Genomic DNA, 96,725 nt, shown 5'->3' with positions numbered 1-96,725 from the left:
TCTCAACTTGAGGAAGGTCGCCGCGCGCACCGGCGACCAGAACACGCGCACGCAGATCAGCGGAATAGGGCTGGGGCATGGCTTGCCTCCCGGGCCATATGCCTGTCAACGCACAGCCCACCCGAATGGATTCAAGTCCAGATCAAAAGCGCTTTAGATGAGAAGATGATGGTTCTCGATTTCTGGGCCCACGGCATGGATATCGCGCTGAAGTTTACGGACGAGCAGATCAAGGCTGTCCGGGGATTGAAGGAGGCTATCGACGCAACATCAGTGCTGCCGGCTGCCATTGGATGGGACGATGAAACCGAAGAGACCGAGTAGAATGCCTGTCGCATTCATTCCTCGGACAACGAACGGATCCTGGTACGCCAATATCGTCCCCTTCTTCAACTGCGCGAATTCGATAGGGATCTTGGAGCCGGATTCATCTGGATTGTAAGACAGGATACCCGAGTTCTTGTCGTACAAGACGTAGTCGTCTTTGTCACTTGACCGGGAGTCGACGACAAGGAACCGATCCTGAAGCTGAACCAGCTTGGAAGGCGTACCTTTGCCGAACTTCGTGAAGATCATGTTGTCGAGCCAGACGGCGTCGTCCCTCGCGCTGAAACCCTTGAGCGCGTCGAAGTTTATCGCTCGATCCGTTTGGACGTCCCCGACTTGGAGATGGCATGAGTTTGTAACGGCATCGACGAGCGGGCGTGAAGAAAAGCCGCGCCTGAACCTTATGACGGCTCAAGGCGCGGCCCCGGCCCGTAATTGCCCCTACGGGAGGCTGTTAGCTAAAGATTAACCTTGGCTGGAATGCGGCTTAGCTTCGCAGTTTATTGGGCCATTCTGTGGAGCCGGCTTTTCCAGGTGGGGCGGACGGGCTGTCCGGCGAGCTCGGTGATGGCGGCAGCTTTCGAACCTGCGACGGAGACTGGAAGGGCCATTCATAGACCCGCAGCCGGGAATTCCAGAACGAACATTGAAAACGCTTCTAAAACCGTCCTGTCGATCAAGACTCTCGAATCAGAAGTTGTCAAAAATCTGAGATGGCTGGGGGACCTGGATTCGAACCAAGACTAGCGGAGTCAGAGTCCGCTGTTCTACCATTAAACTATCCCCCACCGAAGCCTCTGAAATCCTTTGCCTTTTCTGAAACTTATCTCAGCATCTCGGGCAGGGATTCGAAACCGGCGTCGCGGTTCGCGGTGAGATAGGGGGCTTTTGCCGCCGCGTCAAGCCTTCAAGAAGGCGTGTCGGTAAACGAACGGGTGGATTGCGAAGATGAATGACTTGATCTTGTGAAGTAATATATCATCATATTGGCTGCGGATCCAGGAACTGTACCGCTTCGCCAAACCTTTCGAGTATGGTGCTGCACTGTATTTGACGATGAACCGGATCGACTTCGCCGAAAACTGCTCTCGTCCGGCAGCCTAGATTTCCTCGTCCACCGCCCCGCCTTTTGGCGTATCCATATCGAGACCTGATCTGAACGCCGCCTCGTCCTCAGCCGCTTCCGCAGCGGCGGCGATTCTCTCGTAGCGGTCGAGAGCGCCTTGAAGGATGTAAGCGGCAGCCATCTTGTCGACGGCGTCGGCCCGCTTGGCCCGGGAGGCGTCCGCGTCAAGGAGGGTGCGGGTCACCACCATGGTGGACATGCGCTCGTCCCAGAACAGGATGGGCAGAGGCAGGAGGGGCTTCATGTTGCGCACGAAGGCGCGCGTGGCCTGCGAGCGCGGGCCCTCCGTGCCGTCCATGTTGAGCGGCAAGCCGAAGACCAGGCCACCGACCTCGTAGCGCGCGACAAGATCCTTGATGCGGCCCACATCGGGGGTGAACTTCATCCGCTTGATCGTCTCAAGCGGGGTTGCAATGCGCCTTTCCACGTCGGAGAGGGCAAGGCCGATGGTCTTGGTGCCGAGATCGACGCCCATAAGGCGTGCCCGCGGCGCCAGGCCGTCGATGAAGGCGACCAGTTCATCGTCTCGTGAGATCATGGCTGCCACCTCGTACTCCTGCCGGATCCCAGCCAGTATAGGGGAAGTCGCCCGGCGTCGAGACGGGAGAGACGCCGCCATCTCCGATAATCCTCGACGTCATCGCCGGCCTTGTGCCGGTGATCTCGATTCTTTAAGGCGCCGAGTTTTTCCCGTATCGGGATGGCCGGGACAAGCCCGGCCATGACGCGGTAGAGGACCGGCCGCTCAGCCTCACGCAGCGCTTGTCAGATCGGGCGATGACGGGGCGGGGCTTGTGGCGCCGGCGCGTGACGGCAAAGCTTCCCCCGAGCGATTGAACAGGTGGCAGAACTCGCGGGCGAGATCGAGGCTGACGGTGGTTCCCATCTCGTGCCGTGCATCGCCCGGCTCGCGTACGGTCAGGCGGCGGCCCTGACCCACATCGACGTAGAGCAGATGGTTCTCGCCAAGCTCCTCGACCAACTCGACCCGCCCCTTGAGGGAGCCTTGAGGGCTCACACGCACGTGGTCGGGTCTGACACCGAGGGTGACGGGCTCGCCCGGCCCGATACCTGCCGGCGCAACCGGAACGGCCAGGGTTCCGCCGCCGGGCAGGCTCACCAGCACCTCGTTCGGCCCAATGCCAGCGACCTGGCACTCCATGAAATTCATCTGCGGCGAGCCGATGAAGCCGGCGACGAACAGGTTGGCCGGGCGGTGATAGAGCTCGAGCGGCGTGCCGACCTGCTCGATCCGTCCGGCGTTGAGTACCACGATCCGGTTGGCGAGCGTCATCGCCTCCACCTGGTCGTGCGTCACGTAGATCATGGTTGCGCGCGTGTCATGGTGGAGCGTGGCGATCTCGATGCGGGTCTGAACCCGAAGCGCCGCATCGAGGTTGGAGAGCGGCTCGTCGAAGAGAAACACCTCGGGGTTGCGTACGATGGCGCGGCCGATGGCGACGCGCTGGCGCTGGCCGCCGGAGAGCTGCCGGGGCTTGCGATCGAGGAGCGCCTCGATCTGCAGCATGCGCGCAGCCTCGCGCACCTTGGCGTCGATCTGAGCCTTCGAGGACTTCGCCAGCTCCAGGCCGAAGGCCATGTTGTCGTAGACGTTCATGTGCGGGTAGAGCGCGTAGGACTGGAACACCATGGCGATCCCACGCTTGGCAGGAGCAAGATCATTCACACGCTCGCCGCCGATGAAGAGATCGCCGGCGGTAATGTCCTCGAGCCCAGCGATGAGGCGCAGCAGGGTGGATTTCCCGCAGCCGGACGGGCCGACGAAGACGACGAACTCGCCGTCTCGGATGTCGAGATCGACGCCGTGGATGACCTTGATCCGGCCAAAGGATTTCTGGACATTCTTGAGGACGACATCAGCCATTGAACAGCATTCCTTGAACTAGCCCTTCACGGCCCCGGCCGTGAGGCCGGCCACGATCTTGCGCTGGAACACGAGCACCAGGGCGATGATCGGGATCGTCACGATGACGGAGCCTGCCATGATGGTGCCCCAGGGCAGCTCATAGGCCGTCGAGCCGCTCATGAGGGCGATGGCAGGCGGCACCGTGCGCCGCTCGTTGGTGAGCGTGAAGGTGAGGGCGAAGAGGAACTCGTTCCACGACACGATGAAGGCGAGAAGCCCCGTCGTCACGGCCGCGGGCGCCATGAGCGGCAGGAACACGCGCCGCACCACGATCCACGGCGTCGCGCCGTCGACGAAGGCCGCCTCCTCGATCTCCTTCGGCAATTCGCGCATGAAGGTGGTGAGCACCCAGATCGTGAAGGGCAGGGTGAGCATGAGATTGGCGAGGATCAGCCCAGGCAGGGTGTTGTAGAGGCCAAAAGCTCGGATCAGCTCGAACATACCGGCGAGCACCGCCACCTGAGGAAACATGGAGACGGCGAGGATCGTCATGAGCAGGAGCGAGCGGCCGCGAAAGGCGATGCGCCCGAAGGCGTAGGCCGCCGTGATCCCCAGGCCCAGCGACAGGGCGACCACGGAGCCCGACACGACGATCGAGTTCAGGATGTTCTGGCCGAAGGGCTGGCGCTCGAACACGGCGAAATAATTCGAAAGATCCAACCGCTCCGGCCAATAGGCCACCGAGAACAATTCGCTTCCGGATCGGAAGGACGAGATGACGGCGTAGTAGAACGGAAAAACCGCGAAGAACGCAATGACGATCACGAGCAGCCAAAAGCCAATCCGCGCGAGAAACCTCATCGCGGATCCTCCCCGAGCCGAACACGCCCGGCCGCGAGCGTGATCACGACGATGAGGGCGATGATCAGGAAGATCAGCGTCGAGGCAGCGGAGCCGAGGCCCACCTCCTGGAAATCGACGAGCTGCTGGCGCGCATAAACGGACATGGAGGCCGTGTCCTTCGAGTTCGACGTCAGAACATAGATGAGATCGAAGACGCGTAGGGCATCGAGGGAACGGAAGATCACCGCGACCAGCAGCGCCGGCTTGATGAGCGGCAGGGTCACTCGGAAGAAGACGCGAATGGGAGAAACGCCGTCCACTTTCGCAGCCTCGTAGATATCCTGCGGCAGCATCTGAAGGGCGGCCAGGATGAGCAGGGCCATGAAGGACGTGTGCTTCCAGACATCCACCATGACGGCGGCCCATAACGCCGTGTCCGTATTGGCCGTCCAGCTGACGGGCGCGGCGATCAGGCCGATGCGCAGCAGGAGATCGTTGATGACGCCGAACTGGTCGTGCAGCATCCAGTTCCACATCTTGGCCGACACGATGGTGGGGATCGCCCAGGGGATCAGGACGATGGCCCGCATGATGCCGCGGCCCGGGAACGCCGCGTTCAGGATCAGCGCCACGACGATGCCGAGCACCGTCTCGATGGAAACCGACACGAGGGTGAACCACAGGGTGTTCCAGACGGAATGCCACCAGTCGGGCTCGGTCAGGATCCCGAACCACTCGCCGTCGTAGTTGGCGAGATAATTCTCGAAGCCGATGAAGTCGTAATCGCTCAGATTGTTGAGGTCGGCATCGGTGAGGCTGAACCAGATCGTCCGCACCAGGGGCCAGCCGGCAATGAGCGCAACGACGATCAGGCTCGGCGCGATGAAGAGCCACGCCGCCCTGATGCGCGAGCGCGTCAGCGATGAGCGGCGTCCCTGCACCTGTTGCTGAACAGGGACGCCGTCCTGAGCGACGGCACCGCTCATGATCATTGCCAGCCGTTGCGCTTGATCCGCTTCAGGTCACGATCCAGGCGGTTCAGCGCCTGCGCGGGTTCCGCACGCTTGGAGAGAACCTGGTGCACCGCATTGAAGAACTCGGTCGAGACCTTGTTGTAGTTCTGTCCCGTCACGGTGGCAGGGCGCGCGACCGCATTGCTGAACACGTCGACGAGATCGCCGATGAACGGATTGGCCTTGGCGATGTCGGCGTCGCTGTAGAGCGACACGATGGTCGGATTGAAGGAGCCTTCGACCGCACGGCGCTTCTGCTCGGCCTCGCTCGTCAGATACATCACGAGATCGGTCGCGGCCTCGGCATTTTTGGAATATTTGGACACGGCGAGAAGCTGCCCGCCGAGAGTGCCCGCATGGCGATCATCCGCGCCGCCCTTCGGCAGGGGCGCAATGCCGACCTTGTCCTTGATGGTGCTATCGGCTCCTTGCGCCAGCGCCCAGGCATAAGGCCAATTGCGCATGAAAGCGGCGTTGCCGGATTGGAAGACGCCGCGCGCCTCCTCCTCCGTGTAGTTGAGCACCCCTTCGGGCGTGATCGTGCCGACCCAGCCAGCGGCCATCTTCAGGGCCTCGATGGCCTTCGGATTCTCGATGGTGACCTCGCCCTTCTCGTCGACGATGGTGCCGCCATTGTAGGAGGCGATCCATTCGAGCGCGTTGGTGGTCAGGCCCTCATACGCGCGGCCCTGCCAGGTATAGCCCCAGAAGTCGCCGCGGCCCTCCTTGCGCTCGCCCTCCTGGATGAGGCGGGCCGTCTCGTTGAGATCGGCCCATGTCTGCGGCACGGGCCGCTTGTATTTGTCCAGAAGGTCCTTGCGGTAATAGAGCAGGCCCGCATCGGCGAACCACGGTACGGCCATCAGCTTGCCCTCGACCCGGCTGGTCTCGACCATGGCGGGAAGATGATCGCCGATCGTGCCTTGCGCCTTGGAGGTCAGGTCGAGCAGGTGATTGCCCAGGGTGCCGGTCCAGACCACGTCGATCTGGAACACGTCGATGTCGCCGGCGCCCGCGGCGAGAAGCTGCTGAAACAGGGCGAGACGCTCGGTGGCGGAGTTGGGCGTCGAGACGATCTTGACCGTGTTGCCGGTTTTGCTCGCCCAGGCGTCGACGCCCTGCTTGCAGATCTCGTATTCCTTGCCGAGCGCGCTGCACGAGATGGAGATCTCGACAGCCCAGGCACTGGTGGATGCGAGAAGTCCGGCGGCTGCCGCGAAGCTGGCGATGAGGCGGGGCATGGCTATCCTCCTGCAGACTTGATGTTTATTGCTTAGCTTCTTAAAGCCCGACCTGCCGTTTTGTTCCTGTGGAACGTGGTCGACGGCCCGCGTCTGCCCCATCTCATGTTGCCGAATACAAGGGAATTCTCATGAAAATCACATGGTTCGGTCATTCCGCCTTCCGGCTCGACTTCGCCGGCAAGGCCGTGCTCATCGATCCGTTCTTCACCGGCAACCCAGCCTTCGAAGGCGACACGGCGAGGATCACCGAGGGCATCTCCCACGTCCTCCTCACGCACGGCCATGGGGACCATGTGGGCGACACCGTCCACATTGCGAAGAGTACGGGCGCCAAGGTCGTCACCAATTTCGAGCTCTGCATGTATCTCGCCAAGCAGGGCGTTCAGAACTTCGATCCCATGAACACGGGCGGCACGACGGATCAGGACGGCTTCACCGTCACCCTGGTGCGGGCGGATCACTCCTCCGGCCTCGTGGAGATGGACGTGAACTTCCCGCTCGGCAGCGCCAATGGGATTGTCGTGAAGGCGCCGGGCGAGCCGACGATCTACCACATGGGCGACACGGACATTTTCGGCGACATGGCCCTGATCGCCGAGATCCATAAGCCCGACGTGGTGATCGTGCCCATCGGCGACCGGTTCACGATGGGGCCCGAGGTGGCGGCCCTGGCGGTCGAGCGCTATTTCAGCGGCGCGAAGGCCGCTATCCCTTGCCACTACGCCTCCTTCCCGCCGCTGGTGCCCAACGCCGACCGCTTCGTCGCGGCTCTCGATGGCAAGGGCATTCAGGTCGTGGTGCCGCACAAGACCGTGGGCGTGACGGTGCAAAAGTAACCCGCCGTCATCGCCTCCCCGGACTTGATCCGGGGACGGGTGCCGGTGATCTCGATGTGGAACAGCGCGGCGCTTGTCCGATCGGGATGGCCGGCACAAGGCCGGCCATGACGTGGGAGGGTGTGATGACGTCTGCGAGGGGATGATCGTCTCCTGTCCAAGAGCCAGCACCCGTAGGCCCAGAGCTTGGGAGCCCTGAGCCGTCAGGTTGATCGAGGGTGGCGCGAGTGGCGGCCCGGCTCGATGATCTAGGGTTTGATGGAAGAGCCAGGATGCCTCTTCGCACGCGGTACTTTTAGGCGTTGAGACTTGGACCAGCACCCGGCTGCCAAGGGCCTCCTGCCAACAGGCGTGCGAGGCCTGCGGCGGGACCGCTCCCCGCCCCACATCTGCGACGCCTCGCGAGCGCGCCCCCCGTCGGGCCGGGATGAGCACAGGTCTAGCCCAGGTGATACATAGTGTCAAGAACAAAGTGAGAACATAGCGTTACATCCGCTCTCCCCCGTCATCACCGGGCTCGTGCCAGTGATCCCGATGGATTGAAGCACCGCGCCTCTCAGCATCGGGATGGCCGGGTCAAGCCCGGCCATGACGGCAAAGGGTGTGACCAAGGCAGGCGCAGGACGAAGGAGGGTGTGTCCAATGACAGTGTGACCCGGGACAGTGTCCTGCCCCACCGCGTCATCACCGTTCCCGCCCCGTCATCACCGGCCCTCGGACCCTCCGACGTCATCACCGGCCTCGTGCCGGTGATCCCGATGGTTTCGAGCGCCGTGCCCCGCCCAATCGGGATGGCCGGAACAGGCCCGGCCATGACGGGGAGGTGTTATTCCCGCGAGGGCGCGCACACCGGCAGTGTCATAGGAAGGCCTCCCCGCACATCCAACATTGCCCCCCGAGGCAGGCGGGTGCTATAGGCCGCGGAAGCTATTTCCAAGAGGTTAGACCATTCATGTCGGTCGATGAGAAAACGGTCCGCCGCATCGCCCATCTGGCGCGCATTGCCGTGACGGATGCGGAGGTGCCTCATCTCCAGGGTGAACTCAACGCAATTCTCTCCTTCGTCGAGCAGCTCAACGAGGTCGACGTGGAGGGCGTGGAGCCCATGACGTCCGTAACGCCGATGGTCATGAAGAAGCGCCAGGACGGCGTGACCGACGGCGGCTATCCGGAGAAGATCGTCCAGAACGCCCCCGCCACGGAAGACAACTTCTTCCTGGTACCGAAGGTGGTCGAATAGAGCGCAGCCTCGTTCGACCATCCCCGGGCAAGCGCAGCGCGACCTGGGGATCCCGAGAAGATTATGGCGCCGTTTCGGCGCCGAAGAAGAGATCCAGTCCCGTGACCGAACTGACCCATCTCACGATTGCCGAGGCCCGCGACGGCCTGAAGGCCAAGACCTTCTCTGCCGTGGAACTCGCACAGGCCCATATCGATGCCATCGAGAAGGCGAGGGCGCTCAACGCCTACCTGGTCGAAACGCCGGAGAAGGCGCTTTCCATGGCCAAGGCCTCGGACGAGAAGATCGCCAGGGGCGAGGGCGGGGCGCTCGAGGGCATTCCGCTCGGCATCAAGGACCTGTTCTGCACCGAGGGTACGGTCACAACCGCCGGCTCCAAGATCCTCGGCAACTTCAACCCGGCTTATGAATCCACCGTCACCCGGAATCTCTGGAATGACGGCGCCGTGATGCTCGGCAAGCTCAACCTGGACGAGTTCGCCATGGGCTCCTCCAACGAGACCAGCGCCTTCGGGCCCGTCGTGTCGCCCTGGCGGCGCGAGGGCTCGAATGTAAGCGCCGGCGCGTCCGGCGCCATCGAGGGCACGCACCTCGTCCCCGGCGGCTCCTCGGGCGGCTCGGCGGCAGCGGTTGCCGCGCATCTGTGCCTGGGCGCCACCGCGACCGATACGGGCGGCTCGATCCGCCAGCCGGCGGCCTTCACCGGCACCGTCGGCATCAAGCCGACCTATGGGCGCGTCTCCCGATGGGGCACGGTGGCCTTCGCCTCGTCCCTGGACCAGGCCGGCCCGATCACCCGCACGGTGAGGGATTCGGCCATCATGCTGCGGTCCATGTCCGGCCCCGATCCCAAGGACACCACCTGCGTCGACTTACCCGTGCCTGATTTCGAGGCGGCCATCTCCCGCGGCGTCAAGGGCCTCAAGATCGGCATTCCGAAGGAATACCGGGTCGACGGCATGTCGCCCGAGATCGAGCAGCTCTGGCACCAGGGCGCCGAATGGCTTCGCGCCGCCGGCGCCGAGATCGTCGAGGTGTCGCTGCCGCACACCAAATACGCGCTGCCCGCCTATTACATCGTGGCTCCCGCCGAGGCTTCCTCGAACCTCGCGCGCTATGACGGCGTGCGCTACGGCCTGCGCGAGAACGGCCGGGACATCGTCGATCTCTACGAGAAGACCCGCGCCGCCGGCTTCGGGCGCGAGGTCAAGCGCCGGATCATGATCGGCACCTATGTGCTCTCCGCCGGCTATTACGACGCCTATTACGTCCGGGCCCAGAAGCTGCGCACCCTGATCAAGCGCGACTTCGAGGAGGTCTACGCTAAAGGAGTGCACGCCATCCTCACCCCGGCCACGCCGTCGTCCGCCTTCGGCATCGGCGAGAAGGGCTCGGGCGATCCGGTCGAGATGTACCTCAACGACATCTTCACCGTGACGGTGAACATGGCCGGCCTGCCGGGCATCGCCGTTCCGGCCGGGCTCGACGCGCAAGGCCTGCCGCTCGGCCTTCAGCTCATCGGCCGCGCCTTCGACGAGGAGACCCTCTTCGCCGCCGGTCAGGTGATCGAGGATTCCGCCGGCCGCATCGAGCTGCCCCAGGCCTGGTGGGCTTGAATCGCGTGCACCCCACCGTTCCCGTCATCCATCTCTGGGACTGGCTGCCCGCGGCCTTCGATCCTGTCCTGATCCTCATCGCCGTCTGGCTCGGCTGGAAGGCCGACCAGTTCGGCAAGGTGCTGATCATCGGCATGGTCGCGCTGGCGGTGTCGGCGCTCGTCTCCTGGGCAATCAGCAGCCTGGGGCTGCCCTGGATCGCGCCGGTTCGGTCGGATGGCCTGACCCTGTTCCCGGTGCGCTTCGTCGCCGCAATGCTCTGGGCGAGCGGCGCCTATGCCGCGCGGCGGGTGGCGAGGCGCTAAGGCAGCCCTCATTTTTGCGCCGCGATAGTTCGGCCTACACCGAAGCTTCATACGGCGACAGTCTTCGCAGGCTGTGCCAGGTTCGTGCCGCTTTCCATCGAGACGCACGGACCTTCCACCATGGCGACGAACCCCCTCAGGCCCAACCATGCCATCGAGCTCACGCTCCTGGCGACCCTCGCGACGCTCTGGGCTTCGTCCTACACCTTCATCAAGATCGGGATCGACACGATTCCGCCCGTGACCCTGATCGCCGCCCGCACGCTGATCGCGGGCGGAATCCTCGTTCTGATCATGCGGTGGCGCGGAATCCTCCTTCCCCGGGACGGGGCGAGCTGGCGGAATTTTGCGGTACAAGCATGCCTCAACAGCGTCATTCCTTTCACGCTCATTGCCTGGGCGGAAAAGTCCATCGATGCCGGCCTCGCCGTGATCCTGAACTCGATGACCCCGGTCTTCACCTTCCTGATCACGTGGCTCTGGTCCCGCCACGAGGCGACGTCTTTCCGCAAATTCACCGGGGTCATTCTCGGCCTTGCCGGAACCTGCATCATCGTCGGAAGCCAGGCCTTCACTCATGTCGGCCAGGAGTTGACCGCACAGCTCGCCGTCGTGCTGGCCACGATCTGTTATGCCGGTGCCGCGATTTTCGGGCGCAACTTCAAGAATCTCGATCCCATGGCTCCGGCGGCCGGTTCGCTCCTGTCAGGAGCGATGATCCTGCTGCCCCTGAGCCTCGTTGTGGACCGGCCCTGGACCCTGGCCCCGTCGGGGGCATCGGTCATGGCGCTCTTCGGCCTCGCCGTGTTCTCGACGGCCATGGCCTTCGTCATCTATTTCCGCCTGATCCATACCCTCGGCTCGGTCGGCACGACGGCTCAGGCCTATCTCAGGGCGCCGATCGGCATCGCCATCGGAGCCTATTTCCTGGGCGAGAGCCTCAGCGAGGCGGCCTGGATCGGGCTTCTCTTCATCCTCGCAGGCGTGGCCGCCATGACGATCCCGCAAGGCAAGCGGAAGACGATCATTCAAGCGGCATGAGGGCAGGGCATCAGGTCTCGGCCAATCCTGCCCCAGCCCCGGCCGGATTGCCGAGCGCCGTGGCGATCTCCGCCAGCGTCGCCTTCTCGGCATCGCTCACGGTCACGCCGCCGAAGCCTAGGAAGCCGCCTTCCTTGCCGGCCTCCGCCGATTTCTGGGCGACGCTCCACAGCCAGGATTTGAAGGCAGGAGCCTCCTCGGGTGCCTTGGCGTCGAGCAGGGTCGAGACGGCGTGGAGCTCCTCGATGGCCTTGCGCTTGATGTCGACGAACTGGCTGCCCTTGAACTGAGCCTGAAAGGACTCGCGGACCGCGTTCCGGGTTTCCGTGTTGGCGATGTCGTCGGCGACGGCCTTCACGAGAGGCGTGGCCTGCGCGTCCTGCTTCGCCTCCAGGAGCGCCCAGCCGCTCGACATGGATTCCTGCAGCAGGCTCCAGAGCCCGCCGGGATCCGCCGCGGTGATCGCCATGCTGGCGACGACCGGGCTTGCGACGAGACGGGACCATTCCTCAGGGGTGAAGCTCGACTTGCTGGCCATCGCAATGCTCCTCGTGCTCTGCCGGTAGCGGGGAATTCTTCAAGCCTAACCGTTGCCGCTTCGGCTTGGTTCCTCGCGGGTCGGATGGTGCTCCACGCGAAAATGGGTCTGACCCGGAGGTCAGACCCACCATGCGCAGCGTTACGCGAGACGCGAAGTTACTGCGGGTTCGCCGGAGCCGAAGGAGCGGCCGGGGAAGACGGGCTTGCCGGGGCTGCGGGAGCCGCCGGGGACGACGGAGTCGTCGGGGTTGCCGGAGCGGTCGAGCCGGTGCTCGGCGACGAGCTCTCCGTCTGGGTGCCGGTGCTGCCGGTGGTGCTCGGTTCGTTGCTGCCGCCATCGTAGAAGAGGAAGGCCAGAAGGCCCAGCGCGACAACAAGACCGCCGATCACGTAAGCAAGAGTGTTCGAGCCGCGCTTCGTGTTATCGTAGACATTGGTCTCGCGATTGTAGACATTCGGTTCGCGATCCATAGGATCCATAGCCATTTTGAAACTCCTTGACCGTTTTACCTCCCGAACAACGCCGTATGTCGGATGGGGTTTCATCCGAGCGTGGCAATTATTTTCGATATCTGTGCATAAATTGTTTCTAATCTTAACGATCGGTTAAGCAATCTGAACACCCGTTCATGTTGAAGGGGGTTGACCCGTCCGAGGGTCGCTCTTACTCCGGGTAGAGCATCGTGCGGAAAAGTGGACCCGGTTTTTCCGCGCACAACGATGCTCTCATTTTATGGAGAAAGCATCGGATGGGTCCCAAAAGTGCAGATCCACTTTTGGGTCCGATGCTTCAGCATAGGCGAGAGATAAAGGCGCAAGGTTCATGAACGCTCCGGTCAACCCTAAGAAGCTCATCAAAGGTGCGACAGGCGATTGGGAAATCGTCGTCGGGATGGAGATCCATGCCCAGGTGACGAGCCAGGCCAAGCTGTTCTCCGGCGCCTCGACGGCCTTTGGCGGCGATCCGAACAGCCACGTTTCCCTGGTGGATGCGGCCATGCCCGGCATGCTGCCCGTGATCAACGAGGAGTGTGTGCGCCAGGCCATCCGCACCGGCCTGGGCCTCAAGGCCGAGATCAACCTGCGCAGCACCTTCGACCGCAAGAACTACTTCTATCCGGACCTGCCGCAGGGCTACCAGATCAGCCAGTACAAGAGCCCCATCGTGGGCGAGGGCGAGGTGATCGTGGATGTGCCCGAGAGCGGCGAGACCATCACCGTGCGCATCGAGCGGCTGCATCTCGAGCAGGATGCCGGCAAGTCGATCCACGACCTGCACCCCACCTTGAGCTTCGTCGACCTCAACCGCTCGGGCGTCGCCCTCATGGAGATCGTGTCGAAGCCGGACCTGCGCTCCGCCGACGAGGCGCGCGCCTATGTCACCAAGCTGCGCACGATCCTGCGCTATCTCGGCACCTGCGACGGCGACATGGACAAGGGCAACCTCCGCGCCGACGTGAACGTCTCCGTGCGCCGTCCCGGCGAGGAGCTCGGCACCCGCTGCGAGATCAAGAACGTCAACTCCATCCGGTTCATCGGCCAGGCCATCGAGGTCGAGGCGCGCCGCCAGATCGCGATCCTCGAGGATGGCGGCAGGATCGACCAGGAGACCCGCCTCTACGATCCGGGCAAGGGCGAGACCCGCTCCATGCGCTCCAAGGAAGAGGCGCACGATTACCGCTACTTCCCCGATCCGGACCTGCTGCCGCTCGAATTTGACCAGGCCTATGTGGACGATCTCGCCCAGCACCTGCCGGAACTGCCGGATGAGAAGAAGGCCCGCTTCATGGCCGATTACGGCCTCTCACCCTACGACGCGAGCGTGCTGGTGGCCGAGCGCGCCTCCGCCGACTTCTTCGAGGAAGTGGCGAAAGGCCGCGACGGCAAGGCCGCGGCGAACTGGATCATCAACGAACTGTTCGGCCGCCTCAACAAGGAAGGCAAGGACATCACCGAAACCCCAGTCTCAGCGTCGCAGCTCGGCGCCATCATCGAGCTGATCGGCGAGAATGTGATCTCGGGCAAGATCGCCAAGGATCTGTTCGAGATCGTCTTCACCGAAGGCGGCGACCCGCGCGAAATCGTGGAGAAGCGCGGCATGAAGCAGGTGACCGACACGGGCGCGATCGAGAAGGCCGTGGACGAGATCATCGCCGCCAACCCGGACAAGGTGGAGCAGGCGAAGGCGAAGCCGACCCTGCTCGGCTGGTTCGTCGGTCAGACCATGAAGGCCACGGGCGGCAAGGCCAACCCGCAGGCCCTCAACGAGATCCTGAAGCAGAAGCTCGGGATCGAGTAAGGCCTTTCGGCCGACCGGCGGAACGCGAGAGCTTCCGCCGGGCTCTTGCAAGGCGCCTCATCCCGTGACCTCGCAGCCCAACCCCTTCGCGCCGCATTGGCTGATCCGCGACATCGTGATCAGCTCGCACAAGTCTGCCGTGGGGCCGGGCGGCCTGCTCTTCATCGGTGATTCCATCGTCGAAGGTTTCTACTGGAACTGCATCGGCCCGTTGCCTGTGCTCAATGCCGGCTATTCCGGCATCTGGACCGAGGCGCTGGAGCGGCGCGTGCCACTTCTGCTGACATCGGCCGAGCCCCGGATCGCCGTACTGCTCGTCGGCACCAACGACGCCAAGAAGGATTGCACGGAGAGCGCCCTCGATGGCGCTGCGGAGCATTTCGAGCGGATCGTCCGACATTTCGGCGACGCGCAGGTTCCCGTCGTGGTGCTCACGCCGCCGCCCATCGAGCAGGCGAAGCGCCTGACGAGCTTCTATTCCCCCGATGCCATGGCATCCCTGAGCCGTCGCATCGTGGAGATTGCAGAGGACCGCGCGGCTGCCATCGTCGATCTTCAGAAGGAATTCGCGGACGAGACCGGCGCGGCGAGGGAAGGGATGACGACCGACGGCATCCATCTGTCGGCGCAGGCCTACAGGCTCTTGCACGACATGCTTGAAACGACAATCGCCGCAACGACGGCGCGGAGGGGCAATGACGGAACGCGCGAGAAAAGTTGAGGACCAGCCGGTCTTCCGGCCTGTGATCGATGCCGACGCACAGGATCTTTTCGGTCTCCTGTCGCTGTGCTACGCGGAATATCCGGGTTGCTTCGTCGACCCGCACGACGACCTTCCGGACCTGCGTGCCGCCGGCTCCTCCTACGCGGCGACCGATGGCGCCTTCTGGGCCGTCGAGGATGAGCGCGGGCGCGTCTGCGCCTGCGTGGCCGTCGACTTCCCGGAGCGCGGAGCGGCGGAACTGCATCGGCTCTACGTGCGCTCCGACCGGCGTGGACAGGGGCTCGGCTCATTGCTCGTGCGCCAGGCTGAGAACCATGCCCGCGCAAGGGGCGCGGACCGCATCGTCCTCTGGTCGGACACGCGCTTCAGGACCGCGCACAGACTCTACCGGCGACTGGGCTACACGCAGGTCGACGGGCAGCGCCAGCTCGCCGATATCTCCAAATCGGCTGAATACCGGTTCGAGAAGACATTCTGAGATCTTCGTCTGGCGAATTCGCTCAAGTCGGAGTATACTTCGTCCGCGGCTGACCTCTCAGCCGCTTTTTCATCAACCTCAGCCGAAGGAGGCGTCACATGGTTTTGCTCTTTGTCCCATGCACCCACGCCGCAATCCTTCCATCCAACAACGCTGCAGGTTTCGATGAAGCAGATTACGCTTTCCCTCGTCTGGCTGACCGTTCGCATTGATCTGATCCCGACCGCGCGCGGGCGCGGCCAGACATCCGCCAAAGCTCTCCCTCCGTCCGAGTTGCAGGCCTCCCTTCGCGCAAGACTCAGTCCGCATTTGCTCAAGGACATCGGCGAGGACGTGAGCGGGCGCGACTGACGATGATCAACAATTGTTCGGAAGGATAGATCGTCCCGTATCCTTCCGCTCCTTACCAGAAATAATGGCAGGTCAATTGTTCACGGGATCTCGTAGACCATGAACTCGTCGCTGATCCCGCGAAGCGCCGTCTTCTGCAGGGTCGGCTGCAGACCCTGGCGGGCGATGACGTGCGAGGCCTCCGGGTTTTCGACGACGGTGTCCGTTGCAAAGATCGAGCGCGAGACCGCAAGTCCCTGGACGCGGGAGGCGATGTTCACCGTCTGGCCGAAATAATCCTGCCGGTCGTTGAGCGTCACGGCGAGGCACGGGCCCTCGTGAATGCCGATCTTGAGCAGCAGGTCCTCGCTTCCGCGCTGCTCGTTGAGGCTGCGCATCGCGTCGCGCATCCGCAGCGCCGCCGAAATCGCGTGATCCGGTGTCGGGAACGTCGCCATCACGGCATCGCCGATGGTCTTGACGACGGCTCCGGTCTCGGCCGCGGCAATCTCGTGGAGAACGCGGAAATGCTCGCGCACGAGATCGTAGGCGACGAGATCGCCGACGCGCTCGTACAGTTCCGTCGAGCCTTTCAGGTCCGTGAACAAGAACGTGAGGCTGGTGATCTTCAGGCGCTGATCGATGTCGAGCGTATCGGTGCGATAGAGGTCGCGGAAGGTCTGGTTCGTGAGCAGGCGTTTCGCCGTGAGGAAGGGACGTCGCTGCTTCAGCATGTGGTGCAGTTCGTTGCCGGCGACCCATACGGAGGGCAGGGCGCGCCGGTTCGTGCGGTTCTCGAGCGAAATTCGCAGCGGCCCCGGCTGCATGACGAGGGTATCGTTCTGCGGATGGCTCTCGTTCAGGACGAGCGACAGGCTCTGGCGCTCGCGGGTGGGCTCGCCCTTCACGTCGATGAATTGGGCGGCATGCGTGACCGGCTCGAAGACGATCACGAATTCCGCCGGGAGCTGCAGCGACAGGATCGCTCTCTCGCCGGGCGGGAGCTCCACCGCATCGAGCACGATCTCGTCGAGCAGGCGTTCGAAATCATCCGGGAGGTCGATCCCCGAGCTCCAGAAGATTTGGCGCATGTATTCATGCATGGGAAGGGTATCCGGATCGTGGGCCGCGATCTTGCGAACCCGCGGGCTCACCGTGAATGTGACCTCCACTATTTCGTCGAGGGTTGGCTCGTATCCGGCAGCGCAGAGGGCGCAGCTATACTCGCTCTGATTGATCGATTTGAGGCTCATGCCCGACTCGAGCACGCCGCCGCATCCAGGGCAGAGAATGTTCCAGGACATTTCGAACATGCCGAGCCGGGCTGCATGGAGGAACGCCGCGATGGTGCGATCTTCGTCGAGCTTGTTCCTGGCCGCGAAGGTCATCACGTTGATGCGGTTCAACTCGTGATCCGGTGCGTCACGGATCAGCGTCTCGATGGCATCGACAATCTTCGGATCAGCGGACTGACGCAGAACCGCGAGAAACTTCTGGTCTTCGCTCATAATGCGACCTTCTTCGAGGTGCGGAACAGACCGTTGAAGACCATCAACGCTGCGGAACCGCACGGATCACGATGGTACGCTTTGGCTACAAATCCTTATGATGCAAAGAGATAGGCTCTTAATCCGGCAATGTAAGGGCAAAGCAGATCTCGAAGGCCGACCGGCCATTCCCCTCTGCCGTCATCATCCCCGGCCTTGTGCCGATGATCCCGGTTGTTGAAGCGCGGCGCTCGTCCGATCGGGATGGCCGGGACAGGGTCAGGCTGGATAATCCCTTACCCTTGCCGATCTCAAGTCTCCGCGACCCCGTATTCCTCCGCATAGAGATTGGCGACCCGCGTCTGCCACAGGCACAGCGCCGGCGCGACGACGAGCTCGATGATTAGGCCGCCGATCATGAAGAGCGAGGGCAGGCCGGTGAGCCCGAGGCCGACCAGACGGCCCAAGCCGCCGATGACCACGAGCAGGGTCAACAGCCGGAAGCGGCCCGTCCTGATCTCGATGGAGGGCAGGGTGCTCCAGAAGCAGAGGCCGATGCCGAGGAGCAGACCGGACAGGAACCGGAAATGGCTTTCCGCCGATATGCTCACCGCATCCCCCGTCAGCGCTTGTCCGAACAGGACGCCGTAGAGCCCCGCGGCAACGGGAATGGCCGCGACGATGGCCACGCTCTGCTGCAACAGTTTCCGCTCACGTTCCATGCTGGCCATCACATCCCCCCGTTGCGTGAGATTCTGCTCCTTCCCGAGCGAGAAACAATCGATTAGGTTCCCGGGCCACAGAATTTTCTCATAAAGGGAACGCATCATGCCGGCACGGTTCGAATTGCACGGTTTTGCCTTTTCGGGGCCGACCTACAAGGTCGCCCTCGCCCTGTCGCTCATGGGCGGGGCCTTCGATTACGTGCATCTCAACATGATGGCGGACGAGCATAAGCAGCCGCCTCATCTGTCCCGGCAGCGCTACGGTCAGGTGCCCTTGCTGGTCGATCGCAACAACGGGCGCCATCTGTGCCAGTCGGCGGCGATCCTGGAATATCTCGGCGACATGACAGGGCGGTTCGGCGGCGCCAATCTCGACGAACGCCTGCAGGTGCGCGAGTGGATGTACTGGGATTTCGACCGTCTCGCCGCGCCCTTGTACAAGGCCCGCGTGATAAAGCTGGGCTTCCGAAAGGCCCCTGACGAAGTGGTCGAGGATTGCATCAGCGCCGCCAAGAACGCTTTGGGCGTTCTGGAGAGCCATCTGGCAGGCCGCACCTGGCTGGTCGGGGAGGGCGTGACGATTGCCGATATCGACATCTACGGGGTCGTGGCCTTCGCCGGCGAGGCGGGCATCGATGCGGCTGAGTATCCCCAGGTGAGCGCATGGGCGAAGCGCATCGAGGCTTTGCCCGGCTTCAAGGCGCGGACGGATCTGCTGCCGATGGAATCCCGGGAGGCGGCATGAGCGTCCTGTCGATCCGCGAAGCGCAGGCCGGCGATCTCGAGGCGATCATCCGTCTGCACGAGGAGGATGAGCTGGGTTCTCACGGCGACGTCTGGTCGGCCGAGACGCAGCCGGCCTACGAGGCCGCTTTCGCGGCCATCCGGATGAGCCCGGAGAACAAGCTCTTTGTGGCGGTTGACGGCAATGAGGTTGTCGGCACCTTCCAGCTCACCTTCATTCCCAATCTCACCGGCCGCGGGGCCACGCGCGTCAAGGTGGAGAGCGTGAAGGTGAAGGCGGCCCGGCGCTCCGGCGGCATCGGCGCGCGGATGATGGCCTTTGCCGAGGACCATGCCCGCACCAACGGGGCCGCCGCGATGGAGTTGACCTCCAACAAGACCCGCAAGGACGCCCACCGCTTCTACGAGCGCCTGGGATTCGCCCGCAGCCACGAGGGCTTCAAGAAGAAGCTGTGAGACAAGGCTCTTTCGCGTCATGGCCGGACTTGTTCCGGCCATCTCGATTGGATAAGCGCGGCGATTCTCGGGCCGTCATCACCGGCACAAGGCCGGCGATGACGGGAATGCCGTTCGGGGAGAGGTTTTAAGCCTTCGTGCCGCCCTTGAGGCGCGCGTTGCACTCGCTCCAGAACTTCGGCCACTTGGCGTCCTTGGCGAGCTTGCCGCCGGCCTTGGCTTCCTTCCATTCCGTGCTGCACTTGCTCATGCGCTCGCGGGCCGCGAGCTGGGCAGCGGTCGGCTCCTTCTTCGGCTTCATCTCGGCGGCGGCCTGAGCGGCGCCGGCCATGGACAGGGCCATCGCGGCGGCAAGAGCGGAGCTTACAATTCGGTTCGTCATCGGGTTCCCCTGGCGCTTCATTGAACGCATGGGGCATCTCATAACGAAACAATGAAACATGCAAGGGTCCAGCGACGGCCCTGCAGGCTTTCCACGGAATTTCATTGCAAGCGGTGGTGTCAGTCCCGATCTTATGTCTTAACGTCCGGCACGAACCTGTGCGTTACGCAAGGAGAGGCAATCCATGGCGGCTTCCACGCAGCAACCGATCGATCTCTATTACTGGCCGACGCCGAACGGGTGGAAGATCACCATCATGCTCGAGGAATGCGGGCTGCCTTATGCGATCCACCCGATCAATATCGGCAAGGGCGATCAGTTCCAGCCTGAGTTCCTGGCGATCTCGCCCAACAACAAGATGCCCGCCATCATCGACCATGATGGCCCTGGCGGGCAGCCGATTTCCGTCTTCGAATCCGGTGCGATCCTGCAGTATCTCGGTCGCAAGACCGGACAATTCTATCCACAGGGCGAGCGGGCGCGGGTCGAGGTCGACCAGTGGCTGTTCTGGCAGATGGGCGGTTTCGGCCCCATGCTCGGCCAGACGCACCATTTCCGCATCTATGCGCCGGAAAAGGTGCCCTATGCCATCGACCGCTACACCAACGAGACCAACCGCCTCTACGGCGTGCTGAACAAGCGCCTCGAGGATCGGGAATTCGTGGCCGGCGAGTATTCCATCGCCGACATGGCCATCGCCCCGTGGGCCAAGCTGTGGGAGCGCCAGGGCCAGAACATCGACGAATTTCCCCACGCCAGACGCTGGCTGGAAGCCGTGCTCGCCCGTCCGGCGGTCCAGCGCGGCATCGCCGTGAGCTCCGATGACCGGGAGAAGACCGACCTGACGGACCCGAAGGTTCAGGCCGTGCTGTTCGGCCAGCGGGCAAGGTGAAGCCTACCACCGTTTCCCTTCCCCTTGCGGGGAGGGGTAGGGGTCATGCGACCGGGTGGGACCTTCTCGGCCATCGCAATCGGCAGAGCGCTGCGCCTCGATCTTGCGACCCTACCCTTGATCCTTCCCGCAGGGGGAGGAAGAGATGCCTCAATTCGCCCTGGTCCAGGTCTGCGACCGGCAGATCAGGCCGCCGAAGACGCAGCCCGAGAGCTGCAGGGTGTTCGGGCTCATCACCTTGAGCTTGCCCGTGTAGGTCTTTCCGTCCTGGGGATTGTAGAGCTGGCCGCTGAGGCCGTCTCCCTCCGGTTTGGCGTCCCAGATCATCCGAACCCCAACGATGTTGCGGCTCCGCAGCTTCGGGTCGGCATTGTTCGTGTCTTTCTCATAGGTGGAGGACACGATGGTGCCACAGTAGACGGCGCCGCATTTGGCGATCCTCACGCGGGTATCGCCGCTCTGGGTAAGCCATGTGCCGCTCGGATCGGTGGACTGGGCCTGTGCGGGAAGCGCCAGCAGGGCAAGGCCAAAGGCGGCCAGGATCGCTTGTTTCATCGAGAGCTCCCTCTATGTCGGTCTTCGCCGGACCGATCATTAGAAAGACTAGGGAAGGCGGTTAAGCTTTCCAAGCAACTAGGGTAAAAGGCGCTTGAGGGCAGGGGGGCTCGCCGCTATAAGCGCCGCACTTCATCATTTCCCATCCCCATTCAAGGCGAGTTGTCATGGCCATCGAGCGCACTTTCTCCATCATCAAGCCCGACGCGACCGAGCGGAACCTCACCGGCGCCGTCAATGCTGTCATCGAGAGCGCGGGCCTGCGCATCGTGGCGCAGAAGCGCATCCTCATGAGCCGCCGCGAGGCCGAGACCTTCTATGCCGTCCACAAGGAGCGTCCCTTCTTCGGCGAGCTCGTGGACTTCATGATCTCCGCTCCGGTCGTCGTTCAGGTTCTCGAGGGAGAGAATGCCGTTCTTCGCTACCGCGAGATCATGGGCGCCACCAACCCGGAGAGTGCCGCCGAGGGCACGATCCGCAAGCTCTACGCCAAGTCCATCGGCGAGAACTCGGTCCACGGCTCCGACAGCCTCGACAACGCCAAGATCGAGATCGCCCAGTTCTTCTCGGGCAACGAGATCGTCGGCTAAGCTCTCACGAGCCTGCTGACCTAACGTATAGGCCGCCCATCGGGCGGCCTTTTCATTTCCGGCCCTTTCCCTCATCATGCGCCCGCCATGAACCAAGCTCCCCGCATCGAACGCCGCGCCTCCGTCTGCCCGCACGATTGTCCCTCGGTCTGCTCCCTCGAGGTGGAGGTGATCGACGGGCGCACCATCGGCCGGGTGCATGGGGCGAAATCCAACACCTACACGGCGGGCGTGATCTGCGCGAAGGTGGCGCGCTATGCGGAGCGGATCCACAATCCAGACCGGCTGCTCTATCCGCTGAAGCGCACCGGGCCGAAGGGGTCGGGCCAGTTCGCGCGCATTTCCTGGGATGAGGCCCTCGATATCGTGGCCCAAAAATTCCTGGAGGCGGAGCGGGAGTTCGGGTCAGAGTCCGTCTGGCCCTATTACTATGCCGGCACCATGGGCTATGTGATGCGCGACGGCATCAACCGTCTGCGCCATGTGAAGAAATATTCGGGCCAGTATTCCACCATCTGCACGGCCATGAGCTGGACCGGCTATGTGGCGGGCACCGGCCATCTGCGGGGCGCCGATCCGCGTGAGATGGCGGTCTCCGACTGCATCGTGATCTGGGGCACGAACGCGGTTCACACCCAGGTCAACGTGATGACCCACGCGATGAAGGCCCGCAAGGAGCGCGGCGCCAGGATCGTGGTCATCGACATCTACGACAATGCCACCATGAAGCAGGCCGACATGGCGCTGCTCGTGCGCCCGGGCACGGATGGCGCGCTCGCCTGCGCGGTCATGCACGTGCTGTTCCGCGACGGCTATGCCGATTGGGATTATCTCCAGCGCTATACGGACCATCCGCGCGAGCTCGAGGAGCACCTGCGCACCCGCGATCCGGCCTGGGCCTCCGCCATCACCGGCCTGTCGGTGGAGGAGATCGAGGCCTTCGCGAAGCTCGTGGGCACGACCAAGCGCACTTACTTTCGCCTCGGCTTCGGTTTTGGGCGCCAGCGCAACGGCGTGGTCAACATGCATGCCGCGCTGTCCATCCCGGCCGTCACGGGCGCCTGGAAATATGAAGGGGGCGGCGCGCTCCACTCGAACAGCGGCATCTATCGCTGGAACAAGGCTCTGATCGAAGGCCACGACGCCATCGACCGGTCGATCCGCATTCTCGACCAGTCGCAGATCGGCCGTGTGCTCACCGGCGATGCGGAGGCGCTCTACAACGGACCACCGGTCAAGGCGATGCTGATCCAGAACACCAATCCGGTCTCCGTCGCGCCGGAGCAGGAGCTGGTGAAGCAGGGCTTCTCTCGCGAGGATCTTTTTGTCTGCGTCCACGAGCAGTTCATGACCGAGACGGCCCTCATGGCCGATATCGTCCTGCCCGCGACCATGTTCATGGAGCATGACGATCTCTATTCGGGCGGCGGGCACCAGCATTTCCAGGTTGGGCCGAAGCTCATCGATCCGCCGGGCGAATGCCGCTCCAACCACGAGGTCTTCCGTGGGCTGGCCGGGCGCCTTGGCGCCGAGCATCGGGGCTTCACCATGGAGCCCCGCGAGATCATCGACTGGACGCTGCAGAACTCCGGTTGGGGCAGCCTCGAGAACCTGGAGGCGCACGTTCATTTCGACGCGCAGCCGCCCTTCGAGGAGGCGCATTTCCTCAACGGCTTCGGCTACCCGGACGGCAAGTTCCGCTTCAAGCCGGACTGGACCGGGATCCCGTCCTACAACAACGGCCCCATGGGCCCCTGGGCCAGCATGCCGGCCTTCCCGGACCATTGGGGCGTGATCGAGGCGGCAACCGAGGAACATCCGTTCCGCCTCGCCACGAGCCCGGCCCGCAACTTCCTCAATTCCAGCTTCACGGAGACGCCAACCTCCCTCGACAAGGAACGGCGGCCCGAGGTGATGATCCACCCGCTCGATGCCGAGCGGCGGGGCATCGCTGACGGCGACTGGGTGAAGCTCAGGAACCATCGTGGCGAGGTTTATCTCCGCGCCAAGCTCTTCAACGGCGTGCGGCGAGGCGTGCTGATCGCCGAGGGCATCTGGCCCAATGCCGCCCATCCTTACGGGCGCGGCATCAACACGCTCACCGGCGGCGACCAGGTGGCGCCCTACGGCGGCGCCGCCTTCCACGACAACCGGGTCTCTCTGGAAAGGGCCGATCTCGATCCGACCCTTGAACTGCCGATTGCCCGAAAACACCATCGTGCCGAGGCGGTCGTGGGGTGAAATTGCAAGAGCCCGCTCAAGAGCCCGCTGAAGCCCACCCCCCGTCATCACCGGCCTTGTGCCGGTGATCCCGATGGCTTAAAGCGCCTCGCTCTTCTGATCGGGATGGCCGGCACAAGGCCGGCCATGACGTTGGAGGGTGCAGGGCGAAGGTGGGTGCGGGACGAAAATGTGCGTGACCCAGGACAGTGTCACGCCCACCCCGTCATCACCGGGCTTGACCCGGTGATCCCGATGGCTTGAAGCGCCGCACGTCACCGGACCGGGATGGCCGGGCCATGACGGCCGGGGAAGCGCATGATGAGCAGACCTTGGAAGGGCAGGCATCTGTCCGCGTCTTGAAGGATGAGGGCTCGATCGCGTTTCTGGAGTGGTCCGGTCAGAGCTTCTTAAGCCTGTTTGCAGCTCTCCCTTGATCCTGAACGGCCAAGCCTATTCTTAAGGCCGAACGTGATTTCATCTCTGGGAGCCATCCATGACCTCGATCGTCCGCGCGCTGCTCGTGGCAGCCGCCGTGTCCGTCGGCGCGACTTCGGCCTTCGCCGCCGCGTCCAACACGCCGACCCAATACCAGCCCGACCCGGCACTGAAGACCGAAAGCGTCGCCCAGCTTCGCGCTCGGGTGAGCCAAGCCTGCTCCATCACGCAAGCGAGGCTCCAGAGCGGCGTCAGCGAGGCGTCCTTGAGCCGCAACTGCGACTGCTATGCCGGCCGCACGATGCGTTCGCTGAATGCCGACGAACTACAGGCCTATCGGAACACGGGCGTGTTCAGTGACACCGCCCGCGAGAAGGCGCTTTCGGCCCTCGACGCCTGCAAGCTGCCGCGGCCGCAGATCTAATTTGGACCCGGCATCATGTAGAAAGGCCGGAGCGAGCCCGGCCTTTCCATTGAAGATACGAGAGGCCTGGCATTCGACGCTATCCGGGCAGCAGGTCGATCACCCGCATGATGGCAACCGTGCTTCCCGTATTCGTGCTGCGCTCGGGCATGCCCTTGGCGCAGGACCATACGTCGCCTTTCTTGTAGAGGGTGTCGCCGGAACCGGTATCCACGGTCAGTTCGCCCTCCAGCATGTGGCAGACCATGTCGTTGGCCATGCTCGAACCGCTGGTGCTCGCGCCCGGCTGATAGATGTTGTCGCGCATCGAGACAGTCCTGTAGTTCGGAATCATCGTGTCACGCTTCGAGTATTCCACGCGGCGAACACCCGGAGCCACTTCCCGACCCTCCGGTGAGCCAGACGTTTGGGCGCCGACGGATTGGACCGGAAGAATAACGGACGCTACGGCAATATTGAGTAAGGTCCGACGGTTAAGCTGTTCCATGGCTTTCTCCCGTCAAAAAGCCACCCCAGCCCTTTGGATTCCACGCCCGTTCCAAGTGCCTGTCAATCGACGTCTACGGATCTATTGCGTTGGTGCACCACTCGCGTCTCGTCCACGAGCGCACCATGCCTCCACTCGCCAGTCGAGCCTTAACATCACGGAGCATTCTCCGCGCTTTGCCGGACTTGGTTCAATGCTCTAGATTCTCGCCATGCGCGCATCCGTCAGCCTCTCCCGCCTCGCGTCCGTCGCACTCGCGGCTTTTGTCGCGAGTGCCATTCCGATGCCGGGAGCTTCGACGCTTCAAGCTCAGGACATGCGTCTCGCCACCGAAGGGCGGTTTCGAGACTGGCTCGCGCAGACCGTCTGGCCCGATGCGCAGAAACAGGGTGTCTCCCGCGGGACATTCGAGCGGAGCCTGTCTGCGGTGAGGCTCGACTGGGACCTCCCGGAACTTCAGCCGCCCGGCCGGGCGGCCCCGCCCGACGATCAGCGGCAAGCGGAGTTCCAGCGACCAGGGCGCTATTTCGCCGAGGCCCAGCTGGCCTCCCTTGCGAAGAACGGGCGCGAATTGCTGCTGCGCTGGGCCTCCACGCTCGATGAGATCGAGCGGCGCTACGGCGTGCCGCGGGAGATCGTCGTATCCATATGGGGACGGGAGTCGCAGTTCGGCCGCGTCGCGGCCCGGCACCAGGCTCTGCGGGTGCTGGCCACGCAGGCTTTCATGGGACGCCGACGGGACCTGTATTATCCGGAGCTTCTGGCCGCTCTCGTGATCCTCGAAGAGGATCATTTCTCGGGTGAGACCCTGCAGTCGTCCTGGGCCGGAGCCATGGGGCAGCCGCAGCTCCTCCCTTCGAAGTTCCTGCGCTATGCCGTTGATGCCGATGCGGACGGACGGAGGGACGTCTGGAACTCGGCCCCGGACGCTCTGGCGTCCATTGCGAACTATCTGCGCGAGCACGGCTGGAAGCCGGGTCTAGGCTGGGGCTTCGAGGTGAGCCTGCCGCCGGCTGTTTCCTGCACGCTCGAAGGCCCGCGACAGGGCAGGCCCATGCAGGAATGGCTGCGGCTCGGCCTGACGCCGGCCGGCGGCACTTTGCCCGGGTGGAGCGGCGAAGCAGGCGCCTTCCTGTTGATGCCCGCCGGCCGCCTGGGACCGGCCTTCCTGGTGTCGGAGAACTTCTACGTCCTGAAGCGGTACAACGAGTCCGACCTGTATGCGCTCTTCATCGGTCACTTGGCCGATCGCATGGGTGGCTCCCCGGCCTTCGCGGGGCGATGGCAGCCGATCGATGCCCTCCGACGCGGCCATATCCAGGCCATGCAGGAGCGGTTGAAGAGCCAGGGCTACGATGTCGGAAAGGTCGATGGCCTGGTCGGCTTTGCGACGCGCACGGCCATCGGCCAATGGCAGAGCAAGAGTGGCCGCGACGAGACCTGTTTTCCCGATGCGGCGCTGGTCCAGGCGCTCCGCTGAGTTCGTCGGCGGCGGAAATCCTGAGAGCCCCGGCCCTTCCCTTATCTCGGCGAATGCAGCGTGCCGCTCGCATCCCAGGGACGTGCGAACTCCACGCGCCCGTTTTCCAGCCGGGCCGTCCCGTCGCAGATCATCCGCAGGGCGTGCGGATAGAGCACGTGCTCCTGCACGATCACCCGAGCCGCGAGGCTTTCCTCGGTGTCGCCCGGCACCACCGGCACGGCCGCCTGGGCGATGATGGGACCGGCGTCGAGCTCAGGCACCACGAAATGCACGGTGCAGCCGTGGACGAGAACGCCTTCCTCCAGCGCGCGGCGATGGGTCTGGGTGCCACGGAACAGGGGCAGGAGGGAGGGGTGGATGTTCACCATCCGGCCGGCCCATCGTGCCACGAACCAGTCGGTCAGCACCCGCATGAAGCCGGCGAGGCAGATGAAGGCGATGTGGTGCGTGGCCAAAGCCGCATCCATCGCCTGCTCGAAATCCTCCCGGGTCGGATGGGCCTTGTGGTCGACCACGCAGGTGGCGATCCTGGCCTCCCTCGCCCGATCGAGACCCGCCGCATCGGGGCGGTTCGACAGGACGAGGGCGATCTCGGCCGGGAAGTCCGGGGCCCGGGCAGCCTCGATCAGCGAGACCATGTTCGAGCCGCGCCCGGAAATCAGGATGGCGACGCGGCGGCGGGTCATCAGAGCTTCAGGGTGCCCGAGGTCTGCACGCGCTCGCCGCCGGTATGGGCCACGGTCTCGCCGATGCGCACCGACGTCTCACCCGCCTGACGAAGGCGCTCCATCACGGCCTCGGCCTTGTTGGCGCCCGCCACCACGATCATGCCGATGCCGCAGTTGAACGTGCGCAGCATCTCGGATTCGGCCACGCCGCCAGCCTTGGCGAGCCACCCGAAGACGGGCGGGACGGCGATCGCATCGAGGTCGAGGCGCACGCCGACACCGTCGGGCAGGACGCGCGGGATGTTATCCGGGAAGCCGCCGCCGGTGATGTGGCAGAGCGCGTTGATCCCGTCGCCGCCTTTCAGGACCTCCAGCAGGGCCTTCACGTAGATCCGGGTCGGCTCCAGCAGCGCCTGGGCGAGGGTCTTGCCCGCGGCGAACGGCGCGGGCGCATCCCAGGCGAGACCGGAATGCTCGACGATCCGGCGCACCAGGGAGAAGCCGTTGGAATGGACGCCGGAGGAGGGCAGGCCGATGAGAACATCGCCGGCGCTCACATCTTTGGGGAGCAGGGTGCCACGCTCGGCGGCGCCGACGGCGAAGCCCGCGAGGTCGTAATCGCCCCTCGCGTAGAGCCCCGGCATCTCGGCGGTCTCGCCGCCGATCAGCGCGCAGCCTGCCTGGAGGCAGCCCTCGGCGATACCCTTGACGATGTGGACGCCGACGTCGGGGCTGAGCTTCCCGGTGGCGAAATAGTCGAGGAAGAACAGGGGCTCGGCGCCCTGCACGATGATGTCGTTGACGCACATGGCCACGAGATCGATGCCGATGGTGTCGTGGATGCCCGTGTCGATGGCGATCTTCACCTTGGTGCCGACGCCGTCATTGGCCGCCACCAGGATCGGGTCCTTGAAGCCCGCCGCCTTGAGGTCAAAGAGGCCGCCGAACCCGCCGATCTCCGCGTCGGCGCCCGGCCGGCGCGTCGCGCGCACCAGGGGCTTGATCTGGTCGACCATGGCGTTGCCCGCGTCGATATCGACGCCCGCTTGGGCATAGGTCAGGCCGTTCGTCTGCTTCTCGGGCTTCTCGGTCGTCATGGCTCACCCCGTGTTGGCTCGGGCAGTAAGGCGAGAGGGGGCGGGAGGCAAGGGGATTTGAGTGATGGTAGCGGATTCGGCGGGTGTCATCCCCGGCGAGCGAAGCGAGGGAAGGGGATCCATAGTGGTGTGCGCGCAAGTGGCTTCCCTTCGCTGCGCTCCGGCCGGGAATGACACCCTGCACGTCATCACCGGCCTTGTGCCGGTGATCCCGACGCGGTGAGGCGCGGCGCTTTCCAGCATCGGGATGGCCGGGACGAGGCCGGCCATGACGTCGGGGGAGCAGTCATCTTATCCCCATCCTCCCGGTCCGACGATTGAACTCCGCCTCTCAACCCGCCATCATCGTCCCGATGACCATTCCGAACATCATCACCATCGGTCGCCTGATCATCGTGCCCATCGTGATCGTCATGATCATGCAGCAGCGGTGGAGCACGGCCTTCGTGCTCTTCGTCGTGGCCGGGATCTCGGACGGGATCGACGGGTTCATTGCCCGCAGGTTCGACATGCGGAGCGAATTCGGGGCCTATATCGACCCGATCGCCGACAAGGCCCTGCTGGTCTCGATCTACGTGACGCTCGCCATCGTGGGAGCGATCCCGAGCTGGCTCGCCATCGTCGTCGTGTCCAGGGACGTGATGATCGTGGCCGCCGTGCTCCTGTCCTGGGTCATGAGCCGTCCGGTCGAGATCAAGCCGCTCCTCGTCAGCAAGCTCAACACCGCGGCCCAGATCGCCTTCGCGGCCTTCGCGCTTGCGGCTAACGCCTTCGGGGCGGACCTCGCGGGACTCGAGGAGGTTGCCATGGTTCTGGTCGCCACCTTGACCATAGCGTCCGCCGGGGCCTATCTCGTGGGCTGGCTGCGGCACATGACCACCTGATGGCCAAAAAGATAAGGTATGGAGAGCCGATGACGGTCCAACGGCAGATCGGATTTTGGATCGCGGCACTGGTCGCCGCAGTCCTGCTGCTGTTCGTCCTGCGCGGCATCCTCCTGCCGTTCGTGGCGGGCTTCGCGCTGGCCTACCTGCTCGATCCCCTGGCCGACCGGCTGCAGAAGGTCGGCATCGGGCGCCTGGGCGCCAGCTTGCTGATCCTGATCCTGTTCGTCCTGATCCTGATCATCTGCCTGATGATCCTGGTCCCCTTCGCGGCGCAGCAGGTGGCGGCCTTCGTGGAAAGGCTGCCCGGCTATGTGACGAGGCTTCAGGAACTGGGGACCGAGCAGCTCGGCCCGCTGATCAGGAAGCTCGGGCTCGAGGATGCGCTGCCGGCGGCGCCGCCCTCCGTCGGCAACCTCATCAGCCAGGGTATCGCCTGGATCGCCGCCTTCCTGCAGGGGCTGTGGTCCGGCGGACAGGCCCTGCTCGGCATCTTCTCGCTGCTGGTGGTGACGCCGGTCGTGGCATTCTACATGCTCATCGACTGGGATCGCATGGTGAGGACCGTGGATTCCTGGATGCCGACGCGCAACCGGGACACGATCCGCGACATCGCCCGCGATATCGACCGGGCCATCGCGGGCTTCGTCCGGGGCCAGGCCATGGTGTGCCTCATCCTCGGCACCTTCTATGCGGTCAGCCTGGCGCTCATCGGGCTGAATTTCGGCGCGCTGATCGGCATGACCGCGGGCATTTTGAGCTTCATCCCCTATGTGGGATCGCTGACCGGCCTCATCCTGTCCGTCGGGGTGGCCATCGTGCAGTTCTGGCCCGACTGGACCATGATCGCCGCGACGCTCGGCATCTTCATCTTCGGCCAGTTCGTGGAGGGCAACATCCTGTCGCCGAAGCTCGTGGGCGAGTCCGTCGGCCTGCACCCGGTCTGGCTCATGTTCGCTCTGGTCGCCTTCGGGGCTCTCTTCGGCTTCGTCGGCCTGCTGCTCGCCGTGCCGCTCGCCGCCGCCATCGGCGTGATCGCGCGGTTCGCCCTGCGGCAATATCTGGCAAGCCCCCTCTATCGCGGCACGGAGCCGGTGATCCTGAAACCGAAAGTCGAGCCCGAAAAGGTCGATCTCGATGCGTGAGACGCCCAAGCAGCTCGCCTTCGATCTTCCGCTCGATCCCCGGTTCGGAGCCGAGGATTTCCTCGTCAGCCCGTCGAACGAGCACGCCTACGGCCTCGTCGAGAGCTGGCCCGACTGGCCGGATACGATCCTGCTCCTCGTCGGTCCCCGCGGCAGCGGCAAGAGCCATCTGGCCTCCATCTGGGCGACGAACGCCCGCGCCTGGACCGTCGACGCCTCCGGGATCACCCAGGACAAGGTCCCGCATCTCGTCTCGAACGGTGCGCTTGCCATCGAGGATATGGACCGTGGCGAGCGGGACGAGGCGGCCCTGTTCCACCTCCTGAATCTCGCCCGTGAAAGGAAGGCGTCCCTCCTGATCACCTGCGAGACGCCGCCGGACCGCTGGTCGTTGAGGACGCCGGATCTGCTGTCGCGCCTGCGTCTCGCGCCGAGCGTATCGCTGGAAGCGCCGGACGACGCGCTGCTCAAGGCCGTTCTGGTGAAGCTTTTCGTCGACAGGCAACTCGTGGTCGATACCTCCGTTGTCGATTATATTGCTCTGCGGATCGAACGGTCACTGGCGAAGGCCTCCGAGCTTGTGGCGCTCCTCGATAGGGAGGCCCTGAGCCGGGGCCGGCGCGTGTCCCGGGCGATCGCCGCGGAGATTCTTGGGGCCGCACAGGAAACGGATGAGAGCGAGTGAAGTCTGACACCGACGCCGCGTTATCGAACCGTCGTGAAACCGTCACGAAGCCCAGAGCAAAACGATCGCCGAAGAAGGAAACGGCGGAGATCGATGTGCGCAGTGCGATTGCCTTGAAGGAGGTGGAGACCGTCAGCGAAGCGCCGTTGCCGAAGGCCCCGCCGGATATCGAACTCGACGGCGCGGTGCTGCGGAGATTTCCTCAGCGCTTCATCAACCGGGAACTGTCCTGGCTGCAGTTCAACCGCCGGGTGTTGGAGGAGGCCTCGAACCGGAACCATCCGCTTCTGGAGCAACTGCGCTTCCTGTCGATCTCGGCCGACAACCTCGACGAGTTCTTCATGGTCCGTGTCGCCGGCCTGATCGGCCAGGTGCGCTCGGGCATCGCCACCGCCTCGCAGGACGGGCTCACGCCGCACGAGCAGCTGGCGAAGATTTCCGTGGCCGTCTCGCACCTCGCCTCGGACCAGCAGCGGCGTTGGCGCGAGCTGCGGGATTTCCTGCTCGAGGAAGGCATCGTCCTCACAGAAGGGGCCGGCCTGACGAAGGCCGAGGCCTCCTGGCTCGAGGATTACTTCCTCAACCACGTCTTCCCGGTGCTGACGCCGCTTGCCATCGATCCGGCGCATCCGTTCCCGTTCATCCCCAATCTCGGCTCGTCCATCGCCCTGAAGCTGGTGCGCCAGAGCGACGGCAAGGTGCTGAACGCGCTGATCCGCCTGCCGTCGCGCGCCGAGCGTTTCATCCGCCTGCCGGATTTCGCTGAGACGGGGGCCACCCGCTTCATCGCGCTGGAGCAGATGATCGTGCTCTACACGAGCCGCCTGTTCCCCGGCTACGAGGTGCAGGGGCAGGGCGCGTTCCGCGTCATCCGCGACTCGGATATAGAAGTGGAGGAAGAGGCCGAGGATCTGGTGCGCCTGTTCGAGACGGCGCTCAAGCAGCGCCGCCGGGGCAGCGTGATCCGCCTGGAGGTCGAGGCAGCGATGCCCGAGGACCTGCGCCTCTTCGTGGCCGAGGAAATGGAGGTATCCAAGGACGAGGTCTTCGTAGTCGAGGGCATGATGGGCCTGCGGGACCTGTCCCAGCTCGTCGCGCTGGAGCGGCCCGATCTCAAGTTCAAGCCCTACAATCCCCGCTTCCCGGAGCGAATCCGCGAGCACAGCGGCGATTGCTTTGCGGCGATCCGCGAGAAGGACATCATCGTCCATCATCCCTACGAGTCGTTCGACGCAGTGGTCCAGTTCCTGCGGCAGGCCGCCCGGGACCCGAACGTGGTGGCGATCAAGCAGACGCTCTACCGCACCTCGTCCGATTCCCCGATCGTCGCGGCGCTTGCCGAGGCGGCGGAAGCGGGCAAGTCGGTCACCGCTCTCGTGGAGCTGAAGGCACGCTTCGACGAAGAGGCCAATATCCGCTGGGCGCGCGACCTGGAGCGCGCCGGCGCCCAGGTCGTGTTCGGCTTCATCGAGCTGAAGACGCACGCAAAACTGTCGATGGTGGTGCGCCGCGAGGGCAGCCAGCTCATCACCTATTGCCATGTGGGAACGGGCAACTATCACCCCATCACTGCGCGCATCTATACGGACCTGTCCTATTTCACCGCCGATCCGGTGATCGGGCGGGACGTGTCGCGCATCTTCAATTTCGTGACCGGATACGCGGAGCCGGCCGAACTGGAGCGCATGGCGGTTTCGCCTCTGACCTTGAGGAAGCGCCTGCTCGAACACATCGGGGAAGAGGTGGCCCATGCCAGGGCCGGGCGGCCCGGCGCCATCTGGTGCAAGTGCAATTCGCTCGTCGATCCCGATATCATCGATGCGCTCTACGACGCGAGCGCGGCGGGCGTGCAGGTCGATCTCATCGTGCGCGGCATCTGCTGCCTCCGGCCGGGCATCAAGGGCCTCTCGGAGAACATCCGGGTCAAGTCGATCGTCGGGCGCTTCCTGGAACACACCCGCATCTATGCCTTCGGCAACGGGCAGGGCCTGCCCAATCCGAAGGCCCATGTCTACATCTCGTCCGCCGACCTCATGTCGCGCAATCTCGACCGCCGGGTCGAGGCGCTGATGCCGATCGTCAACACGACGGTGCACCAGCAGGTGCTCGACCAGATCATGCTCGCCAACCTGCTCGACAACGAGCAGAGCTGGACGGTGCTCCCCGACGGCTCGAGCCAGCGGGTGGTGCCGGCCAAGGGCGAGGAACCATTCAACGCACACAAGTATTTCATGACAAATCCGAGTCTGTCGGGCCGTGGCAAATCCCTCAAGACCTCCAGTCCCAAAGCGCTCGCCAAGCGCGGGCAGCGCTGACATGCAGGCCGTAAGCCAGGAGGCTCAGGGACGGCTCAAGATCGGCCGTCCTGTCGCTATCATCGATATCGGCTCGAATTCGGTGCGCCTCGTGGCCTATGAGGGCCTCTCCCGGGCCGTCACGCCGATCTACAACGAGAAGGTCCTCTGCGGCCTCGGCCGCCATGTGGCGACCACCGGCCGCCTCGACGACGAGGCCGTGGACCGGGCCCTGCGTGCGCTCGCCCGGTTTCGCGTCCTCTGCGACACGATGCAAGTCTCCGAGGTGTTCGTGCTGGCCACCGCCGCGGCGCGGGACGCCTCCAACGGCCCCGCCTTCCTGGAAGCGGCGGCCAAGGCCTGCGGCCAGCCGATCAGCCTGCTCTCCGGCGCGGAAGAGGCCCGGGCCTCGGCGCTCGGCGTCATCGCCGGGTTTTACGAGCCGGACGGCATGGTCGGCGACATGGGCGGGGGCAGCCTGGAACTGGTCGACGTCCAGGGCTCGCAGGTGGGGCAGGGGATCACCATGCCCCTCGGCGGCCTCGCCCTGCAGGACGTCAGCGGCGGTTCGTTGCGGAAGGCGCAACGCATCGTGCGCGAAGCGCTCGAACGCGCACCGGAATATCTCGAGAACCTGCACGGCCGCACCTTCTATGCGGTCGGCGGCACATGGCGCGCCCTGGCACGGCTGCATCAGGCGGCGCGGGATTATCCGCTGCACGTCATGCACGGCTACATAATCGACCCGGATGATGGGCTCGATTTCCTGCACCTCGTGGAGGAAGCCGACTCCAAGACCCTGAAGGACATCGAGAGCGTCTCCGAGGCCCGGCGGCCACTGCTCGCCTACGGGGCCATCGTGCTGGAGGAGATCATTCGTCTCGGCGAGCCGAAGCAGGTCGCCATTTCGGCCTTCGGCGTGCGCGAGGGCATTCTGTTCGACAGGCTCGATCCGCAGACGCGGGAGCGGGACCCGCTTCTCGCCGCGGCCAGCGATCTCAACCTTCTGCGCTCCCGCTCGCCGCGCCACGGGGTGGAGCTGTGCCAGTGGACCGAGGCGTTCATCCGGAGCATCAACCTGCCGGAAACCGAGCACGAGACCCGTCTGCGCCGCGCGGCCTGCCTGCTGGCGGATATCGGCTGGCGCGCGCATCCCGATTACCGCGGCGAGCAGAGCCTCAACCTCATCGCCTACGGGGCCTTTGCCGGGCTCGACCATCCGGGCCGCGCCTATCTGGCGCTGTCGATCTTCTTCCGGCACGAGGGCCTCTCTCCGGACAAGGTGGGCTCGCGCATCAAGACCCTGGCCGGTCCGCGGCTCATGGAGCGGGCCCGCCTGCTTGCGGCCCTGATGCGCATCGCCTATCCGGTTTCCGTCGCTATGGAGGGCGTTCTGCCGCAGGCGCCTCTCATGCCTCGCGGCAACCAGGTCGTGCTGCGACTGCCCTCGCATATGGGGCCGCTCGCCAACGAGCGCCTGAACGGCCGCCTTCGCGCCCTGGGCAAGCTTCTCAACATGGAGCCGGTGGTCGAGATTGGGTGAGACAACCACTGCGTCTGAAAGTCATCGCCGACTAGAGTTTACAGAAGATGACGCTGCGTTACCCTGAGGATTGCGGAATACGTCGCCTCAGCGGGAAGCATCCATGGAATTGATCGATCTCAGTGCCGTTCGCAATGCGGAGCGGTCGAGCGAGCCTTATGACTACGTTCTCGCCTCGAACCTCCTGAAGCAGGACAAGATCGACGAGCTGCGGCGGGACTTTCCCGCCATCGACAAGCCCGGTTACCTGACCGTGGACGAGGTCGGGCTTCACGGCCGGTTCAAGCAGCTCATCGAAGAACTGGAAGGTCCTGAGCTGTCCGAGGAGCTTTCCAAGAAGTTCGGCCTGGATCTGCACCAATATCCGCGCCTGACGACCATCATGAAGAAGTCGCAGCCCAAATACGGCGCCATCCACACGGACGGCCCGTCCAAGGTCATGACCATGCTGGTCTATATGAACGACGAATGGCAGCAGGACGAAGGTGGACGCTTGCGCGTGCTCTACGACCAGAAGAACTACGACCGTTTCAAGCTCGAAGTGCCGCCGGTCATGGGCACTATGTTCACCTTCCTGCGCTCCGATAATTCCTGGCATGGCCATCTGCCCTTCGCCGGAGAGCGCCGCGTGGTCCAGATCGCCTGGGTCAAGAGCCAGGCGGACGTGGACCGCAAGAAGAAGCACAACAAGGCTGGCCCAGGTGTTCAAGGGCATCTTCGGGCGGTAGGCGCCGCACATCTCGGCGATCGTGTATAAGCGATGGCCGGGTTCCGCCCGGCCATCTGCCGTCGGGGGATCCATGGCGCCGGATATAAGAACCACCGCAACGCGTATTGTCTACGAGAACCGCTGGATGCGCGTTCGAGAGCACGCGATTGTCCGCCAGGACGGCTCTCCCGGCATCTACGGGGTCGTCGAGAAAACGGACTCGCCGTCATCGCTGCCGTCGAGAACGGCGTGATCCATCTGGTGGAGCAGTACCGCTATCCGGTGCAGGGACGCTATTGGGAGTTGCCGCAGGGCTCCTGGGAGGACGCACCGGGCACCGATCCGCTGGAACTCGCCCGCGCCGAATTGCGCGAGGAGACGGGGCTGACCGCGGAGACCATGCTGCATGTGGGCCACCTGTTCGAATGCTACGGCTATTCGAACCAGGGCTTCCACATCTATCTCGCGCACGGCCTCCCACCGGGTGACGCCCGACGCGAGCAGACCGAGCAGGACATGGTGAGCCGCGCCTTCCCGATCGACGAGGTGCTGGCGATGATCTCCGACGGTACCATCAAGGATGCTGCCACGGTGGCCACGTTGGGGCTGCTGAGGCTGAAAGGGCTTCTTTGACGTTCAGCCCTGAGCAAGCGCCCTGATCTTCACCCGGCCGCGCTCCAGCACCAGACCAAGCTCGCCGCTCTTCAGCGCGATGGCTTTCTCGCCGAACAGCTTGCGCCGCCAGCCGTGCAGGGAGGGCACGTCCGCATCGTCGCTTTCGGCGATGGCTTCCAGTTCCTCGACGGTGGCGATGATCTTGGGCGCGACGCCTTCCTGCTCGGCCACGGCCTTGAGCAGGACCTTCAGCAGATCCACGACGGAGCCGGTATTGGAGCGGCCGCGGCTGCGCTCGGGCACGGGAATGGTGGCGGGATCGCGGGCCAGCGCCCGCTCCACCGCCTCCAGGATCTCGCCGCCGGTCCGGGAGCGCTCGAACCCGTTGGGAATCGTGCGCAGTCTCCCGAGCGCCTCCACGCTGCGAGGGGCGGAGGTGGCGATGTCGATCGCCGCATCGTCCTTGAGGATGCGGCCGCGGGGCACGTCGCGTGCCTGCGCCTCGCGCTCGCGCCAGGCGGCGACCTCCATGAGCACGGCGATCTCACGCGGCTTGCGCAGGCGGCCGGCGAGGCGCCGCCAGGCATTGTCCGGATCGGCCTGATAGGTCTCGGGCGAGGTGAGGATCCCCATCTCCTCGGCGAGCCATTCAAGCCGGCCGTTCTTCTGCAGCTGGGCCAGCAGCGCCTCGTAGACCTTCACCAGATGGGTGACGTCAGACAGGGCATAGGTGAGCTGCGCATCCGTGAGGGGGCGGCGCGACCAGTCGGTGAAGCGGGAGGACTTGTCGATCCTGGCCTTGGCGAGATCGTTGCTGAGCTGCTCGTAGGAGACCGAGTCCCCATAGCCGCACACCATGGCGGCGACCTGGGTGTCGAAGAGCGGCTCGGGAACGATGCCGCCGAGATTCCAGATGATCTCCAGGTCCTGCCGGGCCGAATGGAAGACCTTCACCACATTCCGGTCGGCCATCAGCGCCATGAAGGGCTCGAGGCTGATGCCCTCGGCCAGGGGATCGATCAGGTGAGCTTCCGCAGGGTCGGGGCTCGCCACCTGGATCAGGCAGAGCTTCGGGTAATAGGTGGTCTCGCGCAGGAACTCCGTATCGACGGTCACGAACGGATGCTGGCTGAGACGATCGCAGGCGGCGGCCAAGGCGTCGGTGGAGGTGATCAGGTCCATGAAGCGTACATAACTCATTGGGAGAGGGCCCGCGAGTCCGCCGTCGCCTTATCGGAGGATTGTCGGAGGATAAGGTAAAGCCCGTCCCATTGTCTGGTGCCACCGGCGTATTGTTGTTGCGTATCGAGCAGAGCCGGGCCCGGGTCGGGACCGGTCTTCAGGTCGTGGCCTTCATGCCCGATTGAGGCTCGCCGTGCCGAGCGGCTGCCGCGGCGCCCCGGCGAAGACGAGGGCGTCGCCGTCCATGGGCGGGGAGACGCGGCCGTCGCGCAGGACCACGATCCGGTCCGCCGCGCGGATCGTCTCCGGGCGGTGGGCGATGACGATGCGGGTGATCTTCAGCTGCGCCAGCGCCCGATTGACCTCGCGTTCCTTGTCGAGGTCGATCTGTGAGGTGCCCTCGTCCATGAAGAGGATGCGCGGGCGGCGATAGAGCGCGCGCGCCAGCAGCACCCGCTGTCGCTGACCGCCCGAGAGGGCGCTGCCCATCTCGCCGACGAGCGTGTTGTAGTTCATGGGCATGGCCATGATCTCGTCGTCGATCCCGGCGACACGAGCGCAGGCGCGCATCCAGTCGAGATCGACCGCTGCATCGAAGAAGCAGATGTTGTCCGCAATGCTGCCCGACAGAAGCTGATCGTCCTGCATCACCACGCCGATCTGCGAGCGGAAACCCTGGATGTCGAAGTCATCGAGAGGCGTGCCGTCGATCAGGACCCGCCCTTGCGTCGGCTCGAAGAGCCCGAGCATGATCTTGAGAAGTGTCGTCTTGCCGCCGCCGGAGGGGCCGGTGAGCGCAACGAACTCGCCGGCCTCGACCGTCAGGTCCGCGCCGGACAGAACCTCCGGCTCCGTATCGGCATAGCGGAAGCTCACGCCCTCGATCTCCAATGCACCGGAAACCTGGCGGGTCACGAGGCTCTCTCCCTGCCGGTCCTGCTCGCGCTCGGCGAGCGCGATGTCGGACAGCCGGTCGAGATGAAGATCGAGCATGCGGTATTGGATGCCGGACTCGATCAGGTTAGTGGCTTTCCGGAGGAACTGCTCCTTGTAGGCCATGAAGGCGTAGAGCATGCCGATGGTCAGCTCGTCCGCCATGACAGCTCTCGCGCCGAGATAGACCGCGAGCACGTTCTCGATGCCATAGATCAGGTCGTTCGCCGTCTTGAGGCCGATGGTGAGGCGGCTCTGCCGGATGCCGCGGCTGATCGCCACCGCATGGCGGTTCTGCCACAGGGCCTCCCGGTCGCCTTCCCGCCCGAAGATCTTGATGCTCTGGATCGCCCGGGCGGTCTCGATGAAGGTGGTCTGCTCCCTGGCGGCGGCCTCGACCAGGTCCTCCTGCCGCCGGCGCAGGGCCCGGTAGAGCGCAAGGCGCAGAAGCGCGTACAGGATGAGCGCCGCAGCGACGATGCCCGAGAGTTTCGGGCTGTAGATCAGGATCATCGCGAGAGTCACCGTCGCCATCACCCCGTCGACGCAGGCGGCGACGAGTCCTTCGGAGATCAGCCGCTGGATCGGCTCCGCCGAGCGGAAGCGCGCGACGAGATCGCCGATATGGCGCTTCTCGAACCAGCTTAAGGGAAGCCGCACAAGATGATGGAACAGGTTGGCGCCCATCTGGAGATTGAGCACGCTGCGCAGGAACAGCAGCACGTGGGAGCGCAGCCATTCGGCCCCGATATGGATGAGGGTCAGGAGCCCGAAGCCGAGGGCCAAGGCCGTCAGCAGACCCTCGTCGCCCTTCATCAGGGCCTCGTCGACGGCAAGCTGCATGCAGAAAGGCGCGGCGAGCACCACGAGCTGCAGCACCGCCGACAGGACGAGCGCCTGGGCGAGCGCCCGCCTGATTCCGCGGATCCGGCCACAGAGGGCGGTGAGACTCAGCCGGGTCGTTTCCGTCCTCCGCTCGAACGCGCTCGTCGGGGTCAGCTCCAGGGCGATCCCGGTGAAACGGCGTCCGACCTCGTCGAGCGTCAGGGTCCGGACGCCGAATGCCGGGTCGTGGATCGTGACCTTGCGGGCGCCGACGTGTTTCAGCACCACGAAATGGTTCATGTCCCAGTGAAGGATGCAGGGCAGCTTGATGCGGGCCAGCTGCTCGGGCTCGAGCCTTAGGCCCCGCCCGGTCATGCCGAGGCGCTGGCCCATGACGAGCACGTCCTTGAGGGTCACGCCTTTCAGGGAGATCGAGAACCGGCGGCGCAACGCCGCGAGGTCCACCTCGTGCCCGTGATAGGTCGCCACCATGGCGATGCAGGCGAGACCGCACTCGGCGGCCTCCGACTGAATGATCACCGGCAGGCGCGGGGCGCCGAAACAACTGGGACGGGCGAAAAGCGTCATCTCCGCCCCCTGATGCGGAAGAGCGGCTCCAATAGCCACGCCATGAGGGAACGGCTCTCCAGCACGATGTGGGCCCTGAGGGTCATGGCGGGCCTGAGCGGCGCGAATCGTTCAAAGGCGTCGATGTCCCGCCGGTCGAGACGTATGGTGACGCGAGAGGCGGCCCCGGTGAGGGCGACATTGCCGATGATTGCTTCGGGCGAGAGCACGGCCTTCAACACGGTTTCCACCGTACCGCCCAGCGTTCCGAAGCGGCGATAGGGAAAGGCATCGACCATCAGCCGCACCCGCTGTCCCGGCTCGACGAAAGCGATGGCGCGGCTCGGCAGGATGAGTTCGGCCCTAAGGGCCGAATCGACGGTGAGAGGCGGGCGGCGAGGCTTGCTGGAATCGACCCTCAGGCCGGGCGTCGCCTGCAGCGCGGCGGTGCGCCCCTCTACTGGGGCTAAGAGGGCACCGATCGCCATCTCCTTGCGGGCATACCCGGCCGTGCCGAGGAAAATGACGACGACCGCCAAGCAGGCAACGAGGAAGCCGCCGAGGACATGCCAGGAGATCGGCGCAACCGGAAGCGACACAGACGACGGCTCGCCCGTGACCGCCGCCACGGCCTGTGGCCGGAACAAGGATTGCTGAGCCACCTCGGCCCCTCAAGGCAACGTGATATCGATGCAATATTGCAGAAAGGCTGGGCCGTTACAAGAGAAAGCAGGCGTCACGACCCGATCGGCGGCTTGGTCTCAGCCGATGGCGAAACCTAAGCCGCTCAGGCGCTGGCCTGCATGCGGGTGAGGTGCTTCCTGCGCACCTTGGCCTGCCGCTCGGCGAGCTTCATGAGCCAGTCGAGGATGTTGTGCTCGACCACGAGGCCGGTCTCCGCGTCCTCCAGACGCTGGATCCGGTCGACCCGGAAGCCGCGATAGCCGTCGTCGGTCAGGATATCGATACCGCCGAGCAGCATCTTGCCCGGACCCACCTTCAGCTCGCGCGCCAGAACCCAGCGCCGGCTCGCACGGCCGGTCTGGTCGATGTAGTCGAGCTCCAGCGCGCCCTCGAGCGGATAGACGTGCCAATTGCCTTCGATGCGCTCCTCGACGGGAGCGTTCCGGGCCGGTCTCAACAGGGATGTTGCAAGGGTGCTAACCATAAGAAGAATATGGTAATTCACCCTTTGTTCTGCAAGGATTCCGGAGGTCTGAAAGGCCGAAAAAATCGTGGAAAATATGGAAATCCCGTGTTCGCTGACGAGAGATCGGCTCGGGTGCTGAACGGAGGAAAGTGTTGCCGAGCGGTTCGGGCTCGTACGCACGAAGAGGCATTCGCCTTAAGCGCATAATTAGCCGCGGAATAGGCAGCCACGCGGAGAACCGTACGTGCTACGCTGGCACACTCGGAACTCTCCTAATCAACGGGCAGACTCATGCGCATCCTCACGGCCGTCTCGATCCTAGCTCTCGGTTTTGCGTCCCAGACTGCTCAAGCTCAGGCGCCGGCCGCAAGGGACGCAGCTCCAGAGGCGCCGGCAGAAAAGGCTCTCAGCGCCGAGGAGAGCGCCGCCAGGATCGAGGTAATACGGCAGAAGGCTGAAGCTCTGGAGCGCTCGCGGGACGAGAAGCTGAGAAAGACCACCAGAAGCATCTGTATCGGCTGCTGATCGCTCCCGAACGAAATGTTGGGCAGGAGCTGACCGGGGACACTAGGGCCGTTGCCCCAGGCCCGCCGCGTCTGCGTCCAGCAATCGGGCCAGCGCTGAAATCAGCAGGATTGTGGTGAGGATCCCGCTTGCGATCAAAATGAGCCGGAAAAGGTACTCGACGAGATCGTCAGGCGACAGCTTCATGAAACCCTCTTTTAGAATTCTTCTAGAGAGGGCGCCGCCGGCTAGCGTTCACCTGTGTTAAGGCTACGGCATAAGCCATCCCGATAGTTAAGGGATGAACACCGGACGCGGCCGGTTCGCAGAGGAGAGCCGCGCCTCGGGGCCTATGCTCGTCCAACGGTGAGGACCGCCATCGCTGGATGTGTCCGGGCGCACACGAGAACGGAGTACTCCCGGCGGGACGATTGTGAGGAGCCTGCTGACAGGACAGAATTCCCGTCGTGTTCTTGACAGGTGATGCCATGCAGGTCCTCTTTATCGCCTCCCTCTTTCTGAGCGTGACCCTGACGACCTTCGTGCTGGTTGTCAGCCTGACGAACCTTGCGGGTCCCGTTCTGGGCTTGACGATCCATTGAGGGCCCGCAAGGAGGAGGTTTGCGCGAAGGATTGGAAGTCGAGTGGTGAATGGCGCGGCGCTTCTCACATCGTCATCACCGGGACCAGCCCGGTGATGACGTCGGAGGGTCCGAGGGCCAGTGATGACCGGGCGGGACCAGTGATGACGCGGTGGGGCATGCCACGATCCCGGGGTCGCACCCGNGGCGCTTCTCACATCGTCATCACCGGGACCAGCCCGGTGATGACGTCGGAGGGTCCGAGGGCCAGTGATGACCGGGCGGGACCAGTGATGACGCGGTGGGGCATGCCACGATCCCGGGGTCGCACCCGCCTTCGTCCTGCGCCTGCCTTCGTCACACCCTCGCCGTCATCACCGGGCTTGACCCGGCCATCCCGATCGGAAGAGCGCTGCGCTTCTCAGCATCGGGATCACCGGCACAAGCCCGGTGATGACGGCGAGGGTGGCAGGGCCGAACACACTCCAGCGACTCACGCTGTCGGACACATAGCCCTCATCCCAAGAGGCTGCCCCATCGATCCCGTTCTCCTCCTAAGGAGGCACCGAAAGCGCCCTCGTCATTCGCGACACAGACTCGCTGACGCTCCTCGGGATGAGGACCGAAGAGAGTCGACGGGAGGCTCGCCTCCCCAGGATGAGGACGGGGCGGGAGAGGGCGAGGATCCCGTGCGCCGAATCCCGGACTGGCCAGAGGCGGGCCGGACGGAAAGGAGCGATCCCCTGTCCGGGGCCGGGATCGGGGCAGGGGCCGCGCGGCTCCATTTCGTCCTTCTGCCTTGACTTCCCCTGGCTCCCATGGATCTTGCGCTTCAAACCGAACCAGCAGGCTTTTTCAATGTCCGCCTCCATGCACCGTTACCGTTCCCACACCTGCGGCGCGCTCCGCGAATCCGATGTCGGCCAGGTCGCCCGGCTCTCCGGCTGGTGCCATCGGATCCGCGACCATGGCGGCGTGCTGTTCATCGATCTGCGCGACCATTACGGCATGACGCAATGCGTGATCGATCCGGATTCTCCGGCTTTCAAGCAGGCCGAGGCCGCGCGGTCGGAATGGGTGATCCGGGTCGACGGCAAGGTGCGCAAGCGCCCCGCCGGCACCGAGAACCCGGAACTGCCCACCGGCATGGTCGAGGTCTACATCACGGACATCGAGGTCCTGGGCCCGGCGGCCGAGCTGCCGATGCCGGTCTTCGGCGACCAGGAGTATCCGGAGGAGACCCGGCTCACCTACCGCTACCTGGATCTTCGCCGCGAGAGGCTGCACAACAACATCATGAAGCGCGGCGCGATCATCAATTCGCTGCGCAGCCGCATGCAGCAGAGCGGCTTCTTCGAGTTCACGACGCCGATCCTGACGGCCTCCTCGCCGGAGGGCGCGCGCGACTTCCTGGTGCCGTCGCGCATCCATCCCGGCAAGTTCTATGCGCTGCCGCAGGCGCCGCAGCAGTTCAAGCAGCTGATCATGATCTCCGGCTTCGACCGGTATTTCCAGATGGCTCCCTGCTTCCGTGACGAGGACCCGCGCGCCGACCGCCTGCCGGGCGAGTTCTACCAGCTCGACGTGGAGATGAGCTTCGTCACCCAGGAAGACGTGTTCCAGACCATGGAGCCGGTGATCCGCGACACCTTCAAGGAATTCGCGGACGGCAAGCCCGTGACCGACGTGTTCCCGCGCATCCCGTATTTCGAGTCGATGCTGAAATACGGCAACGACAAGCCGGATCTCCGCAACCCGCTCGTCATCGCCGACGTGTCCGAGGTGTTCACCCGCGAGGACGTGACGTTCAACGCGTTCAAGAACGTGATCAAGTCCGGCGGCGTGGTGCGTGCCATCCCGGCGACGGGCGCCGCCTCCCAGCCGCGCTCCTTCTTCGACAAGCTCAACGACTGGGCCCGCACGGAAGGCGCGCCCGGCCTGGGCTACATCGTGTTCGAGGAAGAGGGTGGCCAGATCCTCGGCAAGGGGCCCATCGCCAAGTTCATCCCGGAGGCCGCGCAGGCCGTCATCCGCGAGAAGGCCGGCATCAAGGCGGGGGACGCGGTGTTCTTCTCGGCCGGCGCCGAAGACAAGGCGGCCTCTCTCGCCGGCAAGGCGCGGACCCGCATCGGCGAGGAGCTCGGCCTCATCGACAAGGACCGGTACGAGTTCTGCTGGATCGTCGACTTCCCGCAATACGAGTGGAACGAGGACGAGAAGAAGATCGACTTCTCGCACAACCCGTTCTCCATGGCGAACTTCGACCATGACGCCTTCATGGCCCTCGACCCGTCGGACAAGGACACGATCCTCAAGATCACGGCCTTCCAGTACGACATGGTCTGCAACGGCTACGAGATGGCCTCGGGCTCGATCCGCAACCACCGTCCCGACCGGATGGTGAAGGCCTTCGAAATCGCCGGCTACGGCGAGAAGGAGGTCATGGAGCGGTTCGGCGGCATGTACCGCGCGTTCCAGTACGGCGCGCCGCCCCACGGCGGCATGGCAGCCGGCGTCGACCGCATCGTGATGCTGCTCTGCGGCGCGCAGAACCTGCGCGAGATCACGCTGTTCCCGATGAACCAGAAGGCGGAAGACCTCCTGCTCGGCGCACCCTCCGAGGCGACGCCGAAGCAGCTGCGCGAGCTGCACATCCGGACGAACCTGCCGGAGAAATGAGCAGCAGCGATGTGGCCGCCATCGTCGTGACCTTCGACAGCGCCCATGCGCTGCCGGAGTGTCTCGGCGCGTTGCGGGCGGACGACGTACCGGTCATCGTGGTCGACAACGCCTCGGCGGACGACACCGTCGCCGTCGCCGAAAGGTGGGGCGCGCGCGTCATCTGCAATGCCCGCAACGAGGGCTATGGCCGCGCCAACAATGTCGGCGCGCGGGCGGCGGATGCGGAGTTCATCCTCGTCGTCAATCCGGACTGCATCGTCGACAAGGGCGCGGTCGCGGCGCTCGTCGACGCAGCGCGGCGCTATCCGGATGCGGCTTTCTTCGCGCCGCAGATCGTCGAGCCGAGCGGACGCGTGTTCTATCAGCCGCGCTCGCTGCTCGCGGCCTCTCTCACCAATCCCGACGGCAAGCTCGTGCTGCCGGAAGGCGAGGCCTGCGCACCATTCTTCTCGGGCGCCTGCTTTCTCATGCGCCGCGACGTCTTCCTGAAACTCGGCGGCTTCGACGACAACATTTTTCTGTTCTACGAGGACGACGACCTCTGTCGCCGCGTGGCGGATTCCGGCTCGGCGCTCATCTACGTGCCGCAGGCCGTGGTGCGGCATGGACGCGGGCAGTCGAGCGGCGAAAAGCCCGGCCGCATCTTCGCGTCCCGCTGGCACCAGGCCTGGTCACGTGCCTATGTGAGCCGCAAATACGGATTGCCGAACCCGGCGCCCGGCATGTTCGCGATCAATGCGCTGAAGGCCATCGGGGCGAGCCTGACGTTCCGGCGCAAGCTCGTCGAACGCTATGGCGGCTCGGCAGCCGGCGCCTGGGCGGCCATGAGGGGCCGGAAGGCGTTTTGAGTTCCTGCTATATCTCCTCCCGCGTCATGGCCGGCCTTGTGCCGGCCATCCCGATCCTGTGAGGCTCAGCGCTTTTGCAGTCGGGATCACCGGCACAAGGCCGGTGATGACGTGAGCGATGGGTCTCACGAACACTGCGTCCGCAGCACCTTCACGGCCGCGACCAGTTCCCGGACCCGGTCGCTCTGCAGGAGCGGGATGAGGGTTGCGATCTTCTCCCGCGGCAGGTCCCACCATTTTGCATCCAGGAGCGCCGCGATGGTCTCCTCGTCGAAGCGGTAGCGGATGACCTTAGCCGGATTGCCGCCGACGATGGCGTAGGGCGGCACGTCCCTGGTCACGACCGCATGGGCCGCCACCACCGCGCCATGCCCCACGGTCACGCCCGACATGACGATGGCGCCGGAACCGAGCCAGACGTCGTGGCCGATCGTCACGTCGCCGCGGGAGGTGTGGTAATCCTCGCTCTTCGGTGCCGCGGGCCAGAGCTCCCGGAAGGCCGAGAAGGGATAGGTGGTGCCCCATTCGGTGCGATGGTTGCCGCCGAGCAGGATCTCGACCTTGTCGGCGATGGACCCGTAGCGGCCGATGGTCAGCTTCCGGCCCGACTCGGGGAAGCGCACCTTGGGCTTGCCGTAGGTGAACTCGCCGATCTCGTAGCCGTGGCGCCCGGCCATGCGGGCCAGGTGCACGCGGGTCTGGTTGTGCGGGTTGCGCCAGTTCTTCAGACGGTGCCGGAGCTTCATTGTCCGGCTCCGTTGACCAGAGAAGAACATTGACGGCAGGGGGGCAGCGCGCGCACAAGGGCCTCCGAAGCGGTTTGGTCAGTGCAAGGAGCGTCGGGGATGGGAGACAACATCTCGCAGGATCTGAAATCGGGAGCGATGTTCTACCATCAGTATCCGCGCCCCGGAAAGCTCGAGATCCAGCCGACCAAACCCCTCGGCAACCAGCGCGACCTGGCGCTCGCCTATTCCCCCGGCGTGGCCGCCCCCTGCGAGGCGATTGCCGCCGATCCGGCCCAGGCCGCCAATCTCACCTCCCGCCAGAACCTGGTCGCCGTGATTTCCAACGGCACGGCCGTGCTCGGTCTCGGGGATATCGGCCCGCTCGCCTCCAAGCCCGTGATGGAGGGAAAGGCGGTCCTGTTCAAGAAGTTCTCCGGCATCGACGTGTTTGACATCGAGGTGGCCGAGAACAACGTGGACAAGCTGGTCGAGGTGATCGCCGCGCTCGAGCCCACCTTCGGCGGCATCAACCTCGAGGACATCAAGGCCCCGGAATGCTTCGAGGTCGAAGAGCGGCTGAAGGCCCGCATGGGCATCCCGGTCTTCCACGACGATCAGCACGGCACCGCGATCATCGTGGGTGCCGCGGTGATGAACGCCCTGGAGCTTGCCGGCAAGCGCATCGAGGACGTGAAGGTCGTCACCTCGGGCGCCGGCGCTGCGGCGCTCGCCTGCCTCAATCTCCTCGTGTCGCTCGGGGCCAAGCGCGAGAACATCTGGGTCACGGACATCAAGGGCGTCGTCCATGAGGGCCGCAACGAGCTTATGGACCGCTGGAAGTCAGTCTATGCGCAGGACACGGAGGCGCGCACGCTCGCCGACGTGATCCCCAACGCGGACGTGTTCCTCGGCCTCTCGGCCGGCGGCGTCCTCAAGCCCGAGCTGCTCGCCCAGATGGCGCCGCGCCCGCTGATCATGGCGCTCGCCAATCCCTATCCGGAGATCATGCCCGAGGAGGCGGAGGCCGCGCGTCCCGACGCGATGATCTGCACCGGGCGCTCGGATTATCCGAACCAGGTCAACAACGTCCTGTGCTTCCCCTACATCTTCCGCGGCGCGCTCGATGTGGGCGCGACGACGATCAACGAGGAGATGAAGGCGGCCGCCGTGAAGGCCATCGCGGGCCTTGCCCGCGAAGCCCCGTCCGAGGTGGTGGCGCGCGCCTATGGCGGCGAGGCCCATCCCTTCGGCCGCAAGTCCCTGATCCCGAGCCCGTTCGATCCGCGCCTCATTCTGCGCATTGCGCCCGCGGTGGCGAAGGCCGCCATGGATTCCGGCGTCGCGACGCGGCCGCTGGCGGATCTCGAAGCCTATGCGGAATCGCTCGGCCGCTTCGTGTTCCGCTCCGGCTTCATCATGAAGCCGCTGTTCTCGCAGGCGAAGGCCGATCCCAAGCGCGTGATCTATGCCGAGGGCGAGGACGAGCGCGTGCTGCGCGCCGTGCAGGTCATCGTCGAGGAAGGCATCGCCAAGCCGATCCTGATCGGGCGTCCCAACGTGGTGGAGGCGCGCATGAAGCGCTTCGGCCTGTCCATGGAGATCGGACGCCATTTCGAGCTGGTGAACCCGGAAGACGATCCGCGTTACCGCGATTACGTCGCAACCTACGTCGAGGCCGCAGGCCGCAAGGGCATCACGCCGGATGCGGCCAAGACCCTGGTGCGCACCAATTCCACCGTCATCGGCGCCCTCGCGGTGAGGCGGGGGGATGCGGATGCGCTGATCTGCGGCCTGGAAGGGCGCTTCCAGTCCCGCGTCAAGCACATCAAGGACATCATCGGGCTTGCTCCCGGCGTGCACGAGATGGCGGCCCTGTCGCTGGTCATCACCTCGAAGGGCGCCTACTTCCTCGCCGATACCCACGTGCAGGTCGATCCGACGGCGGAAGAGATCGCCGACATGACGATCGCCTGCGCCAGCCACGTGCGCCGCTTCGGCATGGAACCCAAGATCGCTCTGCTGTCCCATGCCGATTTCGGCGCCGCCGATACCCGCTCGTCGCTGAAGATGCGCGAGGCGCTCGCCTGCATCAACGAGCGCGCGCCGGATCTCGAGGTCGACGGTGAGATGCAGGCCGATGCGGCCCTGTCCCAGATGATCCGCGACCGGGTGAACCCCGCTTCGCGCCTGAAGGGCGAGGCGAACGTGCTGATCATGCCGAACCTGGATGCCGCCAACATCGCGTTCCAGTTCACCAAGGTCCTGGCGGATTCGCTGCCCGTGGGCCCGATCCTGATCGGCCCGGCGAAGCCCGCCCATATCCTGACCCCATCCGTGACGGCGCGCGGCATCGTCAACCTGACGGCGATCGCGGTCGTGGAGGCGCAGGCGGCGGAAGAGGATCAGCCGACGCTGATCTGAAGGGCGGCGGCGACACGGCGGCCTTCTCAGGCTGCCACACCGTTCCCACGTCATGGCCGGGCTTGTCCCGGCCATCCCGATTTTGAAAAAGCACGGCACCTTTCGAGACGAGATCACCGGCACAAGGCCGGTGATGACGGCGGAGAGGAACGGCCGGTAGGCTTCGAGATGCTGCGCGAACGGGCAGCCGTCACTCCGCCTTCGCGCTGATATTCAGCTTGTCCAGAATCGCCTTGGGCTCGGGCAGCACGACCGCTTCCGCAATCCCGAAGCCGGACGGATCCTTGGGCGTCGCGTTGACCGTGAGCTTCCCGGGCTTGGCGATGAAGCGGGCGATGGCCTGGCTTAAGGTCCGGGCCTGCTCGGAACTGCCGATCATCGCCGGCACCACGAAGGCGGCGGCCGCGGCATAGGTGCGGCGCAGCGATTCCGGCGTCGTCTTCTGCTCCTTGGCGGCCTGGGCCATGTAGCGCTCGAACAGGCCCTTGTTCTCGACCGTGAGGTCGAGTGCCTTCGCCCTGGCTCCCACCAACGCGACGGTCGCAATCGCCGTATCGGCGTTGAAGAGGTCCTTGCCGACATTGCCGATGCGACCCGTCAGACCGATGTTGCCCATGTCGAGGCCCTGGAACGAGACCTCGTCGAGAGCGATTTCGCTCGCGGCTTCGTTCCAGGTGGCGGCGGCCAGGAGGGATACGTCGATGTTCTTGTAGCCGAGAGCCACCAGTTCCTTGATGCCGTCGTCGGTGCTGTTTGAAGGCAGCGCCATCGTCAGGTTCTGCAGCCCGATCCGGATATTGGTCGGAATGGCGTTCACAGGTTTGTCGGCGGTCAGCTCGAAGCCCTTCAGTCCTGCCTCGATCTTGACCTTCTTGCCTTCGTCGTCACTGGTCCCGTCAATGGAGAATCCCGACAGGCGCAGCGTGCCCAAGGTCGGCACGAGGCTCCGCACGACCGCCGGGTCGAGGTCGTCGAAGGACTTGCCCTGAAGTGTTCTCAAGCCATCGATCGTCTGGCGGAACGAGAAGCCCGTCAGGCTGAATCCGTCGATCCTGACGCGATTGTCCTTGCCGGAAAACTCCAAACCTTCCCACCGCAGATCGGCGGGCCGAGCATCCGTGCCGCCCGTGTAGGCAATTCGGCTGATCCGGGTCAGACCGGAGCCGTCCTTGCCTTTTGCAGTCGCTTCGATGCCAGAGGCTTCCATGTAGCCGATCTGGAACGCATCGAGGAAATCGGCGATGGCGGAGAGGAGCCGAGCCTGATCGCCGGAGGACAGATCCGTGCGGTCGGCCATGTCCGTGAAGATTCCGAGGGTTCCCGCCCAGGAATGCTTCGTTGGGCGTCCCTGGAAGTCCTTGCCGCCGACCTGCGCGATTTTGAAGGTCACGCCCGTCTCGGTGTCGGCAAATTCCATGTTGTCGATGGCAAAGGCCCCGTAGACTCTGGTGAACGGAGCCGGGACGCTGTCGGCTTTCGTCTCGTAGAGACGCGCGAGAGCGGGCAGATCGAGCTCGCTCATGCTCGTGCGGCCGGTGCTGATCAGCACGTTGCTCTTGGCGCCGCTCGTTTCCGTTGCGCTCGTCTCGATCAGAGCCGAGGCGATCCGGCCCTGGGAAATATCGCCCAGGGTGGCGTTCCGATAGGTGGTGGTCTGCGTCTGCTTGCCGATGGTCTGCTTCACCCGTACTTCAGGGATCGTGACCTGCTTCACGGTGATGCGCTTCAGGCGGCTTTCCATCGGCTCCGTGGAGGTCGAGGAAAACAGCGCTTCGATATCGGCCCGCGACGAGGAGACCCCGGAAAACTCGATCCGCCTGGCCTCGTAGGTCGTGGACCCGAAGGTGAAGCTCACATTGTCCAGGCTGAAGCTGTCGGCTGATTGCGCGAAAGCCGCGCTCCAGAGCGAAGCCCTGACCGCCTCGACGGTGATGCGCTGGCCGCCGTTGTCGATGACGAGGTCACGGACAACCGCAGGCTCGAACTGCAAAGCCGCGGAGCCGGCCACCAAGGCGAGTGCGCAGACCCCTGCGCGGTAACGAAGTCCCATATGATCCCCCCAAGCCGGCGAATCCAGCGCCGGCCAACCCTGGATGAAAGTGCTAGCGCATCGAATAGGACGTTACGTAACGGTTTTACAACGAGAACGATGTTCCGCAGCCGCAGGAGGCCGTGGCATGGGGGTTTTCGATCTTGAACGACTGGCCGATCAGATCGTCCACGAAGTCGATGACGGAGCCGTCCATGTATTGGATCGACACCTCGTCCACTACGACGGTCGCGCCATCTCGCTCGATGACAAGATCGTCATCCTGCCGCGTCCGGTCCACGTCGAAAGCGTACTGGAACCCCGAACAGCCGCCTCCGTTGACGCTGATTCTCAGGTGGGAGCCTGCAGGCTCCGCAGCCATGATCTCGTTGATGCGGCGGGCGGCGCGGTCAGTCAGAGTGATACCGGTCATGGGCACTTCCAGTCCTCGGGAGGACGCAATTCTTGCATAAGATGTTATGAGCAAGGTAAGTGCGCGCTGACAAGGCTTCAACCCGGGGATGATTGTGCGGCCCTTTGGCGAGAGATGGCGAGCCCCTTATGCCAGCGATCCGTGGGGCAGCCGCGGCCGGCTGTTCCCTGAGGCGGTCTCGCCCACCCGCAGCGAGTTCCAGCGTGACCGGGACCGGATCATCCATTCCTCCGCCTTCCGGCGGCTCAAGCACAAGACGCAGGTGTTCGTCTATCACGAGGGCGACCATTTCCGGACCCGGCTGACCCACACCATCGAGGTGAGCCAGATCGCCCGGGCGCTCGCCCGCTCTCTCGGACTCGACGAGGATCTCGCCGAGGCGCTGGCGCTCTCCCACGACCTTGGCCACACCCCGTTCGGCCACACCGGCGAGGATACGCTCGACGAATGCATGGCCGGGTTCGGCGGCTTCGACCATAACGCCCAGGCCTTGCGGGTTGTGACCCGCCTGGAGCGCCGTTACGCTGAATATGACGGGCTGAACCTCACCTGGGAAACCCTGGAGGGGCTGGTCAAGCATAACGGCCCGCTCCTCGATGCCAGCGGGCAGCCGACCCTGCGCTATGCCGCGCGGGGCGTGCCCCTGGCGATTCTCGAGTACAACGCCCAGCAGGACCTGGAACTCGCCACCCATGCCGGCGGCGAGGCACAGGCCGCGGCGATCGCCGACGATATTGCCTACGATGCTCACGACATCGACGACGGACTGCGAGCCGGGCTGTTCCGGATCGAGGAACTGCGCGAGGTGCCGTTTCTCGAAGAGCTTCTGGCGGAAATCGACGCACGATACCCGACCCTCGACCTCTCCCGGCGCATCCATGAGCTGACCCGGCGCGTCATCACACGCTTCGTCGAGGACGTGGTGGCTGAGGGAGAGCGCAGGATGGCCGCCCTGGCTCCGCAGAAAGCCGAGGACATCCGGCAGGCGGGCGACACCATGGTGTGCTTCTCGAAGGCCATGAAGGAGGCCGATGCCTCCATCAAGCGCTTTCTCTATGCCCGCATGTACCGTCACCCGGACGTGATGCGGGTTCGCGCCCAGGCCGACGACGTGCTGCGGGATCTGTTCAGGCGCTTCAAGGCCGAGCCGACCCTGATGCCCGAGGAATGGCAGGCGGATCTGCCGAGGGACGACGAGCCGCGCCTTGCCCGGCGCGTGGCGGACTACATCGCCGGCATGACGGACCGATACGCGATCCTCGAACACCGGCGCCTGTTTGACGTAACGCCGGACCTGCGCTAGCGCATCGTGCGGAAAAGTGGCCTCGGTTTTCCGCTCATCCGATGCGCTCATTTTAGGATGAGATCATCGGATGAGCCCCAAAAGTGGCTTCCACTTTCGGGTCCGATGATCGAGCGCACCACAGAATTCAGGGCCAGGGCCCTTCAGAGACAAAGTACCATGAACATTTTCGGGCTGTTTGAGAAGCGGGTTGCGGACGCGCTCGGCCGGTTGGCCGAAGGGGCCAGGATTCCATCGGGGCTGGACGTCAGCCGCGTCGTGGTCGAGCCGCCGCGCGATCCCTCCCATGGCGATCTCGCGACCAACGCCGCCATGGTGCTGGCCAAGGAGGCGCGCATGAACCCGCGCGCCCTGGCCGAGCTTCTCGTCGCCGACCTTCAGGACGATCCGCGCGTCACCAAGGTCGAGATCGCCGGTCCGGGCTTCATCAACATCCGGCTCGCACCTGCGGTCCTGCACGAGGTTTTGCGCGCCGCCGTCGTCGACAGCAGCGGCTTCGGCCGGAGCGGGCAAGGGGCGGGTTCTCCGGTGAACGTGGAATACGTGTCCGCCAACCCGACCGGCCCGATGCACGTGGGCCATTGCCGCGGCGCGGTGTTCGGCGATGCCCTCGCGGGTCTTCTGGATTTCGCCGGCTACAAGGTCGCCCGGGAGTACTACATCAACGATGCGGGTGCGCAGGTCGACGTCCTGGCCCGCTCCGCCTATCTCCGCTACAAGGAGGCCCTCGGCCAGGACATCGGCGCCATTCCGGATGGGCTCTATCCAGGCGACTACCTGAAGCCGGTCGGCGAGCGTCTTGCCGAGGAGTACGGCCCGAGCCTGCTCGACAAGCCGGAGACCGAGTGGCTGCCGCTCGTGCGCGAGGCCTCCATCGACGCCATGATGGACATGATCCGGGCCGACCTCGCCGCGCTCAACATCCACCACGACGTGTTCTTCTCCGAGCGCTCCCTCCAGAAGGGGGCGGGGGGCGATCAGGTGGCCAAGATGATCGAGGAGCTGAAGTCCCGCGATCTCGTCTATATGGGCCGCCTTCCGCCTCCCAAGGGTCAGAAGGACGAGGACTGGGAGGACCGGGAGCAACTTCTCTTCCGCGCCACCGCCTATGGCGACGAGGTCGACCGGCCACTCATGAAGTCGGACGGGTCCTACACCTATTTCGCCTCGGACATCGCCTATCACCGCTCCAAGTACGAGCGCGGCTTCCTGTCGATGATCGACGTGCTCGGCGCCGACCATGGCGGCTACGTGAAGCGCATGCAGGCCGCCGTCAGGGCTGTGTCCGACAACAAAGCCGAGCTCGACGTGAAGCTCTGCCAGCTCGTCAAGCTTCTGCGCGGCGGCGAGCCGGTGAAGATGTCGAAGCGCTCGGGCGACTTCGTGACCCTGCGCGAGGTGGTGGATGAGGTGGGCCGGGATGCCACCCGCTTCATGATGATCTTCCGCAAGAACGATGCGCCCCTGGACTTCGACCTCGCCAAGGTGGTGGAGCAGTCCAAGGACAACCCGGTCTTCTACGTCCAGTACGCCCATGCCCGCTGTGCCTCCGTGTTCCGGCAGGCGGCCGAGGCGTTCCCGAGTGCCGACTTCTCGGCAGCCCAGCTCGAGCAGGCTGATCTTTCGATCCTGCGTGACGAAGCGGAAATGGACCTGATCCATCGCATCGCCCAGTTCCCCAGGACGATCGAGGCCGCGGCCGAAGCTCATGAGCCTCACCGGGTTGCATTTTACCTTTACGATCTGGCGAGCGCCTTCCATAGTTTATGGAATAAGGGCAAAGACTTGCCGCAATTACGCTTTGTTAATCTAACTGATGAAGATTCAACACAGGCGAGACTCGCTCTCGTGCATGCCCTGAAGGGTGTGCTCGCATCTGGTCTCGCAATCCTGGGCGTCACGGCACCCGACGAAATGCGATAGTGTTTCCTGAGGCGGATCAACCGCTTAGGACCACATTGCGTTGGGTTCTGTTACGTCGTGCCGGCGGAGCAGCAGGTGCTCCTGTCGCGTAACTGGAGATCCGGCGCATGAGCGAATCAGTGAAGCCCCGTTTTGCCATCGATCTCAACGAGATCGAGCGGCAACTCGCCCAGGCGGGCACCCCTCAATCCCAGCCGGCCTCCACCGGGCGGAGCGATCCGCTCGCGGAATTGGCCCGGATCGTGGGGCAAGACGATCCATTTCAGTCGATTTTGGCCAGTGACGGCTCCGCCCGTCCGCGCCAGCAAAGCTCTTCCATCGACGACATTTTCGCCGTCCGCGACACCATGCCGCAAGGCGCGCGAGAGACGCTGGCACGCTCTCCCCATGGGGGGCACGCCGCCCCGTCCTTCGATCATGGCTCCTATGCCCGGAGCCACGTCCGCAGCCCCGAGCCTGCCTATGCTCCCCAGGACCAGGATGCCTACGGCAACGAGGCTTATGCTCAGGATTATTATGCCGATCAGGCTGGGCATTATGCCGAGCAGGACTACGACCAGTCCCAGGACTATGCACCGGTCGAGAAGGGTCGTTCCCGCAAGGGGGTAGTCGCGATCGCGGCCGTCGTCGGCGCCGTCGTGCTTGGCGGTGCCGGGGCTTACCTCGCCTCGGGTTCGGCGGCGATCACCGGGAGCGAGCCGCCGCTCGTGAAGGCCAGCAACGAGCCGACCAAGGTGCAGCCGCAGAATCCGGGCGGCGTCGAGATTCCGAACCAGAACAAGCAGATCTATGAGCGCGCCAACCAGAGCGGCGCGACCAAGGTCGTGAACCGCGAAGAGCAGCCGGTCGACGTGCAGCAGGCCGTGCGCATGAGCGGCAGCGCCGTGGCCGATGCGACGGGCGGAACCGTTCCCAGCGGCGCGATCAGGCCTCAGCAGACCGCCAGCCTGAACCTCGGCGAACCGAAGAAGGTTCGCACCGTCACGATCCGTCCCGACGGCACCGTGGCGGGAGCGGAACCGCCGGCCGCTCAGTCTGCGACCTCGGCTGCGGCGATGACCCTGCCGCCGCAGGCCCAGCCTGCTCCGGTTCAGGTCGCGTCGGCCCAGCCCAAGCCGGCCGCGAGCACGCCGGCGGCGGCCCCTGCCGCACCCGCTCCGAAGCCGGTCCCGGCCGCATCGACTCCCACGTCCACGCCTACACCGCAACAGGTCGCCTCGGTCCAGCCGGTTGCCCCGGCGGCAGCGGAGACGACGCCGACCGGCGGTTTCGCCGTGCAGCTCGGCCTGGCGAACTCGGAAGCCGCGGCGCAGACGGCCTTCGCGTCGTTCCAGCGCAAGTATTCTGACCTCGAAGGTCTGCCGTCTCTCATCCGCAAGGCCGAGGTGAACGGCAATACGATCTATCGCGTCCGGGTCGGACCCCTGTCCAAGGAGGAGGCCTCCTCCCTCTGCTCCAAGCTGCAGGGCCAGGGGGGGCAGTGCTTCGTTGCCAAGAACTGACGCCGGCTTAGCGGTTGAGATTTCTTGACCCTGCCCGGCAGGGGACATAAAGGCGCGGGTATGAAAACCCGCGCCTTTATTGCTGGATGCTCCGGCACCGAGCTCACCCCCGACGAGGTCGCCTTCTTCAAGGTGGCGGATCCCTGGGGCTTCATCCTGTTCCGCCGAAACGTGGAAAGCCCGGAGCAGGTGAGGGCGCTCTGCGCCTCCTTGAGGGATGCGGTCGGACGGGCCGATGCCCCGATCCTCATCGATCAGGAGGGCGGCCGGGTTCAGCGCCTGGGACCGCCGCACTGGCCGAAATACCCCTCCGGCAGCACCTACGGCCGCCTTCATGCCAACGATCCGCTGGTCCAGCGCGAGATCACCCGCCTCGGAGCGCGGCTGATCGCCCACGATCTCCGCTCCGTCGGGATCACGGTCGATTGCCTGCCGGTTCTCGACGTGCCGTCGCCGGGCGCCCACGACGTGATCGGGGATCGGGCCTACGGCAAGACGCCGAGCCAGGTCGCCATTCTGGGACGGGCCGCCGCCGAGGGGCTGCTGGCCGGCGGCGTGTTGCCGGTGGTCAAGCACATGCCCGGCCACGGCCGGGCTGGGGCCGACAGTCATAAGGCACTTCCCGTGGTCGAGGCCTCTCGTGAGGAGCTGGAGAGGCACGATTTCGCACCCTTCCGCATGCTCACCGACATGCCGCTCGCCATGACCGCCCACGTGGTCTACACGGCGCTCGACCCGGAGCGGCCGGCGACGACCTCCCGCATCGTCATGGACGAGATCATCCGCGGCCACATCGGATATGACGGGCTTGTGATGACCGACGACCTGTCCATGCATGCGCTCTCCGGCTCCTTCCGGGATCGGACTGAAGCCGCTTTCTCGGCCGGCTGCGACATGGCCCTTCATTGCAACGGCAACATGGAGGAAATGAGCGCCGTGGCTGAGGCTGCCCCCAGCTTAAGCGGAGAATCCCTGCGCCGGGCTAACGCTGCGTTAGCCCGCATCGCCCATGATCCGGAGCCTTTGGATCCTGTGGATGCCCGGGCCAGGCTCGATTCTGCTCTTGCGATAATCGCCTGAAGCTTATGAAGCTGCGAACTCTGTGAGTTGAGTACGGTCCATGGCAAACCCCTTACCCTTCGAGGATGTCGAACGCACCGAGCGGGCCGAGAGCGAGCCCGCTCTGCTCGTCGACGTGGACGGGTTCGAAGGACCGCTCGACCTTCTGCTGGAACTCGCCCGCCGCCAGAAGGTGGACCTCCACCGCATCTCGATCCTGGCTCTCGCCGAGCAGTACATCACCTTCATCGAAGCGGCGCGGCGCATGCGCCTCGAGCTGGCGGCTGATTATCTCGTGATGGCGGCCTGGCTCGCCTATCTCAAGTCGCGCCTCCTGCTGCCCGAGCCGCCGAAGGGCGAGGAGCCGAGCGCCGAAGAACTGGCGACTGCCCTTGCCCTGCGCCTGCGCCGCCTGGAGGCGATCCGCGAGGCGGCCAGGAAGATGGGCGAGCGCGCCTGGCTCGGCCGCGACGTCTTCGCCCGCGCCGCGCCGGAGCCCGTGATCATCAACCGGGATTCCCGTTACGAGGCGACCCTTTACGATCTTCTCAAGGCCTACGCGCAGCAGCGCCAGATCCAGTTCAACGCCCGGGTGTCCCTGCACAAGCGGAACGTCTGGTCCCTGGTCGATGCGCGGGAGGCCCTGGAACGCCTGGTCGGCCACCTGAGCGATTGGGTGACCCTCGACACCTATCTGGTGGAATACATGGTCGAGCCTGCCATGCGCCCGACCGTTCTGGCCTCGGCCCTGTCCGCCACCCTGGAAATGGTGCGCGAGGGCAAGCTCACGGTCCGGCAAGACGAGGCCTTCGCCCCGGTCTGGGTCAAGCCCGTCGCAGACCCGGCCGAGGCAGGAGTTTAAGATGCTGCCCGACATGCAAGACGATACAGCCGATGCGCCGGAAGCGGAGGCTCCCGAGGTCAGCCAAGGGGCCGATCATCGGCCCGACCATGGCGAGGCCATGCGGATCGCCGAGGCGCTGCTGTTTGCCGCCGCCGCACCCTTGAGCGCCGAGGAGCTGAGCGGCCGCCTGCCGGAAGGCGCCGATGTGGAGAAGATCCTCCAGGACCTGACCGAGCTCTACGCGCTGCGGGGCGTCAACCTCGTCCGGGTGGCCGGAAAATGGACCTTCCGCACGGCGAGCGACCTGTCCTTCGTGCTCGCCCGCGACGTGGTCGAGCAGCGCAAGCTCTCCCGCGCGGCCATGGAGACGCTCGCCATCATCGCCTATCATCAGCCGGTGACCCGCGCCGAGATCGAAGAGATCCGCGGCGTCGCCACCTCCAAGGGCACCATCGACACCCTCCTTGAGACCGGCTGGATCCGCCTGAGAGGGCGCAGGAAGGCGCCGGGTCGTCCGGTCACTTATGGTACGACTGCCGGCTTCCTGGAGCATTTCGGTCTCGACGCCATCGAGGACCTGCCCGGTCTCGAGGAACTCAAGGGAGCTGGCTTCATAGAAGGGCGCGTGCCCTCGGACTTCTCGGTGCCGGTTCCCTCGGATGCGGATGCCCTGCGCGAGGACGAGGACCCGCTCGAGGACGATCTCCTCCAGCCTCTCGACATGCACCAGACCGAAGCGGGCGAGGAATGATCGCAAAGCCCGCCGGGTCTGCGCTCGACCGGTTTCGCCTGCCCCGCTGGGGCCAGCGCGGCACGGCGGGCGCCTCGATCCCGGCCCAGCTCACCTTCGAGAACATCGTCCAGGCCTATGGCAGCCAGCGGGCGCTCGACGGCGTCTCGCTCACCATCGAGCCGGGGGAGATCATCTGTCTGCTGGGTCATTCCGGCTGCGGAAAGACCACCCTGCTGCGGGTCGCCGCAGGCGTCGAGGCTCCGACCTCCGGCCGGGTGCTGCTGGACGGCCTGGAGGTCACCGGACCGCGGGCCTTCCTGGAGCCGGAGAAGCGCGGCATCGGGCTGATGTTCCAGGATTACGCCCTGTTCCCGCACATGACGATCCTGCAGAACATCATGTTCGGCCTCAAGGATCTCTCGGCCTCGGAGGCCGGGATCGCCGCGCGACGGGCCCTGTCCCGGGTCGGGCTCGAGCACTATGCCGACGAATACCCCCATACCCTGTCCGGGGGCGAGCAGCAGCGCGTGGCCCTGGCCCGGTCCATCGCGCCGCGCCCCGGCGTCCTGCTCATGGACGAGCCGTTCTCGAATCTCGACCGGCGCATGCGCGATGCCATCCGAGACGAGACCGTCGCAATCCTGAGAGAAAACGGCGCTACGACCATCGTCGTGACGCACGATCCGGAGGAGGCGATGCGGATTGCCGACCGGATCGTGCTCATGCGTGCCGGCGCGGTCATCCAGGAAGGCGAGGCCGAGGAGATCTATCGACGCCCGGCGAACCTGTTCGCTGCCCGCTTCTTCTGCGATTTCAACGAGCTTGAGGGCGTGGTTCGCAACGGCCAGGTCTCATGCCCCGTGGGGGTCTTTCCGGCGCCGCAAATGGGGGATGGTCCGGCCATCGTCTGCGTGCGGCCGCAGGGACTGAAGCTCAGGCCCGCAGGGTTCTGCCTGCCGGGACGTGTGGTGTCTCGTCGCTTTCTCGGCGAGGTCGATCTCGTGCACATTGACGTGCAGGGGGTGGACCGCCCCCTGCAGGCCCGCGTTCAAGATCCCGCTGGCGTGACAGAGGGACAGGATGTGGGCATCGAGATCGATACGAAGGATGTCCTTGTTTTCGCCGCCTCCGACGCATAGGTTGGCGACGAGTTCATATTGAAGAACCGCGCCTTCTCGGGCGCAGGAGGAATTGCCATGGGTGGCACGAGTATTTGGCACTGGATCGTCGTGGGTCTGATCGTCGTCCTTCTGTTCGGACGCGGCAAGATTTCCGACATGATGGGCGACGTTGCAAAGGGCATCAAAGCCTTCAAGAAGGGCATGTCCGAGGATGAGACGCCGGCCAAGCCGGTGCAGCCGTCCGAGCCCGTCCGGACCATCGACCATCAGAACGGTACGACGACCACAACCGTGACCACGGATCACAAGGTCGGCTAAGCTTTTGTGCGCAGCCATCGTGTGGCGTTTCAGTACGCGTGAGTACCTAAGAGGCAGGTTCGAGGCCACGTCATGTTGGACATGAGCTGGGGTGAGATCATGGTGATCGGCGCCGTTGCGCTGATCGTGATCGGCCCGAAGGACCTGCCGAAGGCGCTGCGGACGATCGGACAGGTGACCGGAAAGCTCCGCCGCATGGCGGCGGAGTTTCAGGGCCAGTTCAACGAGGCCATGCGCGAGGCCGAGCTGGACGAGGTCAAGAAGCAGCTTCAAGGCGTGAACGACTCCGTCTCGTCGGTGACGAGTACCAGCTTCAACCCGATCCAGACGATCCGCGACGAACTGAAGACCTCGATCGAGGCGCCCGCGCCGGTTCCCGGGACGATTCCTGAGCCGGGCGCCGTGCAGGGCGTCACACAGATGACCTCCGACGGAGCGACTTCTTCCGATGTGACTTCCGACCCATCCTCTGCCCAGGCCGCCTCCGATGCCTCGATCCAGGCCGTCGTGGAGGGTCGGGCACCGGATCCCGCCGACCCGCTCATCGACCTGCCGCCTCCGCCGATTGTCGACCCGGCGAAGGAGATCGCCGAATCCCTGCGGCGCGAGGCCGAATACGAGGCCCAACAGGCCGCCCTTGCCGAACAACTCTCAGAAAAATCGGACGCGAAAGCCGGATGACCACCGCCGTTGAAGAGGATGAGGTCGAGGCATCGCGCGCGCCTCTGATCGAGCATCTGACCGAATTGCGCTCGCGCCTGATCAAGGCGCTGGTCGCCTTCGTGCTGATGTTCTTCGTCTGCTTTGCCGGCGCGAAGTATATCTACAACGCGCTGGTGTGGCCCTACGTCCTCGCCGTCGGCTCGCCCGAGAAGGCGCACCTCGTCTATACCCACGGCCTGGAATACCTGTTCACGCAGATCCAGGTCGCGGCCTTCGGCGCCGGCTTCCTGGCCTTTCCGGTCATCGCCATGCAGATCTACAAGTTCGTGGCGCCGGGGCTCTACAAGAACGAACGCCGGGCCTTCGTGCCGTACCTGGTGGCGACCCCGGTTCTCTTCGTGATCGGTGCAGCCTGCGTGTATTTCGTCGCCATGCCGCTCCTCATGCGCTTCTCCGTGGGCATGCAGCAGCTGGCGACGGACACGAGCCCGTCCATCGAGTTCCTGCCCAAGGTCAGCGAGTACCTGTCGCTGATCATGACGCTGATCTTCGCGTTCGGCATCTGCTTCCAGCTGCCGGTCATCCTGACCCTGCTGGCCCGCGCCGGGATCATCGACTCCCAGTTCCTGAAGGACAAGCGCCGCTATGCGGTCGTGATCGTCTTCGTGATCGCCGCGGTTCTCACTCCGCCGGACGTGATCAGCCAGTTCGCCCTTGCGGTCCCCACCTTGCTTCTTTACGAGGCATCCATCTTCTCCGTCCGCATGGTCGAGAAGAAGCGTGCGGAAGCCGAGGCCGCGCGCGCGGCAGAGGGGTAGGGCCTCGAGGAGGCCTCCGCATCGGCCGCCATCCTCGGCAAGAGTTGAAGGGGCGGCTTTGTCGAAGGGCAGGGCCGTCTGACGAAGCAGGTCCTCATCCCATGCACGACATCCGTTCCATCCGCGAGAATCCCGCGGCTTTCGACCAAGGCCTCCGGAACCGGGGCATGGAGCCCCTGTCGGCGCAGCTGATCGCTCTCGACGACCGGCGCAAGAGCGCCATCTCGGCCCTGCAGGCCGCCACCGAGCGCCGCAACGCCCTGTCCAAGGAAATCGGCCAGGCCAAGGCGAAGAAGGATGAGGCGCGGGCCCAGGAACTGATGGCCGAGGTGGCCCGGATCAAGGAATCGATGCCGGAGCTGGAAGAGGCGGAGCGCGCCGCCGAGAAGGCGCTGTTCGAAGCCCTTGCGGCCATTCCCAACATTCCGAAGGAGGATGTGCCGGTCGGGGCCGACGAGCACGGCAACGTGGAGCGCCACCGCTTCGGCAGGCCACCGACGCTCAACAGCGCCAAGCAGCATTTCGAGATCGGCGAAGCCCTGGGCCTCATGGATTTCGAGACGGCGGCAAAGCTTTCGGGCTCGCGCTTCGTCGTTCTGAAAGGCGGCCTGGCCCGCCTCGAGCGCGCGCTCGGTCAGTTCATGATCGACCTCCATACCAATGAGCACGGCTACACGGAAGTGAACCCGCCTCTGCTGGTGCGTGACGATGCCATGTTCGGCACCGCGCAACTGCCGAAGTTCGAGGACGATCAGTTCTGGGCCTTCCCGGGCAACTCGCTCGAGCAGATCGTTGCTGCGGCTCTCGAAGGCCAGCCGCGCGACGCCATCGGCAAGATGCTCAAGGATACCCGCTACGGCATGATCCCGACGGCGGAGGTGACGCTCACCAATCTCGTGCGTGAGCAGATCCTCTCCGAGGAGGAGCTGCCGCTGCGATTCACCGCGCTCACTCCGAGCTTCCGCGCCGAAGCAGGCTCGGCCGGGCGCGATACGCGCGGCATGATCCGCCAGCATCAGTTCGTGAAATGCGAGCTCGTGTCGATCACCACGCCGGAGACCTCTGCCGACGAGCACGAGCGCATGCTTGTCAGTGCCGAGAACGTACTCAAGAAGCTCGAGCTGCCGTTTCGCACGATGACGCTCTGCACGGGCGACATGGGCTTCTCCTCGACCAAGACCTACGACATCGAGGTGTGGCTGCCGGGGCAGGGGACGTATCGCGAGATTTCGAGCTGCTCGGTCTGCTCCGATTTCCAGGCGCGCCGCATGAATGCCCGCTATCGCGCAGCCGGCGAGAAGCAGCCGCGCTTCGTGCATACGCTCAACGGTTCCGGCCTCGCGGTCGGCCGCACGCTTGTCGCCGTTCTGGAGAACTACCAGAACGAGGACGGCAGCGTCACGATCCCGTCGGCGCTCCAGCCCTATATGGGCGGGACGACGCGCATCGAGCGTGAGGCCTGACCATGCGCATTCTCTGCACCAACGACGACGGCATTCACGCTCCGGGGCTGAAAACCCTGGAGGCCATCGCCCGCAATCTGTCGGACGACGTGTGGGTCGTCGCGCCTGAGACCGATCAGAGCGGCGTCGCCCATTCGCTGTCCCTCAACGATCCGCTGCGCCTGCGTGAAATCTCCGAGCGGCATTTCGCCGTAAAGGGCACGCCGACGGACTGCGTGATCATGGGCGTGCGCCACCTCATGCAGAACGCCAAGCCCGACCTCGTTCTCTCCGGCGTCAACCGGGGGCAGAACGTGGCGGAGGACGTGACCTATTCCGGCACGGTGGCGGGCGCCATCGAGGGCACGATCCTTGGCATTCCCTCCATTGCGCTCTCTCAGGCTTACGGTCCGGGGACGCGCAATGCGCCGCGCTGGCAATGCGCCGAGCATCATGGCCCCAAGGTCGTGCGCAGGATCCTCGAGGCGGGCGTCGACAAGGGGATTCTCGTCAACGTGAACTTCCCGGATTGCGAGCCCGAGGAGGTCGAGGGAACGTCCCTCGTCAACCAGGGCCAGCGCACGCAGGAACTCCTGCGCCTCGACGAGCGCCGGGACGGGCGCGGCAATCCCTACTTCTGGATCGCCTTTGAGCGCCGCCCCTTCACGCCCGGCAACGGCACCGATCTCTGGGCCATCGCCAGTCGGCGCATTGCCGTCACGCCGCTGCGCATCGACATGACCGACGAGCCGACGCTGACGCGCTACGCGCAGGCCTTCGGCTGATGGAGAGCGGATGCGATGAACCAGGACATGCCTTTCCTGTCTGAAGCGGAAGCCCGCGACGAGCAGGAGGCGATCGGTGCCGCGTCCTTCATCCTGTCCCTGCGCGCCAAAGGCATCCGCGACACGGCTCTCCTGAGGGCGATGGAACTGGTACCGCGCGAGGTGTTCGCCCCGCGCCGCTTCACCGATCTCGCCCGTACCGACGTCGCGCTGCCGCTGCCCTGCGGCCAGACCATGACGGGCCCCACCACGGTCGCCGCCATGCTGCTGGCCCTCGGTGTCCAGCCGGGCCAGCGAGTCCTGGAAGTCGGCACCGGCAGCGGTTACGTGGCGGCGCTGCTCGCGAGGCTCGGCGCGGAGGTGACGAGTGTCGAGCGCTTCAACACGCTGGCGGAAAGCGCCGGCCAGCACCTCAAGATCGTGGAGGCCGGCAAGGTCCGCCTGGAGGTGGGCGACGGCCTTGCCGCGCGGGTGCGCGATCGCTTCGATCGCATCCTGCTCAACGGCGCCCGTCCGGAGATCCCGGAGACCGTGACGGCGCTCCTCGGACCCGGCAGCCGTCTGGTCGGAGCGATCTCGATCCGGGGTGTGCCGCATCTCGTGCGCATTGAGCGCGATGCCGAGGGTGAGCTGACGCAAACGGTCGGCGCGGCCCTGCGCATTTCGCCGCTCGTCACCGGCATTGCGGCGACTCTCTGACCGAATCGAAATATTTTCGGACAAGGTTACGGCAAAGCGCGCAACGTCAACCGTTGCTTAACCTGAACAGGCTTTTAATGGCTCCATCGAGTTGCGTTCGGTTGGGGTTGAGTGATGCGGTTGCGTGTGTGTTCTGGGCATTTGGTTGCGGTGTCGCGGATCGCTCTGGTCGGGCTGATCGGGAGTGCGGCGGCCGCCTGCAGTACGGATAGCGCGCGGTTCGCGGAGAACCCGTTCTCCAATCCCTTCGCGGCCAGCGAGCGTATGGACACCAGCGCTTCTGCCGCTCCTCCCCAATCGTCCCCGTCCTACGCGACGGCTCCGATGCCGACGCCTTCGGTTCAGGCGCAAGCTCTGCCCCCCGTGCAGTCTCAGCCCCTGCCGCAGCCCACCCGCATCGCCTCTGCTCCCGCTCCGATCCAGCCGCGCCCCGTGCCGGTTGCTCAGACCGCATCGGCCCAGCCGGCCAGCCAGCCCAAGTTCCGCCTCGTCGACACCTCGAAGGTGCCCGCCGCAACCACCCCGGTTGCCGCCGCCGAGCCGACCAAGCGCGTTCGCCCGGGCATGACCTCGACGGCTCAGGCTCCGGCCCCCGTGAAGTCCGCCCCGATGCAGGTTGCGTCCGCGACGAACGAGCCGCTGGTCTCCGCGCCGAAGCCCCTGGTGTCCGCTCCCAAGCCCGTCGTCGAGCAGCCCAAGGTTGCGGCTCTGACCCAGCCCGAACCTGTGAAGCCCGCGGCTGTTCAGCCGGTGGCGCCTGCTCCGGCCCCGCAGCCTGAGGCTGCAAAAGCTCCCGTGCAGGAGCCCGAGCAGACCGCGAGCGTTTCCGGCGACTTCCGCTGGCCGGCCCGCGGCCGCGTCATCGCCGGGTTCGGCGCCAATGGCGGCAACGAGGGTATCAACATCGCCGTCCCCGAGGGCACTCCGGTCAAGGCTACGGAGGCCGGCACCGTGACCTATGCGGGCAGCGAGGTGAAGGGCTACGGCAACCTCGTCCTGATCAAGCATGAGAACGGCTACGTCTCTGCCTATGCCCATAACGGCTCGCTCAACGTGAAGCGCGGCGAGCAGGTGAAGCGCGGTCAGGTGATCGCGACCTCCGGCCAGACCGGGAACGTGACCTCACCGCAACTGCACTTCGAAATCCGCAAGGGTGCGCAGCCCGTCGACCCGCTGAAGCATCTCGGCGGCTGATCGAGGCCAACAGTTTAGGTCGGCTCTCGGATGTCGAGGCCGATCGAATGAGGGGACGGTGGAGCTCAGCCACCGTCCCTTTGTCGTTTTCGGTTCCATACCTGGATAGCTGGAACGGGCCCGGTCATGGCGAGCGGGTGTCGCCGCGGCCGCCGCTGGCCAGGGTGGGAATTCAGTGCTAGAGCCGCGTGATGGATCCCCTTTTCGTGCGGGGGCTTTCGCCGTCTTCGGTCGGGAACGACCTGTCCTGCCCCACACCCGCCTTCGTCCTGCACCGACCTTGGTCTTGCACCTGCCTTGGTCCTGCACCTGCCTTGGCCACACCCACTGCCGTCATGGCCGGGCTTGACCCGGCCATCCCGATGTGAAGAGCGCTGTGCCTTTCCGATCGGGATCACTGGCACGAGCCCGGTGATGACGGGGGAGAGCGGATGTAACGCTATGTTCTCACTTTGTTCTTGACACTATGTATCACCTGGGCTAGACCGGTGCTCATCCCGGCCCGACGGGGGGCGCGCTCGCGAGGCGTCGCAGATGTGGGGCGGGGAGCGGTCCCGCCGCAGGCCTCGCACGCCTGTGATCGCGGGAGGCCGACCCTGGGCTGACAGCGCAGGAGGTCCGCCTGAAAAGTACCGCGTGCGAAGCGCCGTCCGGCTCTTCCATCTCACCCATAGTCATTGAACCGGGCGGCCCGTCGCACCTCCCTCGATCAACCTGACGGCTCGGAGCCCCCGGCTCCGGGCCCACAGGTGCTGGCTCTTGGACAGGAGACGATCATCCCCCCACGGCCGTCATCACACCCACCACGTCATGGCCGGCCTTGTGCCGGCCATCCCGATCGGACGAGCGCCGCGCTTCAGGCCAACGTCATTACCGGGACAAGCCCGGTGATGACGTTGGTGATTGCGAGGGCCGAGCGGATCGCATAGCCCCGGTTCCCGCAAGGACGACCCGGGCACTGCCGCCGGCATTCCGCTCTGTCAGATCGCCTTTCCCAGCCGCCCGGCGAGGTCCTGGATGAACTGCCAGGCGGTGCGCCCGGAGCGGGCGCCGCGGGTGGTGGCCCACTCCAGCGCCTCGGCGCGGATGGCGTCAGGGTTCGCATGCAGGCCAAGGTGATCGACATAGGCGAAGACCATGTCGAGATACTCGTCCTGGCTGCATTTGTGGAAGCCGAGCCAGAGGCCGAAACGGTCGGAGAGCGACACCTTCTCCTCGACGGCCTCGCCCGGATTGATGGCCGTCGAGCGCTCGTTCTCCATCATGTCGCGGGGCAGCAGGTGGCGGCGGTTCGAGGTGGCATAGAAGATCACGTTGTCGGGCCGCCCTTCGATCCCACCTTCGAGCACGGCCTTGAGCGACTTGTAGGAGGTATCGTCCGCGTCGAAGGAAAGATCGTCGCAGAAGACGATGAAGCGGTGCGGATCCGGGCGCAGCAGGCCCATGAGGTCCGGCAGGGTCTCGATATCCTCGCGGTGGATCTCGATCAGCTTGAGGGGGAGCGAACCCGCGGGCTTGGCGTGGTTGATCTCCGCATGGACCGCCTTGACCAGGGACGACTTGCCCATGCCGCGGGCGCCCCAGAGCAGGGCGTTGTTGGCCGGCAGGCCTCCGGCGAAGCGCTGCGTGTTCTCCGCCAGCTGATCCCGAACCCGGTCGATGCCGCGCAGAAGGCTCATTTCGACCCGGTTCACCTTCGGAACGGGTGAGAGCCTTCGGCCCGCAGCCTGCCAGACGAAGGCATCGGCTGCGGCAAAATCGGCGCGAGCCGTGCCGGCGGGCGCGAGTCGCTCCAGGGCATCGGCGATGCGCGTCAAAAGCGCTAGGGATTCGGGGGAGGTGAGGTCGGCGGGCATGGGCATCTGACTTCAAGAAACGGTGAGGAAGCCGTGCTTAGCGCATTTTTCGGCGAAGGGGATCCGGTTCGCGGTCAAAAAATGCGGCCCGGCAAAGAAGAGGACCGAGTCCACCCCGGTGGGAACGCTCTCGCGCAAAAAAAACGCCTCATGGTCCGTGGCCCGGGTGCTTCGACCTGCAGGAGCTTTGGGAAAGGCCTTCAACTTCATTGATTTCGGCGAGTCGATGAGTATAGTCCGCCACGCTTTGTAATCCCGTATGGCGCGGGTGGGCCCAAGAGGTGCCCGCCACGCGCCTTTATCCATGGAGAGCCGCTTGTTCATTTCACCAGCCTTCGCACAAGGGGCCCCTGCCGGGGGCGGAATGGAGATGATCCTTCAATTCGTCCCGTTCATCCTCATTTTCGTCATCATGTGGTTCCTGATCATCCGGCCTCAGCAGCGCCGGGTGAAGGCCCATCAGGAGATGATCAAGAACGTGCGCCGCGGCGACACGGTCGTCACCTCCGGCGGCATCATCGGCAAGGTGACGAAGGTCCTCGAGGATTCGGCCGATGTCGAGGTCGAGATCGCCGAAGGCGTGAAGGTGAAGGTGGCCCGGGCCATGATCTCCGAGGTTCGCTCCAAGAGCGAGCCGGTCAAAGCCTGATGTGACAAGAAGCCGGCCCTTTTCGTATCCGAGGGGGCCGGTTCGCCGCAGAACGATGCGGCAGGTGTGTGAGAAAGGTTGAGCTGACGATGCTGCGCTTCTCGAGGTCGAAGATCATCGCCACCGTGGCGATCATTGTGATCGGCCTGCTTCTTGCGGTTCCGAGCACGATGAATCGCGAGCAGCGTCAGGCTTTCCTGAATGCCGTTCCGAGCTGGGTTCCTTCCTGGCTCGTTCCGTCCCGCGCCATCGTGCTGGGCCTCGACCTGCAGGGCGGGTCCCACGTCCTTCTGGAGGTCGACGCGCAGGATCTGTTGCGCGGTCAGATCACGATTCTCCGCGATGATGTGCGCCGAATCCTGCGCGACACCCGGGTTTCGTCTCAGAACGGCATTCAGACCATTCCGCGGGGCGTACAGATCCGCGTCCCCGACGCGGCAGACCGTGACCGGTTGATCCCGCGTTTGCGGGAACTGGCTCAGCCCATCGGCAATGCCGTGCTCGGCCAGACCGGCAACAATGCCATCGACATCAACACCACACCGGACGGCGTGATCACGCTGACCTACACGGAAGCCGGGATCAACGAGCGCGTGCGCCGCGCCGTCGATCAGTCCATCGAAGTCATCCGCCGCCGCGTGGATGCCACCGGCACCACGGAACCCAGTATCCAGCGCCAGGGCGCCGACCGCGTTCTCGTCCAGGTTCCCGGCCTCCAGGATCCGCAGCAGCTGAAGGCTCTTCTGGGCGAAACCGGCAACCTCGAGTTCCGCCTCCTGGCTCAGCCGGGCGCCACCGATGTCGACATGCTTCCCATGGAGGACCAGGGTGGCCAGCGCGTTCCCGTCGAGCGCCGGGTGATCGCCGAGGGCGGCGACCTGACCGACGCCCAGCCGGCCTTCGACAGCCAGACCAACCAGCCCATCGTCAACTTCCGCTTCAACATCCGCGGCGCCCAGCGCTTCGGCCAGGCGACCACGGAAAACCTCGGGCGTCAGCTCGCCATCGTTCTCGACAACCGGGTGATCTCGGCTCCGACGATCCAGTCGCCGATCACCGGCGGTGCGGGCCAGATCTCCGGCAGCTTCACGGTCGAGCAGGTGAACAACCTGGCGGTTCTGCTCCGCTCCGGCGCATTGCCCGCCAAGCTCACCATCGTCGAAGAGCGCACCGTCGGCCCAGGCCTCGGACGCGACTCCATCGAGGCGGGCAAGATGGCGACCTATGTGGCGGCCATCTTCGTGATCATCTTCATGTTCGTCACCTATGGCCTCTTCGGGCTGTTCGCGAATATCGCGCTCATTGTCCATGTGGGCCTGATCTTCGGTCTCATGTCGGTGCTCGAAGCCACGCTGACCCTGCCAGGAATCGCTGGCATCGTGCTTACCATCGGCACGGCGGTCGATTCCAATGTGCTGATCTACGAGCGCATCCGCGAGGAGGTGCGTGCCGGCCGGTCCATCGTCTCGGGCATTCAGGCGGGCTTCGACCGAGCCTTCGCGACCATTGTGGACTCCAACAGCACCATGGCCATCGCGGCGGTGATCCTGTTTTTCCTCGGCTCCGGTCCGGTGCGCGGCTTCGCCGTGGTCTTCATCCTCGGCATCCTGACGACGGTTCTCACCGCCGTGACCCTGACGCGCATGATGATTGCGCTCTGGTACCACTGGATGCGCCCCAAAGTTCTTCCGTTTTAAGGAGTGCGTATCGTGCGCCTCGTTCGCCTCTGGCCCGAAAACTCACACTTCGACTTCATGCGCTTCAGGCGCTTCTCATTCCCGCTGTCGGCTGTCATCTCGATCCTGACGGCGGTAATGCTCCTGACCGGCGGCCTCAACTTCGGCATCGATTTCCGAGGCGGCACGCTGATGGAGATCCAGGCCAAGTCCGGCCAAGCCAATGTCGGACAGATCCGGCAGGTCGCAGAGGGCTTCGGGTTCGGCGACGTCGAGGTGCAGGAGTTCGGCTCGGCCGGAGAAGTCTCGTTGCGCTTCCCCATCCAGGAAGGCGGCGAGGCCGCACAGGCTGCCGTGGTGCAGAAGGCGCGTGATACGTTCAGCAATGAATACGAATTCCGTCGCGTCGAGACCGTCGGGCCCCGCGTTTCGGGCGAACTCGTCCAGTCCGGCACGATCGGCATCGTGCTCTCGGTCATCGCGGTGCTGTTCTATCTCTGGTTCCGCTTCGAGCGCGAACTGGCGGTTGCTTCGATTATCGGTACGCTCCACGACATCGTGCTGACCATCGGCTTCTTCGTGATTACCGGCCACGAGTTCAACATGACCTCGATCGCGGCGATCCTGACCATCGTGGGCTATTCGCTCAACGAAACGGTGGTGGTGTTCGACCGAACGCGCGAGCTCATGCGCCGCTATAAGACCATGCCGGCGGAAGAGCTGTTGAATCTGTCGATCAATCACACCATGTCCCGTACGGTGATGACGGCGGCGACCACGGCGCTCTCGCTTCTCGCGCTGGTGCTGTTCGGCGGGCAGGCGATCCAGGGCTTCGCGCAGGTCATGCTCTACGGCGTCGTCATCTGTACGTATTCGGCCATCTGCATTTCGTCCCCCATGCTGATCTATATCGGTCTGCGCGGATCGGAGACCGTCAAGGTGCCGGAGGGCAGGGCCGCCGCAGCGGAGTAAGACCATGAGCAATGGTCGCCTCTACGAAGGCTTCCTGCCAGGACGCTATCCGTTCGATGCCTATGGCAATGGCGGCTTTCGCTTCGCCGACATGTCCCATCGCGGATCCCTGCTCGCCTTGCCTTCGGGGATCAGGGCCTGGCCTGTGACGTCCGTGGCCGAGCTGACGGACGAGGCACTCGATCCGATCTTTGCGGAGGGCGACGCGCTGGAGCTTCTGCTCCTGGGCACAGGCGCCGATATCGCGGCCATTCCGACCGCATTTCGGACGCGCTTTCGCGAGGCTGGAATCGGGCTCGACGTGATGCAGACAGGTGCCGCTGCCCGCACCTACAACATTCTCCTCGCCGAGAACCGCAAGGTCGGCGCCGCCTTGATCGCCGTTCCCTGATATGGCGCAGGCGATCTCCAACTTCGCGCATTGCGAAGCGCTCGTGCGCGAGGCTGATCCGGACCGCTACTGGGCCAGCCTCTTCGCGCCGGCCGACAAACGGCCGCATCTCTACGCACTCTATGCCTTCAACTTCGAGATTGCGCGCGTTCGTGAAGCGGTGCGTGAGGCGCTTGTCGGCGAGATCCGCCTGCAATGGTGGCGTGATGCCCTGCAGGGCGAGGCACGAGGCGACGTGCGCGCCAATCCCGTGGCTGCGGCGCTTGACGACACCATCGTCCAGTTCCGTCTGCCGCGACAGTCCTTCGTCGACCTCATCGATGCCCGGATCTTCGATCTCTACGACGATCCGATGCCGAGCCTGAACGATCTCGAAGGCTATTGCGGCGAGACTTCGTCGAGCCTGATCCAGCTCTCGTGCCTCATTCTCGCCAACGGCTCCAATCCCGGCACGGCGGATGCCGCAGGATATGCGGGAGTGGCCTACGCGATCACCGGCCTTCTGCGCGCCTTTCCGCATCATGCGCGGCAGGGGCAGATCTTCCTGCCTGCCGACATCCTGACCCGTCATGGGGTGGTGCGCGAGGACATCGTGACCGGGCGCGGCGGGCCCGGGCTCAGGGGCGCGCTGGCCGATCTGCGGGCAACGGCCCGCCGACACCTCGAACAGGCGCGCATCCTGCGGACGACCATCCCCGGCGCGGCAAAGCCGGCTTTCCGGCCGCTTGCCCTGGTCGAGCCTTATCTCAGCGCCATGGAGCGGCGGGACTACGATCCGTTCCAAACGCCTGTGGACCTGCCGCAATGGCGGCGAATCTGGGCGCTCTGGCGCGGGCCGTTTTAGCCTTCATTCCTGTCACCCCCGCTGGGACGGGCACCCATGGCCGCAACGATGCTCCAGTTGCATCACGACGTCATCACCGGCCTTGTGCCGGTGATCCCTATTGCCTGGAACGCCGCGCCTCACAGGACCGGGATGGCCGGGACGGATCCCCGGATCAAGTCCGGGCACGGCCATGACGTGAGGAGGATGGTCCTTATGGCTCGGCGGCGCATCCTGGCATGACGGCGAGAGGTGACTTACTCCGCCGCCTGAGGCAGTTCACGACCTGACAGCCAAGCCGCCAGATCCGCCCGAGCCCTGTCGGTCAGCGCCTTCTTTCTGGCGGCGGCCTTGGCGGGACCGCGCAGGCGCTTGCCGTCCTCGTCCTTCGGCGCATGGGCCAGCGGCGGGAACAGCCCGAAATTGACGTTCATCGGCTGGAAGGAGCGCGGCCCCTCGTCGATGGTCTCGATATGCCCGCCCGTGATGTGGTTGATCAGGGCTCCGAGCGCCGTGGTATACGGCAGGGGCTGGATCGGCCGGCCCAGCCGCTCGGCCGCGGCGAAACGGCCGGTCATCAGCCCTACGGCCGCGCTCTCCACGTAGCCCTCACAGCCGGTGATCTGGCCGGCGAACCGAAGGCGCGGCATCGCCTTCAGGCGCAGGGTCGGGTCCAGGAGCTTCGGCGAGTTGAGATAGGTGTTGCGGTGAATGCCTCCGAGCCGCGCGAACTCGGCATTCTCCAGGCCGGGGATCATGCGGAAGATTCCGGTCTGCGCGCCGTATTTCAGCTTGGTCTGGAAGCCCACCATGTTGAACAGGGTGCCGAGCGCATTGTCCTGGCGCAGCTGCACGATGGCATAGGGCTTCCTGTCGGGATTGCGCGGATCGGTCAGTCCGACGGGCTTCATCGGCCCATGGCGCAGGGTCTCGCGGCCGCGCTCGGCCATGACCTCGATCGGAAGGCAGCCGTCGAAGTACGGTGTGTTGGCCTCCCATTCCTTGAACTCGGTCTTGTCGCCCGTGATCAGGGCATCGACGAAGGCCTCGTACTGCTCCTTGGTCATGGGGCAGTTGATGTAATCCTTGCCCGTGCCACCCGGCCCGACCTTGTCGTAGCGCGACTGGAACCATGCGATGTCCATGTTGATGGAGTCGCGATAGACGATGGGGGCGATGGCGTCGAAGAAGGCGAGCGACGTCTCGCCGGTCAGGGACAGGATTGCTTCGGCCAAGGCGGGCGAGGTGAGGGGACCCGTCGCGACGATGACGGAGGACCATTCTTCCGGCGGCAGGCCTGCGATCTCGCCGCGCTCGATGGTGACGAGCGGATGCGCTTCGAGCGCCGCCGTCACGGCATCGGAGAAGCCGTCGCGGTCGACGGCAAGAGCGCCGCCGGCCGGGACCTGGTTCGCATCGCCCTTAGCCATGATCAGGGAGCCTAAGGAGCGCATCTCCTGATGCAGCAGGCCGACCGCGTTGGTCTCGGGATCGTCCGAGCGGAAGGAGTTGGAGCAGACCAGTTCCGCGAGACCTTCCGTCTTGTGGGCGTCGGTCCCACGGACGGGACGCATCTCATGGAGAACGACGGGCACCCCCGCCTGGGCGATCTGCCAGGCTGCTTCGGATCCCGCGAGGCCGCCGCCGACGATATGGATGGGTTCGATGGTGCTCATGGTCGTTCTCCCGAGCGGCTTTGTTGACTCCCTCGGGAGCCCTGGTCAAGCTGAGCCGGTTTACATTTGAAAGGGTCTTGAACGCCATGCAATCCAGGCGCCCCGTCGTCCTTATTACAGGTGGAAGCCGCGGCATAGGGGCTGCGGTGGCGCAGCTTGCGGCAGCCCGCGGCCATGACGTGGCCATCACCTACCGGTCCGAGCGCGAGGCGGCCGAGCAGGTGCTCGCCGCGTGCCGCGCGTCCGGAGCGACAGCGGTGGCGTGTCGGGGCGATGTGGCCGTCGAGGCCGATGTGGTGCGTCTCTTTGACGAAGCGGAGGCTGCCCTGGGTCCCGTCTCCCACGTGGTCAACAACGCCGGGATCACGGGCAAGTCCAGCAGGCTGGAGCAGGCTTCTGCGGACACCATACGGGCCTGCATCGACATCAATGTGCTCGGAGCCATCTGGGTGGCCCGTGAGGCCGCGCGAAGACTCTCCAGGGGACGGGGCGGGCCAGGCGGGACCATCGTCAACATCTCGTCGGTCGCCGCATCCTTGGGAAGTCCGAACGAGTATGTCTGGTATGCCGCCTCGAAGGGAGCGGTGGATTCGCTGACAACCGGGTTGGCGAAGGAACTTGCGGGCGAGGGGATCCGGGTCAATGCCGTTTCCCCAGGCATGACGAAAACCGACATCCACGAACGCAGCACCCGGGATGCGGGACGTTTGGAGCGCCTGCGTCCCTTTATTCCCCTCAACCGGATCGGAGAACCGGAGGAGATTGCCGAGGCCGTGCTGTTCCTGATGTCGGACGCCGCATCCTACATCACCGGCGCCAATATCCCGGTTTCGGGCGGGCGATAGTGCTTCAGACAAGCGAAAGCCCGCCGAAGAGGCGGGCTAGGGCCTTTTGCTGCAGTGCAGCGAAGTCTTACGCGAAAGCGTTCTGACGAGCGATGCTCTCGATCTGGAAGCGAGAGATGCCGAGATCGTCGAGCTCACGGTCCGAGAGCAGCGACAGCTCACGGACGGTCTCGCGATAACGCATATAGCTGCGGACCTTAGAGAGGATGTACGAAACGAACATGGGAAGCTCCTAATCAGTTACCGGCCCCTTTGACCGGTGGCCTTTGTTCTTGCGTTTGCAGTGCGGATATAAGTGTGTGCAGCGCAAAAGAGGAGTGGTGATAATGTAGGGCTGTCATGCTTTAGTAGCATAACGTCCTAATGCCACGTTAACCGTACTGCAGATCAGGAATGGCTTGCCATTGGGGAGGCAAGCAGGCTCGGAAATGGAAACGGCCCTGAAACCAGGGCCGCCTCGAAGAAGAAGGGTTCGGGCCTACAGGACGAAGAAGTCCGCCTTGGTGAGAGTCAGGCCGGCGTTCAGCTGGGCGAATTTCACGGCGGCAACTCCGCCGACGCCGTCGGCATCGTAGAGCAGGGCGCCGGTCTGCTTCTGGTAGATGATCCGGTCCGAGGAGTCCCGGGCGCTCGAACCGGTCGCGAAGGCTCCGCTCGTCAGCCACCCGTCCCGTCCAATCCGGGTGAAGATCTGGTTGTCGAGCATGATCGTATCGTCGGCTGGCCGGAAATCGACGATCCGGTCGACATTCCTGCTGGATGGCCGCGTGTCGAAGACGAAATAATCCTTGCCGGAGTTGCCGGTCAGTCGGTCGCTGTCGGCTCCCCCGCTCAGGTAGTCGCTGCCGGAACCGCCGGTCAGGACATCGCGGCCGGCGCCCCCGTACAGATCGTCGTCTCCCCCGAGGCCATAGAGCGTGTCGGTGCCGGCATCGCCGCGGATGATATCGTCGCCGCCATAGGAGTAGACGATGTCATTGCCCGACCCGCCGCGGATGATGTCGTCGTAATCGTTGCCGTAGAAGGTGTCGTGACCTCTATTGAGGGTCACATACCAGGCATAGCCCTGAAGCTCGTCGACCGTCGTATAAAGATCAAGGTCTTTGATGGAGAGGATCGTGTAGCCGCCATTCTCATAGAGCAGATCGTCGACGATGACGGTATAGCCGTCGCTCCAGTATCGGGCGGTGAAGTAATCCACCAGGGCGCTGCCAAAAATTTCATATTCGGCAATCGTGCCGTTGTCATAGACCAAGTCCGTCGTGACGGAGGGATCTGCCCCGATGAACGCCCAGCCCGAGCTGCCGGTGCTGGACATGTCGAAGCCCACGCCCGCTGCATTGTACGCCTGAAAAACTGCCATGGCTGCGCTATTCCCGATGAACGACCGATAGCGCTAAGCTAGAACGCTAAACGTGAACTTAAGCTGTATGGATGTGAAGACCAGCGTTCACGGCGATGGTAAAGATTTGGTTGAATGCCTCGTCGCCTGTCGCGACGCTTCTGTACTAGGCGTTGTTGCGGCGTCGGATTTTGAACGGATGTTCATCTTCGCATCTCAATCCCCGTTTAAGTTCAATTGCTTGAAGTTATTGGGAACACTCTCCAGGGGTTGGCGTTCATCTCGCACCTTTACTATCATGGAGATGGTCCCGTGAAGAAAATTGCTCTCGGTGCCGCCCTTCTCTTGCTGAGCAGCGCGGCCTACGCCCAGACATCCACGCAGACGAATACGAACACCAACACGACGTCGCAATCGTCCTCGGATTCCAACACGCTGCTGCGCAATCAGTCAGGCGGCAGCAACCGAACCCAGACCGAAACCACAGGCGCGACGCGCAGCGAGAGCTCCGGTGCACAGATCAACGTCCGCAACCGTGAGGAAACCGGTACCCGCGTCGGCGTCGAGACCCGCGAGCGCTCGGGCGTGTCCGTCCGCTCCCGGACTGTCCGCGAGGTCGAAGAGCCGAGTGTCTCGGTGACCCGCCGGCGCAGCGTGACCACCTATGAGGAGCCCGATACCGAAATCCGCCGTACGGTCGTGAAGAAGAAGCCGACCAAGAAAGTCGCGGTGAAAAAGACCAAGCGGACCAACAAGGTCGTGTCGAAGAAGCGCCGCTATCAGGTGGTCGAGGAGCCCGTGGAGGTTCGTCGCCGGACCGTGCGCCGCTATGAAGAAGTCAACGAGCCGAGCGTCTCGGTGAGGAGCCGCACGACGGTTCGCCGGACCCGGGACACCTCGCCGAGCGTGGGCGTGTCTGTCGAACAGCGCCGCTCGAACGACGTGAATGTGTCGACGAGCCGGACGCGCTCGAGCGCACCCGAGACCACCGGCACCGTCTCGACCCGCAGCCGGACCGATGTGAACAGCAACATCGGCGGAAATACGTCGAATTCCGGCAGCAGTTCCACCAACATGCGCCTGCCACGGCAGGGTGGTTCCTCCTCTGAGGGCAGCAGCCCGAACCAGTAATCGCAGCACCTGCAATGGTCGGGAAAGGCGCCGGCGCAACGGTCTCTTTCCCGATCCACCTGCTTCAAACTCAGGATCATGACAATGAGAAAGCTTCTGGTGACGATCAGCGTCGCGCTCTTGGCGGCGACATCCTTCGGTGGTGCAGCGGATGCCCGTCCCGGCAAAGGCAAGGGCCATGCGTATGGCCATTACAAAAACCACAAGGCCCAGCGGTACTATGTGCAGAGGCGAAACAACAACAATGCCGCAATCGCCGCCGGGGTGACCGGAGCGATCCTCGGCGGAGCGCTCGCCACGACGGCACGGCCCGCATACCGGACCTACGACAGGCCTCGCTACAGGACCTACGAGGCCCCGAGGCGAAGCTACTACCGGGAAGAATATTACGATGACGGGTACTGACCCGGATCGAAAGAGCGCCTCCGGGCGCTCTTTCTTTGTACCGTCAGCGCCGCAGATTGCCGACGGAGACGACGGCCCGGAAGGGGCCGTATTCCGTCTGTTTCCTCACATCGAGCTGCACACGGCCAGTCGCCCGCGTCTCGAAAGAGTCGGAGGAGCGAACACGCGATGTGCCGAGCGCCGTCTCCGCTCTCACCCGTCCGCTGATCCGCACACAGGTATCGGACGCCTGAAGCATTGCAAAGCCAGGCGGGCAGGACGAGGCCGCCCGGACCTGTCCGGTCAGGGCAAGGCTGGAAAGAACGAGGGCGAGAACACAGCGCGTCATGGCAAACGTGAATTTAGCGGCCGCCGTCCGTTCATGGCAAGCGATCGTCTGGCTTGCTTCAGAGGCTTCCAGAGCCTCTCCGGCGTCCATAGGATTCGGCGACGTCTGACCGGTCAACCTCCACGTGAAACTGCTCGGCCTTGGGGCTGTAGTCCCGGATTGCCCCGATACCGTAGCGGTAGGCAAGTTCGCCGCCGAGCCAGCCGCTGAACAGGAGGAGGACGGTCTGAATGCCTGACAGCCAGATGCCCCAACCCTGAACGCCGGCTGCCGGATCATCGAGGCGGACGCCGACATTGATGAGGGCCAGGGCTACCACCACGAGATTGGCCACCATGTGCGCCCAGGAGACCCATACGTTGCGTACCCGGTCGATGGTCACGAAGTCGATCAGGCCGGGAACGGCCGCGACAAGGGCGGTGACGATGCCGGCGATCAGGAGCCAATAGGAGGCCTGGGCCCAGAATGCATCCTGGGTCGCCAGGAAGGCGACGTCGGTTCCCAAGGCCCCGATCAGGAATGCGACGGGAAAAACGATCAGCATGTGATGAAGCGGGTGGCCGGCGATGGCCGCCGTGCTCTGGACGCCATGGCGGTGGTACATGCCCATGAAGTTCTCCCTTTCAGAGGCCGTGTGAGGGAAAAATGCTCCGGCCATGTCTTCGTTCCCGGCGCTTTCTCCCCGGTCTGCCCGATCCGCCGCAGCGCAGGGTTCTGGACAACACGGGACAGATGGAGGATAGCGCAGGCATACATTCCCCTGCGGGATGGGCCGTAGGGATTCGTCTGCTGCCGTCCCGACGAACCCTATGGCAGCCGCTTCGATGGTCCTTGATCCTGCCACGCTTACCGTTGCCTTCGTCCTGCTTTCGGCAGTGCTCGGAACCCTGTTGCTTTTCTCCTGGGTGCTGAACCGCAAGGTCAAGGCACTTGCTTGGTGGGGCAGCGCCTTTTGGCTCATCGCTGTGGGAATTGGATCGGCCAATTTGGCGCAGGGCCAGCCGGCTTACGCGATCCTCCTCGTGGCGAACGCTTTGGCCCTGCTGTGCTATGGTGTCCTGTATACGGGCTGCCGGGTCTTCAACGGTCGTTCCGCGCCGCTGACGGCGACGCTTGCCGGTGTAGCGGTCTGGGTCGGTGCGTTTCCGTTCATCTACACCTCGCACGGCTACAGGCTCATCGTTGCTTCACTGATTACCTGCGCCTACTCCGCACTTTCGGCGTGGGAGCTCGGACGCCATGCGCCACGGCCCCTGGCGTCCTCTCGTGTCGCGGTCGTGCTTCTGCTGGGGCTTGCCACCTTCAATCTGTCCCGTGGAATGCTCGGAGTTGCCCTGACGTCCGTCTCCTGGATCGATAGCTTCGCCAGCCGGTGGTCGCCGTCGATGGCGCTCCTGCTCGTCATGTTCGGGCCGACCCTGGCCTTCATGTTTCTGTCCATGGCCAAGGAGTGCGTCGAATTCGAGTACAGACAGGCAGCTCTCGTGGACCCGCTGACCGGAGTTCCCAACCGGCGCGCCTTCCTGCAGAACGCTTCGAAGCTCCTCGCCCGGCTCGGCAACCGGCCGGTGAGCTGCCTGCTGTTCGACCTCGACAACTTCAAGGCCATCAACGACCGCTACGGCCACGATGCCGGTGACCGCATTCTCACGATCTTCGGTGAGGTGCTGACGGGTCATCTGCCGCAGCACACGTTCGGCCGGCTGGGAGGAGAGGAGTTCGGGGCGATCCTGACGCTGGATTCCCGTGAGGCGGCTCTTCTGGCAGACCGGATCCGGCACGCCTTTTCAGTGGCCGGTGCAAACACTCTGGGCGGTTCGGCCACGGTGACCGTCAGCGTCGGCTGCATCACGGGAGCAGGCGTCGATGCCGGAACGCTGCTCCGACGCGCGGATGCTGCGCTCTATCAAGCCAAGCGGGGCGGCCGCAACATCGTCATCGCAGCCTGATCGGGCGGCCTGAACCGCTCAGCCGACGAAGAAATCGTGACAGGTCAGGGCGAGGCCCTTCTTGAGCTGCGCGAATTCCACGGGCTTGCGTAAGCCCGAGCCGTCGGGATCGTGTGAGAGGATGCCGGTCTTCCTATCGTAGAGCACGTAATCGTTCTCATCCTTGGGCCTGTTTCCCGCGTTGAAGAACTCGGCATTGAGCTCTGTGGGACCTTTCCATGTCCCGGCGGCCATTGCCGCACCCTAGGCGCAGCGGAGGGTTGTGGTAATCACGGTCGATCAGGGTGTGATGAATTCGTGAGTGAGAATTTTCCGTATAGATGACGGATTGAAAGTATTCGTTCCCGGAAAACAACCCTAAAACCTAACTCTCGTAACCTGTGTTAAGGCGCTCAAGCTCAAGGCGCGTAGTCTGCGGGCAGAAAAGGGTGAGGATCTGCCATGCCTCGCTATCATTTCCACATTCAGCATGGGGATCGCTTTGTCCTGGACAGGGAAGGTGTCGATCTGCCGAACCTGAGAACGGTGCGAGGAGCGGAGTCTCAGGCCGCCTGCGCGTCCTGGGATCACGCGCTGCGCTTTATCCAGAACTTTCCCGACAGAACGACTGTCATTACGGACGAGTCGGGCCGGATTGTCTTTGTTGTTTCTCTGTAGCCTGTGCGTCCACACCGCAAAATGCGGTCTGGGTGCGAATTCCACCATTGTCAGGTGACCGCTGCAACGGAGGGGAACGAGATGCCCCGGTACTACTTCCATCTTCGGTCCAAGGAGCAATTTATCTGGGACAAGGAAGGGGTCGATCTGCCGGATCCCACCATCGCCCGGGGAGCGGCCGACAAGGCTGCGGCGGAGCTCCGTGGGGGCTTGCTGCATGAAAGCACGCATGCATGCAGTTGGGTTGTGGCAGTTACGGATGAGGGCGATGAACTCATTCATGTCACGTCGCTCTAGGGCGATTCCGATCTGCGTAGGATAGAGCGTGGGATAGAGTTTCGCCTTGAGCCGCCGTATTCCTGGTGCCGAAACAGGCGCATTTCGATCAGAAATGCTCATCCCCGGCTGGAGCCTCGTTTTCGGTTCGCACCGAAGATCCGCGTCGGGTGGACAGTCGGGTCCTTCTCCGCATGATGCGATTGCACCTCGTTCCTGAGAACGCTCCGACCCTTCGTATCGGAGCGTTAGGCAAACATAGTTCAACAGTGCTGACCTAACACCATAATAGCCGTGACCGTATGGGCGGTGTGCTCAAGCTAAGTACTAAAGTTCTAGTGAACCGCCATTCTTGCCTTTTAATTTGTGCATTACTGTGCGTTAAGCTCTCTTCAAGCAGATTAGGCCATATTTCCGACGGGTGGGACACGATGTCTGGGGGCAGGCGTGACAGACGAAGAGATTGAAGCCGTCGCAGAGGAGCTGGCAAAGGCCGGAGGCACCTCTTGGTATCCCGGGCGCACGCGCGGTGCTCTCCTGAGATCCGTCAGCGAGCGATACCGGGACCGGGCGAGACTGGCGATCGCCGCGCTCGACAGGGTAAGGGCCGGCAATGGCAGCCAGACCCACCCGGAACCGTCAGTGAAGCCTGGGCATTTGATCGCGGGCGATACGGACCGGATTCATGTCGGCGCGACGGTGGTTTATCGTCCCCCGGGAGACCAGCGAGCGATTAGCTGCCGGATCGAGCGGCTCGAAGGCGGGCGCGCATATCTCGTTCCGTCGCCACGGCCCGATATCGGCTGGGTTGCCCTGGACAGTTTCGATCCCGTGGGGGAAGCGCCGACCAAAGACGAATAACGATCCGGGACCGAAGGTCTCTTCACTTCGCGGCCGAAAACCGCTAGCAGACACCATCCTTTTATCCAGGGGTGACGGTCCCGAAATGCGCTGCTTCTTCCACCTTGTGAACGATCACGAGGAGATCGTTGATAATACAGGGATTGAAGTCCAGGACCTGGAGGGCGCCAAGGTCGAGGCTCTGCTTGCCATTACCGAACTGCGCCATGAAATCGGCGCGGAAATCGAGGATTGGTCCGGCTGGCGGCTCGATATCGTCTGCCCTGAGGGCACGCTTCTCCATTCCCTGCCCCTGAACACCACACTCCACTAGAGCCTCAGGCCCAAGAGTGGAATGCACTGCAGGGATCCATTCGACGCTCCTGTCTTGAAGTGAGCATCGTTCCTCGCGGAAAACCCGGTCCACTTTCCCGTACGAGGCGCCCGACCTTCGCCCGCAACCGTGGTGGTCGCTCCGATGGTCTTGGTGGCGGGCTCGGCGTGAGGATCGGTGGCGACAGCGGAATCTCCGCGGGCGTGGGTGCGAATGTCGGCGGATCGAGCGGCGTAACCGCCGGCGTCGGCGCTGGTGTTGGCGGCTCCAACGGCGTTGATCTGGGCGGCGGGACCGGTAGCACCGGTGGCCTCTTCAATCCCGGCCCCACGGGAACAGGCAGCGTGCGCAACCCATCCTCGACCGGCAGCGTCAGCCCGAACCGGCCGGGGCGCCCTGGTCAGACCGAGCGTCTCAGGGCGGAGCTGCGCACCATGAGCGAGGATGAGCGCATGAAGCTGCGCCATGGTCTCAGCGTCACCCGACGGATACGATTCCGACATGCAGGCGCTCTGCCGCCTGATGAGCCGGATGTCCGCACGCTGAAAATCGTCTCGCGAGGAGCAAGAGCGCGGCCCCCATGGCTCGCGCTTTTGTTTTGAAAGGTGACATGCCGAGCGCTACCGCCAAGCCGTCACCACGAGAGCGCTCATGCGATTTTCGACGGCAGACGCGCCGAAGCGGGCCGTGAGTGCCTCTGTCACTTGCGCGGTGACGTCCTCCAGGCGTTCCGGGGCCCTGGCCTCGATCTCGGCGCGCAGGGGCGTGCCCTGGCAAAGCCCCAACGCGGGCTCGCGGGGCGAAGGGGCTTGCGTCACCTTCTCGACGACCGTGATGTCGACGTTTTCGAACCCCGCCTGCTGCACCTCTCCGCGGATCCGGTCCGGGTCGGAGTAGCCGAAGGGCACGCGCTCGATGAAGCGTGGCGGATCATCGGGGAATAATTTTTCCGCCGTATCGGAGACGATGCGGCTGACCTCGTTGCGATCGAGGGAATTTCAGACGCTGAAGGCAAAGCGCCCGCCGGGTCTGAGCACACGCAGGGCCTCGCGGTAGGCTGCGAGCTTGTCGGGAAAGAACATGACGCCCAGCTGGCAGACGATCGCGTCGAAAGAGGCATCCTCGAAAGGGAGCTTCTGCGCGTCGGCCTGCTGCCATTTCACGTTGGGCGCCTGCAGCCGCCTGGATGCGAGATCGAGCATGGCCTGGTTGAGGTCGGTCGCGACGATCTCGACCTGGGGCGGCAGCGACCTGACCAGGGCGCGGGTCACGATCCCCGTTCCGGCCGCCGTTTCCAGAATGCGGCCCTGACGGACATCCCGCAGGCGCTCCGCCATGTCCTCGGCATAAGGCTCGAAGAACATGGGCCCCATATATTGCTCGTAGATTGCCGGAATCGAGCCCGCAAAGGCGGCATCGGTGGCGCCCATCGTCTTCTCCACGGCGGAAGGCAGGATGATCGCGCCGAAGGCAAAGGCACGCAAGTGTCTCAGAAGAGCAAGTGTCTCGGAAGAAGTTGAGAGCCAGGACCGTCCGACGGAGATGCGCGACGGGTGTCCTCGGCGACCGACCGTCATACGCCGGAAAAGCCATGGCATGTGCGGATATCGCGTGCTCTCTTGTGCTTCGCCGCAACCTTTGCCGGCGAGCGGGAGGCACGCAGGATTCAGGAGCACGCATGACGGCCATTCTGCAACTTCCGGCCTGGTTGGGGGCGATCCTCGCGATGCTGCTCGCGATCGCAGCCTCGGCTGTTCCCTTCGTTCTGCTGCGCCGGCTGCTGAGCGACGATCTGCCGACGAAGACCCGCGACGTGGCTGAAACGGTCGCCGTTCGAATCGGCACGATCCACAGCCTCATCCTGGCGCTTGTCTTCGCGGAGGCGCAGTCCACCCACACGAATCTGCAGCAGGAGGTTTCAAAGGAACTCACGACGATCGAGCACATTGCGCTGGAACTGGATCAGTGGAATGGCCCGGAGCAGGGCGTTCTGCGCGGCCACCTTGCCGCCTATGTGTCAGCCGTGCTGCAGAACGAGTGGCACGCATCCGCGAGCCTCAGGGGGAGCAGGGAGGCGAGGCATGCCTATAATGTGCTCGACATGGGCATCCTCAACCTCAAGGCGGAGACGCCGCCGCAGCAATCCCTGCGGACCCGGATGATCGTCAACATGGACGAGCTTCAGGACCACCGTACGGCGCGACTCTCACTGGCCCATCGTGGTCTGCCCAGCCTGTTCTGGTGGATGGCCCTGACCGGGTTCGCCATCATCGTCGGGTTCTTCCTCGTCTTCCCGGCCAACCTCGTGCACATCGCCATTCTCTCCGTTTACGGAGCCTATACGGGCCTCGCACTCTATTTCATCCTGGCCCTGAGCCACCCCTATACGGGTCCGGCATCCATCGACACGTCGGTCTATCAAATGGTGCTCGAGGACGAGCTGAAGCCGGACTAGCACAACGGGCGGCCCTCCGGGTCCGCTCCGAACGATGCGCCAGCTCAGAGGGATGAGCATCGGGATGGATCCCAAAAGTCCAAGTCCACTTTTGGGTCCGATGCTCTAGCGGATCCACCGATCGAACGCGTACGGTTCTCCTCCCGGAGAGTTTCGTGGAGAATGAAGTGATCCGAAAAGTCCGTCCTCATTCTGCCGAGTATACTTGAGCGAATAGTACGGACCGTCGGGTCGCGCCGGACTATGCTCCAGGACTCGTTTCTTCAAAGGCAGGAAAGGCAGCAGCCATGTGGAACGATCGGCGAATTCTCGATCTCCTGGGAATCGAGCTTCCGATAATTCAGGCTCCCATGGCAGGAGCCAACCTGTCCGACATGGTCGTTGCGGTCTCGGAGGCTGGAGGTCTGGGTTCGCTCCCCTGTGCGCTGCTGAGCGTCGACAAGGCCAGGGAAGAACTGTCCAGGATCCGGCAGAAGACCTCGAAGCCCATCAACGTCAATTTCTTTTGCCATCAGGCTCCCGTGTTCGATCCGGAGCGTGAGGCGGCGTGGAAGCTGCGCCTGAAGGATTACTACATGGAGCTCGGGCTCGATCCGGCCATGCCGACGCCACCGTCCGCGCGCGCTCCCTTCGACGAGGCGTTTTTGAGCTTGGTCGAGGAGTTCAGGCCGGAGGTCGTGAGCTTCCATTTCGGGCTGCCCCGACACGATCTGCTGGGCCGCGTGAAGGATACCGGGGCCAAGGTCCTGTCCTCTGCGACCACGGTCGAAGAGGCGCGATGGCTCGAAGGCGAGGGATGTGACGCCGTCATCGCGCAGGGCTTCGAAGCCGGCGGTCATCGCGGCATCTTTCTGACGGACGATATCTCGACCCAGGTCGGCACGATGGCGCTGGTGCCGCAGGTGGTCGATGCGGTCAGGGTGCCTGTCATTGCTGCGGGCGGAATTGCCGATGCGCGCGGCATCGTCGCGGCCTTCGCCCTGGGAGCATCGGCAGTGCAGATCGGAACCGCCTACCTGTTCACTCCGGAAGCCACGATCTCCCCGGTTCACAGGCAGGCGTTGAAGGGCGCCGGTGCTGAAAACACCGCGCTGACGAACCTCTTTACCGGACGCCCGGCCCGAGGCATCGTCAACCGGGTCATGCGCGAGATCGGGACAATCTCAGAATTGGCGCCCGATTTTCCGCTTGCCGGCGGCGCGCTCGCACCGCTGCGTCAGAAGTCCGAGCCTCTCGGTTCGGGAGACTTCATGTCCCTCTGGTCGGGGCAGGCTGCGCGCCTGAGCCGTGAACTGCCCGCCGGCGAGCTCACGAAGCGGCTCGCAGCGGAGGCTCTTGCACAGCTCTCATCCCGGTGAAGAGCGGCAGGCTTACTCCGCCGCCTGCCGCGTCACCTTCTTGTCTTTCTTCACGGTCGCCTTCCTGGCGGTTTCCTTGACAGGTGTCTCCCTCTTCAGGGGCCTGCGCTCCAGCACTTCCTTGAGGAAGCGGCCGGTGTGGCTCGCCTTGGACTCGGCGATGTCCTCCGGGGTGCCCTGGGCCACGATCTGACCGCCGCCGTTGCCGCCTTCGGGGCCCATGTCGATGACCCAATCGGCCGTTTTGATGACCTCGAGGTTGTGCTCGATGACGACGACCGTATTGCCCTGGTCGACGAGCTCGTGCAGCACCTCGAGCAGCTTCGCCACGTCGTGGAAATGCAGGCCCGTGGTCGGCTCGTCGAGAATGTAGAGCGTGCGCCCGGTGGCGCGCTTGGACAGTTCCTTCGAGAGCTTGACGCGCTGCGCTTCGCCGCCCGAAAGCGTGGTGGCCTGCTGGCCCACATGCACATAATCGAGGCCGACACGGGCGAGCGTCTGCATCTTCTCGCGGATCGACGGCACCGCCTTGAACAGGTCACGAGCCTCCTCCACCGTCATGTCGAGCACGTCGGCGATGGATTTCTCGCGATACTTCACCTCCAGCGTCTCGCGGTCGTAGCGCTTGCCCTTGCACACGTCGCAGGTGACGTAGACGTCGGGCAGGAAGTGCATCTCGATCTTGATCACGCCGTCGCCGGAGCAGGCCTCGCAGCGTCCGCCCTTCACGTTGAAGGAGAAGCGCCCGGCCTGGTAGCCGCGTGCCTTCGCCTCGGGCAGGCCGGCGAACCACTCGCGGATCGGCGTGAAGGCTCCGACATAGGTCGCCGGGTTCGAGCGCGGCGTGCGGCCGATGGGCGACTGGTCGATGTCGATGACCTTGTCGAGATGCTCCAGGCCCTCGATACGGTCGAACGGTGCCGGATGCTCCAGCGCGCCGTTGAGCTTGCGCGCCACGGCCTTGTAGAGCGTGTCGATGACGAGCGTGGACTTGCCGCCGCCGGACACGCCGGTGATGCAGGTGAAGGTGCCGAGCGGGATCTCCGCCGTCACGTCCTTCAGGTTGTTGCCGTTCGCGCCCACGAGCTTGATCTTGCGCTTCGGGTCGGGCTTGCGCCGCTTGCCCGGGACCTTCACGGACATCTCGCCGGTGAGATACTTGCCGGTCAGCGACTTGCGGTTCGCCATGATCTCGTCAGGGGTGCCCTCGGCCACGATCTCGCCGCCATGGATGCCGGCGCCGGGGCCGATATCGAACACGTAGTCGGCGTGAAGGATCGCATCCTCGTCGTGCTCCACCACGATCACGGTGTTGCCGAGATCACGCAGGCGCTTGAGGGTGACGAGAAGGCGCTCGTTGTCGCGCTGGTGCAGGCCGATGGACGGCTCGTCGAGCACGTAGAGGACGCCGGTGAGGCCGGACCCGATCTGGGATGCGAGGCGGATGCGCTGGCTCTCGCCGCCCGACAGCGTGCCCGACGCGCGGGCCAGCGTCAGGTATTCCAGGCCCACATCGACCAGGAAGGTGAGGCGCTCGCGGATCTCCTTGAGAATGCGGCCGGCGATCTCGTTCTGCTTCTTGGTCAGCTTCTTGGACAGGTCGCCGAACCAGAGATGCGCATCCTTCACGGAGAGGGCCGTGGCGTCGCCGATATCGGAGCCCGCGATCTTCACCGCGAGCGCTTCCGGCTTCAGGCGCTTGCCGCCGCAGGCCTCGCAGGGCGTCTCGCTCATGAAGCGGCCGATTTCCTCGCGCGCCCAGTCGCTCTCGGTTTCCTTGTAGCGGCGCTCGAGGTTGGGGATCACGCCCTCGAAGGGCTTCTTCACCTCGTAGGCGCGCATTCCATCGTCATAGGCCATCCGGATGGACACGCCGCCGGAGCCGTAGAGAATGGCGTCGCGCACCTCTTCGGACAGTTCGGTCCAGGGCTTTGTCATGGAAGCCTTGTAGTGCTTGGTGATCGCCTCGAGCGTCTGGCCATAATAGGGCGATGTCGACTTCGCCCAGGGCATGATGGCACCACGCTTCAAGGAAAGCGCCTCGTCGACCACCAGCGCCTCGTCGATGCGCATCTCGTGCCCGATGCCGCCGCAGGTCGGGCAGGCGCCGAAGGGATTGTTGAACGAGAACAGGCGCGGTTCGATCTCCGGGATCGTGAAGCCGGAGACCGGGCAGGCGAACTTGGAGGAGAAGACGATGCGCTTCGGCTGACCCTTCGCGTCCTTCTCGTCGGCATACTCGACGACGGCGATGCCGTCGGTGAGCTCCAGCGCGGTCTCGAAGGATTCCGACAGGCGCGCGGCAATGTCGGCGCGGACCACGATGCGGTCCACCACCACGTCGATGTCGTGCTTGAACTTCTTGTCGAGGGCAGGGGCCTCGTCGATGGCGTAGTATTCGCCGTCGATCTTCAGGCGCTGGAAGCCCTTCTTCTGGAACTCGGCGATTTCCTTGCGGTACTCGCCCTTGCGGCCGCGCACCACGGGGGCCAGCAGGTAGAGGCGGGTCTTCTCCGGCAGATCCAGCACCCGGTCGACCATCTGGGAGACGGTCTGGCTCTCGATGGGCAGGCCCGTGGCGGGCGAGTAGGGGATACCGACGCGCGCCCAGAGCAGGCGCATGTAGTCGTAGATCTCGGTGACGGTGCCCACCGTCGAGCGCGGGTTCTTGGAGGTGGTCTTCTGCTCGATGGAGATGGCCGGCGAGAGGCCGTCGATCTGGTCCACGTCGGGCTTCTGCATCATCTCCAGGAACTGGCGGGCATAGGCCGAGAGCGACTCGACGTAGCGGCGCTGCCCCTCGGCATAGATCGTGTCGAAGGCCAGCGACGACTTGCCCGAGCCTGACAGCCCGGTGAACACCACGAACTTGTCCCGCGGGACCATGAGGTCGACGTTCTTGAGGTTGTGCTCCCGCGCGCCCCGGACGGAGATGACGCGTGCATCCGGGTCTCCCGCCTTCGCGCGGTTGAACAGGTCGTCGAGTTTAGCCATTGCCCGCAAGCCTTTTGAGGAAAACCAGCCTCGCCGGCCGGTCCCCGCATATGTGATGCCTCATCCTCCGGTGCAATGCGGCGGATGATTCCAGGTGTTTGATCCTAGAACAAAGGGGGTACGCAGAGCAAGCGGAGCCGTGGGTGCATTCCCGGAAAAAGAAAAGGCCCGCCGTAGCGGGCCTTTGAGCGACGGAGAGCCGGACTCAGATCACGAAGACGAAGTCCGAAGCTTTGGTTCCTCCAGAATATCCCGGCCCGATTGTATAGCATTACATATCAATCAACCAACGTTTGCGGCCGCCGCCGGTTTTTCGCTGTATAGGAATGGGCAGCTATCGGATGCCGCTGCGGCAGATCCAGCTTGAGCAATAGACCCACCTTCCTTGCTCAGAACGAGGAAAGTACGCGGATCGAGCGGCAGCTTTCGTCCTTGATCCCGGAATGCTTGGGAATCGACGCCTAACGATGTGCGATTTGGCACATTGTTGCGAAGTTGCACACTTCGCGCTCCTTGCCGAACGGCCGAGCTCGTCTAGGTGAATCGCAACGAGATAACAAAACGAGAATAATCGGGGCCCGAGCAAAGGGCACTACAATGACGACACCTATCGCATGGGGAGCTGTTTTCCCCGTCAACTCCACAATCAAATCAAGCCAATACGAACCCGAGATCCGTGCCTTGAACGATGGCTCCTTCGTGGCGGCCTAGACCGATCAAAGCAGAACCGGTGCGGACACGAACGGAAGGGCTGTTCGAGGTCAGCTTTTCCATGCGGACGGCAGCAGGAAGGGCGGAGAATTCCTGATCAATACCACCACACCTTGGCATCAGTCTTCACCTGATGTGGTTGTGCTGAACGATGGCCGCTTCGTCGTGGCGTGGAAGGGCGGAGGCTATGTGTGGGCCCGTGCCTACAACGCGAACGGATCGGCCATCGGAAACGACTTCAAGGCGATCTCATCCTCGTCGGAGAACTTTGGGCTCACAGCTCTGACGAATGGCGGCTTTGCCGTCTCCAGTGGGGATATCGACGGCATCTACATTCAGAGTTTCGATGCCAACCTCCAGGTAAGCGGTGCCGAGGCTACGATTAACGCAAAGGGCGACGATACGGAAATCGTCGGGTTGCAGGATCGGTACATGGTCATTGACCGCGCTTCTGGAAAGATCGTCGGCACGATCCGAAACAACGACGGCAGCGCGGCGACGTTTGACATCTCGACAACGGGTGGCGACAACGTTGATCCAACCGCAACCAAGCTCGCGGATGGCCGCGTCATCGTCGTGTGGACAAGCGGACCTGCTTCCCAATCCGATCCCGATCTTCATCAGATCAAAGGCCAGATCCTGAATGCGAATGGCACCAAAAGCGGCGGCGAGCTGCTGTTGAGTGCTCCCGGCTTGGCCGGTTCGCAGGCCGCTTCCGTTACGGCTCTGGCCAATGGCGGGTTCGCCATTGGTTACCTGGATCGCGCTGAGGGCCGGAATTCCCTCGATGTTCACGTATCCGCCTTCAACGGAAGCGGTGTTCGCGTCACCGCCGATGCCATTCTTGGTCGCTCCTATGCGAATAACGAGGACGGATTGAGCATCACGACATTGGCCGATGGCCGTCTGGCCGTGGCTTGGGACAGTTTGGTCAGCGACTGGGACGACTTCGGCTCCGGCGTCCAGAGCCAGATCGTCGACTTGCGCCAGTCCGGTGTGACGGTCACCGGGACGGCTGCGGACGACCGCTATTACGGCTCGCGCTTCAACGATGCGTTGAAGGGCGAGGCCGGCAATGATCGACTCTTTGGTCACGAGGGCAATGATGTCGTCGCGGGCGGTCTCGGCAACGACGTGCTCCTCGGCCAGGGCGGCCGCGATACCTTGGCGGGCGGAGACGGCTCCGACGCCTTCGTGTTCGACACCGCCCCGGTGGTCGGCAGGGCCAAGCATATCGACCGGATCGCCGACTTCAACGGCCGGGCCGACAAGATCTACCTGGACGATACAATCTTCAAGGGCCTTGCCAAGAAGGTGGGCTCGCTCGACGCGCCCGTGAAGATCGACAAGAAGGCCTTCTGGAAGGGCAAGGCGGCGCACGACAAGAACGACCGGATCATCGTGAAGACGTCGGGCGAGGTTCTCTACGATGTGGACGGCACGGGCAAGGCGAAGGCCGTGGTGGTCGCCAAGCTGGACAAGAAGGTGCTGAAATTCGTCGATGCCGGCGACTTCTTCGAGATCTGATCGGCGCACGATGATCCCACCAGAGGCTGCAGGCGCTGTGTACAGCCTTTTTTCTGTTTAGAGTTAGAAGCCCTGGCTTGGCCAAGCACGGGAGAACCGTTCCATTTCGTTTCCGACCTGCGGAAAATGTCGGGAAATCTAATCTGGGGACAGACCTGTGCAGAACCTCTCGGCCGGCTTGTTCCCCGTCGGCTTCGGCCCCAGAACAGCCCGAGATGAACAGGAGCGCCCTGATGGCAGGCAGTGTGAACAAGGTGATATTGGTTGGGAATCTGGGGCGGGACCCGGAGGTTCGGCGTCTGTCGAACGGGGAGCCGGTGGTGAACCTGCGCCTTGCCACGTCGGAGACCTGGAAGGACAAGGGCACGGGCGAGCGCAAGGAGAAGACCGAGTGGCACTCGGTGGTGATCTTCAACGAGAACCTGGCCCGGGTGGCGGAGCAGTACCTGAAGAAGGGCTCGAAGGTGTACGTGGAGGGCCAGCTGCAGACGCGCAAATGGACCGATCAATCCGGCCAGGAGAAGTATTCCACCGAGGTGGTGCTGCAGCGCTTCCGCGGCGAGCTGACGATCCTGGACAGCCGCCAGGGCGGCGGCGCGGCGGAGTACGGCGACGAGGAGCCGGGACAGATCGCCCGAGGCGGAGATTTCGGACGATCGTCCTCTCAGGAGCGCCGTCCGGCCCCGTCCTTCGGCGGTAGCGGCAGTGGCAATGACGGAGGCGGCGGCGGTTCCCGCTACAACGACCTCGATGACGATATCCCGTTCTAGTCGTCGATCATCCAACAGGAAAGGCCGCTATCCTGGGCGGCCTTTCCGGAGCAATGCCTGGACGCCATTCTCGAGAAAAGCGAGGCAGCTTGAGAATGCAGTCTTCACGAAGCTTGGCCGCTGCCGCGCGGTCGGATTGTTCAGGATGATATTCTCCAGCTTGGTGTTCCGACCGATGGGAAGCCGAAAACTTACCTTGCGTCAGATCCTGGAAGCTGATCATCTAACAGTAGATTCCGGGTCTCGCGGAAGCCCGGTGGTTGAGTGAAGATTTCCAAGGTATCCTGTCGTGCACTGTTACTTTCACCTTGTGCACACGCACGAACGGATCGTCGACGAGGCAGGAATTGAGGTCTCGGATCTGGAAGCCGCCCATTATCAGGCACTCAAAGCCATTCAGGAACTGAGGCAGGAAGGCGAAGCCGACGAAGTCGACTGGAGCGGCTGGCAGCTCGAGGTCGTCGACGAGGCGGGCAATGTCTTGCTGTCGATCCCGCTGAACGTGGCGCAGCACTGAGCGCTTCGCCGGTTTCCTTCGACGCCGGCTACCGGAAAATCGGTTACCCGCATGAATGCGACGACAGGGCGCAGGATGCTCTGAGAGAAAGGCCCGGAAGAATCCGGGCCATCTGCCGTCACAGGATGAAGTCGGCGGCCGAGAGTTGGGCCTTCAGCACGTTTTCGAGCTTGATGTAGTGGCTCGTCCCGGAGAGATAGACGACGGAATAGCCTGTCCGATCGGCGATGCTGAGGCTGTCGAAGGAGGCAAAGCGCCAGGCGCGAAGATCGATCTGATCCTCGCCCGGGCGGAAGTACTGGATCGTGTCCTTGCCCGAGGACGGATCGAACCCGAAGAGATCGCGCCCGCCGCCGCCGTCCATGGTATCGTTACCGCTGCCGCCGTTCAGGTAATCCGCACCGGTGCCGCCATAGGCGGAGTCGCCGATCAAACGGTCGTTCCCGCTGCCGCCGAGCAGAGTGTCGTTGCCGTAGCCCGCGAAGGCGCTCGTGGCCTGGGCATCGCCGTACAGCACGTCGTTGCCGGAACTTCCGTTCAGGAAATCGTGCCCGCCGCGGCTCTGATCGTTCAAAGACACGGCATCGCCATAGAGCGTGTCGCTTCCCGAGCTGCCATAGAGACTGTCGTTTCCGCCGGCGGAAGAGGCGAACATGGTATAGGCGTCGCCATAAAGAATGTTGTTGCCGCTTTCTCCCGCCAGGTAATCGGCCCCGCCGATTGCGCCGTCGTAGAGCGTATGGGCATCGCCGTAGAGCCGGTCGTTGCTCGAGCCGCCGTAGAGCCGGTCGCCGCCGCCGACCGCACCGTTGCGCATCTCGTAGCCATCGCCATAGAGGCTATCTTCGGAACTGCCGCCTTTGAGCGTGTCATGCCCACCGACCGCGGAGTGGACAAAGGAGCGTGCATCCCCATAGAGCGTATCCCGTCCTCCGTCGCCGCTGAGCGTGTCGGATCCGCCTCTCGCTCCGCTCTTCAACGTGAAAGCATCCCCGTGAAGTCGGTCGTCGTCGTTGCCGCCATACAGGAGATCGCCGCCGCCAAGGGACGAACCGGCCATGGTGTACGCGTCGCCGTAGAGGGAATCGCTGTCGTTGTCGCCATAAAGCCTGTCGGCGCCACCGGTCGTTCCCGACGACATGGTATAGGCGTCGCCGAACAGATTGTCGTCGTCATAGCCGCCATAGATCCAGTCGGACCCGCCTCTTGCGGATCCCGACATGGTGCGCGTGTCTCCATACAGCCTGTCGTAGCCGTACTCGCCCCAGATTTTGTCCGAGCCGCCGGCGGACGAGGAGCTCATCGTGTAGGAATCGCCATAGACGGTATCCCCGTCGAAGCCCGCCCAGATCGTGTCCGATCCGCCGCGCGCTGTGAACCTCAGGTTCCTCGCGTCGCCGTAAAGGTAATCCGCCCCGTTGTAGCCGTGAATCGAGTCGCCCCCGCTCGCGCGCGACGTGAGGGTGCCGCTGCTGTCGCCGTAGAGGCTGTCGGAGACACCGGTGCCTTCGAGAAAATTCCTGCCGGGAGAACCAATCTTGTATGCCATTCTTTTCGAATCCAAATGTGTCTGTAACTTTGATGCATCTAGCTTATTTTCCTGTTACAGGATATCCATACGGAGCCGCTGCGTCATATGGCCGTAGCTTTGTGTCGCCCGAGCCCAGGACGCTCTCATCTCAGGCTTGATGTTTCGGGCGAGGAGTGGTTAGCCAGCGGGCATGGTCATTCGGAACGAAGACATCATGAGCCGCTCCTCCCCATCCCTCGACACGCTCCTCACCTGGATCCGCACCGAAAGCCCGACCCACGATCGGGCTGGGGTCAATCTGATGATGGATCTCGTGGTCTCGCAGATGCAGGACGCTCCGGTGGCGGTGGAGCGGATCTCGGGCGAGCAGGGCCTGGGCGATGTTCTCGTGCTGCGAGCCGGGCCGCAGACGTCGGAGCCGGGCATTCTCGTCATGTCGCATCTCGACACGGTGCACCCCGTCGGCACCATCGAGAACGATCTGCCCTTGCGGATCGAGGGCGACCGGCTCTACGGACCCGGGGTCTACGACATGAAGGGCGGCGCCTGGTTCGCCCTGGAGGCGTTCAAGGATGTGGCGCGCACGGGTACGGCGGCGCGGCCCATCGTGTTCCTGGTGACGCCCGACGAGGAGATAGGCTCGCCGATCACGGAGCCGATGATCGAGGATTTCGGGCGCCGTTCGGCTTATGCGCTCGTGACGGAGCCGGCCCGCGACGGCGGCCAGATCGTCACCGCGCGCAAGGGGGTAGGGCGCTTCGACGTCCATGTGGAGGGCCGCCCTGCTCATGCGGGCTCGCGCCACAAGGACGGGCGCAACGCCGTCTACGAGGCCGCGCGGCAGATTCTCGCCATCGAGGCCATGACGGATTATTCGCGCGGGATCACCACCACGGTCGGCATGGTCTCGGGCGGCACGGCGGTGAACACCATTCCGCAGCATTGCCGCTTCCCGGTGGACCTGCGGGTCGAGACCGTGGCCGACGGCGAGGCCGTGACGGCCGCGATCCTCGGGCTGACATCCCACAATCCCGACTTCAGGCTCACCGTCACCGGCGGCATGAACCGGCCGCCCTACGAGCGGACGGAGGCGACCTCCAGGCTGTTCGACCGGGCCAAGTCGCTTGCCGCCGAAATCGGCTTCGATCTCGTCTCCGCGCCGCGCGTCGGCGGCGGCTCGGACGGCAATTTCACGGCGGCGCTGGGCATCCCGACCCTCGACGGGCTCGGCATCGACGGCGATGGGGCGCACACGCTCCAGGAATACGGCCTGATCTCGTCCATAGCACCGCGCCAGAAGCTCATGGCGCGCCTCCTGGAGACCTTGCGCTGAGCAGGGTGATCGTCAGCGACCTGCGCGACCGGCCCGACTTTGCGGACGATGTCGCGGATCGGGTCTGGCGCGCCTTCTGGAAGAAGGATGGGCACCCTCTGAGCCTTCTCACCGGACTCGTGCAGGAGAGTTTCGGGGAATGTCCGATACCGTCCGCCTTCGTCGCCCATGACGGCGAGTGCTTCATCGGCACTGTTTCCGTCATTGCCTGCGATGAGGCCTCGCGACCCCGGTACACGCCATGGATCGCGGCGCTCTGGATCGAGCCTGAGCATCACCGAAAGGGAACGGGAGCCGCCCTGGTCGACAGGGCCTGCACATTCGCATTCACGGCCGGGGCAGGGCGGGTCTACCTGCTCTCGCGGGCCCACAGGCGACACTTTTATGAAGGCCTGGGATGGTCGGTTCTCGAGGAGAATGTGCCGGAGGAAGGCATGTTCATCATGAGCAAGGACAAGCCCGGAGGCTCGACGGTCCCTTAGGCCGGCGGTGCCCGAAGCAGCGCCAGCACCCCGTCGATGATGAACTGCACCGCGAGGCCCGCCAGGATCACGCCGAGCAGGCGAGTCAGCACCACGTTGCCGGTCACGCCGAGCCAGCGGGCCACGCGCTCGGCGGCGGAGAACACCACGAAGCAGCTCAGGATTCCGAGGGCGATCAGGATGAGCAGCGAGGTCAGGTAGACGATGTTGCCGTCCGCCCGTCCGGCCAGCAGGATCACGGCCGTGATGGCGCCGGGGCCGGCCATCAGTGGGATGGCCAGCGGAAAGGCCGCGACGTTGCGGATGTGATCCTCGGTGATGGCGATGTCGGCCGTGTGCTGCTTGCGCTCATTGCGGCGCTCGAACACCATCTCGAAGGCGATCCAGAACAGCAGCAGGCCACCGGAGATGCGGAAGGCCGGAATGCCGACGCCGAGAAGGCGCAGCAGGACCTCGCCGCCGAGGCCGAAGAAGGCCAGGATGCCGAAGGCGATCAGGCATGCCCGCATGGAGACCCTGCGGCGCTCCCCGGCGGTCATCCCCCGGGTCAGCGATACGAAGATCGGCGCCAGCGCCACCGGATCGAGGGTGACGAGCAGGGTCACGAGAGCGGCGGAGATGTAGTCGAGGAGCATCGGCTGGACCTTCCTGCAAGCTTTGCGTTATGGGGTGATCGGGCCGGTTTGGCGAGGGGCGACGCGACAATGTTCACGGTTTTGGATCGGATCAGCTGGCCGGGGCGCCCGGACAAGCCCAACGAGGACATCTGCGGCGTCTCGGGCGACTGGGCCTGGGTCATCGACACGTCGATCTTCCCCGGCACGACGCCCGTCATGCACGAGAAGAGCGACGCCACCTGGCTCGCCAGGTTCGCCGACGAGCGGCTCTCGAATCTTGCTCCTCAGGCGGAGGACGGCGCCACCCTCCTGCGGCACGTCATGGAGGAGGCTCGCACGGCTTATCGAGCCGTCGCGCCCGCAGAGCGGCATGACGATTTCGTCGCCTGGCCTCTCGGAGCGATGACGCTGGTGCGCCGCAGAGGCAGCGCTCTCGATGTCTGGACTTTCGGCGACACCACGGCCTATGTCCGGCAACCCGACGGGGCCGTCGCGACCCTAAAGCGCTTTTGGTCTCAGTGTAGAGCATAGCCGGCATGCCTGATCCAGCCTTGAGCATCCTTTGCGCTGATGGTGTCGAGGGCTGGTTTGAGCTCTGCCTCCAAGGCTTCAAGGCTACGTGGGGCTTTTGCCTTGAGCCG

The 96,725-nt window shown here is 64.4% G+C and carries 99 protein-coding genes and 1 tRNA gene; 64 read left to right on the top strand and 36 right to left on the bottom strand.

Annotation, left to right across the window (positions count from 1 at the left end):
- Positions 1–324, top strand: a 324-nt coding sequence (locus KHP60_RS15650; RefSeq protein ID WP_213565253.1) for a hypothetical protein, incomplete at its 5' end; no start/stop codon positions are given.
- Between the two features lie 717 nt (positions 325–1,041).
- Here the strand turns inward: KHP60_RS15650 and KHP60_RS15645 are convergent.
- From KHP60_RS15645 to KHP60_RS15620, 6 genes are all read right to left on the bottom strand, one after another.
- A tRNA-Gln gene (locus tag KHP60_RS15645) sits at positions 1,042–1,115 on the bottom strand.
- 312 nt (positions 1,116–1,427) lie between these two features.
- Positions 1,428–1,991 carry a Holliday junction resolvase RuvX gene (gene ruvX, locus KHP60_RS15640; RefSeq protein WP_213565258.1) on the bottom strand — a complete coding sequence of 188 codons (564 nt, stop codon included), beginning with the start codon at positions 1,989–1,991 and terminating at the stop codon, positions 1,428–1,430.
- A gap of 213 nt (positions 1,992–2,204) precedes the next feature.
- The gene (locus tag KHP60_RS15635) at positions 2,205–3,338 is read right to left on the bottom strand and encodes an ABC transporter ATP-binding protein (RefSeq protein WP_213565252.1); all 1,134 of its coding nucleotides are present in this window, start codon (positions 3,336–3,338) and stop codon (positions 2,205–2,207) included.
- 18 nt (positions 3,339–3,356) lie between these two features.
- On the bottom strand, positions 3,357–4,181 hold the full coding sequence (locus tag KHP60_RS15630) for a carbohydrate ABC transporter permease (protein WP_213565251.1): 825 nt from the start codon (positions 4,179–4,181) through the stop codon (positions 3,357–3,359).
- Positions 4,178–5,149 carry a carbohydrate ABC transporter permease gene (locus KHP60_RS15625; protein ID WP_213565250.1) on the bottom strand — a complete coding sequence of 324 codons (972 nt, stop codon included), beginning with the start codon at positions 5,147–5,149 and terminating at the stop codon, positions 4,178–4,180. The genes KHP60_RS15630 and KHP60_RS15625 overlap by 4 nt, the downstream gene beginning before the upstream one ends.
- A gap of 2 nt (positions 5,150–5,151) precedes the next feature.
- A complete protein-coding gene (locus tag KHP60_RS15620; RefSeq protein WP_213565249.1) occupies positions 5,152–6,417 on the bottom strand; it encodes an ABC transporter substrate-binding protein in 1,266 nt (421 codons plus the stop codon).
- Between the two features lie 131 nt (positions 6,418–6,548).
- Here KHP60_RS15620 and KHP60_RS15615 point away from each other — a divergent pair, with 131 nt between their 5' ends.
- The 5 genes from KHP60_RS15615 (at position 6,549) to KHP60_RS15595 (ending at position 11,458) form a co-directional block, all read left to right on the top strand.
- Positions 6,549–7,256 (top strand): metal-dependent hydrolase, encoded by a 708-nt coding sequence (locus KHP60_RS15615; protein WP_213565248.1) that lies wholly within the window; start codon positions 6,549–6,551, stop codon positions 7,254–7,256.
- A gap of 952 nt (positions 7,257–8,208) precedes the next feature.
- The gene (gene gatC, locus KHP60_RS15610; protein ID WP_213565247.1) at positions 8,209–8,496 is read left to right on the top strand and encodes an Asp-tRNA(Asn)/Glu-tRNA(Gln) amidotransferase subunit GatC; all 288 of its coding nucleotides are present in this window, start codon (positions 8,209–8,211) and stop codon (positions 8,494–8,496) included.
- A gap of 101 nt (positions 8,497–8,597) precedes the next feature.
- Positions 8,598–10,112, top strand: a complete 1,515-nt coding sequence (gene gatA / locus KHP60_RS15605; RefSeq protein WP_213565246.1) for an Asp-tRNA(Asn)/Glu-tRNA(Gln) amidotransferase subunit GatA — start codon at positions 8,598–8,600, stop codon at positions 10,110–10,112.
- Positions 10,113–10,117: 5 nt separating this feature from the next.
- On the top strand, positions 10,118–10,417 hold the full coding sequence (locus tag KHP60_RS15600; protein ID WP_409366290.1) for a hypothetical protein: 300 nt from the start codon (positions 10,118–10,120) through the stop codon (positions 10,415–10,417).
- Between the two features lie 120 nt (positions 10,418–10,537).
- Entirely contained in the window at positions 10,538–11,458 is a 921-nt protein-coding gene (locus KHP60_RS15595; RefSeq protein WP_213565244.1) for a DMT family transporter, read from the top strand.
- A gap of 10 nt (positions 11,459–11,468) precedes the next feature.
- Here the strand turns inward: KHP60_RS15595 and KHP60_RS15590 are convergent, their stop codons facing one another.
- Positions 11,469–11,996, bottom strand: coding sequence for a hypothetical protein (locus KHP60_RS15590; RefSeq protein WP_213565243.1), 528 nt, complete (start codon positions 11,994–11,996; stop codon positions 11,469–11,471).
- Between the two features lie 158 nt (positions 11,997–12,154).
- Positions 12,155–12,484 carry a hypothetical protein gene (locus KHP60_RS15585; RefSeq protein ID WP_213565242.1) on the bottom strand — a complete coding sequence of 110 codons (330 nt, stop codon included), beginning with the start codon at positions 12,482–12,484 and terminating at the stop codon, positions 12,155–12,157.
- 337 nt (positions 12,485–12,821) lie between these two features.
- On the opposite strand from KHP60_RS15585, the gene gatB reads away from it, so the two are divergent.
- The 4 genes from gatB to KHP60_RS15565 all read left to right on the top strand — a co-directional run bounded on the left by gatB (position 12,822) and on the right by KHP60_RS15565 (position 15,850).
- Positions 12,822–14,297, top strand: coding sequence for an Asp-tRNA(Asn)/Glu-tRNA(Gln) amidotransferase subunit GatB (gatB, locus tag KHP60_RS15580; protein ID WP_213565241.1), 1,476 nt, complete (start codon positions 12,822–12,824; stop codon positions 14,295–14,297).
- A 64-nt stretch (positions 14,298–14,361) separates the two neighbouring features.
- Positions 14,362–15,018 (top strand): GDSL-type esterase/lipase family protein, encoded by a 657-nt coding sequence (locus KHP60_RS15575; RefSeq protein WP_213565240.1) that lies wholly within the window; start codon positions 14,362–14,364, stop codon positions 15,016–15,018.
- On the top strand, positions 14,993–15,499 hold the full coding sequence (locus KHP60_RS15570; protein WP_213565239.1) for a GNAT family N-acetyltransferase: 507 nt from the start codon (positions 14,993–14,995) through the stop codon (positions 15,497–15,499). The genes KHP60_RS15575 and KHP60_RS15570 overlap by 26 nt, the downstream gene beginning before the upstream one ends.
- Positions 15,500–15,664: 165 nt before the next feature.
- Positions 15,665–15,850 (top strand): hypothetical protein, encoded by a 186-nt coding sequence (locus KHP60_RS15565; RefSeq protein WP_213565238.1) that lies wholly within the window; start codon positions 15,665–15,667, stop codon positions 15,848–15,850.
- Between the two features lie 80 nt (positions 15,851–15,930).
- Here the strand turns inward: KHP60_RS15565 and KHP60_RS15560 are convergent, their stop codons facing one another.
- Both KHP60_RS15560 and KHP60_RS15555 read right to left on the bottom strand, forming a co-directional pair.
- Entirely contained in the window at positions 15,931–17,337 is a 1,407-nt protein-coding gene (locus tag KHP60_RS15560; protein ID WP_213565237.1) for an adenylate/guanylate cyclase domain-containing protein, read from the bottom strand.
- Positions 17,338–17,627: 290 nt separating this feature from the next.
- A complete protein-coding gene (locus KHP60_RS15555; RefSeq protein ID WP_213565257.1) occupies positions 17,628–18,038 on the bottom strand; it encodes a DUF4345 domain-containing protein in 411 nt (136 codons plus the stop codon).
- A 106-nt stretch (positions 18,039–18,144) separates the two neighbouring features.
- On the opposite strand from KHP60_RS15555, the gene KHP60_RS15550 reads away from it, so the two are divergent.
- Positions 18,145–18,786 (top strand): glutathione S-transferase family protein, encoded by a 642-nt coding sequence (locus KHP60_RS15550; RefSeq protein WP_213565236.1) that lies wholly within the window; start codon positions 18,145–18,147, stop codon positions 18,784–18,786.
- Entirely contained in the window at positions 18,783–19,241 is a 459-nt protein-coding gene (locus KHP60_RS15545) for a GNAT family N-acetyltransferase (RefSeq protein WP_213565235.1), read from the top strand. The genes KHP60_RS15550 and KHP60_RS15545 overlap by 4 nt, the downstream gene beginning before the upstream one ends.
- A gap of 127 nt (positions 19,242–19,368) precedes the next feature.
- Here the strand turns inward: KHP60_RS15545 and KHP60_RS15540 are convergent, their stop codons facing one another.
- Positions 19,369–19,623 (bottom strand): hypothetical protein, encoded by a 255-nt coding sequence (locus tag KHP60_RS15540; protein ID WP_213565234.1) that lies wholly within the window; start codon positions 19,621–19,623, stop codon positions 19,369–19,371.
- Between the two features lie 184 nt (positions 19,624–19,807).
- Here KHP60_RS15540 and KHP60_RS15535 point away from each other — a divergent pair, with 184 nt between their 5' ends.
- Positions 19,808–20,515, top strand: coding sequence for a glutathione S-transferase N-terminal domain-containing protein (locus KHP60_RS15535; protein WP_213565233.1), 708 nt, complete (start codon positions 19,808–19,810; stop codon positions 20,513–20,515).
- 150 nt (positions 20,516–20,665) lie between these two features.
- Here the strand turns inward: KHP60_RS15535 and KHP60_RS15530 are convergent, their stop codons facing one another.
- A complete protein-coding gene (locus tag KHP60_RS15530; RefSeq protein ID WP_213565232.1) occupies positions 20,666–21,070 on the bottom strand; it encodes a DUF2147 domain-containing protein in 405 nt (134 codons plus the stop codon).
- A gap of 167 nt (positions 21,071–21,237) precedes the next feature.
- On the opposite strand from KHP60_RS15530, the gene ndk reads away from it, so the two are divergent.
- The 3 genes from ndk (at position 21,238) to KHP60_RS15515 (ending at position 24,742) form a co-directional block, all read left to right on the top strand.
- Positions 21,238–21,660, top strand: coding sequence for a nucleoside-diphosphate kinase (ndk, locus tag KHP60_RS15525; RefSeq protein WP_213565231.1), 423 nt, complete (start codon positions 21,238–21,240; stop codon positions 21,658–21,660).
- Positions 21,661–21,747: 87 nt separating this feature from the next.
- A complete protein-coding gene (locus KHP60_RS15520; RefSeq protein WP_213565230.1) occupies positions 21,748–23,901 on the top strand; it encodes a molybdopterin-dependent oxidoreductase in 2,154 nt (717 codons plus the stop codon).
- A 475-nt stretch (positions 23,902–24,376) separates the two neighbouring features.
- A complete protein-coding gene (locus tag KHP60_RS15515) occupies positions 24,377–24,742 on the top strand; it encodes a hypothetical protein (protein ID WP_213565229.1) in 366 nt (121 codons plus the stop codon).
- A 79-nt stretch (positions 24,743–24,821) separates the two neighbouring features.
- On the opposite strand, the gene KHP60_RS15510 is transcribed toward KHP60_RS15515, so the two are convergent.
- Positions 24,822–25,229: a cupin domain-containing protein gene (locus tag KHP60_RS15510; RefSeq protein WP_213565228.1), complete on the bottom strand. Its 408-nt coding sequence runs from the start codon at positions 25,227–25,229 to the stop codon at positions 24,822–24,824.
- A gap of 211 nt (positions 25,230–25,440) precedes the next feature.
- On the opposite strand from KHP60_RS15510, the gene KHP60_RS15505 reads away from it, so the two are divergent.
- Complete coding sequence (locus tag KHP60_RS15505) at positions 25,441–26,709, top strand: lytic murein transglycosylase (protein ID WP_249688815.1); 1,269 nt, start codon at positions 25,441–25,443, stop codon at positions 26,707–26,709.
- 41 nt (positions 26,710–26,750) lie between these two features.
- Here KHP60_RS15505 and purN read toward each other — a convergent pair whose 3' ends face one another.
- Both purN and purM read right to left on the bottom strand, forming a co-directional pair.
- Positions 26,751–27,398: a phosphoribosylglycinamide formyltransferase gene (gene purN / locus KHP60_RS15500; RefSeq protein WP_213565227.1), complete on the bottom strand. Its 648-nt coding sequence runs from the start codon at positions 27,396–27,398 to the stop codon at positions 26,751–26,753.
- On the bottom strand, positions 27,398–28,477 hold the full coding sequence (gene purM / locus KHP60_RS15495) for a phosphoribosylformylglycinamidine cyclo-ligase (protein ID WP_213565226.1): 1,080 nt from the start codon (positions 28,475–28,477) through the stop codon (positions 27,398–27,400). The genes purN and purM overlap by 1 nt, the downstream gene beginning before the upstream one ends.
- 353 nt (positions 28,478–28,830) lie before the next feature.
- Here purM and KHP60_RS15490 point away from each other — a divergent pair, with 353 nt between their 5' ends.
- From KHP60_RS15490 to KHP60_RS15460, 7 genes are all read left to right on the top strand, one after another.
- Positions 28,831–29,361 carry a CDP-alcohol phosphatidyltransferase family protein gene (locus KHP60_RS15490; protein WP_213565225.1) on the top strand — a complete coding sequence of 177 codons (531 nt, stop codon included), beginning with the start codon at positions 28,831–28,833 and terminating at the stop codon, positions 29,359–29,361.
- A 29-nt stretch (positions 29,362–29,390) separates the two neighbouring features.
- On the top strand, positions 29,391–30,506 hold the full coding sequence (locus KHP60_RS15485) for an AI-2E family transporter (protein WP_213565224.1): 1,116 nt from the start codon (positions 29,391–29,393) through the stop codon (positions 30,504–30,506).
- Positions 30,499–31,191, top strand: coding sequence for a DnaA ATPase domain-containing protein (locus tag KHP60_RS15480; RefSeq protein WP_213565223.1), 693 nt, complete (start codon positions 30,499–30,501; stop codon positions 31,189–31,191). Before KHP60_RS15485 ends, KHP60_RS15480 begins: the two co-directional genes overlap by 8 nt.
- Positions 31,188–33,506 carry an RNA degradosome polyphosphate kinase gene (locus tag KHP60_RS15475; protein WP_213565222.1) on the top strand — a complete coding sequence of 773 codons (2,319 nt, stop codon included), beginning with the start codon at positions 31,188–31,190 and terminating at the stop codon, positions 33,504–33,506. The genes KHP60_RS15480 and KHP60_RS15475 overlap by 4 nt, the downstream gene beginning before the upstream one ends.
- 1 nt (position 33,507) lies before the next feature.
- Complete coding sequence (gene ppx / locus KHP60_RS15470; protein WP_213565221.1) at positions 33,508–35,028, top strand: exopolyphosphatase; 1,521 nt, start codon at positions 33,508–33,510, stop codon at positions 35,026–35,028.
- Between the two features lie 103 nt (positions 35,029–35,131).
- Complete coding sequence (locus KHP60_RS15465) at positions 35,132–35,785, top strand: 2OG-Fe(II) oxygenase (protein WP_249688814.1); 654 nt, start codon at positions 35,132–35,134, stop codon at positions 35,783–35,785.
- A gap of 201 nt (positions 35,786–35,986) precedes the next feature.
- Entirely contained in the window at positions 35,987–36,370 is a 384-nt protein-coding gene (locus KHP60_RS15460) for an NUDIX hydrolase (protein ID WP_311925040.1), read from the top strand.
- Positions 36,371–36,373: 3 nt separating this feature from the next.
- Here the strand turns inward: KHP60_RS15460 and rnd are convergent, their stop codons facing one another.
- From rnd to KHP60_RS15440, 4 genes are all read right to left on the bottom strand, one after another.
- Entirely contained in the window at positions 36,374–37,534 is a 1,161-nt protein-coding gene (rnd, locus tag KHP60_RS15455; protein ID WP_213565220.1) for a ribonuclease D, read from the bottom strand.
- A 171-nt stretch (positions 37,535–37,705) separates the two neighbouring features.
- Entirely contained in the window at positions 37,706–39,880 is a 2,175-nt protein-coding gene (locus tag KHP60_RS15450) for a peptidase domain-containing ABC transporter (protein WP_213565219.1), read from the bottom strand.
- Entirely contained in the window at positions 39,877–40,521 is a 645-nt protein-coding gene (locus KHP60_RS15445) for an HlyD family efflux transporter periplasmic adaptor subunit (RefSeq protein ID WP_213565218.1), read from the bottom strand. The genes KHP60_RS15450 and KHP60_RS15445 overlap by 4 nt, the downstream gene beginning before the upstream one ends.
- A 125-nt stretch (positions 40,522–40,646) precedes the next feature.
- A complete protein-coding gene (locus KHP60_RS15440) occupies positions 40,647–41,027 on the bottom strand; it encodes a hypothetical protein (protein WP_213565217.1) in 381 nt (126 codons plus the stop codon).
- Between the two features lie 273 nt (positions 41,028–41,300).
- Between KHP60_RS15440 and KHP60_RS15435 the strand changes: the two genes are divergently transcribed.
- Positions 41,301–41,534 (top strand): hypothetical protein, encoded by a 234-nt coding sequence (locus tag KHP60_RS15435; RefSeq protein ID WP_213565216.1) that lies wholly within the window; start codon positions 41,301–41,303, stop codon positions 41,532–41,534.
- Positions 41,535–41,576: 42 nt separating this feature from the next.
- On the opposite strand, the gene KHP60_RS15430 is transcribed toward KHP60_RS15435, so the two are convergent.
- A complete protein-coding gene (locus tag KHP60_RS15430; protein ID WP_213565215.1) occupies positions 41,577–41,720 on the bottom strand; it encodes a hypothetical protein in 144 nt (47 codons plus the stop codon).
- 1,244 nt (positions 41,721–42,964) lie between these two features.
- Here KHP60_RS15430 and aspS point away from each other — a divergent pair.
- Positions 42,965–44,773: an aspartate--tRNA ligase gene (gene aspS, locus KHP60_RS15425; RefSeq protein WP_213565255.1), complete on the top strand. Its 1,809-nt coding sequence runs from the start codon at positions 42,965–42,967 to the stop codon at positions 44,771–44,773.
- Positions 44,770–45,624 (top strand): glycosyltransferase family 2 protein, encoded by an 855-nt coding sequence (locus KHP60_RS15420; RefSeq protein ID WP_213565214.1) that lies wholly within the window; start codon positions 44,770–44,772, stop codon positions 45,622–45,624. The genes aspS and KHP60_RS15420 overlap by 4 nt, the downstream gene beginning before the upstream one ends.
- A gap of 125 nt (positions 45,625–45,749) precedes the next feature.
- Here the strand turns inward: KHP60_RS15420 and KHP60_RS15415 are convergent, their stop codons facing one another.
- On the bottom strand, positions 45,750–46,370 hold the full coding sequence (locus KHP60_RS15415; RefSeq protein WP_213565213.1) for a CatB-related O-acetyltransferase: 621 nt from the start codon (positions 46,368–46,370) through the stop codon (positions 45,750–45,752).
- Between the two features lie 99 nt (positions 46,371–46,469).
- Between KHP60_RS15415 and KHP60_RS15410 the strand changes: the two genes are divergently transcribed.
- Positions 46,470–48,773 carry an NADP-dependent malic enzyme gene (locus tag KHP60_RS15410; RefSeq protein WP_213565212.1) on the top strand — a complete coding sequence of 768 codons (2,304 nt, stop codon included), beginning with the start codon at positions 46,470–46,472 and terminating at the stop codon, positions 48,771–48,773.
- A gap of 190 nt (positions 48,774–48,963) precedes the next feature.
- Here the strand turns inward: KHP60_RS15410 and KHP60_RS15405 are convergent, their stop codons facing one another.
- Entirely contained in the window at positions 48,964–50,823 is a 1,860-nt protein-coding gene (locus tag KHP60_RS15405) for a hypothetical protein (protein WP_213565211.1), read from the bottom strand.
- Between the two features lie 85 nt (positions 50,824–50,908).
- Positions 50,909–51,235, bottom strand: coding sequence for an iron-sulfur cluster insertion protein ErpA (gene erpA / locus KHP60_RS15400; RefSeq protein WP_213565210.1), 327 nt, complete (start codon positions 51,233–51,235; stop codon positions 50,909–50,911).
- An 88-nt stretch (positions 51,236–51,323) separates the two neighbouring features.
- Here erpA and KHP60_RS15395 point away from each other — a divergent pair, with 88 nt between their 5' ends.
- From KHP60_RS15395 to KHP60_RS15330, 14 genes are all read left to right on the top strand, one after another.
- Positions 51,324–52,538: a deoxyguanosinetriphosphate triphosphohydrolase gene (locus KHP60_RS15395; protein WP_213565209.1), complete on the top strand. Its 1,215-nt coding sequence runs from the start codon at positions 51,324–51,326 to the stop codon at positions 52,536–52,538.
- A gap of 159 nt (positions 52,539–52,697) precedes the next feature.
- Positions 52,698–54,461, top strand: coding sequence for an arginine--tRNA ligase (gene argS, locus KHP60_RS15390; RefSeq protein ID WP_213565208.1), 1,764 nt, complete (start codon positions 52,698–52,700; stop codon positions 54,459–54,461).
- A 107-nt stretch (positions 54,462–54,568) separates the two neighbouring features.
- Complete coding sequence (locus KHP60_RS15385; RefSeq protein ID WP_213565207.1) at positions 54,569–55,963, top strand: SPOR domain-containing protein; 1,395 nt, start codon at positions 54,569–54,571, stop codon at positions 55,961–55,963.
- 60 nt (positions 55,964–56,023) lie between these two features.
- On the top strand, positions 56,024–57,043 hold the full coding sequence (gene nagZ, locus KHP60_RS15380; protein ID WP_213565206.1) for a beta-N-acetylhexosaminidase: 1,020 nt from the start codon (positions 56,024–56,026) through the stop codon (positions 57,041–57,043).
- 40 nt (positions 57,044–57,083) lie between these two features.
- Positions 57,084–57,884 (top strand): ScpA family protein, encoded by an 801-nt coding sequence (locus tag KHP60_RS15375; protein ID WP_213565205.1) that lies wholly within the window; start codon positions 57,084–57,086, stop codon positions 57,882–57,884.
- A gap of 13 nt (positions 57,885–57,897) precedes the next feature.
- Positions 57,898–58,617 (top strand): SMC-Scp complex subunit ScpB, encoded by a 720-nt coding sequence (gene scpB / locus KHP60_RS15370; RefSeq protein ID WP_409366289.1) that lies wholly within the window; start codon positions 57,898–57,900, stop codon positions 58,615–58,617.
- A complete protein-coding gene (locus tag KHP60_RS15365; protein WP_213565203.1) occupies positions 58,614–59,738 on the top strand; it encodes an ABC transporter ATP-binding protein in 1,125 nt (374 codons plus the stop codon). The genes scpB and KHP60_RS15365 overlap by 4 nt, the downstream gene beginning before the upstream one ends.
- Positions 59,739–59,795: 57 nt before the next feature.
- Positions 59,796–60,038, top strand: a complete 243-nt coding sequence (locus tag KHP60_RS15360) for a twin-arginine translocase TatA/TatE family subunit (RefSeq protein WP_152709138.1) — start codon at positions 59,796–59,798, stop codon at positions 60,036–60,038.
- Between the two features lie 72 nt (positions 60,039–60,110).
- A complete protein-coding gene (gene tatB, locus KHP60_RS15355) occupies positions 60,111–60,719 on the top strand; it encodes a Sec-independent protein translocase protein TatB (RefSeq protein ID WP_213565202.1) in 609 nt (202 codons plus the stop codon).
- Positions 60,716–61,519, top strand: a complete 804-nt coding sequence (gene tatC, locus KHP60_RS15350; RefSeq protein WP_213565201.1) for a twin-arginine translocase subunit TatC — start codon at positions 60,716–60,718, stop codon at positions 61,517–61,519. The genes tatB and tatC overlap by 4 nt, the downstream gene beginning before the upstream one ends.
- 101 nt (positions 61,520–61,620) lie before the next feature.
- Positions 61,621–62,982, top strand: coding sequence for a serine--tRNA ligase (gene serS / locus KHP60_RS15345; protein WP_213565200.1), 1,362 nt, complete (start codon positions 61,621–61,623; stop codon positions 62,980–62,982).
- A 2-nt stretch (positions 62,983–62,984) separates the two neighbouring features.
- Positions 62,985–63,746 carry a 5'/3'-nucleotidase SurE gene (gene surE, locus KHP60_RS15340; RefSeq protein WP_213565199.1) on the top strand — a complete coding sequence of 254 codons (762 nt, stop codon included), beginning with the start codon at positions 62,985–62,987 and terminating at the stop codon, positions 63,744–63,746.
- A 27-nt stretch (positions 63,747–63,773) separates the two neighbouring features.
- Entirely contained in the window at positions 63,774–64,445 is a 672-nt protein-coding gene (locus tag KHP60_RS15335) for a protein-L-isoaspartate O-methyltransferase (protein WP_249688812.1), read from the top strand.
- Between the two features lie 150 nt (positions 64,446–64,595).
- Positions 64,596–65,639 (top strand): peptidoglycan DD-metalloendopeptidase family protein, encoded by a 1,044-nt coding sequence (locus tag KHP60_RS15330; protein WP_311925039.1) that lies wholly within the window; start codon positions 64,596–64,598, stop codon positions 65,637–65,639.
- 980 nt (positions 65,640–66,619) lie between these two features.
- Here KHP60_RS15330 and KHP60_RS15325 read toward each other — a convergent pair.
- On the bottom strand, positions 66,620–67,495 hold the full coding sequence (locus KHP60_RS15325; protein WP_213565196.1) for an ATP-binding protein: 876 nt from the start codon (positions 67,493–67,495) through the stop codon (positions 66,620–66,622).
- 12 nt (positions 67,496–67,507) lie between these two features.
- A complete protein-coding gene (locus KHP60_RS15320; protein ID WP_213565195.1) occupies positions 67,508–67,819 on the bottom strand; it encodes a hypothetical protein in 312 nt (103 codons plus the stop codon).
- On the opposite strand from KHP60_RS15320, the gene yajC reads away from it, so the two are divergent.
- The 5 genes from yajC to KHP60_RS15295 all read left to right on the top strand — a co-directional run bounded on the left by yajC (position 67,812) and on the right by KHP60_RS15295 (position 72,027).
- Positions 67,812–68,144 (top strand): preprotein translocase subunit YajC, encoded by a 333-nt coding sequence (gene yajC / locus KHP60_RS15315; RefSeq protein ID WP_249688811.1) that lies wholly within the window; start codon positions 67,812–67,814, stop codon positions 68,142–68,144. The genes KHP60_RS15320 and yajC overlap by 8 nt on opposite strands.
- Positions 68,145–68,233: 89 nt before the next feature.
- Positions 68,234–69,841, top strand: coding sequence for a protein translocase subunit SecD (secD, locus tag KHP60_RS15310; RefSeq protein ID WP_213565194.1), 1,608 nt, complete (start codon positions 68,234–68,236; stop codon positions 69,839–69,841).
- A 12-nt stretch (positions 69,842–69,853) separates the two neighbouring features.
- Positions 69,854–70,792, top strand: a complete 939-nt coding sequence (gene secF, locus KHP60_RS15305; RefSeq protein ID WP_213565193.1) for a protein translocase subunit SecF — start codon at positions 69,854–69,856, stop codon at positions 70,790–70,792.
- Between the two features lie 4 nt (positions 70,793–70,796).
- Positions 70,797–71,183 carry an Mth938-like domain-containing protein gene (locus tag KHP60_RS15300; RefSeq protein WP_213565192.1) on the top strand — a complete coding sequence of 129 codons (387 nt, stop codon included), beginning with the start codon at positions 70,797–70,799 and terminating at the stop codon, positions 71,181–71,183.
- Between the two features lies 1 nt (position 71,184).
- Positions 71,185–72,027 (top strand): phytoene/squalene synthase family protein, encoded by an 843-nt coding sequence (locus KHP60_RS15295; protein WP_213565191.1) that lies wholly within the window; start codon positions 71,185–71,187, stop codon positions 72,025–72,027.
- 236 nt (positions 72,028–72,263) lie between these two features.
- Here KHP60_RS15295 and trmFO read toward each other — a convergent pair whose 3' ends face one another.
- Positions 72,264–73,682, bottom strand: coding sequence for a methylenetetrahydrofolate--tRNA-(uracil(54)-C(5))-methyltransferase (FADH(2)-oxidizing) TrmFO (gene trmFO / locus KHP60_RS15290; protein WP_213565190.1), 1,419 nt, complete (start codon positions 73,680–73,682; stop codon positions 72,264–72,266).
- A gap of 86 nt (positions 73,683–73,768) precedes the next feature.
- Here trmFO and KHP60_RS15285 point away from each other — a divergent pair, with 86 nt between their 5' ends.
- Positions 73,769–74,527 (top strand): glucose 1-dehydrogenase, encoded by a 759-nt coding sequence (locus KHP60_RS15285; protein WP_213565189.1) that lies wholly within the window; start codon positions 73,769–73,771, stop codon positions 74,525–74,527.
- A 67-nt stretch (positions 74,528–74,594) separates the two neighbouring features.
- Here the strand turns inward: KHP60_RS15285 and KHP60_RS15280 are convergent, their stop codons facing one another.
- Both KHP60_RS15280 and KHP60_RS15275 read right to left on the bottom strand, forming a co-directional pair.
- Complete coding sequence (locus KHP60_RS15280) at positions 74,595–74,750, bottom strand: DUF1127 domain-containing protein (protein WP_213565188.1); 156 nt, start codon at positions 74,748–74,750, stop codon at positions 74,595–74,597.
- 255 nt (positions 74,751–75,005) lie between these two features.
- Positions 75,006–75,890, bottom strand: a complete 885-nt coding sequence (locus KHP60_RS15275) for a calcium-binding protein (RefSeq protein WP_213565187.1) — start codon at positions 75,888–75,890, stop codon at positions 75,006–75,008.
- A 291-nt stretch (positions 75,891–76,181) separates the two neighbouring features.
- Between KHP60_RS15275 and KHP60_RS15270 the strand changes: the two genes are divergently transcribed.
- Together KHP60_RS15270 and KHP60_RS15265 are read left to right on the top strand one after the other, a co-directional pair.
- Positions 76,182–77,000, top strand: a complete 819-nt coding sequence (locus KHP60_RS15270; protein WP_213565186.1) for a hypothetical protein — start codon at positions 76,182–76,184, stop codon at positions 76,998–77,000.
- 84 nt (positions 77,001–77,084) lie between these two features.
- A complete protein-coding gene (locus tag KHP60_RS15265) occupies positions 77,085–77,405 on the top strand; it encodes a hypothetical protein (RefSeq protein ID WP_213565185.1) in 321 nt (106 codons plus the stop codon).
- Between the two features lie 43 nt (positions 77,406–77,448).
- Here the strand turns inward: KHP60_RS15265 and KHP60_RS15260 are convergent, their stop codons facing one another.
- A complete protein-coding gene (locus KHP60_RS15260) occupies positions 77,449–77,733 on the bottom strand; it encodes a porin (RefSeq protein ID WP_213565184.1) in 285 nt (94 codons plus the stop codon).
- 58 nt (positions 77,734–77,791) lie between these two features.
- Complete coding sequence (locus tag KHP60_RS15255) at positions 77,792–78,343, bottom strand: DUF2231 domain-containing protein (protein ID WP_213565183.1); 552 nt, start codon at positions 78,341–78,343, stop codon at positions 77,792–77,794.
- Positions 78,344–78,557: 214 nt separating this feature from the next.
- Here KHP60_RS15255 and KHP60_RS15250 point away from each other — a divergent pair, with 214 nt between their 5' ends.
- Entirely contained in the window at positions 78,558–79,682 is a 1,125-nt protein-coding gene (locus KHP60_RS15250) for a GGDEF domain-containing protein (protein ID WP_213565182.1), read from the top strand.
- An 18-nt stretch (positions 79,683–79,700) separates the two neighbouring features.
- Here the strand turns inward: KHP60_RS15250 and KHP60_RS15245 are convergent, their stop codons facing one another.
- Positions 79,701–79,916, bottom strand: a complete 216-nt coding sequence (locus tag KHP60_RS15245; protein WP_213565181.1) for a hypothetical protein — start codon at positions 79,914–79,916, stop codon at positions 79,701–79,703.
- Between the two features lie 207 nt (positions 79,917–80,123).
- On the opposite strand from KHP60_RS15245, the gene KHP60_RS15240 reads away from it, so the two are divergent.
- The 5 genes from KHP60_RS15240 to KHP60_RS15220 all read left to right on the top strand — a co-directional run bounded on the left by KHP60_RS15240 (position 80,124) and on the right by KHP60_RS15220 (position 82,391).
- Entirely contained in the window at positions 80,124–80,339 is a 216-nt protein-coding gene (locus KHP60_RS15240; RefSeq protein WP_213565180.1) for a DUF6894 family protein, read from the top strand.
- A gap of 81 nt (positions 80,340–80,420) precedes the next feature.
- Positions 80,421–80,636, top strand: a complete 216-nt coding sequence (locus KHP60_RS15235; protein WP_213565179.1) for a DUF6894 family protein — start codon at positions 80,421–80,423, stop codon at positions 80,634–80,636.
- Between the two features lie 426 nt (positions 80,637–81,062).
- Entirely contained in the window at positions 81,063–81,476 is a 414-nt protein-coding gene (locus tag KHP60_RS15230; protein WP_213565178.1) for a hypothetical protein, read from the top strand.
- Between the two features lie 85 nt (positions 81,477–81,561).
- On the top strand, positions 81,562–81,789 hold the full coding sequence (locus KHP60_RS25860) for a DUF6894 family protein (protein ID WP_409366288.1): 228 nt from the start codon (positions 81,562–81,564) through the stop codon (positions 81,787–81,789).
- Between the two features lie 59 nt (positions 81,790–81,848).
- Complete coding sequence (locus KHP60_RS15220; RefSeq protein WP_213565176.1) at positions 81,849–82,391, top strand: hypothetical protein; 543 nt, start codon at positions 81,849–81,851, stop codon at positions 82,389–82,391.
- Positions 82,392–82,409: 18 nt separating this feature from the next.
- On the opposite strand, the gene KHP60_RS25685 is transcribed toward KHP60_RS15220, so the two are convergent.
- Positions 82,410–82,697 (bottom strand): hypothetical protein, encoded by a 288-nt coding sequence (locus tag KHP60_RS25685; RefSeq protein ID WP_311925038.1) that lies wholly within the window; start codon positions 82,695–82,697, stop codon positions 82,410–82,412.
- 90 nt (positions 82,698–82,787) lie between these two features.
- The gene (locus KHP60_RS25680; RefSeq protein WP_311925037.1) at positions 82,788–83,273 is read right to left on the bottom strand and encodes a class I SAM-dependent methyltransferase; all 486 of its coding nucleotides are present in this window, start codon (positions 83,271–83,273) and stop codon (positions 82,788–82,790) included.
- Positions 83,274–83,467: 194 nt separating this feature from the next.
- Between KHP60_RS25680 and KHP60_RS15210 the strand changes: the two genes are divergently transcribed.
- Together KHP60_RS15210 and KHP60_RS15205 are read left to right on the top strand one after the other, a co-directional pair.
- Positions 83,468–84,244 (top strand): DUF4239 domain-containing protein, encoded by a 777-nt coding sequence (locus KHP60_RS15210; protein ID WP_213565175.1) that lies wholly within the window; start codon positions 83,468–83,470, stop codon positions 84,242–84,244.
- Between the two features lie 287 nt (positions 84,245–84,531).
- Positions 84,532–85,602 carry a nitronate monooxygenase family protein gene (locus KHP60_RS15205; RefSeq protein ID WP_213565174.1) on the top strand — a complete coding sequence of 357 codons (1,071 nt, stop codon included), beginning with the start codon at positions 84,532–84,534 and terminating at the stop codon, positions 85,600–85,602.
- A 12-nt stretch (positions 85,603–85,614) separates the two neighbouring features.
- On the opposite strand, the gene uvrA is transcribed toward KHP60_RS15205, so the two are convergent.
- Positions 85,615–88,596, bottom strand: a complete 2,982-nt coding sequence (uvrA, locus tag KHP60_RS15200) for an excinuclease ABC subunit UvrA (RefSeq protein ID WP_213565173.1) — start codon at positions 88,594–88,596, stop codon at positions 85,615–85,617.
- An 852-nt stretch (positions 88,597–89,448) separates the two neighbouring features.
- Here uvrA and KHP60_RS15195 point away from each other — a divergent pair.
- The 3 genes from KHP60_RS15195 to KHP60_RS15185 all read left to right on the top strand — a co-directional run bounded on the left by KHP60_RS15195 (position 89,449) and on the right by KHP60_RS15185 (position 92,121).
- On the top strand, positions 89,449–90,834 hold the full coding sequence (locus KHP60_RS15195; protein ID WP_213565172.1) for a hypothetical protein: 1,386 nt from the start codon (positions 89,449–89,451) through the stop codon (positions 90,832–90,834).
- Between the two features lie 233 nt (positions 90,835–91,067).
- Positions 91,068–91,604 carry a single-stranded DNA-binding protein gene (gene ssb, locus KHP60_RS15190; RefSeq protein WP_213565171.1) on the top strand — a complete coding sequence of 179 codons (537 nt, stop codon included), beginning with the start codon at positions 91,068–91,070 and terminating at the stop codon, positions 91,602–91,604.
- 289 nt (positions 91,605–91,893) lie between these two features.
- A complete protein-coding gene (locus KHP60_RS15185; RefSeq protein ID WP_213565170.1) occupies positions 91,894–92,121 on the top strand; it encodes a DUF6894 family protein in 228 nt (75 codons plus the stop codon).
- A gap of 118 nt (positions 92,122–92,239) precedes the next feature.
- On the opposite strand, the gene KHP60_RS15180 is transcribed toward KHP60_RS15185, so the two are convergent.
- On the bottom strand, positions 92,240–93,670 hold the full coding sequence (locus tag KHP60_RS15180; RefSeq protein ID WP_213565169.1) for a calcium-binding protein: 1,431 nt from the start codon (positions 93,668–93,670) through the stop codon (positions 92,240–92,242).
- Between the two features lie 196 nt (positions 93,671–93,866).
- Between KHP60_RS15180 and KHP60_RS15175 the strand changes: the two genes are divergently transcribed.
- Complete coding sequence (locus KHP60_RS15175; RefSeq protein ID WP_213565168.1) at positions 93,867–94,985, top strand: M20 family metallopeptidase; 1,119 nt, start codon at positions 93,867–93,869, stop codon at positions 94,983–94,985.
- Positions 94,986–94,990: 5 nt separating this feature from the next.
- Entirely contained in the window at positions 94,991–95,467 is a 477-nt protein-coding gene (locus tag KHP60_RS15170; protein ID WP_213565167.1) for a GNAT family N-acetyltransferase, read from the top strand.
- Here the strand turns inward: KHP60_RS15170 and KHP60_RS15165 are convergent.
- The gene (locus KHP60_RS15165) at positions 95,464–96,102 is read right to left on the bottom strand and encodes a MarC family protein (protein WP_213565166.1); all 639 of its coding nucleotides are present in this window, start codon (positions 96,100–96,102) and stop codon (positions 95,464–95,466) included. The genes KHP60_RS15170 and KHP60_RS15165 overlap by 4 nt on opposite strands.
- A gap of 69 nt (positions 96,103–96,171) precedes the next feature.
- Here KHP60_RS15165 and KHP60_RS15160 point away from each other — a divergent pair, with 69 nt between their 5' ends.
- Positions 96,172–96,615, top strand: a complete 444-nt coding sequence (locus KHP60_RS15160) for a hypothetical protein (RefSeq protein ID WP_213565165.1) — start codon at positions 96,172–96,174, stop codon at positions 96,613–96,615.
- Positions 96,616–96,725 lie beyond the last annotated feature (110 nt).

This window comes from Microvirga sp. 3-52, from assembly GCF_018383585.1.
Classification (GTDB): Bacteria; Pseudomonadota; Alphaproteobacteria; order Rhizobiales; family Beijerinckiaceae; genus Microvirga.
The sequence above is the reverse complement of the archived record's forward strand: the minus strand, read 5'-3'. Positions and strand labels throughout refer to the sequence as shown.

Excerpts from the sequence above, each read along its gene's own strand:
- ruvX (WP_213565258.1), bottom strand. The coding sequence starts at position 1,991 with ATGATCTCACGAGACGATGAACTGGTCGCCTTCATCGACGGCCTGGCG.
- KHP60_RS15635 (WP_213565252.1), bottom strand. The coding sequence starts at position 3,338 with ATGGCTGATGTCGTCCTCAAGAATGTCCAGAAATCCTTTGGCCGGATC.
- KHP60_RS15630 (WP_213565251.1), bottom strand. The coding sequence starts at position 4,181 with ATGAGGTTTCTCGCGCGGATTGGCTTTTGGCTGCTCGTGATCGTCATT.
- KHP60_RS15625 (WP_213565250.1), bottom strand. The coding sequence starts at position 5,149 with ATGAGCGGTGCCGTCGCTCAGGACGGCGTCCCTGTTCAGCAACAGGTG.
- KHP60_RS15620 (WP_213565249.1), bottom strand. The coding sequence starts at position 6,417 with ATGCCCCGCCTCATCGCCAGCTTCGCGGCAGCCGCCGGACTTCTCGCA.
- KHP60_RS15615 (WP_213565248.1), top strand. The coding sequence starts at position 6,549 with ATGAAAATCACATGGTTCGGTCATTCCGCCTTCCGGCTCGACTTCGCC.
- gatC (WP_213565247.1), top strand. The coding sequence starts at position 8,209 with ATGTCGGTCGATGAGAAAACGGTCCGCCGCATCGCCCATCTGGCGCGC.
- KHP60_RS15595 (WP_213565244.1), top strand. The coding sequence starts at position 10,538 with ATGGCGACGAACCCCCTCAGGCCCAACCATGCCATCGAGCTCACGCTC.
- KHP60_RS15590 (WP_213565243.1), bottom strand. The coding sequence starts at position 11,996 with ATGGCCAGCAAGTCGAGCTTCACCCCTGAGGAATGGTCCCGTCTCGTC.
- KHP60_RS15585 (WP_213565242.1), bottom strand. The coding sequence starts at position 12,484 with ATGGCTATGGATCCTATGGATCGCGAACCGAATGTCTACAATCGCGAG.
- gatB (WP_213565241.1), top strand. The coding sequence starts at position 12,822 with ATGAACGCTCCGGTCAACCCTAAGAAGCTCATCAAAGGTGCGACAGGC.
- KHP60_RS15570 (WP_213565239.1), top strand. The coding sequence starts at position 14,993 with ATGACGGAACGCGCGAGAAAAGTTGAGGACCAGCCGGTCTTCCGGCCT.
- KHP60_RS15565 (WP_213565238.1), top strand. The coding sequence starts at position 15,665 with ATGAAGCAGATTACGCTTTCCCTCGTCTGGCTGACCGTTCGCATTGAT.
- KHP60_RS15560 (WP_213565237.1), bottom strand. The coding sequence starts at position 17,337 with ATGAGCGAAGACCAGAAGTTTCTCGCGGTTCTGCGTCAGTCCGCTGAT.
- KHP60_RS15555 (WP_213565257.1), bottom strand. The coding sequence starts at position 18,038 with ATGGAACGTGAGCGGAAACTGTTGCAGCAGAGCGTGGCCATCGTCGCG.
- KHP60_RS15550 (WP_213565236.1), top strand. The coding sequence starts at position 18,145 with ATGCCGGCACGGTTCGAATTGCACGGTTTTGCCTTTTCGGGGCCGACC.
- KHP60_RS15545 (WP_213565235.1), top strand. The coding sequence starts at position 18,783 with ATGAGCGTCCTGTCGATCCGCGAAGCGCAGGCCGGCGATCTCGAGGCG.
- KHP60_RS15540 (WP_213565234.1), bottom strand. The coding sequence starts at position 19,623 with ATGACGAACCGAATTGTAAGCTCCGCTCTTGCCGCCGCGATGGCCCTG.
- KHP60_RS15535 (WP_213565233.1), top strand. The coding sequence starts at position 19,808 with ATGGCGGCTTCCACGCAGCAACCGATCGATCTCTATTACTGGCCGACG.
- KHP60_RS15530 (WP_213565232.1), bottom strand. The coding sequence starts at position 21,070 with ATGAAACAAGCGATCCTGGCCGCCTTTGGCCTTGCCCTGCTGGCGCTT.
- ndk (WP_213565231.1), top strand. The coding sequence starts at position 21,238 with ATGGCCATCGAGCGCACTTTCTCCATCATCAAGCCCGACGCGACCGAG.
- KHP60_RS15520 (WP_213565230.1), top strand. The coding sequence starts at position 21,748 with ATGAACCAAGCTCCCCGCATCGAACGCCGCGCCTCCGTCTGCCCGCAC.
- KHP60_RS15515 (WP_213565229.1), top strand. The coding sequence starts at position 24,377 with ATGACCTCGATCGTCCGCGCGCTGCTCGTGGCAGCCGCCGTGTCCGTC.
- KHP60_RS15510 (WP_213565228.1), bottom strand. The coding sequence starts at position 25,229 with ATGGAACAGCTTAACCGTCGGACCTTACTCAATATTGCCGTAGCGTCC.
- KHP60_RS15505 (WP_249688815.1), top strand. The coding sequence starts at position 25,441 with ATGCGCGCATCCGTCAGCCTCTCCCGCCTCGCGTCCGTCGCACTCGCG.
- purN (WP_213565227.1), bottom strand. The coding sequence starts at position 27,398 with ATGACCCGCCGCCGCGTCGCCATCCTGATTTCCGGGCGCGGCTCGAAC.
- purM (WP_213565226.1), bottom strand. The coding sequence starts at position 28,477 with ATGACGACCGAGAAGCCCGAGAAGCAGACGAACGGCCTGACCTATGCC.
- KHP60_RS15490 (WP_213565225.1), top strand. The coding sequence starts at position 28,831 with ATGACCATTCCGAACATCATCACCATCGGTCGCCTGATCATCGTGCCC.
- KHP60_RS15485 (WP_213565224.1), top strand. The coding sequence starts at position 29,391 with ATGACGGTCCAACGGCAGATCGGATTTTGGATCGCGGCACTGGTCGCC.
- KHP60_RS15480 (WP_213565223.1), top strand. The coding sequence starts at position 30,499 with ATGCGTGAGACGCCCAAGCAGCTCGCCTTCGATCTTCCGCTCGATCCC.
- ppx (WP_213565221.1), top strand. The coding sequence starts at position 33,508 with ATGCAGGCCGTAAGCCAGGAGGCTCAGGGACGGCTCAAGATCGGCCGT.
- KHP60_RS15465 (WP_249688814.1), top strand. The coding sequence starts at position 35,132 with ATGGAATTGATCGATCTCAGTGCCGTTCGCAATGCGGAGCGGTCGAGC.
- rnd (WP_213565220.1), bottom strand. The coding sequence starts at position 37,534 with ATGGACCTGATCACCTCCACCGACGCCTTGGCCGCCGCCTGCGATCGT.
- KHP60_RS15450 (WP_213565219.1), bottom strand. The coding sequence starts at position 39,880 with ATGACGCTTTTCGCCCGTCCCAGTTGTTTCGGCGCCCCGCGCCTGCCG.
- KHP60_RS15440 (WP_213565217.1), bottom strand. The coding sequence starts at position 41,027 with ATGGTTAGCACCCTTGCAACATCCCTGTTGAGACCGGCCCGGAACGCT.
- KHP60_RS15435 (WP_213565216.1), top strand. The coding sequence starts at position 41,301 with ATGCGCATCCTCACGGCCGTCTCGATCCTAGCTCTCGGTTTTGCGTCC.
- KHP60_RS15430 (WP_213565215.1), bottom strand. The coding sequence starts at position 41,720 with ATGAAGCTGTCGCCTGACGATCTCGTCGAGTACCTTTTCCGGCTCATT.
- aspS (WP_213565255.1), top strand. The coding sequence starts at position 42,965 with ATGCACCGTTACCGTTCCCACACCTGCGGCGCGCTCCGCGAATCCGAT.
- KHP60_RS15420 (WP_213565214.1), top strand. The coding sequence starts at position 44,770 with ATGAGCAGCAGCGATGTGGCCGCCATCGTCGTGACCTTCGACAGCGCC.
- KHP60_RS15415 (WP_213565213.1), bottom strand. The coding sequence starts at position 46,370 with ATGAAGCTCCGGCACCGTCTGAAGAACTGGCGCAACCCGCACAACCAG.
- KHP60_RS15410 (WP_213565212.1), top strand. The coding sequence starts at position 46,470 with ATGGGAGACAACATCTCGCAGGATCTGAAATCGGGAGCGATGTTCTAC.
- KHP60_RS15405 (WP_213565211.1), bottom strand. The coding sequence starts at position 50,823 with ATGGGACTTCGTTACCGCGCAGGGGTCTGCGCACTCGCCTTGGTGGCC.
- erpA (WP_213565210.1), bottom strand. The coding sequence starts at position 51,235 with ATGACCGGTATCACTCTGACTGACCGCGCCGCCCGCCGCATCAACGAG.
- KHP60_RS15395 (WP_213565209.1), top strand. The coding sequence starts at position 51,324 with ATGATTGTGCGGCCCTTTGGCGAGAGATGGCGAGCCCCTTATGCCAGC.
- argS (WP_213565208.1), top strand. The coding sequence starts at position 52,698 with ATGAACATTTTCGGGCTGTTTGAGAAGCGGGTTGCGGACGCGCTCGGC.
- KHP60_RS15385 (WP_213565207.1), top strand. The coding sequence starts at position 54,569 with ATGAGCGAATCAGTGAAGCCCCGTTTTGCCATCGATCTCAACGAGATC.
- nagZ (WP_213565206.1), top strand. The coding sequence starts at position 56,024 with ATGAAAACCCGCGCCTTTATTGCTGGATGCTCCGGCACCGAGCTCACC.
- KHP60_RS15375 (WP_213565205.1), top strand. The coding sequence starts at position 57,084 with ATGGCAAACCCCTTACCCTTCGAGGATGTCGAACGCACCGAGCGGGCC.
- scpB (WP_409366289.1), top strand. The coding sequence starts at position 57,898 with ATGCAAGACGATACAGCCGATGCGCCGGAAGCGGAGGCTCCCGAGGTC.
- KHP60_RS15365 (WP_213565203.1), top strand. The coding sequence starts at position 58,614 with ATGATCGCAAAGCCCGCCGGGTCTGCGCTCGACCGGTTTCGCCTGCCC.
- KHP60_RS15360 (WP_152709138.1), top strand. The coding sequence starts at position 59,796 with ATGGGTGGCACGAGTATTTGGCACTGGATCGTCGTGGGTCTGATCGTC.
- tatB (WP_213565202.1), top strand. The coding sequence starts at position 60,111 with ATGTTGGACATGAGCTGGGGTGAGATCATGGTGATCGGCGCCGTTGCG.
- tatC (WP_213565201.1), top strand. The coding sequence starts at position 60,716 with ATGACCACCGCCGTTGAAGAGGATGAGGTCGAGGCATCGCGCGCGCCT.
- serS (WP_213565200.1), top strand. The coding sequence starts at position 61,621 with ATGCACGACATCCGTTCCATCCGCGAGAATCCCGCGGCTTTCGACCAA.
- surE (WP_213565199.1), top strand. The coding sequence starts at position 62,985 with ATGCGCATTCTCTGCACCAACGACGACGGCATTCACGCTCCGGGGCTG.
- KHP60_RS15335 (WP_249688812.1), top strand. The coding sequence starts at position 63,774 with ATGCCTTTCCTGTCTGAAGCGGAAGCCCGCGACGAGCAGGAGGCGATC.
- KHP60_RS15325 (WP_213565196.1), bottom strand. The coding sequence starts at position 67,495 with ATGCCCGCCGACCTCACCTCCCCCGAATCCCTAGCGCTTTTGACGCGC.
- KHP60_RS15320 (WP_213565195.1), bottom strand. The coding sequence starts at position 67,819 with ATGAACAAGCGGCTCTCCATGGATAAAGGCGCGTGGCGGGCACCTCTT.
- secD (WP_213565194.1), top strand. The coding sequence starts at position 68,234 with ATGCTGCGCTTCTCGAGGTCGAAGATCATCGCCACCGTGGCGATCATT.
- KHP60_RS15300 (WP_213565192.1), top strand. The coding sequence starts at position 70,797 with ATGAGCAATGGTCGCCTCTACGAAGGCTTCCTGCCAGGACGCTATCCG.
- KHP60_RS15295 (WP_213565191.1), top strand. The coding sequence starts at position 71,185 with ATGGCGCAGGCGATCTCCAACTTCGCGCATTGCGAAGCGCTCGTGCGC.
- trmFO (WP_213565190.1), bottom strand. The coding sequence starts at position 73,682 with ATGAGCACCATCGAACCCATCCATATCGTCGGCGGCGGCCTCGCGGGA.
- KHP60_RS15285 (WP_213565189.1), top strand. The coding sequence starts at position 73,769 with ATGCAATCCAGGCGCCCCGTCGTCCTTATTACAGGTGGAAGCCGCGGC.
- KHP60_RS15280 (WP_213565188.1), bottom strand. The coding sequence starts at position 74,750 with ATGTTCGTTTCGTACATCCTCTCTAAGGTCCGCAGCTATATGCGTTAT.
- KHP60_RS15275 (WP_213565187.1), bottom strand. The coding sequence starts at position 75,890 with ATGGCAGTTTTTCAGGCGTACAATGCAGCGGGCGTGGGCTTCGACATG.
- KHP60_RS15265 (WP_213565185.1), top strand. The coding sequence starts at position 77,085 with ATGAGAAAGCTTCTGGTGACGATCAGCGTCGCGCTCTTGGCGGCGACA.
- KHP60_RS15260 (WP_213565184.1), bottom strand. The coding sequence starts at position 77,733 with ATGACGCGCTGTGTTCTCGCCCTCGTTCTTTCCAGCCTTGCCCTGACC.
- KHP60_RS15255 (WP_213565183.1), bottom strand. The coding sequence starts at position 78,343 with ATGGGCATGTACCACCGCCATGGCGTCCAGAGCACGGCGGCCATCGCC.
- KHP60_RS15250 (WP_213565182.1), top strand. The coding sequence starts at position 78,558 with ATGGTCCTTGATCCTGCCACGCTTACCGTTGCCTTCGTCCTGCTTTCG.
- KHP60_RS15245 (WP_213565181.1), bottom strand. The coding sequence starts at position 79,916 with ATGGCCGCCGGGACATGGAAAGGTCCCACAGAGCTCAATGCCGAGTTC.
- KHP60_RS15240 (WP_213565180.1), top strand. The coding sequence starts at position 80,124 with ATGCCTCGCTATCATTTCCACATTCAGCATGGGGATCGCTTTGTCCTG.
- KHP60_RS15235 (WP_213565179.1), top strand. The coding sequence starts at position 80,421 with ATGCCCCGGTACTACTTCCATCTTCGGTCCAAGGAGCAATTTATCTGG.
- KHP60_RS25860 (WP_409366288.1), top strand. The coding sequence starts at position 81,562 with ATGCGCTGCTTCTTCCACCTTGTGAACGATCACGAGGAGATCGTTGAT.
- KHP60_RS15210 (WP_213565175.1), top strand. The coding sequence starts at position 83,468 with ATGACGGCCATTCTGCAACTTCCGGCCTGGTTGGGGGCGATCCTCGCG.
- KHP60_RS15205 (WP_213565174.1), top strand. The coding sequence starts at position 84,532 with ATGTGGAACGATCGGCGAATTCTCGATCTCCTGGGAATCGAGCTTCCG.
- uvrA (WP_213565173.1), bottom strand. The coding sequence starts at position 88,596 with ATGGCTAAACTCGACGACCTGTTCAACCGCGCGAAGGCGGGAGACCCG.
- ssb (WP_213565171.1), top strand. The coding sequence starts at position 91,068 with ATGGCAGGCAGTGTGAACAAGGTGATATTGGTTGGGAATCTGGGGCGG.
- KHP60_RS15180 (WP_213565169.1), bottom strand. The coding sequence starts at position 93,670 with ATGGCATACAAGATTGGTTCTCCCGGCAGGAATTTTCTCGAAGGCACC.
- KHP60_RS15175 (WP_213565168.1), top strand. The coding sequence starts at position 93,867 with ATGAGCCGCTCCTCCCCATCCCTCGACACGCTCCTCACCTGGATCCGC.
- KHP60_RS15165 (WP_213565166.1), bottom strand. The coding sequence starts at position 96,102 with ATGCTCCTCGACTACATCTCCGCCGCTCTCGTGACCCTGCTCGTCACC.
- KHP60_RS15160 (WP_213565165.1), top strand. The coding sequence starts at position 96,172 with ATGTTCACGGTTTTGGATCGGATCAGCTGGCCGGGGCGCCCGGACAAG.